92 protein-coding genes and 1 tRNA gene (2 of these 93 running past the window's edge) are annotated in these 115,343 nt (G+C 65.4%); 34 read left to right on the top strand and 59 right to left on the bottom strand.

Features of this window, described 5'->3' with window-relative positions; all coding sequences use genetic code 11:
- The 7 genes from ACOOHP_RS16245 to ACOOHP_RS16215 all read right to left on the bottom strand — a co-directional run.
- Positions 1-505, bottom strand: partial view of a hypothetical protein gene (locus ACOOHP_RS16245; RefSeq protein WP_420467529.1) — the beginning only. The gene continues 3,242 nt to the left of window position 1, outside the view; 505 of the gene's 3,747 nt are visible here — the first part of the coding sequence; it begins with the start codon at positions 503-505; the stop codon falls past the left edge of the window.
- A 2-nt stretch (positions 506-507) separates the two neighbouring features.
- On the bottom strand, positions 508-2,541 hold the full coding sequence (locus ACOOHP_RS16240) for a hypothetical protein (protein WP_420467528.1): 2,034 nt from the start codon (positions 2,539-2,541) through the stop codon (positions 508-510).
- On the bottom strand, positions 2,528-4,489 hold the full coding sequence (locus ACOOHP_RS16235; protein ID WP_420467527.1) for a heme-binding protein: 1,962 nt from the start codon (positions 4,487-4,489) through the stop codon (positions 2,528-2,530). Before ACOOHP_RS16235 ends, ACOOHP_RS16240 begins: the two co-directional genes overlap by 14 nt.
- Before the next feature lie 37 nt (positions 4,490-4,526).
- On the bottom strand, positions 4,527-6,167 hold the full coding sequence (locus ACOOHP_RS16230; RefSeq protein WP_420467526.1) for a hypothetical protein: 1,641 nt from the start codon (positions 6,165-6,167) through the stop codon (positions 4,527-4,529).
- A 3-nt stretch (positions 6,168-6,170) separates the two neighbouring features.
- On the bottom strand, positions 6,171-7,166 hold the full coding sequence (locus ACOOHP_RS16225) for a hypothetical protein (RefSeq protein WP_420467525.1): 996 nt from the start codon (positions 7,164-7,166) through the stop codon (positions 6,171-6,173).
- Complete coding sequence (locus ACOOHP_RS16220; RefSeq protein ID WP_420467524.1) at positions 7,153-9,564, bottom strand: NAD(P)-binding domain-containing protein; 2,412 nt, start codon at positions 9,562-9,564, stop codon at positions 7,153-7,155. The genes ACOOHP_RS16225 and ACOOHP_RS16220 overlap by 14 nt, the downstream gene beginning before the upstream one ends.
- Before the next feature lie 211 nt (positions 9,565-9,775).
- Positions 9,776-10,054 carry a cupin domain-containing protein gene (locus ACOOHP_RS16215; RefSeq protein WP_420467523.1) on the bottom strand — a complete coding sequence of 93 codons (279 nt, stop codon included), beginning with the start codon at positions 10,052-10,054 and terminating at the stop codon, positions 9,776-9,778.
- Positions 10,055-10,230: 176 nt separating this feature from the next.
- On the opposite strand from ACOOHP_RS16215, the gene ACOOHP_RS16210 reads away from it, so the two are divergent.
- The 12 genes from ACOOHP_RS16210 (at position 10,231) to ACOOHP_RS16155 (ending at position 24,122) form a co-directional block, all read left to right on the top strand.
- On the top strand, positions 10,231-11,835 hold the full coding sequence (locus ACOOHP_RS16210) for an acyl-CoA synthetase (protein WP_420467522.1): 1,605 nt from the start codon (positions 10,231-10,233) through the stop codon (positions 11,833-11,835).
- Positions 11,836-12,008: 173 nt separating this feature from the next.
- Positions 12,009-14,204, top strand: a complete 2,196-nt coding sequence (katG, locus tag ACOOHP_RS16205; protein WP_420467521.1) for a catalase/peroxidase HPI — start codon at positions 12,009-12,011, stop codon at positions 14,202-14,204.
- A 457-nt stretch (positions 14,205-14,661) separates the two neighbouring features.
- The gene (locus tag ACOOHP_RS16200; RefSeq protein ID WP_420467520.1) at positions 14,662-15,276 is read left to right on the top strand and encodes a cytochrome c oxidase subunit 3; all 615 of its coding nucleotides are present in this window, start codon (positions 14,662-14,664) and stop codon (positions 15,274-15,276) included.
- Complete coding sequence (locus ACOOHP_RS16195) at positions 15,273-15,632, top strand: cytochrome C oxidase subunit IV family protein (RefSeq protein ID WP_420467519.1); 360 nt, start codon at positions 15,273-15,275, stop codon at positions 15,630-15,632. The genes ACOOHP_RS16200 and ACOOHP_RS16195 overlap by 4 nt, the downstream gene beginning before the upstream one ends.
- Positions 15,629-16,321 carry a hypothetical protein gene (locus tag ACOOHP_RS16190; protein ID WP_420467518.1) on the top strand — a complete coding sequence of 231 codons (693 nt, stop codon included), beginning with the start codon at positions 15,629-15,631 and terminating at the stop codon, positions 16,319-16,321. Before ACOOHP_RS16195 ends, ACOOHP_RS16190 begins: the two co-directional genes overlap by 4 nt.
- 58 nt (positions 16,322-16,379) lie before the next feature.
- Positions 16,380-16,994, top strand: coding sequence for a transcriptional repressor LexA (gene lexA / locus ACOOHP_RS16185; RefSeq protein ID WP_420467517.1), 615 nt, complete (start codon positions 16,380-16,382; stop codon positions 16,992-16,994).
- 25 nt (positions 16,995-17,019) lie between these two features.
- Positions 17,020-17,466 (top strand): hypothetical protein, encoded by a 447-nt coding sequence (locus tag ACOOHP_RS16180; RefSeq protein ID WP_420467516.1) that lies wholly within the window; start codon positions 17,020-17,022, stop codon positions 17,464-17,466.
- Between the two features lie 248 nt (positions 17,467-17,714).
- A complete protein-coding gene (locus ACOOHP_RS16175; protein ID WP_420467515.1) occupies positions 17,715-18,119 on the top strand; it encodes a VOC family protein in 405 nt (134 codons plus the stop codon).
- Complete coding sequence (gene imuA / locus ACOOHP_RS16170; protein WP_420467514.1) at positions 18,092-18,706, top strand: translesion DNA synthesis-associated protein ImuA; 615 nt, start codon at positions 18,092-18,094, stop codon at positions 18,704-18,706. The genes ACOOHP_RS16175 and imuA overlap by 28 nt, the downstream gene beginning before the upstream one ends.
- Before the next feature lie 18 nt (positions 18,707-18,724).
- On the top strand, positions 18,725-20,173 hold the full coding sequence (locus ACOOHP_RS16165; protein ID WP_420467513.1) for a Y-family DNA polymerase: 1,449 nt from the start codon (positions 18,725-18,727) through the stop codon (positions 20,171-20,173).
- Between the two features lie 105 nt (positions 20,174-20,278).
- Positions 20,279-20,812: an REP-associated tyrosine transposase gene (locus ACOOHP_RS16160; RefSeq protein ID WP_420467512.1), complete on the top strand. Its 534-nt coding sequence runs from the start codon at positions 20,279-20,281 to the stop codon at positions 20,810-20,812.
- 79 nt (positions 20,813-20,891) lie between these two features.
- Positions 20,892-24,122 carry an error-prone DNA polymerase gene (locus ACOOHP_RS16155; RefSeq protein ID WP_420467511.1) on the top strand — a complete coding sequence of 1,077 codons (3,231 nt, stop codon included), beginning with the start codon at positions 20,892-20,894 and terminating at the stop codon, positions 24,120-24,122.
- Here the strand turns inward: ACOOHP_RS16155 and ACOOHP_RS16150 are convergent.
- Both ACOOHP_RS16150 and ACOOHP_RS16145 read right to left on the bottom strand, forming a co-directional pair.
- Positions 24,073-24,834 carry a DUF1461 domain-containing protein gene (locus ACOOHP_RS16150; RefSeq protein ID WP_420467510.1) on the bottom strand — a complete coding sequence of 254 codons (762 nt, stop codon included), beginning with the start codon at positions 24,832-24,834 and terminating at the stop codon, positions 24,073-24,075. The two genes, ACOOHP_RS16155 and ACOOHP_RS16150, sit on opposite strands and share 50 nt — an antisense overlap.
- A complete protein-coding gene (locus ACOOHP_RS16145; RefSeq protein WP_420467509.1) occupies positions 24,831-25,640 on the bottom strand; it encodes a CPBP family intramembrane glutamic endopeptidase in 810 nt (269 codons plus the stop codon). The genes ACOOHP_RS16150 and ACOOHP_RS16145 overlap by 4 nt, the downstream gene beginning before the upstream one ends.
- Positions 25,641-25,717: 77 nt before the next feature.
- Between ACOOHP_RS16145 and ACOOHP_RS16140 the strand changes: the two genes are divergently transcribed.
- The 4 genes from ACOOHP_RS16140 (at position 25,718) to ACOOHP_RS16125 (ending at position 30,645) form a co-directional block, all read left to right on the top strand.
- Positions 25,718-27,637 carry a hypothetical protein gene (locus ACOOHP_RS16140; protein WP_420467508.1) on the top strand — a complete coding sequence of 640 codons (1,920 nt, stop codon included), beginning with the start codon at positions 25,718-25,720 and terminating at the stop codon, positions 27,635-27,637.
- A 39-nt stretch (positions 27,638-27,676) separates the two neighbouring features.
- The gene (gene apaG, locus ACOOHP_RS16135; RefSeq protein ID WP_420467507.1) at positions 27,677-28,063 is read left to right on the top strand and encodes a Co2+/Mg2+ efflux protein ApaG; all 387 of its coding nucleotides are present in this window, start codon (positions 27,677-27,679) and stop codon (positions 28,061-28,063) included.
- Between the two features lie 12 nt (positions 28,064-28,075).
- The gene (locus tag ACOOHP_RS16130; protein WP_420467506.1) at positions 28,076-28,765 is read left to right on the top strand and encodes a cupin domain-containing protein; all 690 of its coding nucleotides are present in this window, start codon (positions 28,076-28,078) and stop codon (positions 28,763-28,765) included.
- A gap of 704 nt (positions 28,766-29,469) precedes the next feature.
- Positions 29,470-30,645 carry an aspartyl/asparaginyl beta-hydroxylase domain-containing protein gene (locus ACOOHP_RS16125; RefSeq protein WP_420467505.1) on the top strand — a complete coding sequence of 392 codons (1,176 nt, stop codon included), beginning with the start codon at positions 29,470-29,472 and terminating at the stop codon, positions 30,643-30,645.
- 398 nt (positions 30,646-31,043) lie between these two features.
- Here the strand turns inward: ACOOHP_RS16125 and ACOOHP_RS16120 are convergent, their stop codons facing one another.
- From ACOOHP_RS16120 to styA, 12 genes are all read right to left on the bottom strand, one after another.
- Entirely contained in the window at positions 31,044-32,204 is a 1,161-nt protein-coding gene (locus ACOOHP_RS16120; protein ID WP_420467504.1) for a DUF5924 family protein, read from the bottom strand.
- An 860-nt stretch (positions 32,205-33,064) separates the two neighbouring features.
- Positions 33,065-35,047: an SDR family oxidoreductase gene (locus ACOOHP_RS16115; RefSeq protein WP_420467503.1), complete on the bottom strand. Its 1,983-nt coding sequence runs from the start codon at positions 35,045-35,047 to the stop codon at positions 33,065-33,067.
- A 149-nt stretch (positions 35,048-35,196) separates the two neighbouring features.
- Complete coding sequence (locus tag ACOOHP_RS16110; RefSeq protein ID WP_420467502.1) at positions 35,197-36,468, bottom strand: MFS transporter; 1,272 nt, start codon at positions 36,466-36,468, stop codon at positions 35,197-35,199.
- A gap of 189 nt (positions 36,469-36,657) precedes the next feature.
- On the bottom strand, positions 36,658-38,037 hold the full coding sequence (locus ACOOHP_RS16105) for a DUF1329 domain-containing protein (RefSeq protein WP_420467501.1): 1,380 nt from the start codon (positions 38,035-38,037) through the stop codon (positions 36,658-36,660).
- 124 nt (positions 38,038-38,161) lie between these two features.
- Positions 38,162-40,258 (bottom strand): DUF1302 family protein, encoded by a 2,097-nt coding sequence (locus ACOOHP_RS16100; RefSeq protein WP_420467500.1) that lies wholly within the window; start codon positions 40,256-40,258, stop codon positions 38,162-38,164.
- Positions 40,259-40,314: 56 nt separating this feature from the next.
- Positions 40,315-41,325, bottom strand: coding sequence for a WD40/YVTN/BNR-like repeat-containing protein (locus ACOOHP_RS16095; protein WP_420467499.1), 1,011 nt, complete (start codon positions 41,323-41,325; stop codon positions 40,315-40,317).
- Between the two features lie 88 nt (positions 41,326-41,413).
- Positions 41,414-42,811, bottom strand: a complete 1,398-nt coding sequence (locus tag ACOOHP_RS16090; RefSeq protein WP_420467491.1) for a DUF1329 domain-containing protein — start codon at positions 42,809-42,811, stop codon at positions 41,414-41,416.
- Between the two features lie 78 nt (positions 42,812-42,889).
- The gene (locus ACOOHP_RS16085; RefSeq protein ID WP_420467498.1) at positions 42,890-45,355 is read right to left on the bottom strand and encodes an efflux RND transporter permease subunit; all 2,466 of its coding nucleotides are present in this window, start codon (positions 45,353-45,355) and stop codon (positions 42,890-42,892) included.
- Between the two features lie 1,077 nt (positions 45,356-46,432).
- Positions 46,433-47,425, bottom strand: a complete 993-nt coding sequence (locus ACOOHP_RS16080; RefSeq protein WP_420467497.1) for a helix-turn-helix domain-containing protein — start codon at positions 47,423-47,425, stop codon at positions 46,433-46,435.
- 186 nt (positions 47,426-47,611) lie between these two features.
- Complete coding sequence (gene styC, locus ACOOHP_RS16075; RefSeq protein ID WP_420467496.1) at positions 47,612-48,154, bottom strand: styrene-oxide isomerase StyC; 543 nt, start codon at positions 48,152-48,154, stop codon at positions 47,612-47,614.
- Positions 48,155-48,208: 54 nt separating this feature from the next.
- Positions 48,209-48,775, bottom strand: coding sequence for a styrene monooxygenase NADH-dependent flavin reductase subunit StyB (styB, locus tag ACOOHP_RS16070; protein WP_420467495.1), 567 nt, complete (start codon positions 48,773-48,775; stop codon positions 48,209-48,211).
- Complete coding sequence (gene styA / locus ACOOHP_RS16065) at positions 48,776-50,077, bottom strand: styrene monooxygenase subunit StyA (protein WP_420467494.1); 1,302 nt, start codon at positions 50,075-50,077, stop codon at positions 48,776-48,778. It abuts the gene before it with no gap.
- Positions 50,078-50,198: 121 nt separating this feature from the next.
- On the opposite strand from styA, the gene ACOOHP_RS16060 reads away from it, so the two are divergent.
- Positions 50,199-51,086 (top strand): LysR family transcriptional regulator, encoded by an 888-nt coding sequence (locus tag ACOOHP_RS16060; protein ID WP_420467493.1) that lies wholly within the window; start codon positions 50,199-50,201, stop codon positions 51,084-51,086.
- Between the two features lie 239 nt (positions 51,087-51,325).
- Here the strand turns inward: ACOOHP_RS16060 and ACOOHP_RS16055 are convergent, their stop codons facing one another.
- Positions 51,326-52,963 carry an NAD(P)/FAD-dependent oxidoreductase gene (locus tag ACOOHP_RS16055; RefSeq protein WP_420467492.1) on the bottom strand — a complete coding sequence of 546 codons (1,638 nt, stop codon included), beginning with the start codon at positions 52,961-52,963 and terminating at the stop codon, positions 51,326-51,328.
- Between the two features lie 103 nt (positions 52,964-53,066).
- Here ACOOHP_RS16055 and ACOOHP_RS16050 point away from each other — a divergent pair, with 103 nt between their 5' ends.
- A complete protein-coding gene (locus tag ACOOHP_RS16050; protein ID WP_420467491.1) occupies positions 53,067-54,464 on the top strand; it encodes a DUF1329 domain-containing protein in 1,398 nt (465 codons plus the stop codon).
- Between the two features lie 77 nt (positions 54,465-54,541).
- On the opposite strand, the gene ACOOHP_RS16045 is transcribed toward ACOOHP_RS16050, so the two are convergent.
- From ACOOHP_RS16045 to paaA, 12 genes are all read right to left on the bottom strand, one after another.
- Entirely contained in the window at positions 54,542-55,084 is a 543-nt protein-coding gene (locus ACOOHP_RS16045; RefSeq protein ID WP_420467490.1) for a GDSL-type esterase/lipase family protein, read from the bottom strand.
- An 85-nt stretch (positions 55,085-55,169) separates the two neighbouring features.
- Entirely contained in the window at positions 55,170-56,657 is a 1,488-nt protein-coding gene (locus tag ACOOHP_RS16040; protein WP_420467489.1) for a hypothetical protein, read from the bottom strand.
- A 178-nt stretch (positions 56,658-56,835) separates the two neighbouring features.
- A complete protein-coding gene (gene pcaF / locus ACOOHP_RS16035) occupies positions 56,836-58,041 on the bottom strand; it encodes a 3-oxoadipyl-CoA thiolase (protein WP_420467488.1) in 1,206 nt (401 codons plus the stop codon).
- A gap of 323 nt (positions 58,042-58,364) precedes the next feature.
- Complete coding sequence (gene paaK / locus ACOOHP_RS16030; RefSeq protein WP_420467487.1) at positions 58,365-59,693, bottom strand: phenylacetate--CoA ligase PaaK; 1,329 nt, start codon at positions 59,691-59,693, stop codon at positions 58,365-58,367.
- A gap of 137 nt (positions 59,694-59,830) precedes the next feature.
- Complete coding sequence (gene paaI / locus ACOOHP_RS16025; RefSeq protein WP_420467486.1) at positions 59,831-60,286, bottom strand: hydroxyphenylacetyl-CoA thioesterase PaaI; 456 nt, start codon at positions 60,284-60,286, stop codon at positions 59,831-59,833.
- Between the two features lie 5 nt (positions 60,287-60,291).
- The gene (gene paaG, locus ACOOHP_RS16020; RefSeq protein ID WP_420467485.1) at positions 60,292-61,086 is read right to left on the bottom strand and encodes a 2-(1,2-epoxy-1,2-dihydrophenyl)acetyl-CoA isomerase PaaG; all 795 of its coding nucleotides are present in this window, start codon (positions 61,084-61,086) and stop codon (positions 60,292-60,294) included.
- A 9-nt stretch (positions 61,087-61,095) separates the two neighbouring features.
- Positions 61,096-63,126: a phenylacetic acid degradation bifunctional protein PaaZ gene (paaZ, locus tag ACOOHP_RS16015; RefSeq protein WP_420467484.1), complete on the bottom strand. Its 2,031-nt coding sequence runs from the start codon at positions 63,124-63,126 to the stop codon at positions 61,096-61,098.
- Between the two features lie 127 nt (positions 63,127-63,253).
- A complete protein-coding gene (gene paaE / locus ACOOHP_RS16010; protein ID WP_420467483.1) occupies positions 63,254-64,330 on the bottom strand; it encodes a 1,2-phenylacetyl-CoA epoxidase subunit PaaE in 1,077 nt (358 codons plus the stop codon).
- A gap of 37 nt (positions 64,331-64,367) precedes the next feature.
- Positions 64,368-64,907, bottom strand: coding sequence for a 1,2-phenylacetyl-CoA epoxidase subunit PaaD (gene paaD / locus ACOOHP_RS16005; RefSeq protein ID WP_420467482.1), 540 nt, complete (start codon positions 64,905-64,907; stop codon positions 64,368-64,370).
- 7 nt (positions 64,908-64,914) lie between these two features.
- Entirely contained in the window at positions 64,915-65,682 is a 768-nt protein-coding gene (gene paaC / locus ACOOHP_RS16000; RefSeq protein ID WP_420467481.1) for a 1,2-phenylacetyl-CoA epoxidase subunit PaaC, read from the bottom strand.
- Positions 65,683-65,684: 2 nt separating this feature from the next.
- The gene (paaB, locus tag ACOOHP_RS15995) at positions 65,685-65,969 is read right to left on the bottom strand and encodes a 1,2-phenylacetyl-CoA epoxidase subunit PaaB (RefSeq protein ID WP_420467480.1); all 285 of its coding nucleotides are present in this window, start codon (positions 65,967-65,969) and stop codon (positions 65,685-65,687) included.
- Positions 65,970-66,020: 51 nt separating this feature from the next.
- Positions 66,021-67,010, bottom strand: a complete 990-nt coding sequence (gene paaA / locus ACOOHP_RS15990) for a 1,2-phenylacetyl-CoA epoxidase subunit PaaA (RefSeq protein ID WP_420467479.1) — start codon at positions 67,008-67,010, stop codon at positions 66,021-66,023.
- Positions 67,011-67,152: 142 nt separating this feature from the next.
- Here paaA and paaX point away from each other — a divergent pair, with 142 nt between their 5' ends.
- On the top strand, positions 67,153-68,088 hold the full coding sequence (paaX, locus tag ACOOHP_RS15985) for a phenylacetic acid degradation operon negative regulatory protein PaaX (protein ID WP_420467478.1): 936 nt from the start codon (positions 67,153-67,155) through the stop codon (positions 68,086-68,088).
- Here the strand turns inward: paaX and ACOOHP_RS15980 are convergent.
- Positions 68,083-70,404 (bottom strand): fatty acid cis/trans isomerase, encoded by a 2,322-nt coding sequence (locus tag ACOOHP_RS15980; protein ID WP_420468730.1) that lies wholly within the window; start codon positions 70,402-70,404, stop codon positions 68,083-68,085. The two genes, paaX and ACOOHP_RS15980, sit on opposite strands and share 6 nt — an antisense overlap.
- Before the next feature lie 247 nt (positions 70,405-70,651).
- Between ACOOHP_RS15980 and ACOOHP_RS15975 the strand changes: the two genes are divergently transcribed.
- Together ACOOHP_RS15975 and ACOOHP_RS15970 are read left to right on the top strand one after the other, a co-directional pair.
- Positions 70,652-71,941: an ABC1 kinase family protein gene (locus ACOOHP_RS15975; RefSeq protein ID WP_420467477.1), complete on the top strand. Its 1,290-nt coding sequence runs from the start codon at positions 70,652-70,654 to the stop codon at positions 71,939-71,941.
- Between the two features lie 70 nt (positions 71,942-72,011).
- Positions 72,012-72,467, top strand: coding sequence for a helix-turn-helix domain-containing protein (locus ACOOHP_RS15970; RefSeq protein WP_420467476.1), 456 nt, complete (start codon positions 72,012-72,014; stop codon positions 72,465-72,467).
- Here ACOOHP_RS15970 and ACOOHP_RS15965 read toward each other — a convergent pair.
- A complete protein-coding gene (locus ACOOHP_RS15965) occupies positions 72,464-74,806 on the bottom strand; it encodes an ATP-dependent DNA helicase (protein WP_420467475.1) in 2,343 nt (780 codons plus the stop codon). The genes ACOOHP_RS15970 and ACOOHP_RS15965 overlap by 4 nt on opposite strands.
- Positions 74,807-75,003: 197 nt before the next feature.
- Here ACOOHP_RS15965 and ACOOHP_RS15960 point away from each other — a divergent pair, with 197 nt between their 5' ends.
- A complete protein-coding gene (locus ACOOHP_RS15960; protein ID WP_420467474.1) occupies positions 75,004-75,783 on the top strand; it encodes an SDR family NAD(P)-dependent oxidoreductase in 780 nt (259 codons plus the stop codon).
- Positions 75,784-75,816: 33 nt separating this feature from the next.
- Here the strand turns inward: ACOOHP_RS15960 and mdeB are convergent, their stop codons facing one another.
- Positions 75,817-78,510, bottom strand: coding sequence for an alpha-ketoglutarate dehydrogenase (gene mdeB / locus ACOOHP_RS15955; RefSeq protein WP_420467473.1), 2,694 nt, complete (start codon positions 78,508-78,510; stop codon positions 75,817-75,819).
- Between the two features lie 117 nt (positions 78,511-78,627).
- Here mdeB and ACOOHP_RS15950 point away from each other — a divergent pair, with 117 nt between their 5' ends.
- Both ACOOHP_RS15950 and ACOOHP_RS15945 read left to right on the top strand, forming a co-directional pair.
- Positions 78,628-79,113, top strand: coding sequence for an Lrp/AsnC family transcriptional regulator (locus ACOOHP_RS15950; protein ID WP_420467472.1), 486 nt, complete (start codon positions 78,628-78,630; stop codon positions 79,111-79,113).
- 197 nt (positions 79,114-79,310) lie between these two features.
- Positions 79,311-79,715: a septal ring lytic transglycosylase RlpA family protein gene (locus ACOOHP_RS15945; protein WP_420467471.1), complete on the top strand. Its 405-nt coding sequence runs from the start codon at positions 79,311-79,313 to the stop codon at positions 79,713-79,715.
- A gap of 47 nt (positions 79,716-79,762) precedes the next feature.
- Here ACOOHP_RS15945 and ACOOHP_RS15940 read toward each other — a convergent pair whose 3' ends face one another.
- Positions 79,763-80,773 (bottom strand): AraC family transcriptional regulator ligand-binding domain-containing protein, encoded by a 1,011-nt coding sequence (locus tag ACOOHP_RS15940; protein WP_420467470.1) that lies wholly within the window; start codon positions 80,771-80,773, stop codon positions 79,763-79,765.
- A 128-nt stretch (positions 80,774-80,901) separates the two neighbouring features.
- Here ACOOHP_RS15940 and ACOOHP_RS15935 point away from each other — a divergent pair, with 128 nt between their 5' ends.
- Positions 80,902-83,487: a flavin-containing monooxygenase gene (locus ACOOHP_RS15935; protein WP_420467469.1), complete on the top strand. Its 2,586-nt coding sequence runs from the start codon at positions 80,902-80,904 to the stop codon at positions 83,485-83,487.
- A 42-nt stretch (positions 83,488-83,529) separates the two neighbouring features.
- Here ACOOHP_RS15935 and ACOOHP_RS15930 read toward each other — a convergent pair whose 3' ends face one another.
- From ACOOHP_RS15930 to ACOOHP_RS15920, 3 genes are all read right to left on the bottom strand, one after another.
- The gene (locus tag ACOOHP_RS15930; protein ID WP_420467468.1) at positions 83,530-84,879 is read right to left on the bottom strand and encodes an NAD(P)/FAD-dependent oxidoreductase; all 1,350 of its coding nucleotides are present in this window, start codon (positions 84,877-84,879) and stop codon (positions 83,530-83,532) included.
- Positions 84,880-84,916: 37 nt separating this feature from the next.
- A complete protein-coding gene (gene styC / locus ACOOHP_RS15925; RefSeq protein WP_420467467.1) occupies positions 84,917-85,396 on the bottom strand; it encodes a styrene-oxide isomerase StyC in 480 nt (159 codons plus the stop codon).
- A gap of 306 nt (positions 85,397-85,702) precedes the next feature.
- Positions 85,703-85,779 (bottom strand) — tRNA-Arg (locus ACOOHP_RS15920).
- Between the two features lie 205 nt (positions 85,780-85,984).
- On the opposite strand from ACOOHP_RS15920, the gene ACOOHP_RS15915 reads away from it, so the two are divergent.
- A complete protein-coding gene (locus ACOOHP_RS15915; RefSeq protein WP_420467466.1) occupies positions 85,985-86,464 on the top strand; it encodes a c-type cytochrome in 480 nt (159 codons plus the stop codon).
- A gap of 353 nt (positions 86,465-86,817) precedes the next feature.
- Positions 86,818-87,549 carry a TorF family putative porin gene (locus tag ACOOHP_RS15910; RefSeq protein WP_420467465.1) on the top strand — a complete coding sequence of 244 codons (732 nt, stop codon included), beginning with the start codon at positions 86,818-86,820 and terminating at the stop codon, positions 87,547-87,549.
- An 82-nt stretch (positions 87,550-87,631) separates the two neighbouring features.
- Here the strand turns inward: ACOOHP_RS15910 and ACOOHP_RS15905 are convergent, their stop codons facing one another.
- From ACOOHP_RS15905 to ACOOHP_RS15895, 3 genes are read right to left on the bottom strand one after another with little or no spacing between them, the layout of a single operon-like run.
- Complete coding sequence (locus tag ACOOHP_RS15905) at positions 87,632-89,149, bottom strand: YifB family Mg chelatase-like AAA ATPase (RefSeq protein WP_420467464.1); 1,518 nt, start codon at positions 89,147-89,149, stop codon at positions 87,632-87,634.
- 36 nt (positions 89,150-89,185) lie between these two features.
- A complete protein-coding gene (locus ACOOHP_RS15900; RefSeq protein ID WP_420467463.1) occupies positions 89,186-89,452 on the bottom strand; it encodes an accessory factor UbiK family protein in 267 nt (88 codons plus the stop codon).
- Positions 89,453-89,464: 12 nt separating this feature from the next.
- Positions 89,465-90,721, bottom strand: coding sequence for a putative Na+/H+ antiporter (locus ACOOHP_RS15895; RefSeq protein ID WP_420467462.1), 1,257 nt, complete (start codon positions 90,719-90,721; stop codon positions 89,465-89,467).
- A 177-nt stretch (positions 90,722-90,898) separates the two neighbouring features.
- Here ACOOHP_RS15895 and ACOOHP_RS15890 point away from each other — a divergent pair, with 177 nt between their 5' ends.
- The 6 genes from ACOOHP_RS15890 (at position 90,899) to ACOOHP_RS15865 (ending at position 96,430) form a co-directional block, all read left to right on the top strand.
- Positions 90,899-91,861 carry an ATP-binding cassette domain-containing protein gene (locus ACOOHP_RS15890; protein WP_420467461.1) on the top strand — a complete coding sequence of 321 codons (963 nt, stop codon included), beginning with the start codon at positions 90,899-90,901 and terminating at the stop codon, positions 91,859-91,861.
- Positions 91,858-92,601, top strand: coding sequence for an ABC transporter permease (locus ACOOHP_RS15885; protein WP_420467460.1), 744 nt, complete (start codon positions 91,858-91,860; stop codon positions 92,599-92,601). Before ACOOHP_RS15890 ends, ACOOHP_RS15885 begins: the two co-directional genes overlap by 4 nt.
- 140 nt (positions 92,602-92,741) lie before the next feature.
- Positions 92,742-94,160: a GldG family protein gene (locus tag ACOOHP_RS15880; protein ID WP_420467459.1), complete on the top strand. Its 1,419-nt coding sequence runs from the start codon at positions 92,742-92,744 to the stop codon at positions 94,158-94,160.
- 12 nt (positions 94,161-94,172) lie between these two features.
- Entirely contained in the window at positions 94,173-95,063 is an 891-nt protein-coding gene (locus ACOOHP_RS15875; RefSeq protein ID WP_420467458.1) for a DUF4340 domain-containing protein, read from the top strand.
- A gap of 222 nt (positions 95,064-95,285) precedes the next feature.
- Positions 95,286-95,423: a hypothetical protein gene (locus ACOOHP_RS15870; RefSeq protein ID WP_420467457.1), complete on the top strand. Its 138-nt coding sequence runs from the start codon at positions 95,286-95,288 to the stop codon at positions 95,421-95,423.
- The gene (locus ACOOHP_RS15865) at positions 95,420-96,430 is read left to right on the top strand and encodes a PdxA family dehydrogenase (protein ID WP_420467456.1); all 1,011 of its coding nucleotides are present in this window, start codon (positions 95,420-95,422) and stop codon (positions 96,428-96,430) included. The genes ACOOHP_RS15870 and ACOOHP_RS15865 overlap by 4 nt, the downstream gene beginning before the upstream one ends.
- Positions 96,431-96,557: 127 nt before the next feature.
- On the opposite strand, the gene ACOOHP_RS15860 is transcribed toward ACOOHP_RS15865, so the two are convergent.
- From ACOOHP_RS15860 to ACOOHP_RS15825, 8 genes are all read right to left on the bottom strand, one after another.
- Complete coding sequence (locus ACOOHP_RS15860; protein WP_420467455.1) at positions 96,558-97,271, bottom strand: glutathione S-transferase family protein; 714 nt, start codon at positions 97,269-97,271, stop codon at positions 96,558-96,560.
- Positions 97,272-97,487: 216 nt separating this feature from the next.
- Positions 97,488-97,826: a Na+/H+ antiporter subunit G gene (locus ACOOHP_RS15855; RefSeq protein WP_420467454.1), complete on the bottom strand. Its 339-nt coding sequence runs from the start codon at positions 97,824-97,826 to the stop codon at positions 97,488-97,490.
- A gap of 10 nt (positions 97,827-97,836) precedes the next feature.
- Entirely contained in the window at positions 97,837-98,106 is a 270-nt protein-coding gene (locus ACOOHP_RS15850; RefSeq protein ID WP_420467453.1) for a K+/H+ antiporter subunit F, read from the bottom strand.
- On the bottom strand, positions 98,103-98,615 hold the full coding sequence (locus ACOOHP_RS15845) for a Na+/H+ antiporter subunit E (protein ID WP_420467452.1): 513 nt from the start codon (positions 98,613-98,615) through the stop codon (positions 98,103-98,105). The genes ACOOHP_RS15850 and ACOOHP_RS15845 overlap by 4 nt, the downstream gene beginning before the upstream one ends.
- Entirely contained in the window at positions 98,612-100,261 is a 1,650-nt protein-coding gene (locus ACOOHP_RS15840) for a monovalent cation/H+ antiporter subunit D (RefSeq protein ID WP_420467451.1), read from the bottom strand. The genes ACOOHP_RS15845 and ACOOHP_RS15840 overlap by 4 nt, the downstream gene beginning before the upstream one ends.
- Positions 100,258-100,629, bottom strand: coding sequence for a Na+/H+ antiporter subunit C (locus ACOOHP_RS15835; RefSeq protein WP_420468729.1), 372 nt, complete (start codon positions 100,627-100,629; stop codon positions 100,258-100,260). Before ACOOHP_RS15835 ends, ACOOHP_RS15840 begins: the two co-directional genes overlap by 4 nt.
- The gene (locus ACOOHP_RS15830) at positions 100,623-103,469 is read right to left on the bottom strand and encodes a monovalent cation/H+ antiporter subunit A (RefSeq protein ID WP_420467450.1); all 2,847 of its coding nucleotides are present in this window, start codon (positions 103,467-103,469) and stop codon (positions 100,623-100,625) included. The genes ACOOHP_RS15835 and ACOOHP_RS15830 overlap by 7 nt, the downstream gene beginning before the upstream one ends.
- Before the next feature lie 444 nt (positions 103,470-103,913).
- Positions 103,914-104,972 (bottom strand): Glu/Leu/Phe/Val family dehydrogenase, encoded by a 1,059-nt coding sequence (locus ACOOHP_RS15825; protein WP_420467449.1) that lies wholly within the window; start codon positions 104,970-104,972, stop codon positions 103,914-103,916.
- Between the two features lie 156 nt (positions 104,973-105,128).
- Between ACOOHP_RS15825 and ACOOHP_RS15820 the strand changes: the two genes are divergently transcribed.
- A complete protein-coding gene (locus tag ACOOHP_RS15820; RefSeq protein ID WP_420467448.1) occupies positions 105,129-108,500 on the top strand; it encodes a DUF2126 domain-containing protein in 3,372 nt (1,123 codons plus the stop codon).
- A 126-nt stretch (positions 108,501-108,626) separates the two neighbouring features.
- On the opposite strand, the gene nuoN is transcribed toward ACOOHP_RS15820, so the two are convergent.
- The 7 genes from nuoN to nuoH all read right to left on the bottom strand — a co-directional run.
- Positions 108,627-110,117, bottom strand: coding sequence for an NADH-quinone oxidoreductase subunit NuoN (gene nuoN / locus ACOOHP_RS15815; RefSeq protein WP_420468728.1), 1,491 nt, complete (start codon positions 110,115-110,117; stop codon positions 108,627-108,629).
- Positions 110,118-110,125: 8 nt separating this feature from the next.
- The gene (nuoM, locus tag ACOOHP_RS15810) at positions 110,126-111,679 is read right to left on the bottom strand and encodes an NADH-quinone oxidoreductase subunit M (RefSeq protein WP_420467447.1); all 1,554 of its coding nucleotides are present in this window, start codon (positions 111,677-111,679) and stop codon (positions 110,126-110,128) included.
- Positions 111,680-111,694: 15 nt separating this feature from the next.
- Positions 111,695-113,542, bottom strand: a complete 1,848-nt coding sequence (nuoL, locus tag ACOOHP_RS15805) for an NADH-quinone oxidoreductase subunit L (RefSeq protein ID WP_420467446.1) — start codon at positions 113,540-113,542, stop codon at positions 111,695-111,697.
- A 196-nt stretch (positions 113,543-113,738) separates the two neighbouring features.
- On the bottom strand, positions 113,739-114,056 hold the full coding sequence (gene nuoK / locus ACOOHP_RS15800; protein ID WP_420467445.1) for an NADH-quinone oxidoreductase subunit NuoK: 318 nt from the start codon (positions 114,054-114,056) through the stop codon (positions 113,739-113,741).
- A gap of 104 nt (positions 114,057-114,160) precedes the next feature.
- Positions 114,161-114,649 carry an NADH-quinone oxidoreductase subunit J gene (gene nuoJ / locus ACOOHP_RS15795; RefSeq protein ID WP_420467444.1) on the bottom strand — a complete coding sequence of 163 codons (489 nt, stop codon included), beginning with the start codon at positions 114,647-114,649 and terminating at the stop codon, positions 114,161-114,163.
- A 5-nt stretch (positions 114,650-114,654) separates the two neighbouring features.
- Positions 114,655-115,194: an NADH-quinone oxidoreductase subunit NuoI gene (gene nuoI, locus ACOOHP_RS15790; RefSeq protein WP_420467443.1), complete on the bottom strand. Its 540-nt coding sequence runs from the start codon at positions 115,192-115,194 to the stop codon at positions 114,655-114,657.
- Positions 115,194-115,343: the final stretch of an NADH-quinone oxidoreductase subunit NuoH gene (nuoH, locus tag ACOOHP_RS15785; RefSeq protein ID WP_420467442.1), read on the bottom strand. Its footprint extends 867 nt past the window's final position; the window shows 150 of its 1,017 coding nt (coding positions 868-1,017); its start codon lies off the right edge, out of view; its stop codon occupies positions 115,194-115,196. The genes nuoI and nuoH overlap by 1 nt, the downstream gene beginning before the upstream one ends.

Genomic DNA, 115,343 nt, shown 5'->3' with positions numbered 1-115,343 from the left:
CGATGATGGGCAGGTGGCAGGCGCCGCAGGCTTCGCGGGCGGCGCGATAGTCGCCGGGGTTGACGAAGCGGACGAACTCCGGACTTTCGCGGTTGAGCAGGGCATAGGTGTGCTCCGGATTGGCCGAATCCGGCCAGTGCCAGGTCTGCGGATACAAGGGCAGGACATGGGCGCGGGACAAGGCGCCCTCGTACTCGGCGCTGCCGCGATCGAACCCGCTGGGCTTGCTCACCATCGCATCGCCGCCGTGACAGTCGATGCAGCCGAGAATCACGCCCGGCTGGCGATGCATGGTCTTCTGGTCGGTGTCGGTGTGGCAGCTCACGCAACCGGCGCTCTTGTCGTCGGCCTGGGTCTGCGTCTGCGCGCGCGGTGCCGGCGCGGATGCGGCGTAGTCGATCGACTGCGGATTTTCCCCGCCGGCGGCCTGGGCGGTGCCGAGGGCCGCGCCGGCCACCAGCAAGAGCAGGGCCAGGAGCAGGTGCATCGCAGGCAGGCGGTCCATGGTCAGTAGCTCAGGATCAGGTTGAGCAGAAACGAATAGCCGGTCTCGTCGCCGTATAGCTGCTCGTAGGCTTTGCCCGGCAGCAACGCGGCGCCGGAGGCGCGCACCACCACGTTCTGAGTCGCAAACGGTCGCCAGATCGCCGCCACCGACAGATCCACCCCGATGTCGCGGTCGATGCCGCCCTGATTGCGGTACACCTCGACGATTTCGGAATCGGCAAACCACAGCTGGTTGGCATTCAGCGACACCCGTAGCTGCGCCATCAGGTCCAGATCTAGGCCGACACCGGCCAGCACGGTGCCGGGATTGGCGAAGTTGGACTGGCCCTCGAGCAGCGAGGAGCGCAGCGAGTTGAGCTGGCCGTTGCGGCCGGAGATGCCGACGATGCCGCCACCGATCAGCGGCACGCTCTGGCGGGTCCAGTAGTTGGTGTCGGACCCGCCGGCGAACAGCGGGTTTTCCAGCACCGCATCGAAGCCGGTTTCGACGTCGTCGAAAGGATCGTCGTCGCCGCTGGCGTAGAGCAGCGACACGCGCACGCGTCGCCAGTCGAAGTCGACGCCGCCCTCGGCGGCCAGGAAGAACGCCCGCACATCCACCGGCCCCGGGAACAGCACGCCCTGGTCCTGGTCGCCGAAGGCGAAGTAGGCCGAGCTGGTCAGATTGAAGCGGCCGAAATGACCGTCGCCGTTGAAGCCCACATAGGTGATGTCGTAGTTGCGGAAGGTCTCGCGGCCCAGCGAGGCAGGGCGTTCGATGAAGCCGTTGGTGTTGAAGTGGCTGCCCTCGTCGCCTTCGCGATTGCGGTTGTGCAGCACCACCAGTTGCGAGGTGTGGCCCAGTACCGGGAAGTCCTGCCGGTACAGATTGGCGACGAAGATGTCGTCCTTGCGCAGCGGCTGGCCGAGGTCGTTGAGCAGGGAGTTGGTGTCCTTCTCGACACGGCGGAACCACGCCAGGTTGTACTGCCAGCGGTTGTTGTCGCGGGTGCCGAACAGGCGCACGCCGAGCTGCAGGTCCTGGAACAGGAAACCGCGAAAGTCCGCAGTGAAGGGCTGGATGCCGGCGCGGATGCTGTCGAAGTCGTAACGATCCGACACGTTGCGGATGTGGTAGTCGACAAACAGCTCCTGCACCGCGAAGTGATCGTCTTCGCGATCAGTGCCTTTGCGCGGATCGATGCGCAGGGCGCGAATCTGTTCGACCTCCACCCGGTTGAACTGGAAGGCCGGTGTGAAATGGAACTCCCAGTCGGGCGGACGGAAGGTGGTATCGCCCTTGAGATAGATCAGCGGCACGATCAGCGATTGCGCGAACACCACCTGTTCGCCTTCGCCGATGACGTTGAGCTGGCCACTGCGGTCCTCGACCTGCGCGCCTACCGGTGTCGGTACCCGGCGCGGTTCGACCACGGTGTCCGAGATCGCGCCCAGGCTGAAGAACCAGTCGTCGTACAGCGGCCGATCGGCCTTGAGCGTGTTCTGGTTGTAGGGATCGTAGAGCGGAAAGTCGGTCAGTCCGAGCTGGCGCGTGAGCTGCCAGCGGTCGGCGACCAGGGTCTTGCGGTACTCGGCGTCGGGCGCCGGCTTGACCACCGCCTGCAGGCCGGACCGGCGGTTGTGATTGAAAGGCTTGCGCGGGCCGGTCAGCGGCGAGCCGGGATCGGGGCGCTCGCCGTCCGCGGTGACCGCGCCGGCCGCGGGCTGGCCGGGCCGGCGCCGCAGCGACGGATCGGCGGGCACGGCCTCGGGGGTCGGGACCGCAGGCTTGATGGCTTCGCCTTCGCTGACTTCGCCAGGACGGCGCCGCACCGGCACGGCTGCCGCCGGTGGCGCTTTGGATGGCGACGCCGCGCCGGCTTCAGGCTCGACGGCAGACCCGGGCGTTGCCGACGGCGGCCGCTCGGCATCGGCCGGCACCTCGGTATCGCGCTCCGCCTGCGCCCCGGGACGGCGACGATCCTGCGCATTGACCGGCAATGTCGCCAGCGCAGCGATCAACACCATCAGCAGGGGCAGGCTATTTGTTCGCACAGACGTCCTGCTCGTCGGAATCCAGGAACGGCGCCTGCGGGCACTGGATGTAACGCGGTCGCACGCCGTCGATCAGCAGTTGGTCGGCACGCCGCGCGGGCGGCGCGTTGCCGATGCTGCCGCCCAGCGCCAGCCCGGCCTCGTGCAGGCCGAGGAAGGCCACCATGTCGTCCTGCTCGATGCCGTCACCGGAAACACCGACGGCACCGACCAGGTCCTGCCCCCGATAGATCGGCACGCTGCCCGGAAAGATCTGGATACCGTTGTTCACCAGCGGCGGCAGGCCCGGCGTCGGCGCCAGGCCATTGTTCAGCGGCGTCACGCCAGCGCAGACCCGATCGACGTCGGTCGGCACCAGGCCGGCGACGAAGGCCACGTGGCGGACCACGGCGTTGTAGCCCAGATCCAGTTGCAGACCGGTGGAGAACGGGCTCCACTGCCCGGCCGGCTTGGAGAACGGCCCATGGCGCGACCCGGCCACACCGTCGGGAAAGAACGGTCGCGAAAGATTGCCGACGCTGCGATTGGCAAAGGCGATGGCGCCGTCGTCCAGCGCGGTCGGAATGCCGAGAAACTGGCGCGTGTCGGTCACGTAGTCGGCGAAGTCGACACGTCGCAGTTCGGCGGGGGTGGCGCTGTCCGGCACCAGGTACGCGGCCGGCGGCAGCGCGGCCAGCGTCGCGGCGATGCCGGGCAGCGAGAACGCCAGCGCAGTGCGTGCCTTCTGCAGAGACACGTCGGTGCCGAAGACCGGCGCATCACGCGTGCGCGCAATGCCCAGGATGCCGCCGTCCAGGCCCACCACCGACACCGTGGCGCGCATGGAACTGCCGGTCGGCCTGCGGATCTGTGCGCGGGCGCGGTTGGCGACGTCCAGTGCCGACAGCATCACCTGACGAACTTCCGCCTGGCTCAGCAGCGAACCCGCCACGGGGGCAAAGCGGTTGTTGCCGGCGGCATCGACCAGCACTACCGCGTCGCGTTCGGCAAATCCTGCAGCGGTGGCCGGCACGTATCCCGATTCGACCTGCCCGAACGCGGTACCGGCCACCAGCACCGGGCTGGCCTCGGTGTAACCGCGCACCGCCAGCAGTGCGCCACCGGAGAGGCTGGCAAACGCCGGCGCCTGCCGCGGATCGGCAGCCAGATCGGCGAAATCCACGTCGCTGAAACGCACTGTCTTGCCGTCGACGGTAATGCGGTCGGCACGGCGATCCAGCGGCGCAGCGAATCCGAAACTGCCGGCCACGGCCAGCAGCTCGTCCGGCGCGCGGTCGAAGTCGAGCAGGGAAGGATCGAGCGTGTACAGCCCATCGGATTCGACGCCGATGCCGCCTACCACGGTGCCGTTCTTGTACAGCGGCAATCCGCCCGGATCGGCCGACAGGCCCAGCGGCGAACGATGCGGCCCCGGTCCGGGACCGGCGCCGGCCACGAATCGCGTCGACAGGTCCGAGCACGGCAGTTGCGAGAACTGCACGCCGAACAGGGGACCGCCGGGTTGGTTGCCCTCGCCCGGATTGAAGTTGGCCTGCACGATCTGGCTGGCCGTGCGCGTGGTGAAGGCGTTGCCTTCCGACGACAGGTAGGCGCCGGTGACCGCCTTGGCGATAGCCGACAACTCCGCCGGCACCAGCGAGATGCCTTCGAGGCCACCGTCGATCGGCCCCGAACCGGCCGGCGAGCCGACGCGCACCGCGGCGGGCGCGCCGTTCATGCGGTACACCGCCAGCACATTACCGACGCGATCGGTCACCGCGATGGTGGCGGCCACGCCCTGCGCGTCGGCCTCCGCAACGGCCTGCGCCACGACCAGACCGACATCGTTGGTCGACAGGCGGGTGGGCACATCCAGGCAGAAACCGCTGCAGGGGGTACCACCGATTCCGGTGCCGTCCGCGCCGCGCTCGTCACCACCACAGGCGGTCAGCAACAAAGCCGCTGCCACCGCGGCCCAGGGGTCAGCGAGTCGCGTGTGCCTGCCTCTACGGTCGGCCCCCCATTTCATCGGCAAGCACCCCCGTGAACTTGCCCGCGTGCGACCGCATCGCCTGATGAAACCGGTGACAGTCCGCACAGCGCGTCTCGAACCTGTCCAGCGAATCTACTGCGGCGTGACAGGCCCGGCAAGTTTCGATCTGCGGCAGCATCAGATCGTTGGAATCCTGCGAGTTGCCTGCGGCATGACAGGCCTCGCACCTCATCGCCTGATGCGGCTCGTGGGTGAATCGTGCGTGCACCATCCACGACTGGCGCAGGTCCGGTGCGTCCACGTCCAGCGGCCGGCCAGGCTGCTGGCGCACGTCGTGGCACTTGGCGCAGACGCGCCGGTCGAACACCTCGTCGATGGAATCCAGCGCAGTGACCTCGTCGCCGCGGTCCGCGGACTCGCCGGGACGCTGCCGAACCGTTGCCGGCGCCGCCGGTTTGCGCGAATCGGGATCGACCTCGGCGCGCAGCCGCGCCTCGTTCAACAAGGTTCGAACCGCCGCGCCATCGGCATGCGGCAGACGCAGGGACTCCCCCGCGAAGTCCACTTCGAGCTGGTGGCAGCGCTGGCAATCGTTTTCGAAGCGCAGCGCGACGAAGCCGAACGAGGCGCGATCCGCCGAATGACAACTGGCACAAATCAGCACCTCGGCTCCATCCGGGCCGCGAATCCCGCGCGCGTCCAGGTGCAGATCGTGCGGGAAGATCAGGCCGCTGGCGTCCCGGGTCTGCGCATTCAGCGGCTGACGCTGGCGGCCAATACCGCTGTCGTCGCGCACGCCCACCTGCACCCTGAACGGCGGATGCGAACGGTCGAAATCCTCGATGGCATGCGCGACATCCAGCGACGCAAAATCTTCCGGGCTGCCGTGACAGTCCACGCACAGTCCATCGTGCCGGTTGAGCACCACGTCCGCCCCGCCGTGCTCGAAGTGGCAGCTGGCGCAGCTTCGCGACTGCAGCTCGGCCTGGCGCAGCGCGGCGGGATCGTCGATGTGGGCTGCAACCTCGGCGTGACAGTCCAGACACTGCTCGTCGCGTACCGGCTCGAACAGCCGAACGTGGCAGACCCGGCAATCGTGGCCGAAACCGAGATGGGCGTTGCTGACACGACCCGAAGACCACAGGTGGTCGGTCGGCAGCCACGACGCCAGCGCCGCCGGATGAGGCACGTAGCGCATCGCCAGCGGCATGGCCAGACCCATCAGCAGTACCGCGGCGAGCAGGCCATAGGCCCAACGCCGCGGCCGCCAACCGGTCTGCGCCAAGGTCGTGGCGGCTCGCTCGGAATCGGGTGTGCCGGCCGCATCCTGCTCCAGGACTTCCAGCACCACCGGCCCCTGCGCGCCCAGCACACCCACGCGCAGGCTGTGCAGGCCGACGTCGATCTGGTCGCCCGCCACCAGGTCCGCGGTGCGTTGTCCGGGCCGCCCGTTGAGCCAGAAATCCGCGCTCGAAACACTTTCGGCACGCAACGACATCGGCGACAGCGGCGTCAACCGCAGATGGTGCAGTGCCACCCGCAGGCCGGGCAGTTCGACGGTATTGTCGGTCGCACGCCCCACCGAGACGATCCCCTCGACGGCTTGATCGAGGGCGGCGCCCGTGGAGGACCGGCGGCGGATGACGACGCTCATGACCTACCAGTACAGGAACACGGCCAGCACATGGACCAGCAAGGCCGCCAGCAGGGCCACGGTCAGCGGAATGTGCACGTACAGCCATACATTCATCCGTGCGCGCCGGGTGATGTCGCGATTGATGCGGTCGCGCAAGGCGTTGCGCCGGCCCAGCGTCTGCAACAGTTTCTGGATGTCCTCGCCCCGGTCAGCTGTACGGCCGGCGAAGATGCGCCGCGCCATGAACATCATCGTGGGGCTGCTGGTGGTGGTGCAGCTCTGCGCCGTGCCAGCCGTAGTGAGCAGGCTCAACGTCGGATTCGCGGGGGCGTCGGCCGTCCGCCCCGGACTGAGCAGGCGCTCCAGCATGCCCTGTTCGCCGGGCTTGGGATAACGACCGCTGAGCTGCTGCCATGCGCTGCCGCCGATGCGGGATCGGGACACCGAGCGCGTCACGATCGCGTGAGTCTCGGGGTCGATGCGATCGGCCAGGGCCAGCAGGGTTTCGTTGAGATCGTCGAACTGTTCGACCATTTCGCGGAACTCCATCTGGTTGCGGCCGGTGGTGATCCCGGACGGCAGCACGGCGTAGGCGATCACGCCGTAGACGCCGCTGACGATCACCAGCACCATCAACAGCCAGGCCAGGGAGTGTACGTTCCAGCCGAGCTGGAATGCGGCGTGCAAGGTGCCGATCACCAGCAGCGACAGTCCCAGATACACATGCGCCGAGACCCAGGCGACCAGCGCGCCGCGGCCGGTCTGGAACTGGCGCTTGCGCACGCCCAGCCAGGCCAGCCAGGCGATCAGCGCGACGCCCAGGATGCCCAGGCTGTAGCCGAGCCAGGTGCTGCCGCTCCTGCCTTCGATCGGGTCGTGCCACGCGTAAAGCAGCGCACTGGCAACGCACAGCCCCAGCGCGATCCACAGGAAGCGACCGCCGCGGTAGGCCAGGAACGAGGTGTGTGCCTGCGCGGCCTCCGGACGATCGGCGGGGTGGCGCCTAGCGTCCGCCACGGGCCAGCACCTTGAAGAACGCCTCGGGTCCGACGCGGATGGCGGCGCCGGTCGGGCAGGCCTGCACGCAGGCCGGGCCGGACGGCCGGTCCTTGCACATGTCGCACTTCACCGCCTTCTTCGCCGCACCCTTGGGGTAGTCGTGCACCTCGTCGCCAGGGGCCATGCCCTTGCCCAGCAGCAGCCAGCGCCACAGGCTGGGCTGGTCCTCGGTTTTCACCCCCATCTGGATCACGCCGTAGGGGCAGTTGCGCTCGCAGTTGCCGCAGCCGATGCAGGTCGGTTCGATATACACCTCGCCGTTCGGAGCGCGGCGGATGGCATCGGGCGGACAGTCCTTCATGCAGTGCGGGTGCTCGCAATGCCGGCACGAGGTGGGCACGTGCAGGTTGTCGAAGGTGGCGCCGGCCTCGCGGTCCAGCCGCGACACATTGCCGTGGGTGGCGGCGCAGGCCTTTTCGCACTGGTCGCAGCGCACGCACAGGCTCTCGTCGATCAGCAGCGCATCGGTGGCCTCGCCGAAACCCTGCTGCAGCAGAAAATCGATGCGCTCGCCGCGCTCGGGATCGCTCTCCAGACGCATGCGCTGCTGCATTTGCTGCTGGAACCTTGCGCGTACGGCCGCCTGCGTCTTGGGATGCCGCGACAGCACGTCGAGAAAGGTTTGCGCCGAAATGCAGATGGTCTCGGTCTTGATCGCCGCCTTGGCCGACTGGCTGCGGGCGGTACCGAGAATCACGTCGACCTCGCCGAAATACTGTCCGGCCGCCAGATACTGCAGCACCACGTCCCGGCTTCCCGAACGCGCGGACAGGGCAACCGAACCGGAACGGATCAGGTGCACGGTATCTGCCGCCTGTCCATGCGCGTAGATGTCTTCGCCAGCCTTGAACTGGCACAGCACCGCAGATTCGATGACCGGCGTGAACTGATCGTCGTCCTCGCCCTGCAGCAGGAAGCGGTCGAGCGCGCGCGTAGCGAACACGCGATCGACGTGGGCCCGTACCGCTTCGTTGGCCGCCAGCAGCTTGAGCATGGTGCGGCGCGGCACCTCCAGCAGCACGCAGCGCTTGCCGGCGGTCACACCGGCCGTTCTCGGCCGTCCCGAGATCACCGCCAGTTCGCCGAAGATCTCGCCGGCCTTGAGTTCGCGCTGCTTGCCCGGCGACTGGGTGCCGAGTTGCACGAACACGTTGCCGGCCATGATCACGTAGACCGCAGTCCCGTAATCGCCCGCCTCATAAATCTTCGAGTCGGGCTTGGGCTCCGAGAAGCGGCTTTCCAGCAGCAGCTCGCGCAACTGCAGCCGGTTCATGGCACCGAAGATCGGCGAGCGGTCGGCCAGGATGTCGAGGAACAGGGTGACATCGGGAAAGGCCGAGAACACCTTGAGCTTGCGCCGCAACAGCGGCTCGTCGGCCGGCTCCACCGGCCGCCGGCCGATGAACTCCACCACCTCGTAGCCCTGGTTCATCGCCTGCTTGATCAGCGGATAGCCGGCCAGCGCGCCGACCAGGTACAGCCCGGAGACGTTGGACTCGTACCGCGGCGAGACCTGCGGTACGGCGGCGGGGTCGGCGTTGGGAAACTTCACCCCGCAGGCTTCGACGAAGCTGCGCTGCGGCGTCGCGCCGAGCCGCGCGATGATGCGGTCGCAGCGTAGATCGACCACGCCGTCGCGTGAGTTGAGCCGCAGCACCATGCGGCGGTTGGCGCCGCTGGCGGCAGCGGTAATCGCCTCCGGCGCGCTGTGGTAGTGGCACTGAACCTTGCCGCGCTCGATGGCCTGCAGAATGAGCTGGTTGTTGCCGTCCTTGGCGCGGGAGAACTCGCCCTTGCGATTGACGATGTGCACGGTGTTGTGACGGGCCAGCGCCACCGCGTTTTCGATGGCGGCGTCACCCGCGCCGACCACCACGATCACCTCGCCGCGATATTCGTCCGGATCGTCGAGCTGGTACTGGACGTGCGGCAGCTCCTCGCCGGGGACATCCATCTTGCGCGGGTTGCCCTGCACCCCGATCGCCAGCACCACGTGGCGGGCCTGGCAGTTCGAGCCGTCGGTCAGGGTCAGGTCGAAACCCGAGGCGCTCTTGCGGATCGCCGAGACCTCGGTGCGAAAGCGCACGTTGACCTTGTGCTGGGCGACATCCTGGGTCCAGCGCGCCAGCAGTTGTTCGCGGGCACCGGCCTCGAACCCGGCCGATGCGCGCAGCGGCAGCACCGCGGGCTCCGCCATCACGTGCTTGCCCTTCTGATAGCGGAAGATCGTGTTCGACAGATGCGGCTGGGCTTCAAACAGAATGTGCGAGTCGCCCATTTCCGCCGCGCGGCACGCGGCAGACAATCCTCCTGGGCCCGACCCGACGATGGCGATGTCGTAAATGCGAAACCCCAAGTTTCACGGCTGATCCCTGGGGCTAGCTTACTGGCCTCGGGTGCGAACTGCCCATCGCAGCCCGGCCAATGGTGGCGTCGGACCCGTCATCACGAATTTCCGGCCGCTGGCGTCGACACATCCGGCATCCGACGGGGCGACACTCGACCCTGCAGGACGCCGCAAGCGGGTTGCGGAAGCGGTGAAACGCCGGCCGCCGCGACGCACTCGATCAGTCCTCCAGCGTCCGGCTCCCGTACAGATAGCGGCAGCCGTCCGGCCCCACCTCTTCGCGATGCGTCTGTCCGCAATGCATCACGAACACATCGCCCGGACCGCACCGCTGCACTTCGCCATCGCCGGTGATCGCCATGTAGCCCTGCACCACCAGGCCGCGCACTTCGAACGGGTGCGTGTGATCGGGATTGACCCGACCGGGTGCGTATTCGCCCGCGATGGCGTCGCCGAAACCATCGCGGCTCAGCTCGGTCTGGAATTGCTGTCGGTCCATCGGCACGCCTCCTTGCCTCTCCGAGCCTGGAAGGATAGACCAATGACCCATGACGTTGACCTTGGCAGCGAACGCAGAACCGGTTCGACTACCCTCGACGAGTGGCGCAGGTACTGGCGCACCCGCATGATCCCGAAGAACGCCATTCGAACATTCCATTGGAGGACCCCACCGCCATGAACGCTTCTGAAAGCTCGTTGCAAACCCTGATCCCCGCTGCCCGCGGCCACCGCCTCGGCGACCTGCTGCGGCGCTCGGCTGCACGCACTCCGAACAAGACGGCGCTGGTCTACCAGGATCTGCGCCAGAGCTTCGCGCAACTCGACGACACCGTGAACCGCACGGCTAATGCCCTGGCCGCACGCGGAGTAAAGAAGGGCGACCACGTGGCGCTGCTGTCGCACAACAACCACGGTTTCGTGGTGATCCGTTTTGCGCTGGCCAAGCTGGGTGCGGTGACGGTACCGATCAACTTCATGCTCAACGCCAGCGAGATTGTGTTCATTCTCGACAACGGCGAGGCCTGCGGCATGGTGGTGGAAGACGCACTGGCCCGTGTCGCCGACGCGGCCATCGCCGAATCCGGGGTCAGTCTCAAGCTGCGCGGCGCCATCCGCGAAAAGCAGGACAGCACCCCGGCCGGCTGGGAATGCGTGCAGGACTGGATGCAGCACCCCGACGCCGCCGAGCCCGACATCCTGATCGCCGACGACGATCCGGTGCAGATGCTCTACACCAGCGGCACCGAGTCGCGGCCCAAGGGCGCGCTGCTGTCGGCGCGCTGCCTGTACACGCAGTACGCCAGCCTGATCGCCGACGGCGAGATGACCGGCGACGACATCGAGGTGCACTCGCTACCGCTGTACCACTGCGCGCAGCTCGACTGTTTCCTGACGCCGGACCTATATCTGGGCGCGACCAGCATCGTGCTGCCCGGCCCGGATGCCGCCACCCTGCTCAGGACCATCGCGGCAGAGAAGTGCACCAAGCTGTTCTGCCCGCCCACGGTGTGGATCGCGCTGCTGCGTCACCCCGACTTCGACAAGACCGATCTGTCCAGCCTGAAGAAGGGCTACTACGGCGCCTCGATCATGCCGGTGGAGATCGTCAAGGAAATCCACGCGCGCATTCCCGGCATCCGCCTGTTCAACTTCTACGGCCAGACCGAACTGTCGCCCCTGGCCACCGTGCTCAAGCCGGCCGATCAGCTACGCAAGCTCGGCTCCGCCGGCCGGCCCGCGCTCAACGTCGAGACCCGCGTGGTGGACGACGACGACCGCCCGGTGCCGGTGGGCACGGTGGGCGAGATCGTGCATCGCAGCCCGCACATCACGCTCGGCTACTGGAAGAACCCTTCGAAGACCGCCGAGGCCTTCCGCAACGGCTGGTTCCACTCCGGCGATCTGGGCGTGATGGACGAAGAGGGGTATCTGTCGGTGGTCGATCGCAAGAAAGACATGATCAAGTCCGGCGGCGAGAACGTGGCCAGTCGCGAGGTCGAGGAGATCATCTTCCAGCATCCGGCGGTGTCCGAAGTCGCCGTGTTCGGCGTGTCGCATCCCAAGTGGATCGAGGCGGTGATGGCGGTAGTGGTGCCGCGCCCGGGGCAGGCCATCACGGCCGAGGAACTGCTCAAGTTCTGTCGCGAACGCATGGCCGGCTACAAGGCGCCCAAGCTCGCCGAGGTGGTCGACGCCCTGCCCAAGAACGCCAGCGGCAAGATCCTCAAGCGCGATCTGCGCGATCGCTTCGCCGACCGCGGCAAGGCGCTCGGCGGCTGACCTTGCCGGACGCAGCAACGTCGGTGCCGCGGGCATCTGCGGCGCCGTACGGCCTTCACATTGCACGGTCACTATTGGCCCTATTGGGAAAGATTATTTGATCGAGCGCGCCCCACCCTCCAGACTCGATCCCGATTCGCGTCAGCCATTTCAAACAGCTAAAGGAGAGAGTCATGTCAAACGACGCACAGTGCCCATTCGCGGGCGGTAGCGGCAAGAACGCGGTTGCGGGATCCAACCGCAACGCGAACTGGTGGCCCAATCAGCTCAACCTCAAGATCCTGAGCCAGCACTCGTCCAAGACCAATCCCATGGACGGCGGTTTCGATTACGCCGAGGCGTTCAAGACCCTGGACCTGGACGCCGTGATCAAGGACCTGCACGCGCTGATGACCGACTCGCAGGACTGGTGGCCCGCCGACTACGGCCATTACGGCCCCTTCTTCATCCGCATGGCCTGGCATGCCGCCGGCACCTATCGCATCGCCGATGGGCGTGGCGGCGCTGGCGCCGGCGCGCAGCGTTTCGCGCCCGAGAACAGCTGGCCGGACAACGGCAATCTTGACAAGGCCCGCCGTCTGCTGTGGCCGATCAAGCAGAAATACGGCAACAAGCTGTCCTGGGCCGACCTGTTCGTCCTCACCGGCAACGTCGCGCTGGAATCCATGGGCTTCAAGACCTTTGGCTTCGGCGGCGGTCGCGCCGACATCTGGGAACCGGAGGAGGACATCTACTGGGGTCCGGAAACCACCTGGCTCGGTGACGAGCGCTACAAGGGCGACCGCGAGCTGGACAATCCGCTCGCCGCCGTGCAGATGGGCCTGATCTATGTGAATCCCGAAGGCCCCAACGGCAATCCCGATCCGCTGGGCTCGGCGCGCGACATTCGCGAAACCTTTGCGCGCATGGCGATGGACGACGCCGAAACCGTGGCGCTCACCGCCGGTGGCCACACCTTCGGCAAGACCCATGGCGCCGGCGACACCGCCAACGTCGGGCGCGAGCCCGAGGCAGCCGACCTGGCCGAGCAGGGCTTCGGCTGGAAGAACGCCTTCGGGTCCGGCAAGGGCGAACATGCCATCACCAGCGGCCTGGAAGGCGCCTGGACGCCGACGCCCATCCAATGGGATATGAGCTACTTCGAGACCCTGTTCGGCTACGAGTGGGAGCTGACCAAGAGCCCTGCCGGCGCGCAGCAGTGGAAGCCCAAGGGCGATGCCGGCGCCGGCACCGTGCCGGATGCCCACAACCCCAACAAGCGCCACGCGCCGATGATGTCCACCGCCGACATGGCCATGCGCATGGACCCGGCCTACGAGAAAATCTCGCGTCGCTTCATGGCCAACCCGGAAGAGTTTGCCGACGCCTTCGCCCGCGCCTGGTTCAAGCTCACCCACCGCGACATGGGGCCGCGTTCCCGTTACCTGGGCAAGCTGGTGCCGGCTGAAGAACTGATCTGGCAGGACCCGGTCCCCACCGCAAACCATCCGCCGATCGACGACAAGGACATCGCCGCACTCAAGGCCAAGCTGCTGGCCAGCGGCCTGTCCACCGCCCAGCTGGTCAACACCGCCTGGGCCTCGGCATCCACCTATCGCGGCAGCGACAAGCGCGGCGGCGCCAATGGCGCGCGCCTCCGCCTGGCCCCGCAGAAGGACTGGGAGGTCAACCAGCCGGCAGAACTGGCCAGGATCCTGCAGAAGATCGAAGCCGTGCAGCAGGACTTCAACGGCGCAGCCGGTGGCGGCAAGCAGGTATCGCTGGCCGACCTGATCGTGCTCGGCGGTTGCGCTGCAGTCGAGGCCGCGGCCAAGCAGGCCGGGCACGATGTCAGCGTGCCCTTCTCGCCGGGTCGCACCGACGCCTCTCAAGCGCAGACCGATGCCGAGTCGTTCGCACCGCTCGAACCGCTTGCCGACGGCTTCCGCAACTACGCCCGCAAGGGCCTCGAAGGCATGGCCGCCGAACTGCTGGTGGACAAGGCGCAGCTGCTGGAACTGACCGCGCCCGAGATGACGGTGCTGGTGGGCGGCATGCGCGTGCTCGATGCCAACTCCGGCCAGGCCAAGCACGGCGTGTTCACCCGGCGGCCGGGTGCGCTCACCAACGACTTCTTCGTCAACCTGCTCGACATGAGCACCGCCTGGAAGCGTTCGGACGCGGACCCCAATGTCCTGGAAGGCAGCGACCGCAAGACCGGCGCGGTGAAGTGGACCGGCACCGTCGCCGACCTCGTGTTCGGCTCCAACTCGCAGCTGCGCGCACTGGCGGAGGTCTACGCCACCAGTGACGCCCAGGGCAAGTTCGTCAAGGACTTCGCCGCTGCATGGGGCAAGGTGATGAACCTGGATCGCTTCGATCTGCGCTAATCTGGAAAAGCCTCTGCCACGGATTGCATGGATGACACGGATTGAAAAACCAGCTCGTGTGGGCCCCTCGCATCACCGGACCGGTGAAGCGAGGATCCACAAGCTGCTGGTGGTTTTGAACCGCGCTTATCCGTGCAGTTCGTGGCTGACGGCGGCTTATTGAGTTCACGGAAGTTCGCGTAACCCTACGGGCATCTCCACGCGGCCCGGCCTGGTTCCGATCACGGTAACCCTGCCGCGCCGCGTTATTTTTCGAGGCCCGCGTCGTCGGCAAAGCTCCATGATTCAGTGACCCGCAGGAAACGCCGGTCGGCCCCGCTCTGACTCCCAGGCTGGACCGGTTCCCGCCGCCCGCGGGCGCTGCCGGCAGGGGAACGCCCGCGCTGACGTCGTGCCCGACCCACCGCATACTGCGGATGCGGTCGCTTTCGCCGCCCACTGCGTTCCACCCGAGTCCATGCCGGCTTCCTCCGCGTCGCCCACCGTGCGCGCACCTGCTCCCACATCAGCGAAGTATCCCGGCCATATCCCGGGCGAGGCCGGCATCTGGGTGCTGGTGCTGGGCGACATGACCGTATTCGGTTTGATGTTTGCGTGCTTCACCTGGTATCGCGCGCAAAGCCTGGAGCTGTATCTGCAATCGCAGGCCACCTTGGACCAGACCCTGGGCATGGCCAACACGCTGCTGCTGCTGACCAGCTCCTGGTTCGTGGCGTTGGCGATGGCCGCCATCCGCGCTGCTCGCCGGGTGCAGGCGGCACGGCTGCTGGCGCTGGCGTTTGCCTGCGGTGCCGGCTTCATCGGTCTGAAGGTGATCGAGTACGGCGCCAAGATCGGCGCCGGCATCACCCTGACCACCAACGAGTTCTACACCTTCTACTTCGTGCTCACCGGACTGCACATGCTGCACGTGCTGGTGGGCATGGGTGTGCTGGCGCTGCTGTGGCGGCGTGCCCGCGCGGCGGCAGCCACGGCCGACGAAGGCCTGTGGATGGAGGGCGGCGCCACTTTCTGGCACATGGTGGACCTGCTGTGGATCGTGATCTTCCCGCTGCTGTACCTGCTGCAATGAAGCTGTTGCGCACGCCGCTGACCTGGGTCTGGCTGCTGCTGGCGGCACTGACGCTGATCTCGTTCATGCTCGGCACCAGCCATCGCGCCCAGGCCGGCACATCGGTCAGCGCACCGGCGCTGTGGAGCGCGGTCGCGCTGGTGCTGATCTCGTTTGCCAAGGTGCGGATGATCATCTTCCACTTCATGGAAGTGCAGCACGCGCCATGGCCACTCAAGCGCGTGTGCGACGTCTGGATCGTGGTGGTGGCCGGCGCCATCGTGCTGACCTATCTCGGCGTCGGACAACCCGCGGCCAAGGCCGACGACACCGCTACGGCATCCACTTCCACACTCACCACCGGGGAATCTCGATGAGCACCAGAATGCAGACGCTGTGCGCGTGGTCCGGCCTGATGTTCGTCGCACTGCTGTTCGTGGGGGTCTGGTTCGTAGCCTGGTTCATACCGCCGCTCGCGCCCGCACTGGATGCCGATGCCGTCGCCGCGTTCTATGCCGCCTCGCCCACCTCCATCCGTATCGGTCTGGTAATCGGCATGATCGCCTCTGGCTTCTTCATCCCGTGGACCGCGGTGCTGTCGGTGCAGATGGCGCGCATGCAGGGCACCTCGCCGGTGCTGCCGGTGATCCAGGCCATCGGCGGTGGCGTGGTGGTGTGGATCGTGCTGCTGCCGGTGGTGTTCTGGCTCACCGCCTCGTTTCGCGTCGAGCGCAGTCCGGAACTGGTGCTGCTGCTCAACGACCTGGGCTGGATCGCCCTGGTGGCCACCTTTCCCGCACCGCTGATGCAGTTGTTCGCCATCGGCATCGCCACCCTGTCCGACCGCAGTCCGCAACCGGTCTTCCCGCGCTGGGCCGGCTACTTCAACCTGTGGATGGGCACGCTGTTCATCCCCGGCGCACTGATCGTGTTCTTCAAGTCCGGCCCCTTCGCCTGGAGCGGTCTGATCGGGTTCTGGGTGCCGCTCAGCGCCTTCGCGCTGTGGTTCGTGGTGATGACGCCGGTGCTGCTCAAGGCGATCCGGGAGCAGCAAGCGACGGAGTAGGCGCGCAGTGGGTCGGTACTTGAGAAACTGTATTTATATACAGTATCCTCATCCGACCATGCTCACCCCCCGCCAGACCGACATCCTCGCCTTCATCCGCATCTGCCTGGAGCAGCGCGGCGCGCCGCCCACCCGCGCGGACATCGTGCAGGAGTTCGGCTTCGCCTCGCCCACCGCGGCGGACGATCACCTCAAGGCGCTGGCCAGAAAGGGCGTGATCGAACTGGTTCCGGGGGCTGCGCGTGGCATTCGCCTGCTGGAGGCCGTGCCGCAGCAATACCAATTGCCGCTGATCGGCCGTGTGGCCGCCGGCAGCCCGCTGCTGGCCCTGGAGAACCTGGAACGCCAGGTTCCGGTGGATGCCGGGCTGTTCAAACCGCGCGCGGATTACCTGCTGCGCGTCACCGGCGAGTCGATGCGCGACATCGGCATCCGTAACGGCGATCTGCTCGCCGTGCATCGCCAGGCCACTGCACGCAACGGCCAGGTGGTAGTGGCGCGCCTCGACGACGAAGTCACGGTCAAGCGCTACCAGCGGCGTGGCGACGTGGTGCAGTTGCTGGCGGAAAACCCCGACTTCGCGCCCATCCGCGTGGACCTGTCGCGCCAGCCGCTGGCGATAGAGGGCCTGGCCGTGGGCTTGCTGCGCACGGATGGTTTCGGCCGGCTTTGAGTTCAGGACGCGATTGGAAATGCACATGAAACCCTGGTTCGCCTTGCCCGGCCTGCTGTTTCCGCTGCTGGTTCACGCCAGTACCAGCACGTTCATCTGCGATTACGCGCGCTACAGCAATCCCGAAAGCGCCCACCAGGCCGAAGAACATTTTTCCTTCACCTTCATCCTCGACGAAACCAGCAACGCCGCGTACGTGCTGGGCAGCCCAGGGCGCCACGAGGTGACCATGCGCGATGGCGTCAGGCATTTCACCTTTGTCGAGGTCACCGATGCCGGCGAAGTCATGCGCACCACGGTGGCCTCGCACGGGGGCTCCGCGCGCAGTCAGAGCATGGTGACCGGCAGCGACGCCATTGCATCTCACGCCGTGTTCAAGGGCAGCGCAAGCCCGGCGCACGTGAGCCAGACAGCCGCCCCCACTCTGCGCCTGGACGGTCGTTGCTCGGCCGTGGGCGGGATCGGGCGCTAGCCCGCATTTCTCACAGGTCGCCGGAGAATCCCTTGCCATCGCCAATCCGCACAACGTTCTTCGACTTCGATTCCGAAACAGACTGTAGAGAGATTCTCCGACTGGATCGGCGCTGGCCTGTCTGCGGCGCGCATCGCTTGGGACTCACTCACCCCATAGAACCACTATGGGGTTCGCTCCGTCCCGGCGCACTGCACGTCCTCGACATACGGCCATCGCTCGATCCCCCTGTGAGAAATGCGGGCTAGATGGAACCGCGCATCAGCTTTATCACGCTCGGCGTGAGCGACCTGCAACGCGCCACCGGTTTCTACGCGGACGTACTCAAGCTGCCGCGCATCCCCATGCCGGAAGACGCGGGCGTGAGTTTCTTCGAGATGGGCCGCACCTGGCTGTCGCTGTTTCCGCGCACAGAACTCGCAAGAGATGCCGGCGTGCCGGCCGAAGGCGCCGGCTTTGCCGGCTTCACCCTGGCGCACAACCTGGGCTCGATCGAAGCGGTCGACGCGCTGTTCGCCGAGCTGCGCAGCGCCGGCGTGACGATCGTGAAAGCCCCGCATTGCACCGATTGGGGTGGCTACTCCGGCTATTTCGCCGATCCCGACGAATTTCTCTGGGAAGTCGCATGGAATCCGCACTTCCCGCACATCTGAGCCTGCTCGGTCCGCAGCTGTGGCGCGGCCACCAACAAGCCGCCATCCGCGCCACGCCCACCGGCTTTGCCGCGCTCGATCGCGTGCTGCCCGGCGGCGGCTGGCCGCTCGGCGCGGTCAGCGAAATCCTGCATGCACAACCCGGTGTCGGCGAACTGAGTCTGGCCCTGCCGCTGTTGGCCGGCCTGACCCAGGCGGGCCGCAAGCTGGCCTTCGTCGCGCCGCCCTGCCTGCCTTACGCGCCGCGTCTGGCCGCTGCCGGCCTGAGCCTTGAACAGGTGCTGGTGGTGGACGCCGACGATACGCAGAACGCACTGTGGTCGGCCGAGCTGCTGCTGCGCGCCGGTGGCTGCGTGCTGCTATGGGCCGACAAGGTGGAAACCAGCGCCCTGCGCCGGCTGCAGCTCGCTGCCGAAAGCCAGGACGGCTGCGTGCTGCTGTATCGCTCCGATCGCCATGCCCGCGAATCCACGCCCAGCGCGCTGCGCCTGCGGGTGTGGCGCGAAGCCGATGGCACGCCCTGTGTGGACGTGCTCAAGTGCCGTGGGTACAAACCGGCGCCCGTGTGGTTGAGCGCCGCGGCATGAGCCGGCCGGGATCGATCCATGCTTTGGCTCTGCCTGCACCTGCCCCGCCTGCCGCTGTCGGCACTGGATAAAGAGCCTGAAAGCGGCCCGGTGGCGGTGGTCGACCAGCACGGCGCGCAGCGCTGGCTGATCACCGACGCGCCGCATTGTCCTGCGGGCACGACGCTGCGCCGGGCCCTGCTGCTGGATCCCGAACTGAAACTGCGGGTGCGCCGACCCGTGGCCGAATCCGCGGCGCTGCACAGCCTGGCGCACTGGATTTATCGCTACGGCCAGCCGGTGACGGCGCAGATCCAGGACCTGCACGAACCCGGCCGCCTGCCGCGCGTGCTGCTGTGGGTGGAGATCGGCCAGAGCCTGAACCTGTTCGGCGGACTGGAGGTGCTGCGCGATACGCTGTGCAACGAACTGCTCGAACTCGGTCATGCCGCCCAGCTCGGCTGCGCCCCGACGCGCGCCGCCGCCGCGACGCGCGCCTGCGCCGGGCAGTCCGATGCGGTGTTCGACTTGCATGAGCTGGAAGCCCATCTGGCCGCCCTGCCGCTGAGCGTCCTGCACTGGCCGGGCGAGCGTCTGCAGGCCTTGCAGGGCGTCGGCTTTCGCAGCCTGGGGGATCTGTTCGCGGTGCCGCGTGCGGCCTTCGTCAAACGCTTCGGCGCCGCCACACGACTGGCGCTGGACCGCCTGCTGGGCCTGGCGCCCGAACCCTTCGAGGCCATCGTGCCACCCGAAACCTTCCGTCGCCGCTTCGAGCTGGCAGCCGAGATCGAGGAGGTCGAGCGCCTGCAGTTTCCGCTCCGGCGCCTGTGCAAGGAACTGCAGGCCTACCTGCGTGCATGCGACCGCGGACTGGCCAGCGTGAGCCTGAACGTGATCCACGCCGGCGCACGCGAAACCTGCATCCATGCACGCTTCGTCGATCCGCATCGCGAGGCCGATCGCATCTTCGCGGCGTTGCACGAACGCCTGGAGCGGGACGGCCTGCCGCTGCCGGCACGCGAACTGATTCTGATCGCCGAAGATTTCGCCGAGGCGATCCCCCCGCAGTCCGACCTGCTCGATCCGCGCGCCGGCCAGGCCCAGCAGTGGTCGGCCGCAGTCGATCGCATCCGCGCGCGGCTCGGCGAGGCCAGGGTCTGGTCGCCGCAGGTGCGCGAAGACCACCGGCCTGAACTGGCCGCGGCCCGGCTTGGCGCGGCGACGCCAGCAGCTTCTGCCTCAGGTCGCAAGCCGGGCTTCGCCGCGCCCGCAGTGGGATCCCGGCCCGGATTTCTCCTGACCGAACCCTGGCCGATGCCGCCGCCGCAGCTTGCGGCCGATCCTGTATTCGAGCGCATCGAGTCCGGCTGGTGGGACGGCCAGGACATCCGCCGCGACTACACCACGCTCAGCCTCAACGGCGGCCGCGCCTGGGTGTATCGCGACCTCGACACGCAGGCCTGGTTCCTGCACGGGTGGTGGTCGTGAGCGCGTCCCCCGTAGCCCGGTTTCGCGCAGCGAAGCCGGGGGTTGTTTGCACGGCATCCGCCCCGGCTCCGTTGCGCGAAACCGGGCTGCGAAGGAGGCTTGAGCATGGTCCAGTACCGTCGCGCACGAATCCCGGGTGGCAGCTTCTTCTTCACCGTCACGCTGGCCGACCGGCATTCCTCCTTGCTGATCGATCATGTCGATGCCTTGCGTGGTGCGTTTCGACAAACGCGGGCGCGCCACCCATTCAGCATCGACGCCATCGTCGTCCTGCCCGATCACCTGCACAGCCTATGGACCCTGCCGCCGGGCGATGCAGACTTTCCCGCACGCTGGCAAGGGATCAAGACGCGCTTCACGCGAGCGCTGATGGAACGCGGCCTGAGGATTCCGCGCCATCACAATGGCGAACCCGCCCTGTGGCAGCGCCGTTACTGGGAGCATGCGATACGCGACGACGAAGATCGTCGGCAGCATTTCGATTACATCCTGTTCAACCCGGTCAAGCATGGACTCGTGCGGCAAGTGCGGGATTGGCCGCATTCCTCCTTCCATCGCCATGTCCGACAGGGACTGATCCCATCCGACTGGGGTGGAACCGCCAGCGGCGACGGCGATTTCGGCGAACGTCGCGCCTGAGATTTCAGGGACCGGGGACCGGGGTCCCGGCTCCGCTGCACGGACCCGGGCTACGCGGATCGCAAGTGTCCGTGCCGTGATGAGGTCTTCTTCGCCGGCCGTCCGGGTTCACGTATCAGAGCCGGAGTGCACCGATCCCCTACCGCCCGGCGGCTACGCCGAACTGCACTGCCTGTCTGCCTTCAGCTTCCAGCGCGGCGCCTCGCAGGCACAGGAACTGTTCGAACGCGCGCGCGACCTGGGCTATACCGCGCTGGCGATCACCGACGAGTGTTCCCTGGCCGGCATCGTGCGCGCGCTGGAGGCTTCCGAGAAAACCAAGCTGCCGCTGATCGTCGGCAGCGAAGTGCAGATCGAGGACGGACCCAGGCTGGTGCTGCTGGTGCCTGACCTCGCCGCCTACCGGGCGCTGTCGGCCCTGATCACGCATGCGCGGCGACGCAGCGACAAGGGCGAGTACCGCCTGCTGCGCGAAGATTTCCTGCAGATTGCGCAGACCGCGCTGGCGCTGTGGATTCCGGATGCGGCGCCCAGCGCCGAACACGCGGCCTGGGTGCGCGACAGCTTCCCGCAACGCGCCTGGATCGCGGTGCATCGCCACCGCGCTGCCGACGATGCCGCACGCATCGACCAGTTGCGCGCACTGGGCGAGCGCTTCGGCCTGCCGCTGGTGGCGGCCGGCGACGTGCGCTACCACGCGCCCGAACGCCGGCCGCTGCACGATGTGATGACCGCCATCCGCCATCGCGTGCCGGTGGCCGAGTGCGGCCATCGCCTGCTGCCCAACGGCGAGCATCACCTGCGCCCGATCAAGACGCTGCGGGCGCTGTATCCGGCCGCATGGCTGGAAGAGAGCCTGCGCATTGCCGAGCGCTGCCGCTTTTCGATGCGCCAACTGCGCTACGACTATCCGCAGGAACTGGTGCCGGCCGGGCACACGCCGACGAGCTGGCTGCGTGAACTGAGCCTGCAGGGCATGGCGCGACGCTGGCCACAGGGCGCGCGACCGGACATCGCCGCGCAGATCGACAAGGAGCTGCACCTGATCGCCGAGATGAAGGTCGAGGCGTTTTTTCTCACCGTGTGGGACATCGTGCGCGAGGCGCACGAGCGCAACATCCTCTGCCAGGGCCGCGGCAGCGCCGCCAATTCCGCGGTGTGCTATGCGCTGGGGATCACCGAGGTCACGCCGGAAAATCACGGCCTGCTGTTCGAGCGGTTCCTGTCCAAGGAGCGCAACGAGGCGCCGGACATCGACGTCGATTTCGAGCACCAGCGGCGCGAGGAGATCATCCAGTACATCTTCGCCAAGTACACCCGCGAACGCGCCGCGCTGGCCGCCACCGTCATTCATTACCGCCGCCGCATGGCGCTGCGCGAGGTGGGCTGGGCGCTGGGCATCGACGCCGAACAGGTCGAGGCGCTGATCCGCTCGCTGGCGTGGTGGGATCGCGGCGATGTGCTCGACCAGCGTTTCCGCGAGGTCGGTCTGGATCCCGAGGCGGCACTGCCCAAGCGCTGGCTCGCCCTGGCGCGCGAACTGGTCGGCATGCCGCGGCACCTGTCGCAGCACGTCGGCGGTTTCATCATTTCCGACGTGCCGGTGTCGCAGCTGGTGCCGGTGGAAAACGCGGCGATGGCGGATCGCACCATCATCCAGTGGGACAAGGACGATCTCGAATCGCTGGGTCTGCTCAAGGTCGACGTGCTGGCACTGGGCATGCTCAGCGCGCTGCGCCGGTCGCTGGCGATGCTGTCGGCCTGGCACGGCCGCGACTTCGGATTGCGCGACCTGCCGCGCGAGGACCCCGCCACCTACGACATGATCTGCGCCGGTCGCACCATCGGCGTGTTCCAGATCGAGTCGCGCGCGCAGATGTCGATGCTGCCGCGTCTGCAGCCACGCAATTTCTACGACCTGGTGATCCAGATCTCCATCGTGCGTCCGGGACCGATTCAGGGCGGCATGGTGCATCCCTATCTGAAGCGCCGGCAGTTGCGCGAGAAGCACCCCGACACCCCGTTCGACATTCCGCAACGCCTGCACAAGGCACTGGGCCGCACCCTGGGCATTCCGCTGTTCCAGGAACAGGTGATGCAGATCGCCATCGACGGCGCCGGCTTCTCGCCCGGCGAGGCCGACCAGGTGCGCCGCTCGATGGCGGCGTGGAAGCGCCACGGCGGGCTGGAACATTTCCGTGAACGCCTGCTCGGCGGCATGGCCGCCAACGGCTTCGATCCCGCGTTCGCCGACAACATCTACCAGATGGTGCTCGGCTTCGGGTCCTACGGCTTTCCGGAATCGCACGCGGCGAGCTTCGCCCTGCTCGCCTACGCCTCGGCCTGGCTCAAGCGTCACGAGCCGGCCGCGTTCTTTGCCGGCCTGATCAACTCGCAACCCATGGGCTTCTACGCGCCAGCGCAACTGGTGCAGGAAGCCCGACGTGACGGCGTCTGCGTGTTGCCGGTCGATGCGTGTGTGAGTGCGTGGGATTGCACGCTGGAACCTCTGTCAACGGTAGCCCGGTTTCGCGCCAGCGAAGCCGGGATGTGGGCATCCGATGCCGCCCCGGCTTCGCCTGCGGCGAAACCGGACCACGGGCCTGCGCTACGCCTCGGCCTGCGCCTGGTCAGCGGCCTGTCCGAAGCCAGCGCGCTGCGCATCGTGGCGGCGCGCACGCAACACGCCTTTACCGATCTCGACGACCTGGTGCATCGCGCCGGACTCGACGCACGTGATCGGCGCCTGCTGGCGGACGCCGATGCGCTGCGTGCGCTGTCCGGGCACCGCCACCAGGCGCGCTGGTCGGCGCTGGGCGTCGAACGCCTGCCGGGGATACTCGCCGGCCATGCCGCGCGCGAGGCGCAACTCGATCTGCTGACCGCGCCCGGCGAAGGCCAGGACGTGCTCGACGACTACGCCAGCACCGGCCTGAGCCTGCGCCGCCATCCACTGGAACTGCTGCGACCGCGCCTGAACCGCCAGCGCGTGTTGCGCGCCGCCGACCTCGAACCGCTGCCCGGCGGCCGCCGCGTGAAGGTCGCCGGCCTGGTCATCAACCGTCAGCGACCCGGCACCGCCAAGGGCACCGTGTTCATGACCCTGGAAGACGAAACCGGCACTCATAACCTGATCCTGTGGCCGGCGGTGATGGAAGCGCATCGGCGCGACGCGCTGGCGGCACGCCTGCTGCTGGTGCGCGGCGAGCTGCAGAAATCCCAGGGCGTGACCCACGTGGTGGTGCAGGGCCTGACCGACCTCAGCGCCTGGATCGGCGATTTGAACGTGAGCTCGCGCGACTTTCACTAAGCACCGCTGCGCGCGCCTGCAGGCGCCAGGCCAGCGCATACAGGATGGCGACGACCATCAGCGCCAGCGCCAGCCACAGCGCGGCGATACCGCCGAACAGCACCGGCGCGCGCATCATCGTCGACATCAACGAGGCTTCGTAATAGAAAAACCAGGGGTGATCGGGCGGAAACATCACCTCGTGCAACCAGTAGAACAACGCGGTAGGCCCCACCACCAGCACCGCCAGTCCGCCCAATGCGAGCACCAGCGCGACACCGCCCAGCACCGCCGGCACCGAAGGCAGAGCCGCGCCGCGCCGCCACAGCCAGACGCTGAGCGCCAGCCAACCGATCAGCGCAACCAGCCCCACGCGCTCGAACACGCCGACCAGGCGCGCCACGTCCTGCAGGTGCAGCACCTCGTCCGCAATCAGCAGCACGCCCAGCTCGCGTCCCTGTGGGTCGTGGTAGCGCAGCTCCTGCAGGCCATTGCCGTCGTCGCGCACCGCCTGTGCAATACCGGCAAACACGCGGAAGCGCTCCTCGCGCGAGGTCAGGTGAAAGCCCGGTCGCGCGCTATTGCGCGGACCGTAGGTCTCGATGTTCTGCTCCAGACCCAGGGGCTGATAGAACAATGGATAGGCAAAGTTGACCGCGGCCAGGCCCAGCCAACTCAGATAGAACGCCGTCAGCACCAGGCCCAGGCCCCAGGCAAAGTTGCGCAGCCTCACCACGGCCACACCTGCTGCGGCCAGCGCTGCGTCTGCGCCAGGCTCATCAGGTCCATGCTCAGCGCGATGCTCATGTGCACCAGCGCACCGCCCCAGATCGAACGCGAGCGCAGCGCAATCACGCCCAGCAGAATTCCGAACGGCAGCGCGCCGAAGGCCTCGGCCGTGGGCTTCGGAAAGTGGATCATCAGGTAGGGCACCACCATGACAAAGATCGCGGCAGCGCCGAAACGCGGCGCCAGCGCGTGCAGCAGAAAGCCGCGAAAGAAGAATTCCAGCATCACGAACTGCGACATGTACACCAGCTGCCACAGGCCAAAATCCAGCCACGAACGCCCGGCCTTTGAATAGAACGGATAAGTGTGTTGAAAACTCTGTGTGTGGCTGGCGATGAAGGCGAACAGCACGATCACCGCGATCAGCACGCCGCAGGCCGGCAGCCAGCGCGTGGTGTCGCCCCAACCGGCGCCGAACTCGGCCAGCGGCCGGCGCAGCACATAGCGCACGAACCACAGCGGCACCAGCACATAACCGAGCAAGTGCACCACGCCCCACCACGCATGCGTAAGCAGTTCCGCCCACGGCCCGGAGCGAAACGCGCGCAGGGTCTGCACATCCCACAGCCACTGGATGCCGGCGAACAGCGTGCTGGCGTACTTCAGGTAATGGATGCCGAACAGGCACAGACCGGTGACCGCCAGCAGCGCAGCGACCGGCTTCCAGTCAGCGTCGGCCGCCGGGTCGCGCCACTGCGCATCGGCACGGTCGAACACGTTCAGCAGTCGTTGCCAGGTGCGGCGCAGCATGTCGGGTCTGGAATAGGGCGGGCGCACGCAATGTAGGAGAACACGGCGGCGTTGCACACGTGTGCGAGCATCCCACCATGAGATTCCCGGGTCTGATCGGACTGAGCCTGCTGTTGTCGGCGGCGCCTGCCAAGGCGCTGGACATCGAGCTGCAGATCGGGTCGATGCAGTTGCCGGGCGTCGAGCAAGCCATTACCGACATTGCGCTGCAGGGTCGCCTGCAAGCCGGTGCCGGGCAGGTCGCCATGCGCGATGCGCGGCTGCAATGGCGCCATTCCGACGGGATCATCGGCAAGGCACAGGCCAGCGTGGAAGTGGACGGCCGCACCCGCAAGCTGGTGCTGCAGTCCGACGCACTGCAACTGGCGCCCCTGATCGCGATGCTGCGCGACCGGGTTGCTGCGGCCGAACAGCACGACCTGCTAGCCAGCGGCGTGGCTGCACTGGAGCTGCGCGCACAACAGCGCGGCGCGCAATGGCAGGTCGATGTCCAGCTCCGCCTGCAAGACCTTGCCGCCAGCGTCCAGGGCGGGCGCCACGCCGGCGAGCAATTGACGCTGCAGATCGTGCTGAAGGCGCAGGGCAGCGCGCAGGCGGTAAGCCTGCAATCCGACCTGCGCCTTACCGCCGGCCAGGCCTACGTGGAGCCGGTATTCGTGGATTTTTCGCAAGCGCCCGCCACGCTGGCCTTCCAGCTTGAATCCACCGGCCAACCGGACCCTTCCGCCCCGTCGACCTGGCAGGTGAGCGCACTGCACGCTCGGCAGAGCGGCGTGGGCGAAGCGCACGGTGCGGCGGCGCTGCGTCTGCCCGGCCCGCAGCTGCACAACGCAAGGCTGCGCTGGAACGCCCTGCAACTGGGACCGGCTTTCGCCACCTACGCGCAGCCCTTTCTGGTCGGCGGCGTGCTTGAGCAGGCGCAGCCGGGTGGCCGCTCTTCGGGTGAGCTGATCTGGCGCGACGGTGGCGTCGAACAGCTGCAAGCGAGCTTGCAGGACGCAGCGCTGCAACTGCCGGCACAAGCCCTGCAACTGCACGGGCTGGACGGCGAAGTGAACTGGCATCGCACGGCGCCGACGGCGTCCGGTCCACAACCGCACGCGCGGCCCGACTCGCAGCTCGACTGGCGCGGCGGAAAGATCGGCGGACTCGAACTGGGCGCCAGCGCGCTGCGCTTTCGCACCCACGCGCGCGCCTTCGAACTGCTGGCGCCGCTGCGGGTGCCGATGGCTGGCGGCGCACTGCGATTCGACCGCCTGCGCTTCCAGCAGTTGGGCCAGCCCGGCATGGATGCGCAGCTCCAGGCCGAGATCGAACCCCTGGAGCTGGCCGCCCTGTGTCGCGGCTTCGGCTGGCCCGAGTTCAGCGGCACTCTGGCCGGGCGCATCCCCGGCGTGCGTCTGCACGACGGTGAACTGGAGGTGGACGGCGGCCTCACCGCGCAGGCCTTCGATGGCCAGATGTCGGTGCAGTCCCTGCGCGTGCTCGATCCGTTCGGGCGTCTGCCGCGGGTGGCGGCCGACATTCACTTGCGCAATCTGGACCTGGGCCAACTCACCAGCGCGTTCTCGTTCGGTCGAATCGAAGGCCGTCTTGAGGGCGACGTCGAAGACCTGCGCCTGCTGGACTGGAAGCCGGTGGCCTTCCGCGCGCACCTGGGCACGCCGGAAGGAGATCGCTCACGCAAGCGCATTTCGCAGCGCGCCATCGATACCTTGTCGTCGATCGGCGGCGGACCCACCGGCATGCTTTCGCGCGGCGCGCTGGGACTGTTCGACGACTTCGCCTACGCGCGCATCGGCTGGAGTTGCACCCTGTCCAAGGGCGTGTGCGTGATGGATGGCATCGAGCCCGCCGACAACGGCGGCTACGTGCTGGTCAAGGGCCGCTGGCTGCCGCGCATCGACGTGGTGGGCTACAACCGCCGGGTGGACTGGAACACCTTCGTGCAGCAACTGGTCAGCGCCACCCGCAGCGGGCCGGTACAAGTGCGCTGAAGGCAGTCTGTCGTGGCCGGCGCGGCGCTAGAATGCGCCATGTCCAATACCCTGACCCGAGGCGTGCGCATCGTGGCGCAGCCGCGCTTTGTTCCGGAGCAATCCGACCCGGCCTCGCGCCGCTATTTCTTCGCCTACCACATCACCATCCGCAACGAGTCCGACATTGCCGTGCAGTTGATGACGCGGCACTGGGTCATCACCAACGGCGAAGGCAAGGTCGAGGAAGTGCGCGGCCCCGGCGTGGTCGGCCACCAGCCGCTGCTGGCGCCGGGCGAAGCCTTCGAATACACCAGCGCCTGCCCGCTGGACACACCAGTGGGCACCATGCACGGCGAGTTCGGCATGATCCGCGCCGACACCCGCGAAGGCTTCGACGCCAGGATCGCGCCGTTCCGCCTGGCCGTGCCCAGCGCGCTGAACTGAGCCAGGCGGGTCATGCCCACCTTCAACGCAGATCCGGCGCAAAGGGCCTTGCTGCACACCGACCGGATCGAGTGGGCGCCCTCGCCGCTGCCCGGTGTGACCCGCCGCATGCTGGCACGCACCGGCGATGAGATCGCACGCGCCACCAGCATCGTGCGCTACGCGCCGGGCTCCGTCTTCAGCGCCCACACCCACGGCGGCGGCGAAGAATTTCTGGTGCTGGAAGGCGTGTTCTCCGACGAGCATGGCGACTATCCCGCCGGCTGGTACCTGCGAAACCCGCCCGGCACCTCGCACACACCCTCCTCGTCGCCGGGCTGCCTGATCTTCGTCAAGCAATGGCGCTTCGCGGCAGACGATCTCACCCCCGTGCGGCTGAACACCCACGCTGCCAAAGCCTGGACATCGACGCGCGACACTGGCGTAGAAGTCTGCCCGCTGCATCGCTACGGCCCGCAACTCACCGTGCTGGAACGCTGGGCACCGCACGCGGAATCCACCCACGACGCAGCGCCGCATGGCGAAGAATTACTGGTGATCGAAGGTGAACTCAGCGACGACCACGGCCGCTACCCCGCGGGTACCTGGCTGCGCCAGCCGTTGCGCGCCGGCGTGACGCGCCGTGCTGGGCCTGCAGGTGCGCGGGTGTATCGAGAGACCGGGGCAAGTCACGTGCCGCTGATCCGGTTGCCGAGTACTTGAGACGGCGGGTCAGCGGTTCTCAGGCTGATGCGACGGCGTCGTCAGCGTGGCTTGAGCGCACCATGGCCACGATCTGACGCAGCAGGCGTTACGTCAAGCAGACTTGAGAATGGCGGCGGTGTGTCAGGAGCTGACCGCCGACGCTGACCGTTATCGAGCGGCCCGACCCCGGCTGCAAGAGCTTGGTGCGACTCACGGAGCAGGATCGATTCGCCGCCCCTGCTATCAAGACTTGGCTACGCGCCTCGTGCGACCGCTCCATGACGCAACCGCCCTGCGCCAGCGCCGCGTAGACGGCGCCGCGTAGACGGCGCCGCCAACAGACCCCTCCTTCCTTCGCCGCGGCAATCACTTCTAGCCCGCATTTCTCACAGGGGGATCGAGCGATGGCCGTCGGTCGAGGACGTGCAGGGCGCCGGGGTGGAGCGAACCCCATAGTGGTTCTATGGGGTGAGTGAACCCCAAGCTCTGCGCGCCACAGACAGGCCAGCGCCGGCGTTTGGCTAACAGGGAGTGACATTGAGTCACTCCCTGCCAAGGCCAAACGCGCCGGAGAATCCTCCGACAGTCTGTTTCTGAAGCAAGCGTGAAGAACGCTGTGAGTATAGAAACTGGCAAGGGATTCTCCGGCGACCTGTGAGAAATGCGGGCTAGTTGCCGCCGCGTCGACTACGCTACCAGCTGCCTCTAGAATCCAGGCAGCCGTGTCCGCCAAGACCCCGACCGAGATGGAATTCAACGCTGCCGCCGTCAAGGCCATGGCAGCGAACGCTCCCGCGCGCGCGAAGGAAATTCTCCGTGACGCCATCCGCGCTTACCCGAAAAATCCTGTGTTGTGGATCAATCTGGCGGCCGCGCACCAGGCATTGTCGGACCTTCCGGCGGCGCTGTTAGCCGTGGGTGAGGCGCTCAAGATCGAGCCGCTTTCATTTTCCGCGCTTCTGTTCAAGGCCACATTGCTCGAAAAACAGGGACGCGACAATGAGGCCGCGCTCGCTTACGGCGATGCGCTCACTCAGGCTCCGCCGGAGAACAGGCTCGACGCTGCCGCGTTGCACGTGTTGCGCCGAGCGAGGGAAGTCCATCAGCGTTACGTCGCGCAGTTGAGCGCTTATGTACGGCGCGAGCTGGGTGCGCCGAACGTAGCTTCCGCCGACTCACGGCGCATGGAACTTTTCATCGACGCGAGTCTGGGGACGCGCAAGATTTTCCGCCAGGAGCCGAGCCATTTTTGTTATCCGGAATTGCCGGCCATCGAGTTCTACGAGCGCGAAGAGTTTCCCTGGCTCGCGGATTTCGAGTCGGCAACCGCGGATATGCGCGCGGAACTCACTCAGGTGCTTGCGGAAGATCGCGAGCTCATTCCATACGTCAATTTCTCTAACGCGGCGCCCAATCAGTGGGCGGAACTCAACCGCTCTCCGCGCTGGAGCGCTTTCCATTTTCATCAAGGCGGCAAGCGTTTCGACGAGAATTGCGCGCGCTGCCCGCGCACGGTGGAAGCCGTGGACCGCATTCCGCAACCGCGCATTGAAAGCATATTGCCGAATACGATGTACTCGGTGCTCAAGCCTAGAACTCGGATTCCTCCGCACACGGGCCCGAACAATGTGCGACTGGTGGTGCATCTGCCGCTCGTAGTTCCACAAGGCTGCGGCTTCAGAGTTGGCAACCAGACCCGGCAGTGGCGTGAAGGGCAGGCGTGGGTTTTTGACGACACCATTGAACATGAAGCCTGGAACGAGAGCGATGAAGTGCGCGTCGTTCTCATCTGCGACACCTGGAATCCGCGTCTGTCCACCACCGAGCGCGACTTGATCTCCACCGTCATGCTCGCGATGCACCGCTTCGACGGCTTCACCTTGAAGAGCGATGTGTGATGGCCCGGGTCGCTGAAGCGGCCTTCCCGCAGGCCGAAGCGCTGCGCAAGGCCGGGCGCTTTGCCGAGGCGGCGTTGATCGCCGGCTCTCACAAAGGCTGGGCGGCAGGGACGTAGCGTGCGGCGTGTAGTTAACCCTGCTTTACGCTAGCGCAAATACAACGCTGTCATCAGCAGGATCAGGCGTTCCCAACTGGGAGGAGCGTCCGCTTTCGAGCATGACAAATTAGTGCTCGGCGGTCCGCTTGGGGGCTGTAGTGAGGCACACGTGCAGAGCTGTAGGCAGCCGCTTCAAAATGGATTCCTGACCAGGACCCATAGGGCCGGTCGGTACGCGAGCAACACAGCGCTCGAATTTCCTGCGAACCGCAGCCCATCAAGATCAAACACCCAGCCGGATCACTCCACGACAAAACGCATGCGCGCAATCAACTGACTATCCGGCGTGCGCAGGTCCACGCGCCAGCGGCCGCGTGGATCGGCGGGGAAATTCTCCTTGCGGCTGTAAGTGCGAAACCCTTCTTCGCGGCCGCCGGAGATCAATGCGGGAATACGGTCCACGGACTCGCCGTGCTGGCGCCATTCGAACACCACGGCCTGCGACAGACCCACCGGCGCGCGCACTGCCACGAACGCCGACGCACCCTGTGCGCGCAGGGTGTCGACGGTCATGCGCTGCACGCTTGGGCCTGGCTCAAGGCCATCGACGTAGTGCGCGATGCGGGCGTCGCGCACCCACAAGCCGGCAGGCGGAATCAGGCCACGCAGTCCCCACATCAACCCGAATGCGGCGACCAGGGCGACGCAGCCGATCATCCTGAGCTTCCAGGTGCTGACCGCCAACAGCATCCGCGGCAAGCTCAGCAGCAGGCTCAGGGCGGTGATTCCGAGCGCCATCGGCAAGGCCTGATCCAGCGGCAGATGCAGCACGATGGGCAACACCACCAGCGCGGCGATCAGGGTGCAGTAGGCGTGCAAGGCGCTGGACAGACCGGCGTGCGGCGCAATGCGGTGCAGGTAGATCGGGTCCAGGCTCACCGCCAGGGCAACCAACGCCGCGAAGGCCATGAACACGATATGCCCCGGCACCAGCAACGTCGCGCCGAACATGAAGGGCAGCGAGAAGAACAGGATCTCCTGCTGGATCTGCTGGGTCACGAAGCGCACGGCGCTGATGCTCAAGCGCCCCTTGGAGCGCGCCACCACCCAGCGCCCGAGCAGGTTCTCGGCCAGCAGCCAGGGCCAACCGACGAGCGCAATGATGGCCACGCCGCGGGCCAGCGCTTCGCCGCGCTGGAACAGAAAGAAGCCCACCCAACCGAGCAGAAAACTGGCGCTGGGCAGCAGCCAGGGGAAGCGGTCAAGAAAGACTTCGGCTCGTTCCAGAAGGCGCTGAGCACGTGAGGCGGTGGTGGCCAGTGGTGGGTGCGGCGGTTCCGGCGCGGGGGCCGGCGCGGCGGCGGGCCGCGGTGGCGACTGCGGCTGCGGCTGCGGCTGCGGTCGTAATTCCGGTAAGACACGAGGCGCTGCCAATGGCGGCAGCAACGGCGCTTGGGACACGGGTGTCGGGCCCGGTGCACGCAGCAAGGGTCGCGACTCGCGCTCGAGCGACGGTTCCTGGGCGAGTTCGGGAACCGGCTCGACCTTCGGTTCCGGCGCGGGCGGTGGTGCGGCACGCGGTTCTATCGGTGTCTCAGTGTCGTGCCAGAGCGGCGGTGGTGGCGAGGGCGCTGGCGCCAGTCGCGATGCGTGGTCGGAGGCCGGGTGCGAACGGCGCGTTGTTCGCTCGAGCCTGGGTTCGCAAGTGGGTTCGGCTCTTGCCTCAGGCGCGGGCGGCGGCGGCGCGCGCAGTTCTATCGGAGGGGCGGATTCAGGCCGGGTCGGTGGTGGCGGCGCATACAACGGCGGCAGCGACGGCTCCGACTTTGGCGTCGAGGGTTCCAGAGTGGGCGTGATCTTTGGGCTCATGCCGCGCGGGCGGGGCAGGTTGCCAAGCTGGAGTCTGTGATGGGCATCGACACGGTTCCCGGCTGCCTGGGTTCATGTTCTGTTTGCGGGTGGCGAGGGTGACAGCCGAGGATGAAGCGTGGCTGTCCGGTTCAGAGGCAAAAGCGACGTGGGCGGCTTTGATCCGGCCTGACTTGGTAGCTGGGCCTGACGGCGGGCGCGCCCCCCCTACCACCGCGGCGAATTTGTCTGCGTCGAGGTCAGGGGCTCGTACAGAAACCACTCGCTTGCCCGCTGCGACTTCGTCGCGGCGGCTTCGTGTCTGCGTCGAGATCAGGGGCTTGTACGAAACCACGGCCTTGCCCGCTGTGGCTACGCCACGGCGGCTTTGCGCTAACTTCGAGATCAGGGGCTCGTACAGAAACCACTCGCTTGCCCGCTGCGACTTCGTCGCGGCGGGGTGCTCGGGTTTCTCACCAATGCTCCCCCTTGAAAACATTGGCGAAGACGACTTGTTCGAGGCTGGGCTTGGCGCCTTCCTTGCGCCCCTTGGCGGCGGAGGAGGATGGGAACAATTGGAAGCCCTTGGACAGGATGTAGTCGTTCATCTTGGGCCACAGCGCGTAGCTGATCGACGCCGCGGTGCCGAGCGTGGTGGCGACCGACTTGGGGCGGTCGATGATGGCCTTGATCACCGTGTTGGCGGCGTCGTCCGGGCTCCAGGTGGGCACGTAGTCGTAGATCTTGGTGGGCGCGATCATCGGCGTGCGCACCAGCGGCATGTAGATGGCGGTGGTGTGGATGTTGTGCGCGCGCACCTCGGCCGACACGCAGCGGGTGAAGGCGTCCAGTGCGGCCTTGCTGGCCACGTACGCCGAGAAGCGCGCGGCGTTGGCGAGCACGCCGATGGAGCTGATGTTGATGATATGCCCGCTATTGCGCTTGGCCATGGTCGGCAGCAGTGCAAGGATCAGGCGCACGCTGCCGAAGTAGTTGAGCTGCATGGTGCGCTCGAAGTCATGAAAGCGCGTGGTGGATTCCATCACGCCGCGACGGATCGAACGACCGGCGTTGTTGATCAGAATGTCGACGTGGCTGAAGTCGTGCAGCACTTCGGCGGCCATGCGGTCGATGTCCTTCATGTCGGACAGATCGCACGGATACACGTGCGCTTCGCCGCCGGCCTTTTCGATGATCGATTGGGTCTCGTCGAGCTTGTCCTTGGTGCGTGCCACCAGGATCACCTTGGCGCCGGCGGCGGCGAGCTTCTTGGAGGTGTTGAAACCGATCCCACTGGAAGCGCCGGTGACCAGCACCACCTTGCCGGCCAGCTTCTGCATCTGCCGCGGCGTGATCCTGACCTTGAGATCGAGGAACAGCTCCCAGTACTGCCACAGCTTGTCGACGTAGTCGCGGATGTCCGGGCAGCGGATGCCGGTGTCCTTGAGCGCGGCGCGCGCCTGACGGTCGTCGAACACCGCCAGATTGAAGGCATAGCCCAGCACCGACAGCGGCACGCCGATGGCTTCGGCGACCTGTTTCTTGGTGCGCTCGGGCACTGCGCGTTGCAGCCGCGAGCTGAGCTTCTTCATTGACGGCGACAGCTTGGGAATGTTGATGCGCTTACCGAACTCCGGCCCGTGCGCCGCTTCCAGGAACGCCTGCAACAGATCACCGACGCTGGGCGAATTGGACTGCATCAGGTGAAAGCATTTTCCGTCCAGGCCGGGCTTGTGGGCGATGGCATCCATCGCCGCGGCGATGTAGTCCACCGGCGCCACCGCCACTTTCCCGCCTTCGATGCCCAGCAGCGGCAGCCACTTGGGCACGCGGTAGGAGATCTGCTGGATCGCCTTGGCGAAGTAGTAGGGGCCGTCGATCTTGTCCATCTCGCCGGTCTCGGAATGGCCGACGACCACGCCCGGGCGATAGATGCGGAACGGCACCGTGGCCTCGTTGAGCACGATGGCCTCGGATTCGTACTTGGTGCGGTAGTACGGATGCGACAGGCGCTGGCCTTCGTCGAACATGTCCTCGGTGAACTTGCCGACGAAATCGCCGCCAGCCACCGCCACGCTGGAGACGTGATGCAGCACCACGTTGCCGCCCAGTTCACCCACGAAGTTGACGACGTTGCGCGTGCCCTCGTTGTTGACGCGATCGGCGGTGGCGTCGTCCATGTTCATGTCGTATACGGCGGCCAGGTGGAACACATGGTCCACCTTGTTCTTGAGCTTCTTGAGATCTTCTGGCGCCACCAGGCCAGGCACGGTGATGTCGCCGTTGATAATGTGCAGACGCTTCACCGCATCGCCGTAACGCTCGGCCATGAGTTCGAACTTGTCCTGCGAGGCCTCGCGCACCAGCACGTGGACCTTGGCGTCCTCACGCGCCAGCAGACGCTCCAGCAGAAACTTGCCGATGAAGCCGGTGGCACCGGTGACGAAGTAATTCATCGCGACTCTCCCAGGATTCTCGTGGCCGTAGCGGCGGCGCTAGTGTAGCGGCGCGCTCCCGCGACTCCTTTGCAGTGGCGACAGCCCGGCCACGCCCCAGGGCCGGCGTGGCGCGCCTGCTTCGGCCAGCTCGGGAATATCGCCCCGGCTCAGGGGCGGTGCTCAGGCTCCCGGGCTTCGGACCCGCCCGGTTCGGCGGCAGCGCCGGTTTCCGGCACGTCGCCAGCGCGCTGGACCGCATCGCTGCCCACCAGATCCAGCACCGTCGGCGTGGTGCGCACCATTGCCACGAAGGGCTGCGGATGCGCGGACACGCGCTCGAAGTTGAGCACGCGGTAGGCGGCAAAGCCGGCCAGCGCCAGGCCGATCACCGCGAAGTAGATCAGCAGCGAGGTCGGCCCCAGCACGCTCATGGTCAGGCCCGCCAGCGCCGGACCCAGCGCAGCGCCGACGCCGTACACCAGCAACATGCCGGACGAGGCTTCCAGGATCTCCGCCGGCTCCACGAAGTCGATGGCATGCGCCACGCTGATCGAGTACAGCGAAAACGAGGTGCCTCCGAACAGCAGCATCGCGATCAGCAGCGGCGGCCCTGCACTGGCCAGCACCGCCGCCAGCAGCGCCACCACGGCGGTCGCCAGGCTCACGATGGCCAACACGCGGCGGCGGTCGCCGCGGTCCGACCACAAGCCCAGCGGCCATTGCAGCGCAGCACCCCCGATGACCGTCGCGCTCATGAAGTGCGCCACGCCGGTGGCGTCGAAGCCCAGCTGCTGCGCCATGACCGGCCCCATGCCCCAGAACCCGCCCAGCATGACGCCGGAGGCAAATGCACCGACCACCGCAACCGCGGCAATGCGATAGAGCTTCAGCGGTCCCAGCCGCGGCGTCTGCACCAGTTCCGGCTGGCCCATGCGGGTCAGGGTCACCGGAATCAGCGCCGCAGAGAACAGGATGGACACCAGACCGAACAACACCAGCTTTGCCGGATCGTCGAACAGGATCAGGTACTGCCCGGCGGCCAGCGCCAGCAGGTTCACCATCATGTACACCGCGAACAACCGCCCGCGCAGGGCAGGCGTGGCCTGTACGTTGAGCCAGCTCTCGATCACCGTGTACAGCCCTACCAGGCAGATGCCGGTGACCACACGGCCCACCGCCCAGCCCAGCGGGGTGACCCAGATGCCGTGCACGATGGCCGCGATGGAGGCCAGCGATGCCAGCATCGAGAACGCGCGGATGTGGCCGATGCGCCGGATCAATGGCGGCGAGAGATAAGTGCCGATGAAGAATCCGACGAAATAGGCCGACATGATCAGGCCCAGAGTCGTGGTGGCAAAACCCTCCAGCCCGCCGCGCAGCGCCAGCAAGGTACCGAGCAGGCCGCTGCCGAACAACAGCAAGGCGACACCCAGCAACAACGATGACGCACGTCCGACAGCGGCGATGGGGGCGTTCAGGGCAGCGGGTCCGGTGGGTTGTGGCAGGTCGGGCGGGGAGCCCAACTGCCGACACTGCCACGACCGGCAGGTTCACGAAACCCCTTCGAAGCGCGGCACGGTGCGCCGTGCCGGCCTGCGCGACTGCGGTCGCGCTGCCGGGCGAGCTGGCTAGCTGCTGCCCAGCCGCATCAGCGCCGCTTGGGTCAAATAGGTCTCGTGCATCTCCGGCGAGTTGGCACCGCTGAAGTGCGAGTTCTCGATCTGCCTCACCTGTTCGAGTCGGGTCACCGAGCCGGTCTGCAGGTTGGATGCGGTGACGTGGGTCCAGCTCCAGTACGGGTGCTTGCCATCCATCACGCGCTTGTCGCCGGACTCGTAGAGCGAGTACGCCCCGTCGAAGGAGCGATAGGGCTCGCCGCGACGATCGTAGGTCACCATGCCGACCACGACCTGATTGCGCGCGTCGAACCAGACGCGCTTCTTGGACACTGGCGCGCGCGGAAACTTGGTGGGCTCGGCCTCGACAATGATGGCTTCGGGAATCATCTCCACCGCTGCGTTCCAGAAGCTCTGCCCCTGCTTGCCGCCGTGGGTGCCGTGCTCCCAGTTGTCGTGCTCGGCATTCCAGTTCTGCGACAGCCCCGCCAGGAAAGGACCGCGGCCGACGATTCGGTAATTGCTCCAGGTGTGCAGCGGGTCGCCCGCTGCCCAGGCATCGGACAGATACAGCGACAAGCCCGGCAGCAAGGGTTCGAAGCGCTGCTCGGAAGGGAACTGGCGCACGCGGCGGAATTCCGGAACGAAGCCGTACAGATCCGGGAAGCGGCTGTGGTCGTAATGCCAGTTGCTCAGAAAGGACGTGCCTCGGAAAGCGTAGGGCTTGGTGAAGAACACGCTCTGATAGCGTAGTCGGTCCTCGTGGCCGGGCCAGTAGGGCTTGGGCTCCATCACCACCCGGGCCACCGGCGACAGCTCCGCCCAGCCGCCGGCGTAGTCGAACTTGATCTTGCCGTCGGCCTCCACCTCTTTCATCGTCACCGCGTAGAACGACGCGTCGTGACGGCCCCAGCTCAAGGTCTGCGCGGCAAACAGTTCAATCCCGTTCTTGGGATCGGGGAAAGGATTGCCGCCGATCCATGGTCGTCCATCGGGTGCCACCACATCGCCCTTGTCGTCGAAGCGCGCCTTGCCGGCGTTGCTCAGCGTGGCCTCGATGTACTCCCAGGGCGAGGTGCGCATGACATCGGTGGTCGTCGGCACCACCGTGAGCCGGCGGCCCTGCTCAAGGATCTGCCGATAGCGGATCGGCTCCATCAGATCCTTGACGTGTTCGACATTGCTGGCGTCGATGACATCGCCGGTCTTGATCTTGCCTTTGGTGTAGGCGTCGATCGACAGCAGCTCGTCCGGATAGGCCTTGCTGATGTCTCCGGTCGCCGCGATCGCCTTGGCCAGGGGCATCAGCACGCCGGTTGCAAGTACGCCCTTGGCGGCATCGCCCAGGAACTTCCGGCGACTGAAGTCGCGGGGATATCTGCGGATCAGCATGATGTTCGCCTCACGACGAGGTCCTGTGACGGAAAAGCCGGCGGCGTGGGTCGCACGCCGCCGGTAAAACTGCCGAGAGGAGGAGTATCGCGGCAGGAAGGAGCGGGTACTGCGATTCGACGAATCAGAGCTCGTACGAGATGCGCAGCCCGATCTCGTCGGCGAAATCGATCGCCCGGATCAGGTTGTCGGTGCCGTCGCCGTGCAGCTCGCCGTCGGTGTAGTTGTAGTACAGGTCCACCGAGATCTTGTAGCCCGGATTCCATTTGACCAGCGGCTGCGCCAGCAGACCGCCTTTGACGTCGTACAGGAACGCCCACTCGAGGATGTACTTGCGGTTGGGCCAGGGCTGGAAGCCGGCGAATACCAGATAGTTGGCGCTGGAGATACCGTCGGCGATCACGATCGGATCGTTGATGTCGATATTGCCGCCGCCGACGTTGCCGCCGTAGCCGTCGAGGTTCAGACCGACCAGATCGGTCGCGCTGCGATGCATGCCCTGGAAAACCAGATAGGCGGCAGGAAAGCTTTCTGAGTATCGGAACCACTTCTCTCCCACCAGGGTGACGATGTACTCGTCGGTCTTGTCGTAATCGCGGCTCAGCGAGGTTGCGGTCAGGACGCGCTCCGGCGTGTACTGCACCTCGATGTTGGTGATGAACTGGCTCCAGAACGACTCGATATCCTCGGACTCGTTGACGTAGCTTCCGCCGATGGCAAATACCTCTTCGCGGAAGTAGTCGCGCTCGACATGGCCCATCAGCGAGCCGCCCGCACCGAGGAAGAAGGTGTTGAGCAGCGCGCTGGCCTGCGGCACGTTGTCGACCGGCGACGCGAACAGGTCGCGTACGGCAGGGAATTCGTTGATCACGGTGTTCAGAGCATCGACGCCGTGCAGGCGCACCGACGCCGCGCCGGCAAACCATTCGCGGTCGCTGTACAGGCCACCGGGAGCCACGGCGAAAGGGGTGTGGGAAAGGGCTTCGGCCACGCCGCCATAGAGCCGGCAGAAGTTGTCATAGGGATTCTGCGCGCCCAGGCACGGCGGCTTCGCCGCGTAGGCGGTATGGACGGCGGCGGCGATCAGGCCACCATGCGGGGTGAGCCCCTTGACGATACCGCTCTCGGCCCACTTGAATGCTCCCAGCGGGTTGTAGCGGCTCACCGCCATGGCTTGCCAGCCCCAGCTTCCGTAATCGCTCTTGAGCCGTACGCCGTAGTCGATCTTGGAGTCGTAGTCGCCGACGTAGTAATTGTCGAACGGCTTGTAGAACTGCGAGGGGATGACGTTGTAAGGCGTGTTGGGGTTGGTGAGGATGTCCGGCTGGAATTTGCCGACATAGCTGTCCAGGACCATGGTGTCGGTGATCTGTCCGGCAACACGCAGCGCGATCTTGGGCACGCGTTCGTCTTCGAACTCTTCGATCGCGCGGTCGATCACGAGGTGACGACGCAGGTCCAGGCCATTGGCGACATCGAAGGTACGGAAGAAGATGGCCTGGCCCCAGGCGATCGTCTGATTGCCGAAGCGAAAGTCCCAACCGCCTTTCTTGTAGTTGATGATGAAGGTCGGCAGGTCGACCATGTAGTCGCGACCAGCCAGTTCGAGCGGGTTGATCCGCTTGCCGTTGCGGTCCAGCGCCTCGTAGTAGTTCGGTTTGCCGGCGTCGGCGTAGCGATCACCGCCGGTGGTCGAATACCCGCCCTGGACGCCGGCCACGTCGGCAGCGTTGAACTCGTCGTAGATGACGGGATCGTAGAGCGCGCGCAGGCGAACGTTCATGCGCCACTCCTGCGAGAACACCATGTTCATCTCGCCGGTAAAGCGGATCGTCGCCAGGTTGAACTCCAGGTCCTCCTGCGGAATGACGTCGCTGCGGCGTCCGGGAGTTGCGGCCTCCAGCAATGTCGGGATCGACACCCCGCCGATGACCGTCAGCGGTACGTCCCCCCAATTGACCAGCCCCACTGCCAGATCGGGCGGCAGAAAAGCCTGGCGCGGCACAAGTACGTCCTGAAACGGCGCGTTGGTCTGGTTGTTGGGGTTCTGGTAGCTCGTGGTGCGATAGGCCGCGTCGGCCCGGATCACACCCTGGAAGATGGTGTTGTCCCACAGGTCGGCGAAGAATCCGCCGTCCTGTGCAAGTGCCGACGACGATGCGCCCAGCAGCAGAGCCGCAACCACCGCATGCGCCGCTTTGTCCTTCTTATTGATCGACATGTCCGAATCCCCTTTCGAATCGATTTCGTTGTCTGTAGATGAAGCGAATCGGTGCTTCAAGGCGCCAAACGAATGACACGCCCGCTATGCCCCACGGCAATGAATTCACCAGCCGGCATGGATGCGCCACGACCCAGCGCCGTGTACCAGTTCAAGCTGAGATCCAACGCGTCCACCGGTCTCCAGGTGTCGCCGTTGTCGCGGCTGTGCAGCGCCACGCGCTGACCGACGACCATGACGTGGCCATCGTGTGCGGACTCGACACCAAACAGGCTTCCGTTCGTTGGTGTCTTCAACGGTGCCCACGTCCTGCCGCCGTTGTTCGTGCGCACCACGAGTCCGGCCTGGCCCACCGCGTAACCGACGCCGTCGGGTCTGATGCGCGAAGCAAACAGGGTTGGCGCGTTCACGCCGCTCTCCGCTGGATGGCGGTACGCGATCTCCCAGCAGATCCCCCCATCCGGGGAATACATGATCTGTCCGTATTCGCCGCCGATGATGGTGCCGCCGTTATCGAGCACGTCGACGATATAGTTGGTCGGCTCATCGCGAATCACGGCGGTATCGCCTTCGCCACTGTCGTAGAGGCCCGCCCAGTTCGGCGCAACGTCTTTCCAGGTCTCGCCGCCATCGGTCGACTTCAGCAGGGTGCCGAAAGCACCGACGATGAACGCGAGTCCGCTTTGGTTGATGTCGACCCGCAACAGGCGCCGGTCCGTCCCGCTTTCGACCTTCTTCCAGGCGCCGTCGCCCTCGCGCACGAGGATCAGGCCCATTTGCCCGACTGCGATCGTGCGGCGACCGTTGCTCGCCACATCGATCATCGCCAGCGGCGTCGGTGCTTCCTGGCGGGTCCAGGTCTGGCCGCCGTCGGTCGTGATTTTCACCAGTCCGGCGTCACCCACTGCGATCCCCTTGTCGCCTTCGAAAATCAGCGAGAACAAGCGGTCGTGCGGTGTATCGGCGCTGAGCACTTGCGTGCGGCCCTCTGCGCTCTTCGCCGCTGCGTGAGCCTGCGTAACCACCGCAGCCGCAGCGAGCATGCCTGCAAACAAAACCCGTTTCATGGCTCGTCGCCCCACCCGTCGATGAATCGATCCCGAGAAACGCGGCGGCCCGTTGCGAGCCGCCGCGTGGCCTGACTTGCTACATTCCTTAAGCGCGTCCGAGGGACTGGATACCTTGAGCGGTGCAGTAGGTATCGAACAGCCAATCGGGTTCGGCATCGAAGCGTGCTTCGACGCCTGCAGCGCCCTTGGAGTGGTTGCACAGCGACATGCGACGGTTCTGGAAGTCGTAGATGTGCACGTAGATCCAGGACCAGCCGGCATTGACGCCGTCGTGGCTCTTGATGAAACGCTTGCCATCCGGACCGCCGCCCTTGAACACGCCGTGCGCCATCTCGAAGTTCGACCACAGCTTGCCCTGACGGTCGTAGCGGATGTTGCTGGCAGCCATGCAGTTGCGGGCATCGACATAGGCCACGCGCTTGGACACCGGCGAACGCGGATAACCGGTCGGCTCGCAGCTGGTGACGATGACTTCCGGCGCCATCTCGTAGGGGATGTCGAAGAACTTGGGGTTGTCGGCCTGACGCGGCGGTTCCCAGTTCTCGTCGTGACGCGAAAAGTCGGCCGCCCAGGGACCGAGCATGGGCTTGCGCTCTTCGATCTTGTGGTTGCCCCAGGTCAGCACCGGGTCGCCGGCCGCCCAGGGATCGGAGAGGAACCACACCGCACCCGGAACCAGGGGCTCGAAGCGCTGGTTGGACGGGAACTGACGCACGCGACGGAACTCGGGCAGATAACCGTACAGTTCCGGAATCTTGCGGGCGTCGTAGTCCCAGACGCTCAGAAACGAGGTGCCGCGCACGTCAGCCTCGGCAGCAAAGAACACGCTCTGGCGACGCAGTTCGTTCTCCATGCCGCGGAACAGCTTGCGGTCCATGCGGCCGGTGCTGTTGAGCTCTACCCACTGGAAGTTGTAGTGGTATTCGAGCTTGCCGGTGGTGCCGTAGTCCTTCTGCTCGATGACGTAGCAGGCGTTGTCGTTACGCCCGATGTTGGTCGCCATGTTGCACCAGACTTCCGTACCGGTCTTGGCGTTGACAAAAGGCAGGCCGCCTTGCCAGACCTTGCCGTCCTGGTCCACCAGGTTGCCGTTGGCGTCCCACTTGCCGGCATGACCGTTCTTGACGTCAGCCACGGTCGCGTCGTGGTAGCCGGCGGTGACGATCTCGTACGGATGGGTCGAGGGTGCCTTGATGTAGATCTTGCGCCCCTCAACACCGGAGATCTGCTCATACGTGCCTGGGTCAAGCAGGTGCTTCACATGCTCGACATTGTTCTTGTCGATGTAGTCGCCTACCTTGACCTTGCCCTTGGACTGAACCTCGATCGACACCAGTTCGTCAGGGTAGGCCTTGTTGATGTTGTCAGACTCGGAGGCAAAGACCTTGTCCAGCGGCATCAACACTCCAGCCCCCAAACCGTACGCCACACTCTCCATCATCTTCCGACGACTGTAGTTGAAGTCGTATTTTCTGATACGCATTTGATGTCCTCCAGTGTTCTGTTGCGACAGATGCCGCCCACATTTTCCGGCGGGGCGAAACCGGTATTGCGGTCGGTGCTATTTGGTAACGGCAGCTTCGGGCATGACTGCGGCACTGCCGTTGGGGTCTTTAAGCATGAAGGTCGAAAGGTCGATGCTCTCGCCGATCATCAGGTCGGTACGCGTCACGAACTTGGGCTTGATCAGCCACACCAGCAGCGGCAGCATCATCAACGCCAGCACCATGTTGATGAGCATGATCGCGGCCAGCAGCAGGCCCATGTCCGCCATGAACTTGAGGTCGGACAGGAAGTACCAGGGCAGGATTCCGATCAGCATGATCGTGGCGGTGAACATGATGGCTTTGCCGGTAGTGGTGAGCGATTCGGTGATCGCGCGGCCCCAGTCGTTGCCTTGCGCGGTGTATTCCTCGCAGATACGCGACAGCAGGTAGATGCCGTAATCGATGCCGACACCGACACCGAGTACCGCCACCATTACCGAGTTGATGTCCAGACCGATGCCCATCAGGTGCATGGTCGCGGTCAGGAAGTAGTTCGACATCGCCACCGGCACCAGCAGGATCAAGGCGGCGAACATCGACCGGTAGGCAAATGAGGCAATGATGAAGATCGCGCCCGCGCACAGGCCCAGCAGGATCCAGTGATAGCGCTCGACCACCTTGTTCATCGCTTCCTGCAGCGCGATGTTGCCGGAGGCGATGCGGATCCGGACGTCATCGTGGTCGACACCGCCGACTGCCTCCACTGCCGCTCGCGCAGTGGCCAGGGCGGCATCGACCGTGCCCTGCTTGTTATCGCGATAGAACAGCGTCACCGCGGAACTTTGAAACTGGAAATCGGCAACGTCCGCAAAGTTGAACGGATTCTGCCCGAACGCCACGGCGGTTCCCGCGGCATTGACTGCCCGATCTACTGGGTCCAGGGGCAACCAGGCCGGATGTCCGCCGGAGTAAAGGCGCGCGCCCTCTTCTGCGAAGTCGGAAAATGAGCGCGTACCGGTCGCAGGGAAGTCGGCGCTCTCGGCGATGCGCTGGATCTCCTTGGAAAGCCTGTAGGCTTCTGCAGTACGCGCTGCGCGCCGCTGTGCATTCTCGGGGTCTTTGGACTCCAGAATGATCTCCAGGGAGTTGACGCCAGGGAAGTGATCGTTGATGGCCCGCACACCGGTGTTGAACTCCGAGTCGTGCCAGAGCAGGCTGCTGCCTTCGACGGGATTGCCAACTGCGATCTGGGTCGACAGCCAGATCGCTCCGACCGAAGCCACGGCGAGTACGACAGCGGTGGCATTGGCACGCCTGCCTTGTACCAGACTGGCCATGCGCTCGAGCAGCTTCTTCTGGACCCGATGCACCCCTTTTCCGTGCCCGCCGCCGATGATCGCGTCGACATTCTTGGGTGGCGGCAGGTAGGACAGCAGGATCGCGATCAACATGACGCCGGTCGGGATCAGGAACACCGCCCACATGCCGCAGAACAGAGCAAATCGCTGCATGGCCGGGATCGGCGCAACGCCGATCGAGACGATGGCGATGACGTCGGTCAAAATACCGAGCACGCTCGGCGCCATCATTACGCCGAGCGTGACCTCGGCGGCCTTCGCGCGGTCGCGCAGGGCACCATAGATTTCGTAGTAGCGCTCGGTAAACTGGATGCAGTGCGAGAACGAGCGCGCGACCAGCAGCAGCGGCACCACCATCAGCAACGGCTCGATCGGCGAGCTGATCCAGCCCACCAGGCCAAATCCCCAGATCGCGGCAACAAAGCTGCAGATTACCGGCACCAGAACGCCGGTCACGTTGCGCATATAGAACACCAGCGCGACGATCAGCAGCAGGATGGTGACGCCGAAAATCGTATAGGTCTGATATTGGAGCTTGTATACCCAGCCCGTCAGGGTGGGCTGACCCACTACGTGGATCACGTGGTTCTCGTCGGTGGCCGCCGCCGCCAGATCCTGCACGGCCTTGAACACCACACCGTAGTCCAGCGCGTCCTCGTGGAACGCCGCGCTGATCAGCGTCGCGGTCTCGTCTCCCGAAACCATGAAGGTGCGCGCCACCGGCGAGCGCTCGACCTTGCGCTGCAGGTCGGCAAGTTCGGCCGGATCGGTGGGCACTTCGTCGCCCATGACCGGCAGCATTTCGATGCCGAACGGCGTCGCCTCTGCGTAGACCGCCTTCTCGGTGGTGACCGAGACCAGCCGCTCGTGGTAAACGCCAGGGATGAGGTCCACGTCACGGGTCAGGTCGAAGACCTTCTGCAGCGTGTCGTGGTTGTAGATCTTCTTGCCGTCGGTGCGCTTGACCATGATCGTCACGGTCAGCGGGTTGCCGAAATTCGGATGGTCCCGGAAGGTCTGAACGAACGGATCGTCCGCCGGCAGGAGGTCGGTGAAGATCGTCCGGATGTCGACCTTGGGCAGGCCGGCAGCAAAGAAGATTGTCACCGCGCCGAAAAAGATCACCACGGCGAGCCGATGGTTGATCATCCATTTGGCGATGCGGAATCGAAGAGCGTCCATCGGTTCTTACTTTTCGGTGTGACGGCGGGAGACCTGCGCACGTTCGCGCAGATGGCAGTAGTCAGCCCCGGAGCAGCCGCGCGCTCCGTTTTGCGACGGGGATTGGCTACTACATGTGCCGGGCACATGTAACGGTCGCACCATGCTTGTTCTCCTCGCTTGCTCGTGTTGCCTGTGCCGGCTCGCAGCCGGTCGTATGGATTCAAATTCCGATTGGCAGGCCAGCACCCGTTGGTCAGGCCATCCAGTCAGTCCTCATGTATTTCTCTGCTCAACGCGCTTGGGCGTCGACTTGAACGGTTCCTTCGGAATCGCTGCACGGACATCGCTGTGCAGCTTTCGTCAAAGCGGTTCCATAATCTGTGCCAGTACCGAAGAGTTGATTCAAATGCCCGTATGTCACTGCTTTAACTCATTTTATGCCGCCGCTTCATGAGTTCCGTCTTTGCACGCGCCCGTAATGATTGACATCAAATATTGAGAAAGCCCGGACGGCGGCATGAAACGTTGATGCACATCACCGCCCGTCCGGTTGCATACCTGCGCGGCGCCCGTCCTCATCAAAAACCTCGCGATTCTTCATCGAGGGCGTGGTCGCGATGTACCGACTTCCTCGGGTCGAATGTTGGCTCCGAGAGCGATTGCCGTGGCGCAGGAAAAGACCCATGACAAGCCGATGTTCGATTCGGTTACCGACCGCGCGATCCAGGCGCGCCCCTCTGTTTTCAACGTTTCCAAGTAACGGTTGCTAGCCGCTGCGCTGTTCGGTGCACGTTGGCGAAACTGCCCTCGCTCCGGCACCGCTCCGCTCTGCCCGTTGCTAATTCGGCGGGACGCCGTAGCGATGCCGAAACGATTCTGTGGTTGCGCATCTGCAGCTGCCATCGCCCTTGTGAATAGCTCCTATCAGTTCGCCGGATGCTCTTGGCACGACCATCGCACGAGACTTTCGCGCTGGCGACGCGATGAGCCCGACCGAGTCTATGCAGTGAGATGGAACGCGCTTGATGCTCTGTGCATATCGAAGTGCATGCTGTGCACGCGCGGCGTGCAGCGCGCGGCGTGCCGCGCTGGCGTTCACGCGTGCGCGGTATGACAGCGTGTCCGGTAAGCACTGGGCGTGATGCCGAAGCGGGCCTTGAACATGCGGCTGAACGTGGCGTAATCGCCAAAGCCCAGATCGAATGCGATGTCGGTGATCTTGCGATGGTTGTGATCGGGGTCGCCCAGAATCCGTCCGCTTTGCTCCAGACGCAGGTCGTGAATCATTCGTCCCGGTGTCAGTCCGTATTCCTTGAACAGCAGGTACAGCGAACGCCGCGACATGCACAGCGCCGCCGCGATGTCCTCGGCGTCCAACTCCGGGTCGGACAGATGACCGACGACATACTGCTGGGCTCGGCACAGTTTGGGATCGCGCGATACCGTCATCCCCCGATCGCTGGCAGCACGATGCAAGGCGGTCGACAGCATCCATTGAACCGCCTGCACGACAGCCTGGTTATCGCCGTGGCCAGGGTCGTGGCCTTCTTCGACAATGGCCATCAACGCTCCCAGCGCGGCGCGAACGCCAGGCCCTTCCGCCAGCCTGGCGCCGCAAATGGCTTGACTGATGTGCTCCCAACCCGGGCAGGCGTCATGCGGCAACATGAAGACGACAAAACGGGCGCCGTCCGAAAGGCGGATGCGGTACGGCCGCGCGGTGTCGAAAACCGTGGCCTGGCCCGCTTCGAGCCGGCACTGGCGACGATCCTGTTCAAGCTGCGCATCGCCGGCGATCTGCCACATCAGCTTGATGTAGCCGGTCTCGGCAACCGCCGACAGACCTCGTCTGCGGATGACTTCGCTGGCCTCGACATGGATGGTGCTCAGCGAACAGCGTCCAACCTTGTAGGTGCTGACCTGGGCCTCGAAGCGACCGCCGCTGTGATCGCGGTGCTCCAGCCAGGGAAAGTTGTCGTTGACAAAATCCTTCCAGGATCGGAAATCGCGCAACTGCTCCACGTTAGCCGGCAACGACGCCAACTCGAAGTGCCGCGCAGCCGGGTGCGTCCGATAGGCCAGATTCATCCTTCCTCCTTGCGGACGCACCGAGGTTCGGCGCGTCGCTCCTTCTCGGACCGATCCAGGGGTCCCGTCTGTCGCGCACTGGTCAGCCAGCAGGCGGCCGATCCGGCACGCCGATCCTGCTCCAGCCTGTCCGTGCGTCTGTCGGGCATCGACTCGTCGGTCGATGCCCGTTCCGACTGGCGTCGATCAGCGAGCCGCGCTTGCCGAGTTGGCCACGCCGGCGTCCAGCCCCGTTCGCTCCGTGCCCGAGCGCTGCCGGGCCACCTTGAAACCGCGAACGCCGATGATCAGCAGCGCGATCAGCGCCAGCACACCGAACAGGTAGGCCGGGCCCAATGCCAGGGTGCTGAACAGATCGCCCTCGCCGAACTTGTTGTCGCCGAAGCTCAGGCCGCGATTGGGCGTGAAGTTGCCGAAGAAATAGAAGCCGACGTTGGCCCAGCCGTCGAGCACAACGATGTAGCCCAGCCAGGTGGCGGCGCGCTGGCTGAAGTCGAGCATCGGCAGCACGAACGCCACGGCGATCACCATCATGCCGTTGAGCGCAGGGCCGGTGTGCGCGCGCGCCCAGCCTTCGGGCGTGCCGGGTACGTTGAAGTGCAGGATGTAGCCGGGCACGATCTCGAAGCCCCCCACCAGGTGCATCCACAGGCCCACGCCGAACAACAGTGTGGTGAAGATCATCAGGATGCCGTGAGCGGCCATCTTGCGTTGCAGGTTGTTGTACATCGGTGCACTCCTCTCTTTCGTTGTAAGCAATACGACCCAGGTCCAGCCTCGCGCTCAGACCGCGATGGCAGGGCGGTGATAACGACTTCCGAAAAACATCAACGGGGTCCCGTCATGGTTGCCGCAGGCAGTCACTTCGGCCACGAACAGGGTGTGGTCGTGCACCTGTACTTTCTGCACCACCACGCACTCGAACCAGGCCAGGCAGTGACGCAGCGTGGGCAGGCGATCGCGCACCTGGAAGTCGGGTCGCACCGCCTCCTGCGGACGGCCGCTGAAGTGCGCGGAAAAATTCTGCTGCGCTTCATTGAGAATGCAGGCGCCGTAACGTCCGGTACGCGAGATGATCCGATGCGTCTTGCCGGGCTTGAGCGACACCAGCACCGTTGGCGGCTGCAGGCTCACCGAGGTGAAACTGTTGACGGTGGCGCCGTGAACATTGCCTTCCTCGTCTTCGCAGGTCAGCACCACGATGCCGGTGGCAAACAGGGACACCGACTTGCGGAAGTGCGCGGGGTCCAAAGTCGCCGGGTCGGCCCCGAACGTATCCAGGCTTTCCAGCCAATCCTGTTCCTGCGTCGGCGGCGGGCGCAGGGGTGTTCTTCGCGACGCGGCGCTCATTTACGCGGCGTCCGCAGTGACGCGACCGGGCTTTGCGATCGCCGGTCTGGCCTGGGCCGTCGCGGCCTTGATGCGCGACTGGCACCAGGCCTGCATGCGCTCCGCGCTGGCAAAGCAATCCCACTGCCGTTCCGGGTAGTTGAAGTTGTCGGTGAACTCGTCGGCCAGCGCGCGGTTCTGGCTGAGCGCGCCGATGAACTGCTGCAACTCCGCCGGCATCGCCTTGAGGTTGGTGAGCATGAAGTTGGTCCAGCGCGTGGCACCGAGCACGCGATCCTGTCGACGATAGTTGACGTGCTCCACGAAGCGCTCGTCGTAGACCTCCTGCTTGACGATCTCCTCGCCCAGGATCCAGGCGGCGTACGAGGCCATGTTGGCGCCCTGACCCAGCACCGGGTCCACTACCGCCTGCACGTCGCCCAGCGAGATCGCGATCTTGCCGCTGTCCAGCCGGATGTGGGACTTGCGCACCGTGGGCGTGACGCCGCCCTGCAAGATGTCCAGCGGGCCGTTGGCGAGATCGAACTCCTTTTCGTCGATGCGCTCGGCGCAATCCGGATAGTGCTTGCGCAGCTTGCCCAGCAGCAGCTCCTGGAACGCGCGCGGGTTGTCGTCGTACTTGGTCTTGGCCAGTACTTCCAGATCGCCGCCGATGATGTTCTCGATCACCAGCGCGTTCTGCATGCCGTTGAAGGTGGTGGTGGGGATTTCGATCATCTCGCCGGCGCCGGGCGAGAAGTACATCGTCACCGCGCGGGTCGGCCGCTGCGCGATGCCCTTGAACAGTCCCACGCACAGCGCACGCTGCGGGCGGTCGAACGGCGAATGCGCCGGTTCGTGCTGGAACATCTGGCCGAACGGACCCTTGCCCGTACACACCACCATCAGATCGAACCGGGCGCTCAGCGAAGACACCTCATGGCCGGTGATCTCGCGGTACTCGATATTGCCGCCGCGATTCTGGAAATCTTCCATCAGTCGTGGCTGGTAGATGCGGTAGTCCACCGCGCGGCTGGGCGCGTGATAGTCGCCGTAGAAGCGCAGAGGCTGCGGCGGCGTGTTGATGAAGTAGTGATGGCCGAAGTACCCGTGCTCCTCGGTGGGCCAGTGGTCCACGTGCAGGTCGCGCTCCCGCTGCACCGTCACCGCATGGTGCGCCACCGTGTTGAGCAGGCGCATGCCGCGATATTCCTTGGGCTCGCGGTCGGTAAAGACGGTGACGTCGACGTCGTGCTGACGCAAATAAAGGCCCAGATGCAAGCCCGCAGTTCCGGCGCCGACGATCCCAATCTGTTTGCGCATGGGATGTTACTCCTCAATTTTTTGAGTATAGACTCGCTTTGTGTATCGCATTATTCGGCAGAGCGGTCGATCCTGAAAGCGCAGATATAGACTATGACCTATTCTTATTTGGACTGAATGCATGGATCCTCTCCAGCCATACGCCGCGTTCGTCCGCACCTTCGAAGCCGGCAGCTTCTCTGCCGTGGCACGCGAAATGAGCACCTCCCAGTCCGCGGTGAGCAAGCAGATTGCGTCGCTGGAATCGAGTCTGGGCGTGCAGTTGTTTGCGCGCAGCACCCGCCGCCTGCAGCCCACCAACGAAGCCTTGCAGCTGTACGAGCACGTTCGCCAGCTTCTGGATGCGGTGGAGTCGCTCAAGACCCTGAGCGGCCGGCGTGCGGCGGCAACCGGCACCCTGCGCCTCACCATGCCCGGCTCCTATGGCCGCCGACAGCTGTGTCCCAAGTTGCCGCGCTTTCTGGACCAGTACCCGCAGGTGCGACTGGACGTTCTGCTCACCGACCAGGTGGTTGACCTGATCGAGGAAGGGCTGGAACTGGCGGTGCGCATCGGCAACCTGTCACCGAGCACGCTGATGGCCAGACCCATCGACGTCATCAATCAGGTTCTGGTGGCGACACCCGAGTATCTGGCGCTGCATAAGGCGCCCGACGTGCCCACCGACCTGGCTGACCATGCCTGCGTGCTCTACGGCAGCGGCGGGCGCTGGACGCGCTGGGAGTTCGAGTCCGAGTCCGGGCGCCACGCGGTCGACGTGGAAGGCCGGGTGCGGGTCAACGACCCCGAAGCCATGTTCGAACTGGTGTGTGCGCACCAGGGTGTGGGCATGGTGCAGGACTGGGTGGTCGGAGACGCCATCAAGCAGGGCCGCGTGCTGTGGCTGCTGCAGGATTTCTATCCCATCCCGATGCCGGTCAACATCGTCTACCCGCAAACACGCTTTCTGTCGCAGCGCGCACGCAGCTTTATCGATTTCTTTGTCGCGGAGCAGCGGGCAAATCGCTAGAGCATTTTTTGTTTAAGTACTGATGTTTCTACTGTCATCCTGAGCGTAGCGAAGGATCTTCTTTCTAACTGTGCTCATGCTCTGAAAATAGATCCTTCGCTTCGCTCAGGATGACAGCTGTTGTGGCTTTATCTGCACATAACTCGAAAACGCTAGAACGTTGTAGATTTTAGTGACGTCGTTACTTCTGTCATCTTGAGCGCAGCGATCTCCCAGCACGCGCAAGCACTGCTGCAGACTCAGGCTTGCACCGGTTGCGCTGATGCACGCTGCTCGTGGGTGTCCAGCAAAGCCTGCATTTTCGGCACGGCCTGCTGAATCAGCTCTCCCATCGCTTGAATATTGGCGATTCCTTCTGCGGACTCGAAATCCAGAAACGGACTGAACAAATCGATGCGCGATTCGTTGATCCACTTCACCACCGCCGGCTCGGTCAACCACACCGCCATGTTCAAGCTGTTCAGGATCGCGCAACGCAGGTAATCGGCATCCGTGTAGGGCAGAGGAACCGGTTGCGTCAGTGCGTTCTTGCGCGCTTCGTCCGCATCGACATTGCATTCGACATTGCCGATGAAACCTGCGCTGTAGACCTGCTGGCACATGCGCACGGTCTGCAGCGTGATCCGGTTGCCATCGAATACCTTGACCATCGGGACCTTGGGCAGCCCGTCGGCTGCGCAGTCGACGAACACGGCATCCGCCGGCGTGGGATGCGTGCCTTTCTGCATCTTCATCTCGACCGGCGACGCCACCTCCAGATAGCCCTGGCGGACGACGTTCTTGACCCGGCGCAGCTGTTCGAGCTCCAACGGGGTGAACGTGGCACACCGCCAGCGCTTGGGCCTTACCGAAGGGTCAAGCTGCAACACCAGCTTTCGTTCCACTAAACGGCGGAAGTAGTCGTCGTAATCCTGGGCTTCCAGTGCCGCCTGCAGCAGCCCGATGGCGTACTGCGTGACCGGATCGCTGAATTTGCGTCCGGGATCGACATCGAAGCGACTGAACATCCATGCATCCGAGGGCATGATCCAGGTGATGCGTTCCGGATCGACCCGGTGGGTCAGCAGGAACAGGACCGCATCCATGCCTGTCTTGCCGGAACCGACGATGACGAAATTGCGATGCTCCGCGATCACCCGGGGCAGGTCGTTGACGACCACCGCGCGGGCGCCACCCTGGACCTCGAAATCCGGTGCCCGCTGGGACGGGACGGTCACGTTGAGGTAAGTGGCGTCGACGTACTTCTTGTTCGCACGAAACTCGTACTTCTCGCCACAGGTGAGCGACACCGCAGTGTTGTCGTTCTTGTTGTACTCGCACAGCGGCAAGTACTCGACACGGCCCGATGGCAGAAAGCGCTTGCGCATCACCGTGTCGAAGTATGCGACCACCTCGCTGCCGCTCGCCAGCTCGTAGCAGCCCTTGTTGAGGCCGACCTGATCGATGCTGTAGCCGCCCATCTCGGTCGAGTTGACGCCGTAGCAGGTGGACGTCTGATGCAGGCGCACGAAGGGATACGCGTCATTCCAGTGGCCGCCGGGCCGATGTTTCCGATCGACGATGGCAACCGTCGCATCACTGTGGGTGATGATCTCGTCCACAAATGCCATTCCGACGCCGCCGGCACCCGCGACCACGTAGTCGGCTTCAATAAGCTTCGTCATCTTCTTTCCCCCCGGATGCGCATATGCCTGAGTAGTCTGAATTGGCCACGGCATCCTTGCATCGCCGCGGGTGCACGACGCTCTGCACCGTGTGCACGACCGGCGTCGCTGCAGACGATCCGGCGGCAGATTATTCAAAACCGGCAGCGGCCGTTTTACGCAACGTTCTGGGGAAGATTCGCTCTTATATAGTCCGATACGGAATGTATCCAATCATCACTTTCTGGCGTATCTGTTCCGGGATGCTCGCAATCCGACAAGCATCCAAAACCAAAAGGCTGCCGACCAGTCGGCGAACAAATCCAAGGAGACAGAAATGCGTATCAGAAAATACGACTTCAACTACAGTCGTCGGAAGATGATGGAGAGTGTGGCGTACGGTTTGGGGGCTGGGGTGTTGATGCCGCTGGACAAGGTCTTTGCCTCCGAGTCTGACAACATCAACAAGGCCTACCCTGACGAACTGGTGTCGATCGAGGTTCAGTCCAAGGGCAAGGTCAAGGTAGGCGACTACATCGACAAGAACAATGTCGAGCATGTGAAGCACCTGCTTGACCCAGGCACGTATGAGCAGATCTCCGGTGTTGAGGGGCGCAAGATCTACATCAAGGCACCCTCGACCCATCCGTACGAGATCGTCACCGCCGGCTACCACGACGCGACCGTGGCTGACGTCAAGAACGGTCATGCCGGCAAGTGGGACGCCAACGGCAACCTGGTGGACCAGGACGGCAAGGTCTGGCAAGGCGGCCTGCCTTTTGTCAACGCCAAGACCGGTACGGAAGTCTGGTGCAACATGGCGACCAACATCGGGCGTAACGACAACGCCTGCTACGTCATCGAGCAGAAGGACTACGGCACCACCGGCAAGCTCGAATACCACTACAACTTCCAGTGGGTAGAGCTCAACAGCACCGGCCGCATGGACCGCAAGCTGTTCCGCGGCATGGAGAACGAACTGCGTCGCCAGAGCGTGTTCTTTGCTGCCGAGGCTGACGTGCGCGGCACCTCGTTTCTGAGCGTCTGGGACTACGACGCCCGCAAGATTCCGGAACTGTACGGTTATCTGCCCGAGTTCCGTCGCGTGCGTCAGTTCCCGTCCAACCAGCGCTTCGAGCCCCTGGTTCCGGGTGCGGTGTGGTTCCTCTCCGATCCCTGGGCGGCCGGCGACCCGGTGCTGACCTGGGGCAACCACAAGATCGAAGAGCGCAAGCCCATGCTCGGTCCCTGGGCGGCCGACTTTTCGCGTCACGACGAGAACTGGGAACCGCCGCGTCAGGCCGACAACCCCAAGTTCTTCGACATCCCCTACGAGATGGCGCCGGAAGTCATCGTCACCAGCTGCGAGCCGACCGGTTATCCGCGTTCGCCGGTGTCCAAGCGCGTGGCCTATGTCGATGCCCGCAACTGCATGGCTGCCAGCAACATCCGCTACGACCGTCAGGGCAAGCTGTGGTCGAACTTCGAGATGGCGCACGGCGTGTTCAAGGGCGGCGGTCCGGATGGCAAGCGTTTCATCAAGAGCCACGACGGCGTCAATGCCGGCTGGTCCTGGATCTACGTGCACATCTACGACTTCCAGAACCGTCGCATGTCGCTGTGCAACCACTCCAAGGGCGCTGCAGGCGTCGAAGCACGCTTCGATGCCGAACCCGATTGGCTGTTCGATACCTACTGCACCGCTCAGGGTATCCAGTCCCTCGGACGCGCTTAACCCATAGGTGACGACCGACGCTGCGGCCGGGTGACCGGCCGCAGCGTTTTCTTTTGGAGACGCCGGTTGTTCTTGTGCTATTCGGTCAACAGGTCCGCTGCCCGGAATCTCGCCGCGATGTATTCGGCGATCTGTCGATAGCCTTCGCGGTTGGGGTGCACCAGATCGGCCTTGAGACTGGCGCGGCTCAGCGCCTCGATCATCGCCTGTTCGTCGACTACTGCGCCGCCTTGCGCCGCCACTTCGGCGAACAACGGATCGGCTTCGGTTTCACCGCGCGCCGGAATGGCCAGCAGCAGCACGGGCACGGCGGCCAAGCGGGCGGTTTCCAGCATGGCCAGCAGATTGGCTCGCATCTGGTGGCGCGGAACGCCCTGCAGAAAGTCGTTGATCCCCAGACACAGGATCAGCAGGTCCGGCCGCTCCCTGCGCAGAACCTGCGGTAGGCGCCTGAGCCCATCCGCGGTGGTCTGTCCGGGCAGGCCGGCGTTGATCACCTCGCGCCGGATCAGGCGCGCCAGATCGCGTGGATAGCTCTGGCCAGCACCGCCGGTGCCGTCGGTGAGGCTGTCGCCGAACGCGAGAATGCGAGCAGACTCGTGCAGAGCAGGCAGCGTCACCGCATCGGCCGCCCGTCCCAACATGCACACGGACAGGCATGCGCCCGCCAGTAGCGCCCAGGCTGTCGCTCCAAACCAGCGACCGTTACGGATGCGCGCGCCCAGGCTCGGCCAGGCCGACATCCGTTCCGGCCCGCGCGGCGGGCGCAACGAACGTCGCCTCCAACAGATAAGGATCGTCGAAGTGCCGGCGCCCCACATGCGCGATGGCGTGATGCCCCTGCTGACGCAGCGCGCCGGGCCGGTGTATGCCGCTGGACCAGCCGCCAATGGGATCAACCCCGTAACTTCCCGCGACCAGCCCATCGGGCCCGAACAGACTGCGAGTACCACCGCCGGGCGCAGGCAAGGTGTAAAGGCCTTCGTAATGCGTCAGCTCGTACCGCTGCGTCAGCGCGGACCGGGCCTGCTCGACCGCTACGACGCGCTGCAGCGCATGCGAGCCCTGCTGCAGATACAGGGCCGCGCCGCTTGCCGGCGCCGGCTCCGGCGCGATGAATGCAGGCTCGCCTTCGACAGCGGTTCTGACCTTCAGCGCCTGCACCAGATACCAGTGGTGATCGCTGCCTGAGGCATGCAGGCTCTCGTAGACCATCGGTGACAAGTGCCGATCCAGGGTGACGCGCCACAGGATGCCGTCGATGGGCCCGCGTGCCGCACCGGGCGCCGCCTTGAACCAGATTGAATAGCTGATCTGCACAAGCTTGGCGCTGCCGAAGCGGGTGTAGTTGATCTGGTAATAAACCTTGGGCTGGGTCACGTCGGCGCTCGGACCGTCGACGGCCAGCACAGGCACGGCGGGGACGTCGTTGTCGTCCGCGGTCTCGATCAGCAGATTCGGTGCATGACGCTCCGCCAGCGCGCTCCACTGCGAGCCGTACAACTCTGGATACCCCAGCATGTTGACATTTACCTTGTCGCCGGCGTCGTCGAGCAACGACAGATCCTGTTGCGGTTTGACCGTCCACAGGCGCATCGCCTCGGGCATCGGCGCCGATTCCGCCGCGGCGACATAGGCGCTGGCCGCGTCTTCATGCGCGGCCTCGATGCGTGCCTTCATCAGCGGCGCCATCAAGGGATATAGCCCCAGCGCGCGCTTGATGCCGGAATAGGCGTCAGGCGGATAAACCACCTCGATCATCGCCGCCCAGCGCTCCGGGTCTTCCAGCTCGATCGCCGCCAGGATGCGACCGCAGTTCAGAAAATAATCCCGTTGGATGGCGGCATCGAGCTCGCTCATGCCCAGGTTGATGTACTCGTAGTCGCGCGATTCCTGGTCCAGCTCGCGCATCCGCCGCACCCACTCGCTGACATCGTTCAGTCCCTTCACTTCGTTGCGGAACGAGGCATGCATCCGATCCGTTCGCAGATAGGGATATCCGGGCACGCGATAAAACGCGGCGTCACGCACACCGGCCGCGTCGACCCGCTGGTCCATCGCCGCATAGTCTGCCCGGCAGTTCGCATAGTTCTTGTAGAACCCGGTAAAAGGAGACGGCGCGTCCGGCGATGCGGCGCATCCATGCAGCAACAGGCTGACGAGAATTGCGGAACCACACGTAACCAGGCGCATTCGTACACTCCTTGCCAAGCCGTTCCAGGCCACGACGAACCCAGAGTGGGGATTATTACGTGTCGGATCGTGATCGGATGCTAGGGTGGGTCCCGCCCGGGTTTCGCCTAAACGCCGCCCTGCGAACGATGGCGAAACCGTTTCTCGCATTTACGCCGGCGGGCTCGCTGACATCCGATCAGACCCGTTCGATCACCAGCGCAATACCCTGTCCGATACCGATGCACATCGTGCAGAGCGCATAGCGGCCTTGAATGCATTCGAGCTGACTGAGCGCCGTGGTCACCAGCCGCGCGCCGGACGCGCCGAGCGGATGCCCGAGCGCAATGGCACCGCCATTGGGATTCACCTGCGCCGCGTCGTCGGGCAGACCCAGGTCACGCGTGACCGCAAGGCCCTGTGCCGCAAACGCCTCGTTGAGTTCGATCGCATCCATCTGCCCAAGCTTGAGCCCCGCCTGCGCCAGCACCTTTCGCGTGGCCGGCGCCGGGCCGAACCCCATGATGCGCGGCGCCAGGCCCACCGTGGCCATCGCCACCACTCGCGCACGCGGCCTCAGGCCGTGACGCGACGCCGCGGCCTCGGAGGCCAGCAACACCGCGCAGGCGCCGTCGTTGACGCCGGATGCATTGCCGGCGGTGACGGTGCCGTCCGCGCGCACGATCGGCTTGAGCCTGGCCAGCATCTCCAGCGTGGTCTCGGGCCGCGCGTGTTCGTCGGCGCGAAACATCAGCGGCTCGCCTTTCCTCTGTGGGAGTGCAACCGGCACGATCTCGCGCGCGAAGAAACCGTCTGCGTTGGCCTGTGCCCAGCGTTGCTGGCTGCGCAGCGCGAACCGATCCTGATCTTCACGCGAGATGCCGAATTGCGCGGCGACGTTCTCCGCCGTCTCCGGCATGGAGTCGATGCCATAGCGGCTCTTGAAAGCGGGATTGACGAAGCGCCAGCCGATGGTGGTGTCCTCGATCTTCGCGCTACGCGAAAACGCGCTGTCCGCCTTGCCCATTACGAAGGGGGCGCGCGTCATGCTTTCCACGCCACCCGCGATCATCAGCTCCACCTCGCCGGACTTGATCGCGCGCGCGGCCATGCCGACTGCATCCAGGCTGGACCCGCACAGGCGATTGAGCGTGACGCCGGGGACCTCCAGCGGCAGGCCTGCCAGCAACGCCGCCATGCGTGCCACGTTGCGGTTATCTTCGCCCGCCTGGTTGGCACAGCCGTAGATGACGTCGTCGAGCGCCGACCAGTCCACCCCGGCGTTGCGCCGGATCAGTTCGGCGATCGGCAGCGCAGCGAGATCATCGGTGCGTACGCCGGCCAAGGCGCCGCCATAACGGCCGAAGGGTGTGCGGACGGCGTCGCAGATAAAGGCCTGTTTCATGGTCGATTGCTCTTGCTTCGAGAGTGGTCTTGCCACGGATGCACACGGGATGACACGGTTAAAGCTGGAAACCGCATTTCAACTCAAAGGCGCAAAGCCAACAGAAAGGACGCCAAGAATTTTTCTGGACGACGCACTTCAGCAGATTGGTGAGCGCAGTCCACGGTGTTTTCCTTTGCGCCTTGCTTGCTGTTCTTCGCGTCCTTCGCGTTTAACCGCTTTTTGTAGGTTAATGCGGGAAGAACGAGGGGATCGTCGGTCTGCTTCTCAAGCCGCGTCTATCCATGTTGATCCTTGGGTATCTGTGGCGAACGGCTCCGCCGTCAGCCGCCCGCCGGTTTAGCGCGCTTGTCGATCACGCGACGCGCCTTGCCGGCGGAGCGCTCGAGGGCACCGGTATCGCCGACCTGCACGTCGATGCTGATGCCGACATAGGCCTTCACGGACTGCTGCAGGGCCTGGGCGTAACCGGCGCGTTCTTCGGTACAGGCCGCCGCATAGGCCGGGCTGACTTCGACCGCCACCGCGACGGCGTCCAGGTTGCCCTTGCGGGTGACCTCGATCAGGTAGTGCGGCGCCAACTGCGGAATCTTCAGCAGCAACTCCTCGATCTGCGTGGGGAATACATTGACGCCGCGGATGATCAGCATGTCGTCGGAGCGGCCGGTGATCTTGCCGATACGGCGCATCGAGCGCGAGGTGGGCGGCAGCAGGCGGGTGAGATCGCGCGTGCGGTAGCGGATGACCGGCAGCGCCTCCTTGCTCAGCGAGGTGAACACCAGCTCGCCCTCCTCGCCGTCGGGCAGTACCGCGCCGGTGACGGGATCGATGATCTCCGGATAGAAATGATCCTCCCAGATCACCGGTCCATCCTTGCTCTCCACGCATTCACTGGCCACACCCGGTCCCATCACTTCGGACAGGCCGTAGATGTCCACCGCGTCGAGGTCCGCACGCGCTTCGATTTCCTGGCGCATCGCGTTGGTCCAGGGCTCGGCACCGAAGATGCCGATCTGCAGACTCGACTTGGCGCCGTCCAGTCCCTGGCGCTCGAACTCTTCGATGATGTTGAGCATGTAGGACGGCGTGACCATGATGATGCGCGGCTGAAAATCCTGAATCAGCTGCACCTGCTTTTCGGTCTGCCCGCCGGACATCGGAATCACCGTGCAGCCGAGGCGCTCGGCGCCGTAGTGTGCGCCCAGGCCACCGGTGAACAGGCCGTAGCCGTAGGCGATGTGGATCAGATCGCCCGCTCTGCCGCCCGCTGCGCGGATGCTGCGTGCCACGCAGTCGGCCCAGGTGTCGATGTCCCTGGCGGTATACCCCACCACGGTCGGCTTGCCGGTGGTGCCGCTGGAGGCATGGACGCGCACCACCTGCTCGCGCGGCACCGCGAACAGCTTGAACGGATAGTTGTCGCGCAGATCCTGCTTGGTCATGAACGGAAACCGCGCGAGATCGGACAGATGCTTCAGGTCGTCCGGGTGCGCGCCCGCGGCGTCGAAGCTCTGGCGGAAATGCGCCACGTTGTCGTAGGCGTGACGCAGGGACCATTGCATGCGCTGCAGTTGCAGCGATCTCAACTCGTCCTGGCTGGCGCGCTCGATCGGCTCCAGGCTTGGCGGTCGTGGGCGGTGTCGCGTGGTCATCGATCAGACTCCTTTCGCTGGGCGCGATGACGCCCGTGCATCACTGTTATTCGCGTCGTGCAGCGTTGCTTGACGCCGCGTGCACGCTGCTCACCAGGGCGTGCATTCGCCGTCGCCTGAGCCTTTCGGGCCGCGGCTCAAGTCGCGGGCAACACCTCGCCTTTGATGCGCGCCGACTTGCCGCGAAACACGGCAACTGCTTGACCCGACTGATCCACCACCGTGATGTCGTAGATGCCGGTACGACCGGACAGCACCCGCTCCTGCGCCACCGCGGTCAGCGTTTCGCCGAGTTGCACCGGGCGCAGGAACTCGATGCTGCACCCGGCCGCAACGGTGGCCTCGTTGCGGCTGTTGCAGGCGAACGCAAACGCGCTGTCGGCCAGGGTGAACATGAAGCCACCGTGGCAGATGTGATGGCCGTTGAGCATGTCGCCGCGGACCACCATGCTCAGGCGTGCGGTACCGGGGCCGATGTCCTCGATGCGAATGCCCAGACCCTGGCTGGCGGTATCGCGTTCGAACATGGATTGCGCGACGCGGCGGGCAAGGTCTACCGCGGCGTCCGGATGCAGCGAAGGGTTGGGGGACATTGCGCTCACCGGCCGGTGAAGCTGGCGTTGCGTTTTTCCTTGAAAGCGGCGACGCCTTCGGCATAGTCATCGCTGTAGCCCAGTTCGTGCATGGCGTCTGCCTCGCGTTCCAAGGCCTGCTCCAGGGTCAGCGAGCCGCTGCCCAGGATCAATTCCTTGGTGCGTGCCAGCCCGCGGGTGGGCGCCTGCGCCAGGTGCGTCAGCAGCTTCTCGACCTCGTCCTTGAATTGCGCGTCGGCCACCGACTTCCAGATCAGGCCCCATTGCTGCGCCTGATCGGCGCTGAGCTTGTCGCCCAGCATGGCCAGGCCCATCGCACGCGCGGTGCCGACCGCGCGCGGCAGTATCCAGGTGCCGCCGGTGTCGGGAATCAGGCCGAGCTTGCAGAACGGCTGGATGAAGCTGGCGGATTGGGTGGCGATGACCAGATCGCCGGCCAGCGCCACGTTGGCACCGGCGCCGGCCGCGACGCCGTTGACCGCGGACACCACCGGCAGCGGCAGGGTGCGCAGGCTCGTCACCAGCGGCGCCCACCACTCGCGCACGGTCTGACCCAGGTCGACCTTGGCGTCGCCCTCGGCGACCGCGCCGCGATCCGCCAGATCCTGCCCGGCACAGAAGCCGCGCCCCGCGCCGGTCAGCAGCAATACGCGCGCACCGGCATCCGCCCTGACCTTGCCGATGGCGTCGCGCAACTCTGCGTGCATGGCCACCGTGAAGCTGTTGAGACGGTCCGGCCGGTTGAGGGTGATACGGGCAATGCCGTGGTCGTTCTGAAACAGGATGTTTTCGTAGCTCATCTGGGTCTCCTATGCAGGCGCCTTTTCGACCATGGTCAGCACGTCGTACTGCGCCACCACCTTGCCGTCCTGATTGGTCACCACGGTATCCCAGCGCACCTCGCCGTAGTTCTCGGTGATACGAGGATTCTTGTGCTTGGCCGTGAGCGTGACACTGAGCGAATCGCCCGGTTTGGCCGGCGTCACGAAGCGCAGATTGTCGAGACCGTAATTGGCCAGCACCGGCCCCGGGTCCGGTTGCACGAACAGCCCCGCGGCAACCGACAGGATGTAGTAGCCGTGCGCGACGCGACCGCCGAAGAAGGGGTTGGCGGCAGCGGCCGCTTCGTCCATGTGCGCGTAGAACGTATCGCCGGTGAAGTGGGCGAAGTGTTCGATGTCTTCCAGGGTGATCAGCTTGGGGCCGGCCTTGATGGTGTCGCCGAGCTGCAGCTCGTCGAGGTTCTTGCGAAACGGATGAATGCCTTCCGTGCGCGGTGTGCCGACGATCCACTGCCCGGTGATGGCGGTGAGCGTGGCCGGCGACCCCTGCAGCGCGGTGCGTTGCAGGTAGTGATGGACGCCGCGCACGCCGCCCATTTCCTCGCCGCCGCCGGCGCGGCCCGGTCCACCGTGAATCAGCACCGGCATCGGCGAGCCATGGCCGGTGGACTCCTTGGCACAGTCGCGATTAACGATCAGCAGGCGACCGTGATGACTGGCCGCGCCCAAGACCATTTCGCGCGCGAATGCGTTGTCGTAGGTGAAGATCGATCCGACCAGACTGCCTTCGCCGCGGGCGGCAAGCTCGATGGCGTCGGCCACATCGTCGTAGGGCATGACGGTGGAGACCGGACCGAAGGCTTCCACCTCGTGTACGACCGCGCTGGTCTTGGGCGTCTGGCAATGCAGCAGCAGCGGCGACAGGAACGCCCCTTGGTGCGCATCGGCACCGGTCACGCTGAAGTTCTGCGGATCGCCGAATACCAGCTCGGCGGCATCCCGCAGGCGTCCGACCGCGTTGCGCACCTCGTCGCGCTGCGCGGTGCTGGCCAGGGCGCCCATGGTCACCCCTTCTACCGAAGGATCGCCCACCACCACCTTGGACAGCCGCGCCTTGAGCGCGTCGAGCACCGCGGGGATCTGCGCGCGCGGCACGAACGCGCGGCGGATGGCGGTGCACTTCTGCCCGCATTTGGTGGTCATCTCGCGGACGACCTCCTTGACGTAGAGATCGAACTCCGGCGTACCGGGCACCGCATCCGGACCCAGGATGGAACAGTTGAGCGAGTCCGCTTCCATGGTGAAGCGCACGCTGTTGCGTACGATGGCCGGATGCGCGCGCAGCTTGTGGCCGGTGGAGGCCGAGCCGGTAAAGGTCACCACGTCCTGCCCGGTCAGGTGATCGAGCAGGTCGCCGACGCTGCCGCAGATGAGCTGGAACGAGCCTTCCGGGAAGATCTGCGACTCCACCATGCGCTTGAACACGACTTCCGTCAGGTACGCGGTCTGGCTGGCCGGTTTGACGATGGCGGGCACGCCGGCCAGCAGATTCACCGCCAGCTTTTCCAGCATGCCCCACACCGGAAAGTTGAAGGCGTTGATGTGTACCGCCACGCCCTTGAGCGGCGTCATGATGTGCTGACCGACGAAGCTGCCGGTCTTGCTCATGATCTCCGGCGAGCCGTCGATGATGAAGCTGGCGTTGGGCAGTTCGCGCCGGCCCTTGCTGGCGTAAGCGAACAGGGTGCCGAAACCGCCGTCGATGTCGATCATCGAATCGACCTTGCTGGCGCCGGTGGCGGCGGACAGCGCGTAGAACTCGTCCTTGTGTTCCGACAGGTACTGGCCCAAGGCTTTGAGCTTCATCGCGCGCTGGTGGAACGTCAGCGTGCGCAGCGCAGGGCTACCCACCTTGCGGCCATGCTCGAGCATGGCCGCAAAATCGAGACCTTTGCTCGACACTCGCGCCACCGGCACGCCGGTGATGGCATTGAGCGTGGTGTCGCCACCTTCACCGGTTCGCCATTGTCCTGCAGCGTAGCTTGCAAGGTTCCTCATGTACTTCTCTCCTCGATTCGGGGGCCACAGAACGATTGCCGCGGATCAACACGAATGACCTCGGACTGCGCCCAGCGCTTGATCCGTGTCGGTCTATGGTGATCCGTGAATTCCGTGGAAAAACTTTTCAGGTCTCCTGATCCAGGTCGATCAGCAGTTGGTCGGTAATCGGAAAGCTCTGACAGGTCAGCACGAAGCCGCGCGCCAGTTCGTAGTCTTCCAGCGAATAGTTGGCGTCCATGTCCACTTCGCCCTTGATCAGTTTGCAGCGGCAGGTGCTGCATACGCCGCCCTTGCAGGAATAGGGCAGCTCGATGCCCTGCTCCAGCGCCGCGTCCAGCACCGACTCCTTGTTTTTTGGCATGGAGAACACGCGGGTCAGGCCGTGGTGGATCACCGTGACCTGGCAGCCTTCGTCGCCCTTGACCACGGCCTTGCGTTGCGGCCGCGGGCCCTTGTGCATGGCGGCGGCAAACAGTTCCAGCTTGATCTGCGACTTGGCCAGACCCTTGGCCAACAGCCGCTCCTGCACCTGTTCCATCATGCTCTGCGGCCCGCAGATGTAGGCCACGTCGATGCCGGAGGCGTCGACCCATCGGCTCAGCAGTTGATCGCACTTTTCTGCGTCGATGCGGCCATTGAACAGATCCACATCCTGCTGCTCGCGACTGAGGATGTAGACCAGATTCAGCCGCGTCATGTAGCGGTCTTTCAGGTCCTCCAGTTCCTCCTTGAAGATCACGCTACTGGAGGAGCGGTTGCCGTAGATCAGGGTGAATCGGCTTGCGGGCTCGGCGGCGAGCGTGGTCTTGATCAGCGACAGGATCGGCGTGATGCCACTGCCGGAAGCAAACGCCACGTGATGCCGCGCCAGTTCCGGTTGCAAGGGCACGTTGAAGTGACCGGAAGGCTCCATCACCTCGATGCGGCTGCCCGGCTTGAGGTGCTCGGCGGCCCAACTGGAAAACAGCCCGTCGTCGATGCGCTTGATCGCCACGCGCAGCTTCTGTTCCTGCTCGGCGGAACAGATCGAGTAGGAGCGGCGCACTTCCTCGCCGTCGATGTGCGCCTTCAAGGTCAGATGCTGCCCGGCGCTGTAGCGGAACGCCTCGGCCTGATCGCTGGGCACGGCGAAGGTCACCACCATCGCATCGCGCGTTTCCGGCTTGACCTCGGCAACCTGCAGTGGGTGGAACTTGCTCATCCTGTTCTCGGGTTCGCGGCCAGTGTCGGCGTGCGCGTCAGTGGCATTTGAAATAGTCGAAAGGCTCCGCACAGGCGCGGCATACGTACAAGGCCTTGCACGGCGTGGCGCCGAACTGGCTGGTGACTTCAGTGTGGCGCGAGCCGCAGCACGGACAGTTCACCGCCACCGGCGTCGCCGGTGGGCGCCGCGTGAGACGGCTGATGTCGATCGTCTGCTCGCTCGCCAATCCCTGCGGCGGCGCGATGCCGTAGGCGCGCAACTTCTCTTTTGCAGCCGGCGCCAGCCAGTCGGTAGTCCAGGCAGGAGACAGGCGCATCTGCAGCGCCGGCTGTTCGATACCGTGCTGCTGCAGGGTCTCGCGGATGGATTGGGCGATGACCTCGGTGGCAGGGCAGCCCGAGTAGGTTGGCGTCACCGTCACCATCAGGGTTGCGGGAAATTGCGAGTCGTCCCAGCGCACCTCGCGCACGATGCCCAGGTCGACGATGGAAATCGCCGGAATCTCGGGATCCGGAACTTGCGCCAGCCAGCGCCAGACGTCCTGCACCGATGCGCGCGTGGCGACCTCGCTCATGGATCTGCTACCAGCTCGCGCCAGGATGCGCGCGCTGCAGCACCTGCATTTCGGCAAGCAGGCGGCTCAGGTGTTCGGTGTGCACGCCACGCTTGCCACCGCGCTGCATCCAGGCATCGGCCGGTGGCATCTTCAGGGTGGCCTCGTCCAGCACTTCGCGAACGTAGCCCAGCCACTCGTCGCGTAGCGATGCGGGGTCAAAACCGGAGCCTGCCGCGGTCATCGCAGCGTCCACCGCATCGGCATCGAACATCTCGCCGGTAAAACGCCACAGCGCATCCACCGCGTCCTGCATCAGCTCGCGGCTGACGGCGGTGCCATCGCCCAGCCGGACCAGCAGATCGCTGCTGCGGCGCAGGTGATAGCTGACTTCCTTGAGCGACTTGGCGGCGATATCGGCGATGCGTGTATCGCCGGATCGCGTCAGCTCGCGCAGGGCCAGCAGATGCCAGGCATCGAACAGGAACTGGCGCACCAGCGTATCGGCGTAACTGCCGTTGGGCTGTTCCACCAGCAGCAGGTTGCGGAACTGCGGCGCGTCGCGGTGATAGGCCAGGCGATCTTCGTCGGCGTCCCCACCCTGCAGCTCGGCAGCGAGGCTCAGCCACAGCCGCGCCTGCCCAAGCAGGTCCAGCGCCACGTTGGTCAGCGCCATGTCCTCTTCCAGCGCCGGTCCTTTGCCGCACCATTCGGACAGGCGCTGGCTCAGGATCAACGTGTTGTCGCCCAGGTGCAGCAGGTACTGGACGCGGACGGCCGGGTCTGCGGCGGCCATGTTCAAAGGCCCTTCACTTCGTCCGGCATCGGAAAGAAGGTGGGATGCCGGTACACCTTGCTGTTGGCAGGATCGAACAGCGGCGCCTTGTCGTCCGGGCTGCTGGCGGCGATGTCGGCCGACTTCACCGCCCAGATGCTGACGCCCTCGTTGCGTCGCGTGTAGACATCGCGCGCGTTGTTGATCGCCATGGCGGCGTCCGGCGCGTGGAGGCTGCCGACATGGCGATGCGCCAGGCCGTGCTGACTACGGATGAAGATTTCCCACAGGGGCCATTGAGTGGTCATCGCTTTTGATCGGGGCCTTGCGATCCCGTCCTCGGAATTGGGTGAATCGCGCTAGGCGGCTTCGGACATTTCGCGCGACGCCTTCTTCTGCGCATGCGCCACCAGCGCGTCGCGAAACCAGGTGCCGTCCTCCCAGGCCGATCGGCGGGTGGCGATGCGCTCGCGATTGCAGGGACCGTTGCCCTTGATCACGTTGTAGAACTCGTCCCAGTCGATCGCGCCGTAGTCGTAGTGACCGCGCTCGGCGTTCCACTTGAGGTCCGGATCGGGGATGGTCAGGCCCAGGTACTCGGCTTGCGGGACGGTCTGATCGACCATCTTCTGGCGCAGTTCGTCGTTGGTGAACAGCTTGATCTTCCATTGCCTGGACTGTTCGCTGTGCACCGAGTCGCCGTCCGGCGGGCCGAACATCATCAGGCTCGGCCACCACCAGCGGTTGAGCGCGTCCTGCGCCATCGCCTTCTGCTCGGGCGTGCCGCGACACAGCGCCATCATGATGTCGTAGCCCTGGCGCATGTGGAACGCCTCTTCCTTGCACACGCGGATCATGGCGCGCGCGTAAGGGCCGTAAGAGCATCGGCACAGCGGGATCTGGTTCATGATCGCCGCGCCGTCCACCAGCCAGCCGATGGTGCCGATATCCGCCCAGGTCAGGGTGGGATAGTTGAAGATGGACGAATACTTGGCCTTGCCCGAGTGCAGATCGTCCACCATCTGATCGCGCGACACTCCCAGGGTCTCCGCCGCCGAGTAGAGGTACAGGCCGTGTCCCGCCTCGTCCTGCACCTTGGCCAGCAGGATCGCCTTGCGCTTGAGGGTGGGCGCCCGGGTGATCCAGTTGCCCTCCGGCAGCTGCCCGACGATCTCCGAATGCGCGTGCTGGCTGATCTGGCGGATCAGCGTATTGCGGTAACGCTGTGGCATCCAGTCCTGCGGCTCGATGCGGATGTCGGCGTCCAGGCGCACCTGAAAGGCCTGCTCCTCTGCACTCGATTCTGCGCCGGCCACCTTGGTGCCGGTGTCCACCATCTGTGCGTACATGTCACGCCTCCTGTCCGGATGAATATTATTTGATACGAACACTAGCGATGTCAACCTTCAATATGTATCACGATGGCCGGCGGTAACGCATGAATCCGCCCACTCGCTACCATGTGCCGGTTTACCGAGTCAGCGGCGATCAATGCCCCGCAAGAACTTCAGCGTCGACGATTGGGTCCGGCGCTACCTCAAAGAAGAAGAGCCGCGTTCCAAGTCCTTGATCGTCAGCGTTTTCGGCGATGCCATCGCGCCCTACGCCGCGGGCGTGTGGCTGGGCGGGCTGATCGATCTGCTGGCGCCGCTGGGCGTCAACGAACGGCTGGTTCGCACCAGCGCTTTCCGGCTGGTGGAGGAGGACTGGCTCAGCGCGCAACGCGAGGGCCGGCGCAGCCACTACTCGCTCACCGCCTCCGGCATCCGCCGCTTCGACGCCGCCTACAGCCGCATCTACACGCCGCCGCCGCAGGACTGGGACGGCAATTGGACGGTGGTGATCCTGCCGCGCAGCAACGGCGACGGCGGACCCGACCGGCTGGAGCTGCGACGCGAGCTGGAATGGGAGGGCTACGCCTCGCCGACCCCGGGCGTGCTGCTGCACCCTGCGGCCAAGACCGAGGTGCTGCAGCAGATCCTGGACGATCTGAAACTGGCCGAGCGGGCCGTGGCCTTCAGCGCACGCTCGCTCGAAGGCTTTGCCACAGAGTCCGCGCTCACGCTGGTCGAAAGCTGCTGGGATCTGCACGACATCGGCAGCCGCTACCTGACCTTTCTGCAGCGCTTCGAACCGCTGCACGAGCGCCTGGCGTCGCTCGGCGTTTCGCCGGCGCAGGCGTTTGCGGTACAGACCCTGCTGATCCACTCGTTTCGCCGCGCCACCTTGCACGACCCGCGCCTGCCGCAGGCGATGCTGCCGACCGACTGGCCCGGCCTGCAGGCATATCGCCTATGTCGCGAAATCTACCGTGTGACCTATCGCCCGGCGCAGGCGCACGTCCGCGCGGTGGCCGGTGTCGACACCTCCGCGGTCAGCAGTTCGCGGCTGGGCATGCGTCTGCACGAGCGCTTCGGCGGGCTATAGATTCTCGTAGCGGTTCAAATCGAACAGGGCGGCTTCGACCGGATCGGTCTGCTCCACGTAGCGCGTGAAGTCGTGAAAGATCTCCCAGAACGCCGGATGCGTGCGGCGTACGCCCCAGCGCTCGACCAGCGGTTCCAGTTCCGCGGCTTTGGTGATGCTGGCGAGGCGTTCGACGAAGGCTTCGATGTCCGGCGCCGCCACGTCGAAGATGAAATTGGGATAGCTGCCCAGAATCCCCGGCAGCACGCTGAGGGTGTCCTTGTCCGGTTCGCGCCGCAGCTCTTCGCCGAGCAGAAATGCCACATTGCTGTGCGCGCGGTTATGCACCAGCGAATACACCATGCGTTCGCCGCCCGGAGCGGTCACGCGCAGGTACACCAGTTCGGGTAGCAGGGCGATCACCGGCAACTGCGCCGCGCGCACGCCGGCAAAGGTGCGCAGGGCGTGCTCGACCTGCCGTCGAACCGCGCTATCGCTTTGGCGCTCGCATCGCTCCTGCTCGCAACGGTTGAGCAGATCGGCCGGACCGCGAACCTTGCGCAGGCGTTCCAGCACCTGCCCGGCAAATTCCGCCTTGGGGTCGTCGGTCCGATAGACGATCTGCGTGGGCACCTGATCGTCCGGCTTGGCGTAGGTGGTGAAGAGCTTGATCTTGCCGGAGTCCGCGTACCAGGCGTCGCGCAGTTTCTTGCGCTCCGACGCCGGCAGAAAGCGCAGGAAGTTGTACTCGCCCTCGTTGCGGATCAGGTCGAAGTACAGGCGGGTCTGCAACTGGTGCGACACGCTGCCGAAGACGTTGAAGTTGACCACCAGCTGGTAATAGCTGCGCTCCAGCAACGGGTAGTCCATCACCCACAAGGTATCGGGCAGCGCGCCATGCCAGCCGCGCTCGACAGCCGCGTTGTCGTGGTGACGGAAGATGGTGAGCATGGCATCGCGGTTCCAGCCGTCACCATCCCAAAGATCGGCCAGCCGCGGACCCTGCGGCTGGTCGCTGGCGTAGCGCGCCTGCCGCAGCTCGACGTAATGGTTGCGCTGCTCGCGATACTTTTCCCACTCCGAGTGCGTGGCGATCAGGTCCGAATCCTGTCCCGGCACGCCGATCAGCGGCGTGGCCTGCTGGCGATAGGCCGCGTCGTTGACGTAGACCTCGGCCGCAGGGTCTTCGAACAGCACCCAGAACTGGTCGCGAATCACGTCGGTTGCGATCTGCCCGCTGCACACCGGGCCTCGGATAAACGTGCGCACGAAATACTCGGCATCGTCCAGCATGAACTGGTATCGCGCCTTGGCCGGAATAGCGGCAAACGTGGAAAAGGCGTTGGCGCGTTCGGCGTCGCTGTAGCCGGGCAACACGCCGACAGTCCAGTCGTCGGCGAAGAACAGCGCGTCGTAGCGCTGGCGCTTCCGATCGCTCAGGCCATAGGTGATGTGGGTCTTGTTCACCAGGGTTTCGGACAGCGGGCGCAAGCGGTAATGGAACGCCGCACCCGGATCGTCGTTGGGACGCACGGTCGACGACGGGATCGGCGTCTGTCCGGATGGGGTGCGCGAACGGATCAGTTCAAAGAACAGCGGTTTGTCTTCGCCCTCGAAATAAAGGTGTGCCAGGAACAGGTGCTCGTAGAGATAACGCGCCACCAGCTGCTCCCGCGCGCCGCTGCGATTGAGATACTGCTCCCAGCGTTCGACCGCCGCCTGTTCCCGGGGGCTCGGTACCGGGCTGCGCGCCTCCACCGCGCCACCCTCTGCGATCCAGGTCTGCAGCGTGCGGAACTCGCCGTCGCTCAGTCCCGTCATCGCCCACGGCATGCCCTGCTGGGGACGTTTCTCGGCGTAGTCTTCGAACTCGTCGACCGTGGGGCACTGGTGCTGGCGGTCGCGCCCGAACGTCAGTTCGTCCGGCAGCTTGCTGTCGGGAGGCCAGGGGTTGGTGTGCCCGAGCTCCACCATGCGATACAGCAGCGAGGCCTGCAGCGGCGCGGTGCCGTCGCTGGCCGCAGCGTATCGGGCGGAGAAGAAGCCTTTCGCGCGCCAGGCCTCCACGTTCAAGGCATCCACGCCCAGCCGCGTCGGCGCCTGGTCCTCGGACCGTAGACCGTCGTACACCGGCAGCTTGGAAGCCCCGCGGATGATTCCCTCGGCGCTGGCCAGATTGAGCTGGCAAGGCGCGTCGTTGCAGGCGTGACAGGCCACGCAGGTGCGATCGAAGATGGGTTGGACGTCGCGCTGGTAGTGCACCGTCGGCTTCGCCGCGAGCGGCGCCGGCACCTCCTGATACACGGCCATACGGCTGCACGCATAAATGCCGAGCATCGCCAGCAGAGTCAGGCACAGCTTGGCAATGCGCATACGCGCCGGTCTGTCGTTGGTCATCGGTTCGAGCCCTGGTGAAACGCAACGGCGCCGCCGCAGCGCCCCCAATCGCGATGATCGTAAGCGATGAGCCGGCCTGGGTCTTCCTTGCAAGTCACCGCGACCGGTCCCGCCGGCGGCGGGCCGATTTCGCCGGCGTCGTTTGCGGCTACCCTGGACGCCCGCGCTGTTTCGCCCCTCCAGCACCATGCCGCCGATCGAAGACTCGCCCTCGCGTCGTACTGCGCGCCTGCTCGGTGCGGGCGCGCGCACGCTGGGACGCTCTCTGCTGAAGCAGCTTCCCGGCGGTGATCGCGCCCAGCGCAAGGTCGACTACTGGACTGCCGTGGGCCGCGACTGGGCACAGACCCTGGGCGAGCTGCGCGGTGCGGCCATGAAGCTCGGTCAGCTCGCTTCGCAATACGCCGACGTACTGCCGCCGCAGCTTGCCGAGCAGCTGCGTCGTTTGCAGAACGCCGCCGAACCGATTGCCTTCGAAGACTTTCAGCGCGCGCTGGCCTTGCAATGGAGCGCTGCACAGTTCGCGCAGATCGAATCCATCGAGCGTCAGGCGCTGGCCGCCGCCAGCATCGGCCAGGTCCACCGCGCCCGCCACGTGGACGGCCGTACGCTGGTGATCAAGCTGCGCTACCCCGGCGTTGGCGATGCCGTGGATGCCGACCTCAAACAATTGCGCCGGCTCATCGGCGCCTCCAAATTGTTGCCGCTGGACGGTCCGGCGATGGACCGTCTGATGGAAGAAGTTCGACAACGCTTTCGCGACGAGACCGACTACGTCGCCGAACTGCGCTACCTGCAGCTGTTGCGCCACCGCGCTGCGCTCGAAGGCATCGTCTACCCCACCCCTCTGCCGGAGCTGTGCACGGCGGGCGTGATCGTGTGCGGCGAAGAGCGCGGCGCCGGCCTGGAACAGGCACGCACCTGGTCGCAGATGCGGCGCGACCGCATCGGCGCTCATCTTGCAAGCTGGCTGGTACACCAGCTGTTCGAGTCCCACGCCGTCCACGCCGACCCGCACCCGGGTAATTTCGCCTTTCGCGACAACGACGATGTCGTGGTCTACGACTTCGGCTGCGTCAAACAAGTCCCCGAACACGTCGTCGGCAAGGTTCGACAACTGCTCGCCGCCGCCGCGGCGCGCGACTGGGCCGGCGTGCACGAAACGCTGGAGCGCCTGGGCGGCCTTGCCGGCGACGTGCCGCTGGCGGAAGTCGAACCCCTGTACCGCGACCTTCACCGCTTGATCATCCAACCGCTGGCGGTTGCGGATGGATTCGACTTCTCCGATCCAAGTTTCATCGACCGGCTACGCGCCTGCGCGCGTTCGCACGTCGGGCTTACCTTCCGCTTCAAGCCGGTAACCGATCTGATCTTCGTGATCCGCGCCCTCAGCGGCCACTACTGGTTGCTACGCGCGCTGGGCGCCCGTGTCGACCTGCGTTCGATCCTGCTGTCGCATGCAATTCAGCTTGGCTGAACGGCGTAGAAGATGGATTTTCCCCAGGCGGTTCATAATGGCGGTTCTTCCTTAGTCGAAAAGAGAGAATATGGCCAGTCTGGATGCATTACTGAAAAGCGAAATCACGCGCCTTGCGCGCAAGGCCGCACGCGAGCACCTCGACCCTGTGCGCAGCGTCACGTCGTCTCAACGCAAGCAGATTGCCGCACTGAAACGACAGGTCGCGCAGCTCGAAAAGGAAGTCAAACGACTGGGTAGCGGCAGCCGCCGCAGCGCCCGCGAAGAACCCGGGACCGACGAAGCCGGCAGCGCACCCCGATTCCAGGCGCGCGGATTGCGTTCGCTGCGTGCCAAGCTGGGTCTGAGTGCCCATGATTTCGGGCGCCTGGTGGGTGTCAGCGGTCAGTCGATCTATCACTGGGAACAGGAGAAATCGCAGCCGCGCAAGGCGCAGGTCGCATCGCTTGCCGCGATTCGGCTCATCGGCAAACGCGAGGCCATGAAGCGACTGCGGGCGATGGAATCGGCCGAGACCGCGGCTTAGAGCCTATCCGTTACGGGTGGCGACGCACGTGCTGCCCGCGGGCTGGGCAGGGCTGCATTGTGCACGCCCCACCATGCGGGCAGCAGGCGCCTGATCCTGGTTTGCGTATAGCGATCGTCGATCAGAAAGATCGTGCCGCGGTCCTGCGGCGTGCGAATGACGCGCCCGGTGGCCTGCACGACTTTCTGCAGGCCAGGGTAGAGATAGGTGTAGTCGTAGCCGAACTGCGCGCCGAACAGGTGGTCGAGGCGTGCCCTGAACTGCTCGTTGACGGCGTTGAACTGCGGCAGGCCCAGGGTGGCGACGAAGGCCCCGATCAGGCGATCGCCGCGCAGATCGATGCCCTCGGCGAATGCACCGCCAAGGACGGCGAATCCGATGCCGCGCCCCCCTTCGGCAAAGCGCTCCAGAAACGCACCGCGCTGCAATTCCGGCATGGCACGCGTCTGGCTCCAGTGCGGGATGTCCGTATGCGCAGCAGCAAACTGCGTAGCGACGTTCTGCAGATAATCGAAGCTGCTCAGAAAAGCCAGATAGTTGCCCGGCATCTGCCGATACTGCTGCGCGATCAGATCGGCGATGGGGGCCACCGATTCCGCACGATCGGCATAGCGGGTAGACACCCTCGATACCACTCGCACATCCAGTTGCGCGGCTGCGAAGGGCGAGGCAACGTCGAGCTCGAGCGTCAGCTCCGGCAGGCCCAGCATCTGCCGATAGAAACCGGCCGGCATCAGGGTGGCGGAAAACAACACCGCACTATGTGCCAGGCGCAGACGCTCGGACAGAAACGGCGCCGGCACCACGTTGCGCAGGCACAGGCGCGAACGCGGTTTGGCCGAGCGCGTGTCGGACAGGCTGACGTCGAAGAGCGAATGGGCGGCGAAGAGGTCCGCCAGGGCCCGCCAGTGCAAGCAGTCGAAGTAGAAGGCCTGCAGTTCCGGCGCGATGCTGTCGGGCTGCTCGCTGAGCAGGTCGGTGACTGCGCTGGCGAATTTGCCCAGTGCGTCCAGAAAGCGCTCCGGTAATTGCTCGTAGACCTGGTATTCGATCTGCTGATCGACGTGCACGCGATTCCATTCGCGGTTCAGCAGGTCCAGCGCGCGCTTGAGCGGACGCGGCGCCAGCGGTCTGATCCGCAACAGCGCCTGTTGATCCAGCTCTGCGGTGTACATGCCACGGCCGCGATCGAGCAGGTTGTGCGCCTCGTCCACCAGCAGCGCCACCTTCCAGCCGTTGGCGACGCTGAGCGCATGCAGCAGCGCGCTGAGATCGAAGTAGTAGTTGACGTCGCCCACGATCAGATCGCACCAGCGCGCCATTTCCTGGCTCAGGTAATAGGGGCAGACCGCATGGGTGTGCGCGATCCGTCGCAGCGCCGCCTGATCGAGCTGCGCGACCTGCATGGCGGCCGCACGCGCATCGCTCAGGCGATCGTAGAAACCCTTGGCCAGCGGACAGGAACCGCCGTGACAAGCCTTGTCCGGGTGTTCGCAGGCTTTCTCGCGTGCGGTCAGCTCCAGCAACCGCAACGGCCGCTCCGGCGCCGATGGCAGCAGCTGTTCCATCGCGTCCAGCGCCAGGCGCCGGCCCGAGGTCTTGGCGGTGAGATAGAACACGCGATCGATATCGCCACGCGCACAGGCCTTGAGCGCGGGAAAAAGAGTACCCAAGGTCTTGCCGATCCCGGTCGGCGCCTGCGCCATCAAGCGGCCGCCGTCGCGGGCCGTCCGGTAGACCGCTTCGGCCAGGCTGCGCTGGCCGGCGTGGAACTTCGCGTAGGGGAACCTCAGTTGATCCATTGCGGCGTTGCGGCGCAGCCGATGCGCGCGTTGCTGCAAGGCCCAGGCCAGAAAGCGACGGCAATGATCTTCGAAGAACGCGCGCAACTCGTCGGCAGCGAACACGGCGCCGGTCGGCGTTTCGCGTTCACGCACCACATCGAAGTACACCAGGGTCAGACGCACCTGCGGCAGTTCGCGCTCCTGGCACAGCATGGCGCCGTACATCTTGAGCTGAGCCCAGTGCAAGGCCCGATGATTGTCGGGAATGCGCTCCACCGCGCCGCGATGGGTCTTGATCTCCTCGATCTCGGGCGGCTCGGCGCGGTAGCCGTCGGCACGGCCGCGCACGCGCAGCAGCTCGAAGGTTTCGGTCAGCACGCGCTCGCGCTCGTAGCCTGCGCCGCGACGCGACGTCACCTTGTAATGCCCATTGATACCTTCGAGCGCAGTCGGCGCGGGGGTGAAGCGCAGATCCAGATCGCCGGCCTTGGCGGTGAACTCGCACAGCTCGCGCACCGACACCGAATACAGGACGCAGGTTGCTTCGGTACTCATGCGCGCGGCCGCTCCGCAGGCGGCCTGCGCCGCTTCCGGGCATGGCGGGTATCGATGAGCGCATTCACGGCGCAAGTGTAGGCTGTCGCTTCGAAAGCGGCGTGGCGCCGGTTGCCTGCGCTGACGGACGTGGCCAAGATGAAGCCTGGACACCGTCGCTGCAGCGGCACCACGACTCCTGGACCTGGGCGCAACTCATGAACATGAACGACAAGGTGGTGGTGATCACAGGCACCGGCACCGGCGTCGGCCGCGCCTGCATGCAGATCTTTGCGGCCCGCGGCGCGCAGGTGGTCGGCGCCGGACGCACGGCCGCGACGCTGGCGGAAAGTGCGCAGCAGGTGGTCGACCACGGCGGCGATGCACGCGTGGTGCAGGCGGACGTATCGCAGGAGGCCGGTGCCGAAGCGGTCATCGCCGACGCCCTGCAGACACATGGCCGTATCGATGCGCTGATCCACGCGGCCGGCGTTGGCTACAGCTGGACCGACCACAGACCCGAATCGATGAACGACGCCATGAGCACGCCGCCGACACAGTGGCGCGAGGTGATCGACATCAATCTCAACAGCTACTACCTGATGGTCCGCGCGGTGCTACCGCACATGATCGCGGCGGGCGGCGGCGCCATCGTCGCGGTGGCCAGCATCTCCGGCCAGCTCGGCCTGCCGGCAGCGCATGCCTACACCGCGGCCAAGGCCGGCATGATCAACCTCACGCGTTCGCTGTGCGTACGCCACGCCCGCGACGGTATCCGTGCCAATTGCGTGGCGCCGGGCTTCATTGCCACCCCGATGGTGGCCTCGCTGTTGCCGCTGTTCGACGACCCGGCCACCGCCGAACAACTGTCGCCCATGCGCCGGCCGGGCACGCCGGAAGAAATGGCCAAGGGCTGCCTGTACCTGGCCTCCGACGATGCGTCTTATTGCAACGGCACCGTGCTGGTGATCGACGGTGGGACCTCCGCGCGACAGTAGCGGTTGGGCAAGCTCGCGCACACGGCACGCCGATCAGCTGTCCCATGGTGCCGGGGCACCCGCGCGGATCGAGTAGCGCGCGATGGCCTGCTCGCACAGGGTCGCGTCGACACACCCCTGCCGGGCGAGCGCACTGAGCGCGGCGAGCACGACGTGATGACGATCCACTTCGAAGAAGCTGCGAAGGGCGCTGCGCGTGTCGCTGCGGCCGAAGCCGTCGGTACCCAGCGCGGTGTACGGCGGCTCGATGTAGGAGGCGATCAGTTGCGGCAGCGCGCGCAGATAGTCGGTTGCGGCGATGACCGGCGCGCCCTGCGGCAGGCAGCGAGCGACATGGCTCTGGCGCGGCGCCTCGCCCGGATGCAGACGATTCCAGCGCTCCACTTCGCGCGCCTCGCGCGCCAGTTCGGTGAAGCTGGTGGCGCTCCAGATTTCTGCGTCGATGTTCCAGTCCTGCGCCAGCAGTTCGGACGCGGCGATCACTTCCAAAAGGATCGCGCCGGAACCGAGCAAGCGCACCTGGCCCTCGGACTTCGCGGCGCTGGTGCCGGCATAGCGATACAAGCCCTTGATGAGATCGGCCGCCACACCAGCCGGCAGCGAGGGCTGCGCGTAGTTCTCGTTCATCAGGGTGACGTAGTAGAAGACGTCCTCCTGACGCTCCAGCATCGCGCGCATGCCGTGATCGAGAATCACCGCGAGCTCGCCGGCAAAGGCGGGATCGTAGGCGCGGCAGTTCGGGATGGTCGCGGCCATCAGATGGCTGTGACCGTCCTGGTGCTGCAGGCCCTCGCCGCCCAGCGTCGTGCGGCCCGCGGTGGCGCCGAGCAGGAAGCCACGCGCGCGCTGATCGGCCGCGGCCCAGATCAGATCGCCGATGCGCTGAAAGCCGAACATCGAGTAGTAGATGTAGAACGGCAGCATGGCCAGGCCATGCGCGGAATAGCTCGTCGCTGCCGCAACCCAGGAGCTGACCGCACCGGCCTCGCTGATGCCTTCTTCCAGAATCTGGCCGTCTAGCGCCTCGCGATAACTCAGGATCGATCCGATGTCTTCCGGCTCGTAGCACTGGCCTTTGCTCGAATAGATGCCGATCTGCTTGAACAGATTGGCCATGCCGAAGGTGCGCGCCTCGTCCGCAACGATGGGCACCACGCGCTTGCCCAAGGCCTCGTCGCGCAGCAGGCCGCCAAGCATGCGCACGAAGGCCATGGTCGTGGACATTTCCTTGCCTTCGGCTTGCAGCGCAAAGCCGGCGTAGCCTTGCATCGCAGGTACAGCGACAGACGCAGCGGCGCTGCGACGCGAAGGCACGTGACCTCCAAGCGCGCTGCGACGTGCCTGCAGGTAGCGCATCTCGGCGCTGTTCTCTTCAGGCCGGTAGAAGCTCAGGCTTTCGGTCTGCGCGTCGCTCAGCGGCAGATTGAAGCGATTGCGAAAGGCAATGAGCGCATCGCGATCCAGCTTCTTCTGCTGGTGCGTGGTCATCTTGCCCTGGCCGGCCTCGCCCATGCCGAAGCCTTTCTTGGTCTGCGCAAGCACCACGCTGGGCTTGTGTTTGCACTGCACCGCCGCGGTATAGGCGGCATGGATCTTCACCAGGTCGTGACCGCCGCGCTTGAGGCGATCGATCTGATCGTCGGTGAGGCCCTGCGCGAGCGCGGCCAGTTCGGGGTTCTGGCCGAAGAAGTGGTCGCGGTTGTAGCGGCCATCCTTGGCGGCAAAGGTCTGGAACTGGCCGTCCACGGTCTGCGCGAAGGCATTGATCAATGCTCCTTCGCGATCGCGTGCAAACAGGCCGTCCCAGTCCGAACCCCAGACCAGCTTGATCACGTTCCAGCCGGCGCCGCTGAACAGCGCTTCGAGCTCGTCGATGATGCGGCCGTTGCCGCGCACCGGACCGTCAAGGCGCTGCAGATTGCAGTTGACCACCCACACCAGATTATCGAGTCCTTCGCGCGCGGCGAGCGTGAGCGCGGACATGCTCTCGGGTTCGTCCATCTCGCCGTCACCGAACACGCCCCAGACTCTGCGCTCGGCGGTGTCGAGCAGGCCGCGATGGTTCAGATAGCGCATGAAGCGCGCTTGGTAGATGGAGCTGATCGGCCCGATGCCCATCGAACCCGTGGGGAACTGCCAGAAGTCCGGCATCAGCCAGGGATGCGGATAACTGGACAGGCCGCGCATGCCGTTGCGCTTTGCGGTGATCTCCTGACGGTAGTGCGAAAGATCGGTTTCGCTCAAACGTCCTTCGAGGAACGCGCGCGCGTACACACCGGGCGCGGAGTGCGGCTGGTAGAACACCACGTCGCCGCCGAAGTCGGGGGTGGCGGCCCGGAAGAAATGATTGAAGCCCACCTCGAACAGATCGGCGGCGCTGGCATAGCTCGCGATATGGCCGCCGAGCTCGCCGTATGCCGCGTTGGCGCGCGCCACCATCGCCAGCGCGTTCCAGCGCATGATCGAGGCCAGACGCTCCTCGATCGCCAGATCGCCCGGAAACACCGGCTGCTGCTGTACCGGCACCGTGTTGACATAGGGGGTGCCGTGCTGCGGCTGCCAGCCAATAGCCGGGTCTCTGGCGATGCGCGTCAGCAGGTCCAGAATTTCCTGCGCTCGTGCGCGCCCCGAATTCGCCACCAGCGACGTCAACGCGGCAGACCACTCCTCGTTTTCAAGCGCGGCTTCGCCAGCAGGGATCGGGTTGGTCAATTCGTGGGTCTTCATGGCGGCTCCAGACCCGGATGATCGTAGAGCGAAACCCGCCGCATTTCTGATCGAACTGTCGCCGAAAACGCCGGAATCGCAGCACATCGTGCCGGCCGTATACACTTTCTCAGCACGATGAAACTCGACGCTATCGATCTGCGAATTCTGCGCGCCCTGCAGGCCGACGCCAGCCTGTCCAATGTGGCACTGGCCCGGCGCGTGTGCCTGTCGCCCTCGCCCTGCCTGGCGCGGGTCAAGGCGCTGGAGGCTGCCGGTCTGATCCGCCAGTACGTCGCGCTGCTGGACCCGGCTCAGCTGGGCCTGCTGCTCAACGTCTTCGTGTTCATCAGCCTCAAGGACCAGAGCCGACCGTCGCTGCAGGCGTTCGAAGACCGCATCGGTGCGCGCGAGGAAGTGATGGAGTGCTACCTGATGACCGGCGACGCCGATTACCTGATCCGGGTGGCCGTGGCGGACATGGCGGCGCTGGAACGCTTCATCATCGAAGAACTGTCGCCGATGCCGGAGGTTGAGAAGATCCGCTCCAGCTTTGCGCTCAAGCAGGTGCGCTACAAGACCGCGCTGCCGCTGCACGCGGCCGATGGCGCCGCCAGCCGGTAGGACTGAAGGGACAAGGGATGCCTCGCGTACCGGGCCGCGCTACCATCTCGGCCCCTCGAGCGTGCACCCTCGTGCTTGCGCAGCCCATCCCGTCGTCATCTCGCCACCTGGCCATGACCCCCGACGCACCCGCGAGCGGTCACCGCGCGCTGCAGAATGCAACCCTTGTTCAGGCTTGCACGTCGCACCGGAGCCGCTTGGCGGTTACCGCCCCGGTGGCCCTGTGCCGGGTACTGGCCTGCCTGTTGCTGGCCGCACTGCTCGGCGCTTGCGCAAGCCGCGCAGCGCAAGGTGGCGACGCCTCCGCGGCGGGTGGTCAGGACGGTGTGGCCTCGTACTACAGCGACCGCCACCACGGCGGCAAGACCGCCAGCGGCGAGCGTTATGACCGCGATGCGATGACTGCAGCGCATCGCAGTCTGCCTTTCGGCACCCGGGTGAGGGTGCGCGACCTGGAAAGCGGTCGCGAGGTCACCGTTCGCATCAACGACCGCGGACCCTTCGTCAAGGGCCGCATCATCGACTTGTCGCGCGCCGCCGCCGAGCAGCTGCATCTGATCGAGCGTGGCGTCGCCAAGGTCCGCGTCACCCCGTTGGACTGAAGTCGCAGTGCCGCGGCCGGCGGCCCGCAGGCGCACCAAGCGCCGGCTCAGGACTTCGCGGCGCGGAAATGCCGCATCGTCCTGCCCTGCCAGCGCCGGAACGAACGGCTCAGCGAGGTGACATCGCCGTAGCCCAGGATCTCGGCGATCCGCCCCGCCGGCAGATCCGAGTGCCGCAGATACTTCGACGCCAGGTCTGCGCGCACCGCATCGCGGATCGCTGCAAAGGTTTCGCCGTGACGCTTGAGCCGGATCTGCAGCGTCCGCGGTCCGACCCCCATCGCCTGGCTCACGTCGCGCAGCGAGCACGGTGCATACGGCATCAACCCGCGGATCACCGCCTCAACCTGCCGGCCGATCGCTTTCTCCGATGTACGTTCTTCGAGTTCCACGACGCGGCTCGCCAGCGCGCGCGCCGCCGATTGGCGTCCGCGTAGGGGTTGTTCGACGGTGTCGCGGTCGAGCAGCAGCCCTGTCCATGCCTGGTTGAAGCGGGGATCGCGGCCGAACATCGCGCGATACAACTTCAGGCTGCCGGGCGGACGGGCGTGGGTGAACAGCACTGCCGCCGGCGCCCACTGCGCACCCAGGTGCGTCCGGATCTCCTGGGTAAACACCGAGAGCGCGAACTCCAGCATCTGCACATGGCTCTGGATCGAGGTGGCGGCCATGTTCCAGCTCAAGAGCAGGCCGCCGCCGTCCTGCGGACGCGCGGTGACCACGGCGACGTCGCTGAATACATCGAAGTTGTGAGCGAAGGCCTCGCACATCTGACCGACCGTGCGTGCATTGCGCAGCAGAATCCACAGCGGTCCGATGATCGCGGCCAGCCGTGCATGGGTGGACAGCGACAAGCCCCAGGTGCGATCGCCGCACTCCTGCGCTGCGAACTCGAACGCTCTGAGCACCGCTGTCCCGCTGACCAGCAGGCCGGGGTCCGTAAAGGCGCGCAATGGAAGACCTGCCCGGCGTGCAACGACCGCGGGCCGCGCTCCGCGGGCGCGGATCAGCGCGGCGCTGCCGTCGAGAATGCTGCTGCGAATCAGCAGGCCGGCCATGGCTGATCGTCGAGGTTGCCAACACGTTTCATGATTCGCGTTATGCCATATCGCTTTCGCTCATTGCCAACTCGCATGTCCGTGCCCGGCGCATACTGCAATCACAGAACGATTACGAGGAGAAGACCATGTCGCAGCATGTCGATGTCATCATGGTGGGCGCCGGCTTTGCGGGCCTGTATGCAGTGCACAAGCTGCGCGACGAGCTGGGCCTGAACGTACTGGGCATCGACGCGGCTGGCGGACCCGGCGGCACCTGGTGGTGGAATCGATATCCTGGCGCGCGCTGCGACATCGAGTCCATCCACTATTCGTATTCGTTCTCCGACGAGATCCAGCGCGAGTGGCGCTGGTCCGAACGCTACGCGGCGCAGCCGGAAATCCTGCGCTACCTGGAGTTCGTGGCCGACAAGCTCGACGTCCGCAAGGCCTTCCTGTACTCGACCCGCGTGGTCTCCATGGTGTGGAACGAAGACCAGGCGCGTTGGCACGTCACCACCGACCAGGGCGACACCCACACCGCGCGCTTCGTGATTGCCGGAACCGGCAACGTCACGGTGCCGAAGTCCCGCGCCGAATTCCCCGGCATCGATCGCTTCAAGGGACCGGTGTACGGCACCAGCCGCTGGCCGCATGAGGGCGTGGACTTTTCCGGCCTGCGCGTCGGCGTGATCGGCACCGGCTCCACAGCCGTGCAGATCATTCCGGAGATCGCCGGGCAGGCCGCGCAGGTCACCGTGTTCCAGCGAACCCCCAATTACGCCGTGCCCGGCAACAATCACAAGGTGGCGCCCGAGCGGCAGCAGTGGAACGCCGAGAACTGGCAGCAGTTGCGCGCCAAGACGCGCGAACGATTCATGGGCGTGCCGTATCAGAACCCGGAGCCCAGCGCGCTGGCAGTGAGCGCCGAACAGCGCCGCGCCCGCTACGACGAACTCTGGAACAAGGGTGGCTTCGAATTCCTGGTGTCGAGCTACGGCGATCTGCTGCTCGACGAAAAGGCGAACCAGACCGTTGCCGACTACGTGCGCGAACGCATTCGCGAGCAGGTCAAGGATCCCAAGGTCGCCGACCTGCTGTGCCCGACCGACCACCCCTACGCCACCAAGCGGCCGGTCATCGAGAACGACTACTTCACCACCTACAACCGCGACAACGTGACGCTGGTGGACCTTCGCTCGACGCCGATCGAAGAGATCACCCCGACCGGCATCCGCACCGGCGGCGTGGAGCACGAGCTCGACGCCATCGTGCTGGCGGTCGGCTTCGATGCCATCAGCGGCGCCCTGCTGAACATGGGCATCGTCGGGCGCGACGGCGTCAAACTGGCGGATCGCTGGGCCCAGGGTCCGCGCACCTATCTGGGCATCGCCAGCGCCGGCTTCCCCAACTTCTTCTACATCACCGGCCCCACCAGCGGCGTGATCCTGTACAACAACCCGCTCGCCATCGAGGATCACGTCGACTTCGCCACCGCCGCAATCCGGCACGTGGTCGATACCGGGGTCGCCACCATCGAGGCCGACGAGGCGGCCGAGCAGCTCTGGTATCGCCAGGTGGAAGGCATTCTGAATTCGACGCTGTTTCCGCGCGCGAACTCCTGGTACATGGGCGCCAACGTTCCGGGCAAGCCGCGCTCGGTGTTCATCTTCGTGGGCGGCGCGCCGCTGTACCGGGCGATGTGCTTCGAGGTGGTGGCGCGTGGCTACGCCGGCTTTCGCCTCGGCGACGCGCCGGCGTCTTCGGTCCCGCCCCTGATCCGGGTGGACTCCGGCGTGGCGCTGGTGATCGGCGCCATGCTCATGCAGGACGCCAAGCCCCTGGATCAGTGCACGCTCGAAGAGACGCGCGCCGCGGTGGAGAGCTTCAAGCTGATGCAATTGCCGGCGCCAAAGGACGTGCGTCGCATCGACACAAGCTATTCCGGACCCGGCGGCGACCGGCCGCTGCACATTCATGTGCCCGCGGGCGCAGAGGGGCCGCTACCGGTGGTGATGTACTTCCACGGCGGCGGTTTCATCGCCGGCAGTATCGAGATGTGCTCGGCGGCGTGTGCCCGCCTGGCCCACGACCTGCGCGCGATCGTGGTGGCCCCGAGCTACCGCCTCGCGCCGGAGTCGCCTTTCCCTGCTGCCACGGACGACACCTACGCCGCCCTGTGCTGGACCGCGGAGAACATCGAGCGTTTCGGCGGCGACCCCGAGCGACTGGTGGTGATGGGCGAAAGTGCCGGCGGTCTGCTGGCCGCGGTCGCGGCGCAGCGCGCCCGGGACGAAGACGGACCGGCGCTAGCGGCGCAGGTGCTGTTGTATCCCGCCATCGACCTCGAGGCGCAGACCCGCTCGCGGGTCGAATACGCCGACGGACCGATCTTGGCGACGGCGGCCGCACAGGCCATGCTCGCGGCCTACCTGGGCGATCCGGCGAATGCGGCTTCGCCCCTGGCCTCGCCCAATCGTGCGAAGTCGCTCGCGGGGCTCCCAGCGGCGCTGGTCATCAGCGCGGAATGCGATCCGCTGCGCGACGAGGGTGAAGATTACGGTCGGGCGATGCAGGCCGCGGGCGTGCTGACCAAGGTCGTTCGGCTCTCGGGGATGGTGCACGCCGCCTACAACCTGTCAGCCCACGTACCGCGCGTGGCCGAATTCAACGAAACCATCTCTGTGTTTCTGCGGCCGCTCCTGCAGCGCGCTCAAGCGAAGGCGAGCGCGTAAACAACGCGGCGGCGGCAGCGGCGGCGGATACTCTCGGCAGAGTCAGGCCGTCGCCGTTTCTGTTGCGGTGGCGAGCATTTTCGCAACCGCAGACTCGAGCTTGGGCATCAGCCGATGCAGGCGCACGGCGCCCGCGAGGTATCGGTGCAACGTCTCGTGGTGTAGCAGGTTCAGCCGGCTGCGCCACAGCCAGAACGGCATGTGGCGGTTGGCGCTCATCAGGTTGCGGAAGCTGGCCAGCATCGTGGTCGGATGGTCGTGCGTGTACTCGGGATGCGGCACCACCTCGCAGATCGCGTTGCGTGCGATGTCGTCCAGATCCAGTAGCGCGAGCTTGGCTAGGATCGCGGCACTGAACACCTGCTGGCACATGAACACCGACTGCAGCGTGATGCGGCCGGGAGCGAATAGAGGTTGCGCAAGTTTGCGCGCGAGCCCGTTGGCGCTGCAGTCGACATGCAGTGTGCGCGTGTCGGTCGGGATGCTGCCGCGCTCCAGTTCGATCCGGTCGCTCGCGATGCGGCGCACGCGGCCCAGCCGAACGACGTCGCGGATCCGCTGCAGCGCAGCGAACTCCTCGGCGCTGATCGTGGCGCAGCGCCACTTCTCCGGCATCACCGTTGCATCCACGCGGCACAGGCTGCCGGTGCGCTCCAGGTGCAGGAAGATGTCATCCACCGTGTGTGCCTGGATCAGGCTGTCCGCGTGGCGCAGGAACTCGGCGAGCGCGATGCCCGGCTGCACCTTCTCCCGTAGCCACAGCCAGGAATCGTGAGGCGCAATCCACTGGATGCGCTCCGGGTCGACACCCGCAGCGAGCAGGAACACGATGGCGTCGGTGCCTGTCTTGCCGGCGCCGACGATCGCGTAGCGCTGCCAAGCGGACGCCATCTGCGGCAACTGGTTGGGCGGCACCAGGGCAAGGCCGGGCTCGACCTCGTACTTCGGCGGTGTCACCGAGGGGACTTCCACGTTCATGAACCCACCGTCGACGATGCGACGCCGCGCGCGCACCTCGGCGCGCGGTGCGCGATCGACCACCGACACCACGCGCCCGTCCCCCTGGTGATCACTCATCGGCAGGTAGCGCACGCGTCCACTGTCGACGAACCGTTTCATCAGCAGGTGGTAGTAGGCGACGATCTCCGCACCCGACGCCAGGTCGGTACCGCCCTGGCCGAGCCGGGTTGAGTTCACGCCATAGAACGCGGCGGGTTGGTGCAGGGCAACATAAGGGTAGGCGTCGGTCCAGTGTCCACCGGGTCGATGACGGCGATCGACGATGACCATCTTCGCATCGGGTTGCTCGCTGAAAATCACGTCCGCGAAGGCCATGCTCATCGCGCCGGCACCGACGATCAGATAATCGGTCTCGATCTCGGGAGTGCTCAAGACAGGTCCTCCTCCGGGCGCAAGGATTGACGAAGAACTAGGCGGACTCGGATTCCGAGAACCCGTGACGGATCAGGATCACCATAGCGATCATGGTGACGAACGCGAACACCAACGCCGGCGCGAATCCGAGAATGCCGGCGAGATTGGTTTCGCCGAGCCGGTTGTCGCCGAAGGTCAGCGCGCGACTCGGCGCGAACAGCGCCCCCCAGTAAAACACCGTGTTCGCATAGCCGGTGCCGACCAGCATCCAGTGCAGGCGCGAGGCGATCGGCTGCGGCAGAGCCATCGCAAGCGTCACCAACGCACCGGCGATCACCAGCAGCCCGTTGAGGATGCCGCCTACATGGGCTCGGGCCCAGGCGCGCGGATCGCCGGGAATGTCGAACTGCAGGATCGTGCCCGGAAAAATCTCGAACCCGCCGATCAGGCTCATCACCAGCCCGAATCCGGAGGCCAGAGCAATCAGGATGATGATGGCGCCATGCGCGACCATCCGCCGCTGCTGCGTTTTCATGCCGGTCTTCTCCCCTGCTGTTCTCGTTGTAGGCCCGCCGGCTTGAGCCGGTCGGTCGCGGGAACATTAGCGCAGATTGGCTGGCCGCGGCTGAGCCCTGGTCCACATCACCTTCCCGGCCCGTGGGGTGCGCCGGAGTCTCGAAAACCGCAGGTCGCAGACCTGTCTCAAATGTCCGTCAGTGCTTACCAGGAACGTTGCGCCCAAAATCGGCGCACGAGGCAATGCAATGGAGAGATTCGGGCGCAACGCCCAACAAAAAGCCCGACCTGGGCATCGCCAGATCGGGCTCGGATTCCCGATATTTGGTGCGCTCGAGACGATTCGAACGTCCGACCCCTGCCTTCGGAGGGCAGTACTCTATCCAGCTGAGCTACGAGCGCTTTGATTTATGTTTCGGCGCGAAGTGTAGCGGAACGGCACATTGGCCAGAACCAGCCTCGGATTGCCGCCTGATTGAGGTCTGGACCGATTCGTCCAGCGCGGCGTTCCGCCGGGCGGTTTGCCCGACTATAATTCCGCGCTGACTTGGACCCGGCAAGTTCGGGGCCGACCGATCCGCCTGGCCCGCGCAACAGGGAGCTTCGCTTGGAACACAAGGAACACGACAAGGTTTTCTTCGTCAATTTCGGCGCCGTGCTGGCGGCGCTGGGGGCGATATTCTTCATCTGCATCGTGGCCGCACGCATGTTGATTCCCGACCATGGTCCGGAGCCCGAAGAGACCGCCCACCTGGAGGCCCGCATCAAGCCGGTCGGCACGGTGGTGACCGATCCGGCCGCGCTGGTCAAGGTGAAAGCCGCCGCCGCGCGCGAACCCTACAGCGCCGACCAGGTGCTGGCCAACAACTGCAACGCCTGCCACGCGGCGGGCGTGCTGGAAGCGCCCAAGAACGGCGACTCCGCGGCTTGGTCGGCACGCGCAGGCGCTGCGGGCGGCTTGGACGGCCTCACCGCCTCGGCCATCAAGGGCAAGAACATGATGCCCGCGCGCGGCGGCAACCCGGACCTGAGCGATGACGAGATCAAGGCGGCGGTCAAGCTCATGCTGGAAGAAGCCGGCGTGTAGCCGCCACGCACCCTTGCTGACAAGCCAGCCCCGCGTGGCATGCCACGCGGGGTTTTTTGTGGCCGTCCAGCGACGATGCTGGCGACCATCAACCGGATTTGCCGTCGGAATCTCTGCCGGATGCGCTGTCACGGCGCGCAAGGCGCGTTTTCCGTGCGCCGCTGCCTTGCTCTGTTTTAGGGCGTGGCCTCTCTCGCACCATCTCGGTGCGTGATCGTTTCGTTTTATGTGACTGATTTCACATAAATATGTCCGAACGGCACGGGCTTTGCTCTGACGCCACCGGGGCGGACGCCAAGCGGCGGCGCCCGCTTTGAGAAACATCACTATTTCCTCAGGAGAGGTTAAAAGCTATGAACTTCAAGCGTCTGATGGTCGGCTCTCTGATTGGCGCCGCCACCCTCACCAGTTCGGCCGCTTTCGCGGGCGGGTCCGGCAACGTGGGCGTAACCAGTGAGTATTTTTTTCGTGGGCTGGCGCAGAGCGGCGGCGCGGCGGTGAACGGCGGCCTCGATTACGCCAGCGACTCCGGCTTCTACGCCGGCACCTGGGCCTCCACCATCAACTTCGCATCAGCGGAAGGCAGCGGCGCTGAGGTCGACTTCTATGCCGGCTTCGGCGGTGAGGCGGGTTCCATCGCCTATGACCTCGGTGCCATCTACTACCTGTATTCGGAGGAAGAAGAAGCCGACGCCGATCCCGATCCGTCCAATAACACGTTCGAAGTCTACGGCTCTCTCGGGTTCGGCCCGCTCACCCTGGGCCTGGCCTACAGTCTGGCCGACTACTTCGCCCTGACGGATGAGGAAGTCATCTATTACTACGCGGACGCTTCCTTCCCGGTCGGCGAAAAAGTCAGCCTGGATCTGCACGTCGGCATGACTTCTTTCGATGACGATGTAGCGCTGAATCCCACCGGTGATCTGGGCGCGGATCCGACCATCGACGAATACGTCGACTACAGCGTGGGCCTGTCGGTGTCGCTGGAGAGCGGCTTCAGCCCTTCGTTTGCGCTGGTGGGCACCGATCTGGATGGCGACGATCTGCAGGCCGTGGTCAGCCTCGGCTACGGGTTCGACCTGTAAGTTTTTCGATTCGAGTCGCTTTACCTGAGAAAGGGGGCCACTGGCCCCCTTTCTTTATGCGTCCAGGCACAACGGGCCGGCGTCATCCCGAGCGATCCAGTTCGCGCAGGCGCAGCGCCTCGGCCAGATGCGGTGCCTGGATCTGCGCGGCGTCGGTCAGATCGGCAATGCTGCGCGCTACCTTGAGAATGCGGTGATAGCCGCGGGCGGACAGTCCCAGCCGCGACATCGCGGTCTGCAACAGTCCGCGGCCGGCGGTATCGATGCAGCAGTGGCGATCGATCTCGGCCACCGACAGCGCGGCGTTGGGCTTGCCGGCACGCGCCAGTTGCCGGTTGCGGGCGGCCTGCACCCGCAGGCGGACCTCGGCACTGCTTTCGGCACCGGTCCCGGAATGGGTCCGGGGCGCGGCCATCAGCGCTTCGTGATCCACCCGCGGGACGAACAGGTGCAGGTCGATGCGGTCCAGCAAGGGACCGGAAATCTTGCCGCGATAACGCGCCACCTGGTCCGGCGTACATCGGCATTTGCCCTGCGCATCGCCCAGGAAACCACAGGGACAGGGGTTCATCGCGGCGACGAGCTGGAAACGCGCCGGAAAATCGGCCTGCCGGGCCGCGCGCGACACCGTGATCTGGCCGCTTTCCAAGGGCTCGCGCAGGACTTCGAGCACGCTGCGGTCGAACTCCGGCAGCTCGTCGAGGAACAGCACGCCCAGGTGGGCCAGGGTGATCTCGCCGGGCCGCGGCAGGCTGCCGCCGCCCACCAGAGCCACACCGGACGCGGTGTGGTGCGGCGAGCGAAACGGGCGTCGGCCCCAGTTGGCGACGTCGAAGCCGCCCTGGCCGACCGAGGCGACGGCCGCCACCTCGATGGCCTCGGCCTCGTCCAGGGCCGGCATCAGGCCCGGCAGACGCGCGGCCAGCATGCTCTTGCCGGAGCCCGGCGGCCCCACCATCAGCAGCGAATGTCCCCCGGCAGCGGCGATTTCCAGCGCACGCTTGGCCTGATGCTGGCCGCGCACATCGGCCAGGTCGGCGGCCGCGTCGGCCAGGCGCGGCGGTTGTCCAGGTCCGATCGCCTCGAGCTGGCCGGCGTGCAACGCGGCGCACAGCTTGGCCAGATGCTCGGCGGGAATGACCTGCGCCTGAAGCGCGAGCGCGGCTTCGGCGGCATTGGCTTGCGGCAGCAGCAGGCGTCGGCCGCTCTGCGCAGCCTTGAGGGCGGCCGGCAGCGCGCCGCGCACGGGACGGATTTCGCCCGACAGCGACAGCTCGCCGAGCACTTCCAGGTTCTCCAGGGCGGCGGCCGGAATCTGCCCGGACGCGGCCAGGATGCCGAGCGCGATGGCCAGATCGAAGCGGCCGCCTTCCTTGGGCAGATCGGCCGGCGCCAGATTGCAGGTCATCCGGCGGTTGGGAAACTCGTACCCGCAGGTCTGCAGCGCGGCCTTGACGCGGTCCTTGGCTTCGCGCACCGCGGCCTCCGGCAGGCCCACGATGTTGAGGCCGGGCAGGCCGGGCGCCAGATGCACTTCCACTGTCACCAGTTCCGCGGCCAGACCGTTCTGGGTACGCGAGTGGACGGTGGCGAGGGACACGGCGGCGGGCTGAAAGTGACAGCGATCGACGCGGCGCTAGGCCTCTCGCCGTCCGCCTCCCGATACCTGCGCCTCAAGCGCTGCCACCCGTGCCTCCAGCGCCTTCAGGCGCTTCTGGGTGCGCGCCAGCACTTCGGACTGCACATCGAAGCGCTCGCGCGAGACCAGGTCCCAGCGTTCAAGATTGGCGCGCAGCACTGCGCGGAAGTTGTCTTCCAGCTCGGCGCGCAGGCCGCGCAGGCCTGGCGGCAGGATCGCGCTCAGGCGTTCGGCGAGTTCCTCGATGCGGCGAAAATCATTCATCGGTGGGACAAGTTACAGGAAGCGCAGCGCCAGGATGGCGACCAGCGTCGGCGGGATGGCGCCGGCCAGCAGGCCGAGCGGATTGATCGTTTCGTCTTCAAATCGCACTTTCAGAATCGAAAGGCCTGCGGGATTGGGTGCGTTGGCAATCACGGTCAGGCCGCCGCCGGTCACCGCGCCGGCGACCAGCATGTACTTGAACTCATCGCTCAGACCTTCGACCAGCGAGCCGAGATAAGTCAGCGCCGCATTGTCGGTGATGGCGGTCAGCGCAGTGGCGCCGAAGTAGACCGCGTCCGGACTCATCGAAAGCAGCAACGGTTTGAGCCACCACTGCTGCATGCCGCCCAGCACCACCAGCCCGGCCAGAAAGAACGCCACCAGCAATCCCTCGCGGATGATCAGCCGTCCGAAGTGCTCGCGGTAGGCCGTCGCCACCCCCATGAACAGCAGCAGAAAACCCATGAACAGCGCGGGGTGGTGCGAGAACATCACCACGCCGGCCAGCAACGCCGTGGCCGCAATCATCAGGGTGATCGGGATGCGCGACTGCTCGACGTCCTCGACCAGCGGCACCAGCGAGAACTGCCTGCGGAACACGAACGTCAACGCGGCCGCGTTGACGAATACCGCGATCGCCGCCTTCCAGCCAAACTGCGTGAGCATGAAATTGATGTCCCAGCCCCACTTGCCGGCCACCATCAGCACCGGCGGTGCGGCGAACGGGGTCAGCACGCCGCCGATCGAGATGTTGACGAACAGCACGCCGACGGTGGCGTAGCGCATCGTGTTCGACACCGTGTTGCTGTTGAAGCGGTCGCGCAACATCAGTGCGGCCAGGGTCATCGCTGCCGGCTCGGTGATGAAAGAGCCCAGCAGCGGCACCACCGCCAGGATGGTGAAGAACATCGCCGGCACCGGCGCCAGCGGCAGCAGGCGTGCGACGCCGCGCACCAGCGTCGTCGCCAGCTCCAGGATCGGCCGGCTGCCCGCCACGATCATGATGGCGAACACGAACATCGGCTCGGTGAAATTGCGCGAGTCGACATAGGAGATCGCGTTCTCCTTGCCGTCCAGCGCGAACAGGCAGACCACCAATACCATCGCCCAGAAACCGAATACGACCTCGACCTCGCCCAGCAGGTGAAAGATGCCCGCGTGCGTCGGATGTCGATGCGCCAGTCGCTCGAAGAATTTGGTCGAGAACGTATGGATCAGCGCCACGCCGAAGATCACGGCGGCCAGCGTCTGGATCAAGGTGGGCGACATCGGGCTCCCCGCGGTGGGTTATTGTGATGCGCAACATTAACCCGTCCGCCGCCCCACTACACCGCGGGCGCGGTCGCGCCCGGGCCGGCGCCTTGTCGGTCGCAGCCCGATCCGTACAATCGCTCGCCGCGGAACCCTCAGTCGTTCTCTGCGGTCAGTTGCGCGCCGTCCGAACCCATGACAATGCCCACCACGATGGACAGCCCGGAAATTCTCATCGAGGCCCGCGGCCTGACGCGGCGCTTCGGCCCCAACCTGGCAGTGGACCAGCTCGACCTGCGACTGCGCCAGGGCGAAATCCTTGGCCTGCTCGGCCCCAACGGCGCCGGCAAGTCCACCACCATGAAGATGCTCACCGGCAATCTCGCGCCCAGCGAAGGCGAGGTGCTGATCAAGGGCCAGTCGCTGCACCAGGCGCCGGTGCTGGCCAAGCGCCAGCTCGGCTATCTGCCCGAACAGCCGCCGGTGTACCCGGAGCTGACCGTCGACGAATATCTGCGCTACTGCGCGGGACTGCACGGCCTTGCTGCCGGCGCCCGCTCCGACGCCGTGGCCGCAGCCAAGCGCGATTGCGGGCTGGATGAGGTCGGTCGCCGCCTGATCGGCAATCTGTCCAAGGGTTACCAGCAGCGCGTGGGACTGGCGCAAGCCATCATCCACCGCCCGCCGGTGGTGATCCTGGACGAACCCACGGTGGGACTGGACCCGATTCAGATCCGCGAGATTCGCAGCCTGATCCGCGAGCTGGGTCAGCGCTACAGCGTGATTCTGTCCAGCCATATCCTTCCGGAAATCCAGGCGGTGTGCAGCCGCGTCATGATCATCGACCGCGGCCGCACGGTGTACGACGCCGCCATCGACGCGCAGGCGCGAAAGCAGACCCTGGTGCTGGGTCTGGCACGGCCGCCCGCGCTGGAGGAACTGGCCGCCATACCGGGCGTAGCCGCGGTCGAAGCGCTCGACGAGCAGCGTCTGCGGCTGAGCCTGGTACAGGACACCGACCCGCGCGAGGCCTTGGTCGCGCTGGCCGTACAGCAGGGTTGGGGGCTGCGCGAATTGCGCCTGGAAACCAAGACCCTGGAGGAGATCTTCGTGGAGCTGACCTCCGGCGACACCCAGCCCCTGCAGGAGGCCGCATGAAGAACGTGCTTGCCATCGCCGGTCACGAAACCCGACGCATCTTTGTTTCGCCGCTGGCCTGGGCGGTGCTCGGCATCAGCCAGTTGATCTTCGGCTACATCTTTGCCGGGGCGGTGATCCAGTACGTCAACAATTCCAATGTCGCGGACCAGTCCGTCGGCGTGTCGGATTACGTCGGCTCCGGCCTCTACGGCTCGGCCACCATCATCCTGCTGCTGATCCTGCCGCTGATGACGATGCGGCTGTTTTCCGAAGAACGTAAATCCGGAACCTTGACCCTGCTGTTCTCGGCACCGGTGACCCTGGTGGAGATCGTGCTCGGAAAATTTCTGGGCGTGATGGTGTTCGTCCTCAGCCTGATCGGCCTGCTGGCGCTGATGCCGGCCTCGCTGTTGCCGGTGGTGAATCTGGATCTCGGCCGCCTGGCCGCGGGCCTGCTGGGCCTGCTGCTGCTGACCATGGCCTTCGCGGCCTGCGGCCTGTTCATTTCCTCGCTGACGCGCGAACCCACCATCGCCGCGGTCGGCAGCTTTGCCGCGCTGCTGGTGATCTGGCTGCTGAAGATGCCGGCCAGCTACGACTCGGCCTGGGCACCGCTGTTCGACTACCTGTCGCTGATCAGTCATTACCAGGACCTGATCACCGGGCTGTTCGATTCTTCCGATGTCGTCTACTACCTGTTGTTCACCGCGCTGTTCCTGTGGCTGACCGTCTTGCGACTCGACATGGAGAGAAACTGATCCCTGTTCGTCATGCCCGCCAAGGCGTGCATCCGTTTTCGTCATGACGGAGCCTGCCGCCGGTATCCGATGCGCCGGTCCCGCCTTCGCGGGCATGACGGACTCCGAACCGTCTGTTGAAAGTTGAAACCCTGCCGCTAATGAAACAAAAGAACCAGAACCTCATCCAGCAGCTTGTCAGCGGCCTGCTGATCCTGGCCGTGATCGTCATGCTCGGCTGGCTGTCGGTGCGCTACAACGTCAAGCAGGACTGGACCTACAACAAGCGCAACACCATTTCCGAGTCCAGCCGGCTGCAGCTCGCCTCGATGAGCGACCCTTTGCGCATGGTGGCGTTCGCCTATCCCGGCTCACCCGAGCGCGCGACCGTGCAGTATTTCTTCGACCAGTACAGCCGCTTCAAGAAAGATGCGGAACTGCTGTTCGTGGACCCCAGCAGCGAGCCGCAGAAGGTCAAGGACTACAACATCTCGTTTGCCGGCGAGGTGGTACTGGAATACCAGGGGCGGCGCGAAAGCCTGCGCACGTTGTCAGAGCAGAGCATCACCACCGCCCTGCAGCGCCTGAGCTACTCCGGCGAGCAGTGGGTGGTGTTCCTGGAAGGTCATGGCGAGCGTTCGGTCGCCGGCAGCGAAGACCAGAACGACTACAACCTGTTCGCTCAGGTGCTGCAGGAAAAGGGTCTCAAGGTGCAGCCGATCAACCTGGCCCGCACGCCAAGTCTTCCCGACAACACCTCGGTGCTGGTGGTGGCCAGTCCGCGCAGCGCGCTGCTGCCCGGGGAGGTCACGCTGATCGACAATTTCGTCAAAGGCGGGGGCAACCTGCTGTGGCTGGCCGACCCCGACCACGAACCCGGTCTGACGGCGGTGGCCGAAACCCTGGGCATCGAGTGGCAGAGCGGATACGCCGTGTTCCCCGAATACGAGTTGCTGGGCACCGGCCATCCGGGCATCTTCGTGGCCCTGGATTACCCTGCCGGACCGGTGACCCGCGGCCTGTCCGAAGTCACCCTGTTCCCGCTGGTGCGCTCGCTCACCGCCAAACCGGACAGCGGCTGGACTGCACAACCGATGCTGCAGTCCAGCGAAGCAGCCTGGCTGGAGGTATCGCCCATGGACGGCAGCTCGGTGGTCTTCGACCCCGAGGGTGGCGACATTCCGGGCCCGCTCGACATCGGCATGACCCTGACCCGCGAACTGCCTGAAGTGGACCCAGAGTCCGAAGAAGAGGCGTCCGAGCAGAAAGACACGGACACCGCCGACGAAGAAGCCCCGGCGAAGACGCGCACGCAGCGCGTGGCCCTGATCGGCGACGCCGACTTCCTGTCGGACGCATCGCTCGGACAGCTCGGCAATCAGCAATTGGGGTTGAATCTGGTGCAATGGCTGGCCAGCCGCGACGCGCAGATCAACATCGACGTTCCCAAGGCGCCGGATACCCATCTGTTCCTGCCGACCTGGGCCACCTACCTCATCGGCATCGGCTTCGTGATCGTGTTGCCGCTGCTGCTGATCGGCACCGGCATCGCGCGCTGGGTTATCCGGCGTCGGCGCTAAGGGAACACTGCCATGAATCGCAGCTATCTCAATCTGGGTCTGGCCGTCGTCGTTGCCGGCCTGGGCGTCGCGGTGTGGTTGAGCCAGAAGCAGGAAGACCAGGGCCCCGCACTGACCGCGCTCAAGCAGGATGCGATCACCAACATCGTCATCGAACACCCGGCCGAACCGACCATCCGCCTGGAAAAATACGACGGACAATGGCGGCTGACCGAGCCGGTGCAGGCCTCCGCCGACAGCCTGGAAGTCGGCGGCATCCTGTCGCTGGCAGAGCTGGAAGTGAAGAAGCAGTTCGACGCGGGGGTTGATCTCAAGCAACTCGAACTCGACCCGCCGCGTTACCGCGTGACCCTGGACGACGTGCGCATCGACATCGGCGGAACCGAGCCCATCCAGTACCGCCGTTACGTTTCTTCGGGCGAAGCGATCGGCGTGGTCGACGATCCGCCCAGCGCCGCGCTGGACGCCGACTTCTCCGACCTGATCTCGAAATCGGTGGTGCCGGAAGAAGGTGAACTGCAGAAGATCGAACTGCCGGGCCTGCTCCTGGAGAAAAGCGCGGAAGGCGCCTGGACCAGTCCCCAGCAAGGCGAGGCCACCGCGGCTCAGCTCGCGCAACTGGTGGAGTCCTGGAAGAACGCGCGCGCCATGTGGAATGCGGCCGAACCACTGGAAGGATCCAGCGGGGATACGGTCAAGCTCACCCTGGTCGACGGCAGCGTGATCGACCTGATCGTCCACGCACGCGATCCGCAACTGGTGCTGGCCAGACCCGAGCTGAGAGTGCGCTACACCTTGTCCAAGGCGCTCGTTCAGGAACTGTTCGAGCTGCCCCCGCCTACGGCCGACATCGATGCCGATGCCGCGCCAGCCGACGAGCCCGCGACCGAAGCCGTCGAGTAGCCGGTACGGGCTGTCGCGCAGGCCTCGGCGGGCTGCCGCCGATCGCTGAGTGCTTGCTCCGCCCGATCCATCAGAACAATCCGCCTGGCGTAGGGCCGATACGGGGCGCTCCTGACGTGCGAGCCCCGCGGGCCCAGCGATGCGCCCGTGCCAGGCCGGAGCCGGCGTGCTGCAGGGGTATCATTGCCTCAAGGGTTTCAGTTCCGATCGCAGGCAAAGGCCATGGACGCGGACGTGCGGCAATGCGCGCTGCGTTGGGGCCATGAGAGGCCGGAGTCCGAGGAGAAGATCATGTCAGATGACCTGGGCTGCCGACTCGCGCTCACCGCGCAGATGTCCGGCACCTTTCGCAACCTATGAACGCCGACTCCGACCACCGCGTCGCGCACCGCCCGACCATCGGCGTGGTCCCCGGCGACCCGAACGGCATCGGGCATGAAATCCTGGTCAAGACCTGGGCCAGCGGCGCTCTGCATCCGCATTGCCGGCCGCTCGTCGTGGGCGACGCGGACCTCGTCGAGCACACCGTACGGTTGCTTGGCGCGTCGCTGTCGGTCCGGCGCGTCGCGGACATCGAGCACCTGCCGGGGGACTGCGGCGACGACGCATCGACCATCGACGTGCTGGTGTCGGATGCCTTTCCCGTGGCGGCGATGCGCCTGGGCCAGGACACCCGCGACGCCGGCGCCGTCAGCGGTGCCTGGCTGGATCATGCCGACCGTCTCGCGCAACGCCGGATTCTGGATGGTGCCGTGATGGGTCCGATCAGTGCCAAGGCGATGGACATGGCCGGCACGCTGCACGCGATCCCGAGTCACAAACCGGGGCAGGAGGCCTATCTGCTGCTGCGATCCGGCCCCCTGGTGGTCGCGCACCTGACCGATCATGTTCCGCTGCGCGACGTGTCGGCTGCCATCACCCAGGACGCGGTACTGCGTCTGGTCACGCAACTCGCGCGCGCGATGACCCAGTGGGGGCTCGGCGGCGGGCGTATCGGCGTGGCGGGTTTCAACCCGCACGCAAGCGGCGTCGAGGAGCAGCAGCACATCGCACCGGCGATCGAGAGGGCGCGCGCGCAGGGCATCAATGTCGAAGGACCGGTCAGCCCGGATTCCATCTTCCGCCAGTGCATCGAGGGCCGCTATCAGGCGGTCATCGCCACGTATCACGACCAAGGCCACATCGCGATCAAGACCTGGGGCTTCTCCGGCAACAACGTCGTCTTCCTGGGACCGCCGTATGCGTACACCACGGTGGCCCACGGCGTGGCCTACGACCTCGCCGGCAGCGGGCGCGCCGATCACAGCATGCTGCAGAACGCGATTCTCAACGCGGCCTCGCTGGCGGCTGGCCGCGGATTTCACTAGCCCGGATGTGTCCGGTGTCGAGTTGGGCGACGACCCGCGCGAGGAACGTCTGGCGCAGGTTGCGGATCGACAACAGGACGCGCACGGCTGCGCAAACATTGCCTGCAAGGGGGATAAGGCAGACGCCTCAGATCCCGAACTGCTCCTTCATGCGCTTCATGTAGGCGACGAGCTTGGGCTTGCCGGCAGCGTAATGCTTGGTGTCGAACGAGAACGGCGGATCGATGGTGTGGCGCAGAATCGAGAGCACCGAAGCGTCGATCCAGCGCGGCTGGTCGCCCATGAAAAAGGGCTGGTCGCCGAGCTGATCGCTGAGCGCGTCGATATCGGCACGGGCGCGCGCGAAGAGCACCGCTTGCGGCATCCGCGTCCAGCCGCCATTGAGATAACCCTTGAGCACGCGCGCGCGCCAAGCTGCGCCGAAGGCGAGGATTTCCGGTGAGGGGTTGTCGGTTGAGGCAATCAGGCACAGGTAGCGATGCCAGTCACCGTCGTCGCAATAGCGCGGCAGAACGACGGTGATCCAGTACAGGTGCTCGTCGATGAGACGGTTGAAGGCCAGCATCTGCGCTTCTTCGCGCGGCGTGACGCCATTGCCCAGCGCATCGCCGTACTTGCGGCGCAGGTGCGCGAGGATCAGCATCGAGTCGGCGATGCGTTCGCCGTCGTCGTCCAGGAACGGCACCTTGCCATTGGGACTGTCGCGATCGAGTTGCGACAAATCGGTCGGGACAAATTCGTACGGGATCCCGGCCAGGGTCAGGTAGTAGGCAACCTTGGTGACCATCGGACCAAGGCAGGGCACGGTCCAGCCGGGAACACTGCCGTAGAGTCTGACCATGGCTGCCTCCTGCATGCGCGATATCGATCGCAAATGCAGCTTGGCCCCGGCGTTGTCGTGCCGCAAGCCGGCAGTGTCCTTACAAGCAGACCGGCACTGCCACTACGCCCGAACGGCGGATAAGTGAGGCGCCACCGGCGCGCGCAGCAGGCGGGAATTGCGACCGGTTATCGCCCTGTCTTCAGTCGCGCCATCCGGGCTGCCGACCTTACGCCTTCAATCCAGCGGAATATCGTCCGGCAGCTTGGCGCGCGTCGGCACCCGCAGGTGCAGCGCAGCCTTGGCCATCAGATTGGCCGACACCGGCGCGGTGAGAAACAGGAACAGCGCGATCAGCAGCTCGTGCACGCCAAAGTGCCCGCCGGCCCAGCTCAGGCCCATACTGGCCAGCAGCACGCCGCCCACACCGAGCGTGGTGGCTTTGGTCGGCGCGTGCAGGCGCATGTAGAAGTCGCCAAAGCGGACCATGCCGACGGCGCCGATCAATACGAACAGTCCTCCAATCACCAGCAACGCGGAGATCAGGAGTTCCAATGGCAGGGACAGTTCGGTCATGCCGGTCTCCTTATTCGATGACGTCGCCGCGACTCAGATAACGCGCCAGCGCGACGGTGGACACGAAACCCAGCATCGCCACGATCAGCGCAGCTTCGAACAGCAGCGAGGTGCGCCAGAGAATCCCGAGCAGGATCACCAGGGCGACGACATTGATGTACAGCGTGTCCAGCGCCAGCAGGCGGTCGGGGGTTTCCGGTCCGCGCAGCAGACGCCACCCGCACAGCAGCAGCGACAGGGTGACGGCGGCGAGTGCGAAGTTGAGGGCGATTTCGATCATCCGAGGATCTCCTTCAGCGGCGCTTCGTAGCGCTGCTTGATCTGCATTGCCATCTCCTCGGGGTCGCTGCAATCCAGCGCGTGCACCAGAATTTCGCGGCGCTCCTCGTCGACGATGCAGGACACCGTGCCCGGCGTGGTGGTGATGATGGTGGCCAGCAGCACGATGGCGTTGGGGTGCTGCACGTCCAGCGGCACCCGTACCCAGGCCGGCTGCGGCCTGGCACCCGGCGAGAGCACCAGGCGCGCCACGGTGAGGTTGGACAGCAGGATGTCCCACAGCACGATGAAGAAGAAGCGTAAGGCCACCTTGGCCGAGCGCGGCCGCGCGCCGTCGCCGATGAACCCGTGCACCATGCGCGGCACCACCACTCCGAGAACGGCCGCGGCCAGGAGCTGCGGCACCGCCACGCTTTCCTGCAGCAACAGCCAGCTTGCGGCCAGCATCAGCGACAGCACCGGATGCGCCAGCCAGGCGCTGCGCGACGATCCCTTGGCCGCCGATTTCATTGCGGGTGCTCCTCGGTGAACGGGATGGAAGTTTGGTCCTCGGGCGCCAGCCGATACGGTCGTGCGGTGTCGGCGTGCATGCCGCCCTGATCGCCGAGCACGGCGCGTGCGTAAGCCGGCCGGTCCAGCAACTGTTGCGCGGTGGCCGCGGTGTAACGCATCAGCGGCGCGGCAAAGATACTCATCGCCACCGCCGCGCCCAGTAACGACAGTGCAGCGGTGACCAGCTTGGGGCTGGCACCCGAATCACCGCAGGGCGGCAGGTCGTGACGCACATGCCAGAACAGCACGTTGCCGGCGCGCGCCAGGCCGAGCATGGCCAGAAAGCCCACCAGCAGCACCACGGTCCACACCGCGGTCTGCCATCCGTGCATGCTCGATGCCTCCAGCAGCATCAGCTTGCCGAGAAAGCCCGGCAGCGGCGGCAGGCCGGCTGCCGACGCCGCAGCCAGCAACAACATCAATCCCAGCAAGGCCGGCTGCGCCACTGGCGAGGCCGGTTCAAGCAGATCGGCGGCATCGCCGCGCTGTGCCGCCACCAGCTCGGAGAGCAGGAACAGGCCGGCAATCACCAGGGTGCTCTGCACCATGTAGTAGAGCCCGGCCGACCAGGCGGCTTCCGTATACAGGCCCAGCGCGATCATCACGGTGCCGACCGAGGACACGGTGAGCCAGGCTACCAGCCTGGGCAGGGTCTTGGCCGCCAGCGCGCCGAACACACCGATCAGGCTGGTCATCAAGGCCAGCGGCAACAGCCAGGGTTGCGCGGTGAACGCCGAGGCCCCGGCGTCGGCGCCGAAGATGACGCCGTTGACGCGCAGGATCGAATACACGCCGACCTTGGTCATGATGGCGAACAAGGCCGCCACCGGCGCACAGGCCGCGGCGTAGGTCGCCGGCAGCCACATCGACAGCGGCACCAGCGCGGCCTTGAATCCGAACACCACCAGCAGGATCAGGCTGGCCGCTTGCAGCACGGCGGCTTCCGGCCCTTCGATCATCGGCACGCGCAGCGCCAGATCCGCCATGTTGAGGGTGCCGGTCAGCGCGTAGATCAAGGCCACGCCGATCAGGAACAACGCCGAGGCAGCGAGGTTGAGCACCACGTAATGCATCCCCACGCGGTAGCGCTCGCGACCCTGGCCGTGCGCCAGCAACACGTAGGACGCGATCAGCAGGACCTCGAAGAACACGAACAGATTGAACAGATCGCCGGTCACGAAGGCGCCGCTCAGGCCCATCAGCTGGAACTGGAACAGTGCATGAAAATAGCGCCCGTGTGCGTCCCAGCCGCCGGTGGCGTACCACAACACCGGCAAGGCGACGGTGGAGGTCAGCACCAACATCAGCGCCGCGAGCCGGTCGATCACCAACACGATGCCGAACGGCGCCGGCCAGTCTCCCATGCGGTACACGGTCAGTTCGCCGCCATTGGCCTGCACCGCGAGTTCGATTGCGATCATCAGGCCCAGCGCGGTCGACAGCAGCGCGATGCTGCGCGCCAGCAGCAGCTTGCGCCGGCTGTGGTCGCTGCCGCGCTCATCGCCGCCGTGATCGCCGATCAGCAGCAACAGCACCGCAGTCAGGGCCGGCACCATCACTGCCATGGCGGGCAGGTGCGAACCGAACAGTAGCGCCGGGTTCATCGCGGCTCTCCGTTCGACCCGGCCGGCGCCGACGCGGCGTCCGGCTCACCGTCGACATGATCGGTGCCGGACTCGTGGTAGCTGCGCAAGGCCAGTTCGATGACGAATCCGGTGGTCGCAAAGCCGATCACGATGGCGGTCAGCACCAGTGCCTGCGGCAGCGGATCGGCCACATTGGGGCCGTCGGTGAGGATGGGCGGCACCGCGCTCCACAGCCGCCCCATGGTGAAGATGAAGACGTTCACCGCGTAGCCGATCAGGGTCAGGCCCAGCACCACCGGATAGGTGCGGCCGCGCAGCAGCAGATAGATGCCGCAGAAGGTCACCCAGCCAATGCCGGTGGCGACCAGAAACTCCATGCTCATGATGGCCCCCGCTCGCTGGCGAACGAGGGCTTGCCGCGCTCCTGGCTGGCCGAGCTCAATACCGACAGCATCAGCATGGTGGCGCCGACCACGGTCACATAAACGCCCAGGTCGAACAGTGCCGCGGTGGCCAGGGGCAACTCGCCGAGGATCGGCACGATCGGATGTCCGTAGGCGCTGGTGAGGAAGGGATGACCGAAAGCGAAAGCGCCGACGCCAGTGAGTGCCGCGATGCCCAGCCCCAGCCCGACCCAGGATGCATAGCGCGACCCGCCGAGCGCTCGGATCACTGCCCCCGCACGCTCCTGGCCCAGCGCCATGTATTGCAGCACCAGCGCCGAAGCGGTGATCAGCCCGGCGATGAACCCGCCGCCCGGCAGATTGTGTCCACGCCAGAAGATATACAGCGACACCGCCAGCGCCAGCGGCAGCACCATCCGCGCCACCATGCGCAGCATCAGCGGCTCGCGGCTGAAGCTCCACGGGCGGCCCTGGCCGTCGGCAGTGGGGCGACGCACGCGCATGCCGTCGAGCAGTGCCAACACACCGATTGCGGCGATGCCCAGCACGGTGATCTCACCGAAGGTGTCATAGCCGCGGAAGTCCACCAGGATCACGTTGACCGCGTTGGTGCCACCGCCGAGCGGCTTCGAGTTCTCCAGGAAATACCAGGAGATCGAGTTGTGGTCGCGCGTCAGCATCAGCCAGGTCAGCCAAGCGATGCCGCCGCCGCCCGCCGCCGCAAGGATCAGGTCACGACCCCGCCGCAGCGCGCTGGATTCGCGCGGGCTAGTCTGCGGCAACAGCGCCAGTCCCATCAGCAGCAGCACGGTGGACACCACCTCCACCGACAACTGTGTCAACGCCAGATCCGGCGCCGAGAACGACACAAACGTAAACGCGGTGATCAGGCCGATCACGCCGGTCAGCACCACCGCGCGGAAACGGTCGTGGTGGCTCAGCACCATCGCGCCGCCCGCCAGCAGCAGCAACCCCCATACCGCCAGCGCCAATGGCGAGGCCGGCAACAGTTCGCGGGTTCCGGCTGCCAGGCCCGGGCCCTGCAACAGCGGCCAGGCGCCGACCACCGCGGCGGCGCCCACCATCAACGCCGCATAGCGCTGCAGAGAGCCGTTCTCCAGTAACCCGGTGAGGCGGCCGGCGAACCTGAAAAGCCCGTTCATGCTGTGCAGAAAAATCGCATGGCCGGTCCAGCCGCGCGGCGTGTGGCGGTGCAGTTCGAAGATGCGTTGCAGCATGAAATACATGGCGACGCCGCCGGCCAGCGCCACCGCGCTCATCAGCAGCGGCAGGTTGAAGCCGTGCCAGATGGCGAGGTGATATTCCGGCGGTTCGGCGCCGAGTACCGCAGTTGCGGCCACGTGTACCAGCGGCCCGAAGGTGAGCGCCGGAAAGATGCCGACCACGATGCAGATCACCACCAGCAGCGCGACCGGCGCTTTCATGAACAGCGGCGGCTCGTGCGGATGCGGCTTGGGGAGGTCCTTGGGCTCGCCGTTGAAGAACACGTCGTGGATGAAGCGCAGCGAGTACGCCACCGAGAAGATGCCACCGAGTGTCGCCGCCACCGGCAACAGCACGCCCCAGGCAAAGTTAGCTTGGCCGGTGACCGCTTCGGTGAAGAACATCTCCTTGGACAGAAATCCGTTCGCCAGCGGGATGCCGGCCATGGACGCCGCGGCGATCATCGCCAGGGTGGCGGTCCACGGCATGTATTTCATCAAGCCGGCGAGCTTGCGCATGTCGCGCGTGCCGGTCTCGTGATCGATGATGCCCGCGGTCATGAACAGCGAGCACTTGAACGTGGCGTGATTGAGGATGTGGAACACCGCGGCCACCGTGGACAGCGGCGTGGCCAGGCCGATCAGAAAGGTGATCAGACCCAGGTGGCTGATCGTCGAATACGCCAGCAGGCCCTTGGTGTCGTGCTTGAACACGGCGGCGTAGGCGCCGAACACCATCGTCGCCATGCCGAAGCTGGCCACGATCATCTCGAACGTTCCATTGCCACCGAGCACCGGATAGAGGCGCGCCAGCATGAAGATGCCGGCCTTGACCATCGTCGCCGAATGCAGATAAGCCGACACCGGCGTCGGCGCTGCCATCGCCTCTGGCAACCAGAAGTGGAAGGGCACCTGCGCGCTCTTGGTGAAGCAGCCCACCAGAATCAGACCCAGGGTAACCGGATACAGCGGATGCGCCTGGATCTCTGCGCCGCGGCCGAGCATGCCGGACAGATCGTAGGTGCCGGCGATCTGTCCCAGCAGGATCACGCCGGCCAGCATCACCAGGCCACCGCCGCCAGTGATCGCCAGCGCCATGCGCGCGCCGGCGCGGGCACTAGGCTTGTGCCCCCAGTAGCCGACCAGCAGGAACGAGGACAGGCTGGTCAGCTCCCAGAACACCACGAGCAGCAGCAAGTTGTCCGACAGCACGATGCCGAGCATCGCCGCCATGAACAGCATCAGCAGGCTGTAGAACTTGCCGGCGGGATCTTCGCTGTGCAGGTAGTAGGCCGCGTAGAGAATGATCAGCAGGCCGATCGACAGGATCAGCCCGGCGAACATCAGCGCCAGGCCATCCAGCCGAAAGTTGGCGTTGAGCCCCAGCGCCGGCACCCAGTCTGCGCCGGCCAGAACCGTGTGCCCGTCGAAGACCATCGGCGCCTGGCCGAGCAGCAGAGCCAGCGCCGACGCGGTGACCGCGGCGGCCAGCCACGCCGTCAGGCTGCGGCGGCGCGGCGTGTTGCTGCGTCCGGCCCAGAAGCACAGGCCGGTACCCAGCACCAGCGGCAACAACACGATCAGGGCGAGAACGTTCATGCGCGTGTGGAATCGGGCCGGGCGACCGTCTCAAACGGCAGCGTCAAGACCATGCCCGGGAAGTCCAGTCTGCCGGCGGTCGAAACTGTTGCATGAGGCCATTCTTGAGTTTCCTTTCAGGCGAACAGGACTGGAAACGCCCTTGAACCCGCGCTCCACGCGAACGCAGCGCGGCGCACCCGCAGGTCGATCCCGCTGCGGACGCAGCGCCATCGTCGCGCTGCAGCTTCCAGCAACGCAAGCGGATGATCCGGTCCAGTATGCAGACAGCGCGACGCAGTTGGCCCGTCGTTGTGACGCTCGAAATTTTTTGGCGCAGGCGCTTCGCTGACACGCCAGAGTATTCCGGCCTCAAGCCGACGGGTCAACGCCGCAGGCCGGAACCCGGGCTCGCAACAAACGGCCGCGGGCGGGTGTCGAGTGCGCCGCCATCGCCATCGGGATTCAAGTCGTGCGGCCGCGGAACACCGACTCCGCCATGCGATCGGCGATCAGGTGCGTGGGCTCGCCCTGCTCGGCGGCGCGCTCGAAAATCGCGCTCAACGTTTCGGCAATGCGGTGCAGGTGTGCGTCGACCTCCTGCCAGCGCCGCGTCGCGCCGGTGTAATAAAGATTGATGATGCCGCCGGCATTGATCGCGTAATCGGGCGCATAGAGCACGCCACGCTGCATCAGCATGTGACCGTGCCGCGGTTCTTCGAGCTGATTATTGGCGGCACCTGCGACGATCGCGGCTTGCAGGCGCGGCACGGTGACGTCGTTGAGCACCGCCCCCATCGCGCAGGGACTGAGCACATCCACCTCCAGATCGAACAGGCGCGCACCGTCCACCGCAGTGGCATCGAAACGTTGCACGCAGGCTTCCACCAGCGGCGGGTGCACGTCGGACACGAACAACTGCGCGCCGGCCTCGTGCAGATGCTGCGCCAGCACCGCGCCAACCTTGCCGACACCCTGGATCGCCACGCGCAAGCCCTGCAGGTCGGTCCGCTGCAGGCGATGACGTGCCGCCGCCTGGATACCGTAGAACACCCCCAGCGCCGTGGCGGCTGAGGTGTCGCGATCGCCCGGATCATCGGGGTTCAGCGGCGCTGCACCGCCGCCAACGTAAGCGGTTTCGCGCGCCACCTCGCGCATGTCGGCCTCGTCGGAACCCGAATCCTCGGCAATCACATAGCGCCCACCCAGCGACTGCACCAGGCGTCCCATCGCGCGCATCATCGCCGGCGTCTTGTCGCGCCGGGGATCGGCCAGCACCACCGACTTGCCGCCGCCCTGCTTCAGGCCTGCCAACGCCGCCTTGTAGGTCATGCCGCGCGACAGGCGCAGGACGTCGGCGATCGCCTCGGCTTCCGTCGCATAGGGATACACCCGGCAACCGCCGAGGCCGCAGCCCAGCGCCGTGCTGTGGATGGCGACGATGGCGGCCAGACCCGATTCGGGGTCGCGATGAAACACCACCGCCTCGTGGTCGTCGTAGTCGGGGTGGGACAGCACCGCCACCGGCATTCTCCTGCACTGGTCGATCCAGCCGGCATCTTACTGCTTGACCCATCGGCGACTCGCCCTGCATCGATTCTTGCTTAGCCGGGGAACGCCCGGAGCCCGCATGACGGGCGCGTATGATCGGCTTCGCTGTCACGGACCTTCGTTATCGCCATGCCCCTGCACGCTGCCCTGTTTCACCAGACGGTTTATCGCTACGACCGGCGCGTCACCCTGTCTCCCCAGATCATCCGGCTGCGCCCTGCACCGCATTCGCGCACCCGCGTGCTTTCCTACTCGCTGCGGGTGGAGCCGCAGCCGCATTTCATCAACTGGCAGCAGGATGCCTTTGCCAATTGGCAGGCGCGGGTGGTGTTTCCGGAGGCCGTGGATCACTTCACGGTCACCGTGGACCTGGTGGCGGACATGGCGGTGTACGACCCCTTCGATTTCTTCGTGGCGCCCGAGGCGGAGTTCTTTCCGTTCGAGTACGTGCCCGGCCTGCGCCAGGACCTGGAACCCTATCTGCGCAAGGAGGCCGCCACACCGCGCTTCAAGGCGATGCTGGACAAGGTGGACCTGCACCGCGAACGCGCGGTGGATTTCCTGGTGGAGTTGAACCGCCGGGTGCAGCAGCGGGTGAAGTATCTGATCCGCATGGAGCCCGGCGTGCAGACGCCGGAGGAAACCCTGGTCAACGGCTCGGGTTCCTGTCGCGATTCGGCCTGGTTGCTGGTGCAGCTGCTGCGCCACCTGGGGCTGGCGGCACGCTTCTGTTCGGGGTATCTGATCCAGCTCACCCCGGACGTGAAGTCGCTGGACGGGCCCAGTGGCACCGATCATGACTTCACCGATCTGCACGCCTGGTGCGAGGTGTATCTGCCTGGCGCCGGGTGGGTAGGTCTGGACCCGACCTCCGGCCTGCTCACTGGCGAGGGCCACGTGCCGCTGTGCGCCACGCCGGAGCCGTCCAGTGCCGCGCCTATTACCGGCACCATGTCGTTTGCCGGCAAGGGCGAACTCAAGACCGAGTTCGGCCACGAGATGAAGGTGACGCGCCTGCTGGAAACCGCGCGCGTCACCAAGCCCTACAGCGACGAGCAGTGGTCGCAGATCGACGCGCTGGGCGACGCGGTGGACACCCGGCTCAAGGCCGGCGACGTGCGCCTGACCATGGGTGGCGAACCGACCTTCATCTCCATTGACGACATGCAGGGCGCCGAGTGGAACACCGCCGCGGTCGGGCCGATGAAGGAGGGCCTGGCGCGCGAGCTGATCTATCGCCTGCGCGACCGCTTCGCGCCGGGCGGGCTGCTGACCTTCGGCCAGGGCAAGTGGTATCCGGGCGAGTCGCTGCCGCGCTGGGCGTATTCCCTGTACTGGCGCGGCGACGGCACGCCCATCGTGCACGGCGATCTGGCCGACGGCAGCATGCGGGCCGACGCCGACAGCGCGCGAGCGCTGATTCGCGGCATCGCCGAGCGTTTGGAGATCGACCCCGACAATGCGGTACCGGCGTACGAGGACGCGTTCTACTACCTGCACCGCGAACGCAAGCTGCCGGACAACGTCACGCCGGAGGACAGCAAGCTCAAGAATGCCGAGGAACGTGCGCGGCTGGCCCGCGTGTTCTCGCGCGGGCTGGACACGCCCAAAGGCTACGCGTTGCCGGTGCAGCGCTGGCAATCGCGCGCGCTGTCTCAGCAATGGATCAGCGAGCGCTGGACCTTTCGCGGTGGACGCATGTATCTGATCCCGGGCGACTCGCCAGTGGGTTTTCGACTGCCGCTGGAAACCCTGCCCTGGGTGCCGCCGCTGGCGTATCCGCATCTGGTTCCCTACGACCCGTTTGCGCGGCGCGACCCGCTGCCGAGCAACATCGATCCGCGCCGTCAGCCCTTTCTGCAGGCGCCCGTCACCGAACAGGAACAGCGTCGCCGGGAGCGCCAACAGAAGCTGACCGCCGAGCGCGACCAGCCCACACCGGAACGGCGCGGCGCCTATCTGCAAGGCGGCAACGTGCGCACCGCGCTGGCGGTGGAACCGCGTGACGGTCAGCTCTGCGTGTTCATGCCACCGGTGGAAACCATCGAGGATTACCTGGACCTGATCACCGCGGTGGAGGACAGCGCCGCCGAGTTCGACGTACCGGTGCGCGTGGAGGGTTATCCGCCTCCGGCCGACTCGCGCCTCAACGTGCTGCGGGTTACGCCCGATCCCGGTGTGATCGAGGTCAACGTGCACCCTGCCCATTCGTGGACGCAGTTGCGCGAGATCACCCTGGAGATTTACGAGCAGGCCCGTCTGTCGCGCCTCGGCACGGAAAAATTTCTCATCGACGGCCGCGCGGTCGGCACCGGCGGCGGTAATCACATCGTGGTGGGTGCGGCCACGCCGGCCGATTCACCGTTCCTGCGCCGGCCCGATCTGCTCGCCAGCATGATCCGCTACTGGCAGAACCATCCTGCCCTGAGCTACCTGTTCTCCGGACTCTTCATCGGCCCCACCTCGCAACATCCGCGACCAGACGAAGGGCGCGACACCGCCCTGTACGAGCTGGAGATCGCGCTGGCGCAGTTGCCACCCGCCGGCGTCGGCAGCGATCAGGCCGGGTTTCCGCTGTGGTTGGTGGATCGCCTGTTCCGCAACATCCTGATCGACATCACCGGCAACACGCATCGCACCGAGCTGTCCATCGACAAGCTCTACTCACCCGACGGCCCCACCGGTCGTCTCGGCCTGCTGGAGATCCGCAGCTTCGAGATGCCGCCGCACGCGCGCATGAGCCTGGTGCAGCAACTGTTGGTGCGCGCGATGATCTGCGCGTTCTGGGAAAAGCCTTACACCGCGCCGCTGATCCGCTGGGGCACGCGCCTGCATGATGAATTCATGCTGCCGCACTTTGTATGGAAGGATTTCTGCGAAGTGCTGCGCGATCTGCAAAGCTGGGATTACCCGTTTCGGCCGGAATGGTTCGAGCCGCACCTGGAGTTCCGCTTTCCGCTGCACGGCACTCTGCAGCACCAAAGCATCGAACTGGAACTGCGCCACGCGCTGGAACCCTGGCCGGTGCTGGGCGAAGAAGGCGCGGTGGGCGGCACCACGCGTTTCGTGGATTCCAGTCTCGAACGCCTGCAAGTCAAGGCGCGCGGTCTGGTGCCGGGCAAGCACTTCGTCACCGTCGGCGGCCGCCGGCTGCCCTTGCGGGCCACCGGCGTGCGCGACGAGTTTGTCTGCGGTCTGCGCTACCGCGCGTGGAAGCCGACGTCGGCGTTGCATCCCACCATCGGCGTCCACACACCGCTGGTGTTCGACCTCTACGACGCCCAGCACCGGCGCGCGCTGGCCGGCTGCACCTATCACGTCATGCACCCGGCCGGCCGCAACTACGAGACCTTTCCGATCAACAGCTACGAAGCCGAGTCCCGCCGTCTGTCGCGCTTCGAGCCGGGTGGGCACACCCCTTCCGCCTACTGGCCACCCACCGAGATGCCCAACCCGGAATATCCCTGCACCTTGGATCTGCGCAGACCGAGCGGGCTTTGAGGACCGCCGCCCTCGCGTAGGACCCTGACTAAACCAGGCTGGCCACCTCGGCCTGGTCGTTTTTTCTTGCGCGATCTGCGAACGCTCGTCTCATCCTTGCGGATCAGGACGCAAATTGAACGAGCGCTACGGCGCTACCAGCGGCGCCATCTGGATGATGCTGATGAACGGCTGCGGATAGAGCCCGAGCACGAAGCTGGCCAGGGTCACCGCCAGCACCATGTAACCGCCGGTCTGCTGCGCCCAGTTCAGCGGCGCCTCGAAGCGCTGCTGGCGATCGCGGTCCATGAACATGATGATCATCAGGCGCAGGTAGTAGAACAGGCCGATGGCACTGCCCAGGACGACCGCCCCCAGCAGCCACCACTGACGGGCATCGACGCCGGCGGCAATGATGTAGAACTTGCCGATGAAGCCGGCGGTGGCGGGAATGCCGGCCAGCGACAGCAGCATGGCGGTGAGAATCGAGGCGATGTAGGGCCGGCGCCAGAACAGCCCGCGGTAGTCCTCGAGTTCTTCTGCGTCGCCGTCGTTGTTGTAGGGGCTGGAGATCAGCGTGACCACGCCGAGCACGCCGAGCGTGGTGACCACGTAAGTCAGCAGGTACGCGCCGACGGCTTCCACCGCCAGCGGACCCGAGGCGATCAAGGCCACCGCGCAGTAGCCGAAGTGCGCGATCGATGAGTACGCCAGCATGCGCTTGACGTTGTTCTGCAGCAGTGCCAGCACGTTGCCGACCACCATCGACAGAATGGCAAGAACCGTCAGTACGGTGATGACCGCAGCGTCTCGATAGGCTTGCGCTTCCACGAAGTAGCGCAGCAGCACGGCGAACACCGCGGTCTTGGATGCGGTGGCCAGGAACGAGGTCACCGGCGCAGGGGCGCCTTCATACACGTCGGGCGTCCACAGGTGGAAAGGCACAAAGGACAGCTTGAATCCGACCGCCACCATGATCATCGCAGCGCCCAGCCCCACCAGCGGACCAAACCCTTCAGGCTGCGACATGTGCCGGCCAATCTCGGCGAATCCCATGTGCCCGACATCGGCATAGATCAAGGCCATGCCGAACAGCAGGAAGGCCGAGGCCGCTGCCGACAGCACCAGGTATTTGAGCGAGCCTTCCAGCGCGCGGCGCGATTTGCTGGGGTAGCCGACCATCGCGTACAGCGGGATCGACAGCAGCTCCAGGCCGATGAAGAACGACGCGAAGTGGCGACTGGACACCAGCACCATGCCGCCCAGGGCCGCCAAGGTCAGCAACAGGTACATCTCTTCCTTGTTGCCCGCGTAGCCTTCCAGGTAGGCGTGCGACAGCGTTGCGCAGGCCAGGGTCGCCACCAGGATGATGCCGAAATAGAACAGCGCGTAGTGGTCGATCACCAGCAGCGGGGTGACTTCGATCGGCAGGATGGCCGGCACCGCGTCCGGCATCACCAGCGGCCCGAAGAACAGCACCGCCACCGACAGCCACGCGGCGTTGAGGAAAATCACGCCGGCGGTGGCGTTCCACCAGTGATTGCGCTTGATCGCGATGGCGCCCATCACCGCCAGCACCGAAAGGCTGGTGAACAGGATCGGTGACAGCGCCAGCCAGTGGTGCGCAGTGAAATCCACGGTGTAGTTCATTGCGCCACTCCGAGAACCGTAGTGGCAGCTTCGGCCTGGGCGGCGCTGTAGATGGCGCTGACGTATTGCATGGACGCGGCGGAGGTATCGAGGAAAGGCTGCGGATACAGGCCCAGCCACAGCATGATCGCCATCAGGGAGCCCAGCATCCACAGCTCGCGCCGGGAAAGGTCCTGAAGCTTTTCGGCGTGTTCATCGACCTGTACCGGCCCGTGGAAGGCGCGCTGGATCAGGATCAGCGAATAAACCGCCGCCAGGACCAGGCCGGTGGAGGCGAAGATGGTCACCACCGGGTCCACGTTCCAGGTGCCGATCAGCACCAGGAATTCGCCAACGAAATTACCCAGGCCTGGCAGGCCCAGGCTGGCGGCGACGAAGAACAGCGTGATCGGCGGCAGGTAGGGGAAACGCGACCACAGTCCTCCCATCTTCCTCAAGTCACGGGTGTGCATGCGTTCGTAGATTTCGCCGCAGAGGATGAACAGCGCGCCTGCGGAAATGCCGTGCGCCAGCATCTGGATCACCACGCCCTGCAGCGCGATTTCGGTACCGGCGTAGATGCCCACCAGCACGAAGCCCATGTGCGAGATCGACGAATACGCCACCAGCCGTTTGACGTCGTGCTGCGCAAACACCATCACACCCGCGTAGACGATGCCGAGTACGCCCAGCCACATGGCGATCGGCGCAAAGTCCGCCGAGGCATTGGGAAACAGCGGAATGGCGAAGCGCAGCATGCCGTAGGCCGCGGTCTTCAACAGGATTCCGGCCAGATCCACCGAGCCCGCGGTGGGTGCCTGGCTATGCGCGTCGGGCAACCAGGTATGCAGCGGCACCGTGGGGGTCTTGACCGCAAAGGCGATGAAGAACCCGAGCATGAGGATGTACTCCACATGCGGCGTCATCTCGGCTTCCAGCAACTCTTCGTAGTTGAAGGTGATGACGCCGGTGCCCTGGAAGTTGACGAACACCAGACCCAGGATGGCCAGCAACAGCAGCAGGCCCGACGCCTGCGTGAACAGGAAGAACTTGGTCGCCGCGTAGACCTTGCCCTTTCCGCCGGGGGCATCGTGGCCCCACAGCGCGATCAGGAAGTACATCGGCACCAGCATCATTTCCCATAAGAAGAAAAACATGAACAGGTCGAGCGTGAGGAACACGCCGACGACGCCGCCAAGATTCCACAGCAGGTTGAGATGGAAGAAGCCGACGTTGCGATCGATCTCCTTCCACGAGCAGATGATCGCCATCACGCCCAGCAAGTTGGTCAGCAGCACCAGCAGGATGGACAGGCCATCCAGCGCAAAATGGAAAGAGATGCCGAAGCGCGGAATCCACGGCGCTTTGAACTCCAGCACCCAGTCCGGCTTTTCGCCCGGCACCGGCATGCTGTAGTCCAGCGCCAGCCACAGCCACACGGAAATGCCCAGCGCGATGAGCATGCCGATGAGGGCGATCCATCGCGGGTACTTGGTGCCGAAGCGCAGCTCCGCCTGCCAGCTCAACAGGCCGGCGATAAACGGGATCAGAATGAGCCAGACGAGGATCATGGCTGGAATATTCGGTTAGAGCAGGACGACGGAACCGACCACCAGGACGGCTCCGGCGCCGATGGCAGCGGCGTACCAGCGCAGCATCCCGTTCTGGGTCTGCGCGACCCAGCCATTGAGGATGCGGAAGGATTCGGGAATCAAGGTGATGATCTGGTCGGCGATGTCCTTGGCGTTGACGCGCACGAACCACAGATAAGGCTTCACGAACAGGCGGTCGTACAGCCAGTCGAAGCCGAAGGCCTCGCGCCACCACACCAGGATCGGGTTGGCCGTGTCGCGCAGGCGCTCGGCGCGTTCGCGCGAGGCGCCGAAGATCAGCCAGGCCAGCGCCACACCAGAGAACCCTGCCGCCACCGAGGCGCCTTCGAGCATCAGCTTCTTGGCCTGCATCGCCTCGGAGATTTCCAGCGCCGGCAGCACACCTTCCAAAGGCAGATGGATGAAGCCGCCGATCAACGCCAACAGTGCAAGCACCGCCAGCGGCAGGTCGTGCGCGAACCTCGAGTGCGGCTTGTGCACGCCGTGGTGGTGCGCCTTGCCGAAGAAGGCAATGAAGATCATGCGGAAGGTGTACAACCCGGTCATGAACGCGCCGGCCAGGCCCATCCAGAACAGGTGCATGTTGCCGCCGGCATAGGCCTCGAACAGGATCTCGTCCTTGGAGAAGAACCCCGAGGTGCCCGGGAACGCGATCAGGCCCAGCGATCCGATCATGAACACCCAGAAGGTGAACGGCAGATCCTTGCGCAGGTTGCCCATCTTGAAGATGTCCTGCTCGTGGTGCAGGGCCAAAATCACCGAGCCCGCGGCCAGGAACAGCAGCGCCTTGAAGAAGGCGTGGGTCATGAGATGGAAGATCGCCGGCGCGTAGGCACCGGCACCGAGAGCCAGGAACATGTAGCCGATCTGGCTCATGGTGGAATAGGCCAGCACGCGCTTGATGTCGGTCTGCATCAGCGCGATGAAGCCCGCCATCAACAAGGTCACGCCGCCGACCCAGCCCACCGCCTCCAGGCCGTAGGGAGCGACTTCGAACAGCACGTGGGTACGCGCGATCAGGTACACGCCGGCGGTCACCATGGTTGCGGCGTGGATCAGCGCCGACACCGGCGTGGGGCCGGCCATGGCGTCGGGCAGCCAAGTCTGCAGCGGCAACTGCGCGGACTTTCCGACCGCGCCGCCCAGGATCAGCATCGCCGCCACGGTCGAGATGCCGGGGCCGTCGGCCCAGTCCACCGCGATCTTCGCCATCAGGTCCTGGATGTCCAGGGTGCCGAATTCGTGGAACAGGATGAACAGACCCAGCGCCATGAAGGTGTCGCCGACGCGGGTGATGACGAAGGCCTTGCGCGCCGCCGCACCGTTGGCGGCATCCTTGTACCAGAAGCCGATCAGCAGATAAGAGGCAAGACCCACGCCCTCCCAGCCGAAGTACAGGAACACCAGGTTGTCGCCCAGCACCAGGAACAGCATGGAGGCGACGAACAGGTTCATGTACGACAGGAAGCGGTCGTAGGCCTCGTCGCCGCGCATGTACCAGGACGCGAACAGATGAATGAAGAAGCCGACGCCGGTGATCACGCCGGTCATCACCAGAGACAATGCATCCAGCCGCAGGGCCAGACGGACGTTCAGATCGCCGACCGTCATCCAGTTCCACAGCACCTGGGTAAACGCCCCGCCCTCGGGCGGCGTGGTCAGGAACTGGTAACCGCAAAGCACTGCGATCAGGAACGCACCGCCGACCGAACCGACTCCAACCAGGGCCGCCGGCGTCTCCGCCAGACGTCCGCGTGCGAATGCCAGGATGGTGAAGCCGGCGAGGGGTAGCAGGAAAACCAGGAAGAGAAGATCGAGCATCACGCAAAGCTCCGGGAATCGACCGCTATCTCAACTGGCACGCGCACTTCCTTCTCCGAAAATCTCTCCGGCCCGACGGCGGCTCGGGCGCTCTCCGGCCCGGCCGTTGCCGGCCGGGCGTTCCCCAGCCTGGGCGTCGCCGCCCAGGCGTTCGGTCGTACGCGAGGCTTTAATCGCCTCGCAAGCATGTGCGCCCTCACCCCTTCATCTCCGAAGCGGTGTCCACGTCCATCGAACCGAAGCGACGGTAGAGCTGCAGCAGCAGCGCCAATCCGACGCAGGCCTCGCAGGCCGCGAGCGTCAGCACCAGCAGAAACATGACCTGCCCGTCCGGCTGCACCCAGCGCGAGCCCGCCACCACGAAGGCCAGCGCTGCAGCGTTCATCATGATTTCCAGCGACATCAGCATGAACAGCACGTTGCGACGCACGATCAGGCCGAGTAAGCCGAGCGTGAACAGGATCCCGGCTAGCGCCAGGCCATGCTCCATCGGTATTCCGCTGACTTCCGGCATGCTCCCGTTCTCTCGTTGTCGGCGTCGCGGTGTGGCCGCGAACGCGTGCGTTGTTTCTTCGAAGGCGCGAGCCCGCAGCCTCGCGCCACTGCTTGTTTGATCCGCTAGTCCTGCTTGCCCAGGTGATACGCCGCGACCAGACCCGCCGTGAGCATCATCGACGCCAGCTCCACGGCCAGCAGGTACGGCCCGTACAGCGATACGCCGACCGCCTTGGCACCCACCTCGGTCACGCCTGCCGGCGTATGTTCACCGCCCAGCATCAGTCGCATCAGCGGGAACAAAAGGAGCGCGCAAAGAATGCCGGGCCCGATCCAAACCGACGGCTTGAGCCAGGCCTGTTCCTGCTGCGTCACGGTCTCGCCCAGATTGAGCATCATCACCACGAACACGAACAGCACCATGATGGCGCCGGCGTACACGATCACTTCCAGCGCCGCCGCAAACGGGGCGCCCAAGGTGAAGAACACGCAAGCCACCGCCAGCAGCGAGGTCACCAGGTACATCAGCGCATGCACCGGATTGGGATTGACGATCACCAGGATGGTGGCTAGTACGGCGATGAAGCCAGACAGGTAGAAAGCGATTTCCATGGCGATCAGGGCAGCAGGCTCTTGACGTCGATCGGCTTGGCTTCGTTGAGCGCGCCACCCTTGGGCTTGCCCTTCACTTCCAGGCCGGCGACCCGGTAGAAGTTGTAGTCTGGATACTTGCCGGGACCGCTGATAGTCAGGTGTTCCTTTTCATACACCAGATTCTGGCGGTCGTACTCGCACATCTCAAAATCCGGCGTGAGCTGGATTGCGGTGGTGGGGCAGGCTTCTTCGCACAATCCGCAGAAGATGCAGCGCGAGAAATTGATGCGGAAAAACTCCGGATACCAGCGGCCGTCTTCCTTTTCCGCTTTCTGCAGGCTGATGCAGCCGACCGGGCAGGCGACCGCGCAGAGATTGCAGGCCACGCAGCGCTCTTCGCCATCGGGATCGCGCGTCAGCACGATGCGGCCACGGTAGCGCGGCGGCAGGTAGGGCTGTTCTTCGGGGTAGTTGATAGTGGCGCGCTTGGCAAACGTATGCATAAACACGATGCCGATGCTGCGCAGCTGCGTCCCTATGCCTTTGAGTATCTGAATCAACATCAGGCGGCTCCGCTCTGGTTGACGAGGATCACGATGCCGGTGACCACGACGTTGACCAGGGTCAGCGGCAGACAAACCTTCCATCCCGCAGACATCATGTGGTCGTAACGCGGACGCGGCAGCGCGGCGCGCATCAGGATGAAGCTGCT

This window comes from Panacagrimonas sp. (assembly GCF_965216805.1).
GTDB lineage: Bacteria > Pseudomonadota > Gammaproteobacteria > Nevskiales > Nevskiaceae > Panacagrimonas.
This window is presented reverse-complemented; position numbering and strand designations above follow the sequence as displayed.

Excerpts from the sequence above, each read along its gene's own strand:
- ACOOHP_RS15850 (WP_420467453.1), bottom strand. The coding sequence starts at position 98,106 with ATGATCGAAATCGCCCTCAACTTCGCACTCGCCGCCGTCACCCTGTCG.
- paaG (WP_420467485.1), bottom strand. The coding sequence starts at position 61,086 with ATGAGCTACGAAAACATCCTGTTTCAGAACGACCACGGCATTGCCCGT.
- ACOOHP_RS15910 (WP_420467465.1), top strand. The coding sequence starts at position 86,818 with ATGAACTTCAAGCGTCTGATGGTCGGCTCTCTGATTGGCGCCGCCACC.
- ACOOHP_RS16160 (WP_420467512.1), top strand. The coding sequence starts at position 20,279 with ATGGTCCAGTACCGTCGCGCACGAATCCCGGGTGGCAGCTTCTTCTTC.
- ACOOHP_RS16050 (WP_420467491.1), top strand. The coding sequence starts at position 53,067 with ATGCGTATCAGAAAATACGACTTCAACTACAGTCGTCGGAAGATGATG.
- ACOOHP_RS16200 (WP_420467520.1), top strand. The coding sequence starts at position 14,662 with ATGCCGGCTTCCTCCGCGTCGCCCACCGTGCGCGCACCTGCTCCCACA.
- paaE (WP_420467483.1), bottom strand. The coding sequence starts at position 64,330 with ATGAGCAAGTTCCACCCACTGCAGGTTGCCGAGGTCAAGCCGGAAACG.
- ACOOHP_RS16215 (WP_420467523.1), bottom strand. The coding sequence starts at position 10,054 with ATGGACCGACAGCAATTCCAGACCGAGCTGAGCCGCGATGGTTTCGGC.
- ACOOHP_RS16085 (WP_420467498.1), bottom strand. The coding sequence starts at position 45,355 with ATGGACGCTCTTCGATTCCGCATCGCCAAATGGATGATCAACCATCGG.
- ACOOHP_RS16040 (WP_420467489.1), bottom strand. The coding sequence starts at position 56,657 with ATGCGCCTGGTTACGTGTGGTTCCGCAATTCTCGTCAGCCTGTTGCTG.
- ACOOHP_RS16175 (WP_420467515.1), top strand. The coding sequence starts at position 17,715 with ATGGAACCGCGCATCAGCTTTATCACGCTCGGCGTGAGCGACCTGCAA.
- ACOOHP_RS16080 (WP_420467497.1), bottom strand. The coding sequence starts at position 47,425 with ATGAATCTGGCCTATCGGACGCACCCGGCTGCGCGGCACTTCGAGTTG.
- ACOOHP_RS15960 (WP_420467474.1), top strand. The coding sequence starts at position 75,004 with ATGAACATGAACGACAAGGTGGTGGTGATCACAGGCACCGGCACCGGC.
- ACOOHP_RS15855 (WP_420467454.1), bottom strand. The coding sequence starts at position 97,826 with ATGACCGAACTGTCCCTGCCATTGGAACTCCTGATCTCCGCGTTGCTG.
- ACOOHP_RS16145 (WP_420467509.1), bottom strand. The coding sequence starts at position 25,640 with ATGCTGCGCCGCACCTGGCAACGACTGCTGAACGTGTTCGACCGTGCC.
- paaA (WP_420467479.1), bottom strand. The coding sequence starts at position 67,010 with ATGTACGCACAGATGGTGGACACCGGCACCAAGGTGGCCGGCGCAGAA.
- pcaF (WP_420467488.1), bottom strand. The coding sequence starts at position 58,041 with ATGAAACAGGCCTTTATCTGCGACGCCGTCCGCACACCCTTCGGCCGT.
- imuA (WP_420467514.1), top strand. The coding sequence starts at position 18,092 with ATGGAATCCGCACTTCCCGCACATCTGAGCCTGCTCGGTCCGCAGCTG.
- paaK (WP_420467487.1), bottom strand. The coding sequence starts at position 59,693 with ATGACCACGCGACACCGCCCACGACCGCCAAGCCTGGAGCCGATCGAG.
- ACOOHP_RS15890 (WP_420467461.1), top strand. The coding sequence starts at position 90,899 with ATGACAATGCCCACCACGATGGACAGCCCGGAAATTCTCATCGAGGCC.
- paaI (WP_420467486.1), bottom strand. The coding sequence starts at position 60,286 with ATGTCCCCCAACCCTTCGCTGCATCCGGACGCCGCGGTAGACCTTGCC.
- ACOOHP_RS16165 (WP_420467513.1), top strand. The coding sequence starts at position 18,725 with ATGCTTTGGCTCTGCCTGCACCTGCCCCGCCTGCCGCTGTCGGCACTG.
- ACOOHP_RS15965 (WP_420467475.1), bottom strand. The coding sequence starts at position 74,806 with ATGAGTACCGAAGCAACCTGCGTCCTGTATTCGGTGTCGGTGCGCGAG.
- ACOOHP_RS16100 (WP_420467500.1), bottom strand. The coding sequence starts at position 40,258 with ATGTCGATCAATAAGAAGGACAAAGCGGCGCATGCGGTGGTTGCGGCT.
- ACOOHP_RS15950 (WP_420467472.1), top strand. The coding sequence starts at position 78,628 with ATGAAACTCGACGCTATCGATCTGCGAATTCTGCGCGCCCTGCAGGCC.
- styA (WP_420467494.1), bottom strand. The coding sequence starts at position 50,077 with ATGCGCAAACAGATTGGGATCGTCGGCGCCGGAACTGCGGGCTTGCAT.
- paaZ (WP_420467484.1), bottom strand. The coding sequence starts at position 63,126 with ATGAGGAACCTTGCAAGCTACGCTGCAGGACAATGGCGAACCGGTGAA.
- ACOOHP_RS16095 (WP_420467499.1), bottom strand. The coding sequence starts at position 41,325 with ATGAAACGGGTTTTGTTTGCAGGCATGCTCGCTGCGGCTGCGGTGGTT.
- paaB (WP_420467480.1), bottom strand. The coding sequence starts at position 65,969 with ATGACCACTCAATGGCCCCTGTGGGAAATCTTCATCCGTAGTCAGCAC.
- ACOOHP_RS16115 (WP_420467503.1), bottom strand. The coding sequence starts at position 35,047 with ATGAATTACTTCGTCACCGGTGCCACCGGCTTCATCGGCAAGTTTCTG.
- ACOOHP_RS15860 (WP_420467455.1), bottom strand. The coding sequence starts at position 97,271 with ATGGTCAGACTCTACGGCAGTGTTCCCGGCTGGACCGTGCCCTGCCTT.
- ACOOHP_RS16130 (WP_420467506.1), top strand. The coding sequence starts at position 28,076 with ATGCCCACCTTCAACGCAGATCCGGCGCAAAGGGCCTTGCTGCACACC.
- ACOOHP_RS15845 (WP_420467452.1), bottom strand. The coding sequence starts at position 98,615 with ATGAAATCGGCGGCCAAGGGATCGTCGCGCAGCGCCTGGCTGGCGCAT.
- styC (WP_420467467.1), bottom strand. The coding sequence starts at position 85,396 with ATGAAAACGCAGCAGCGGCGGATGGTCGCGCATGGCGCCATCATCATC.
- paaD (WP_420467482.1), bottom strand. The coding sequence starts at position 64,907 with ATGAGCGAGGTCGCCACGCGCGCATCGGTGCAGGACGTCTGGCGCTGG.
- ACOOHP_RS16060 (WP_420467493.1), top strand. The coding sequence starts at position 50,199 with ATGGATCCTCTCCAGCCATACGCCGCGTTCGTCCGCACCTTCGAAGCC.
- ACOOHP_RS15935 (WP_420467469.1), top strand. The coding sequence starts at position 80,902 with ATGTCGCAGCATGTCGATGTCATCATGGTGGGCGCCGGCTTTGCGGGC.
- nuoM (WP_420467447.1), bottom strand. The coding sequence starts at position 111,679 with ATGATCCTCGTCTGGCTCATTCTGATCCCGTTTATCGCCGGCCTGTTG.
- lexA (WP_420467517.1), top strand. The coding sequence starts at position 16,380 with ATGCTCACCCCCCGCCAGACCGACATCCTCGCCTTCATCCGCATCTGC.
- ACOOHP_RS16105 (WP_420467501.1), bottom strand. The coding sequence starts at position 38,037 with ATGCTGATCCGCAGATATCCCCGCGACTTCAGTCGCCGGAAGTTCCTG.
- ACOOHP_RS16140 (WP_420467508.1), top strand. The coding sequence starts at position 25,718 with ATGAGATTCCCGGGTCTGATCGGACTGAGCCTGCTGTTGTCGGCGGCG.
- ACOOHP_RS15970 (WP_420467476.1), top strand. The coding sequence starts at position 72,012 with ATGGCCAGTCTGGATGCATTACTGAAAAGCGAAATCACGCGCCTTGCG.
- nuoL (WP_420467446.1), bottom strand. The coding sequence starts at position 113,542 with ATGCTCGATCTTCTCTTCCTGGTTTTCCTGCTACCCCTCGCCGGCTTC.
- nuoK (WP_420467445.1), bottom strand. The coding sequence starts at position 114,056 with ATGCCGGAAGTCAGCGGAATACCGATGGAGCATGGCCTGGCGCTAGCC.
- katG (WP_420467521.1), top strand. The coding sequence starts at position 12,009 with ATGTCAAACGACGCACAGTGCCCATTCGCGGGCGGTAGCGGCAAGAAC.
- ACOOHP_RS16230 (WP_420467526.1), bottom strand. The coding sequence starts at position 6,167 with ATGAGCGTCGTCATCCGCCGCCGGTCCTCCACGGGCGCCGCCCTCGAT.
- ACOOHP_RS15895 (WP_420467462.1), bottom strand. The coding sequence starts at position 90,721 with ATGTCGCCCACCTTGATCCAGACGCTGGCCGCCGTGATCTTCGGCGTG.
- ACOOHP_RS15840 (WP_420467451.1), bottom strand. The coding sequence starts at position 100,261 with ATGAACCCGGCGCTACTGTTCGGTTCGCACCTGCCCGCCATGGCAGTG.
- paaC (WP_420467481.1), bottom strand. The coding sequence starts at position 65,682 with ATGGCCGCCGCAGACCCGGCCGTCCGCGTCCAGTACCTGCTGCACCTG.
- mdeB (WP_420467473.1), bottom strand. The coding sequence starts at position 78,510 with ATGAAGACCCACGAATTGACCAACCCGATCCCTGCTGGCGAAGCCGCG.
- ACOOHP_RS15980 (WP_420468730.1), bottom strand. The coding sequence starts at position 70,404 with ATGCTCGGCATTTATGCGTGCAGCCGTATGGCCGTGTATCAGGAGGTG.
- styC (WP_420467496.1), bottom strand. The coding sequence starts at position 48,154 with ATGTACAACAACCTGCAACGCAAGATGGCCGCTCACGGCATCCTGATG.
- ACOOHP_RS15885 (WP_420467460.1), top strand. The coding sequence starts at position 91,858 with ATGAAGAACGTGCTTGCCATCGCCGGTCACGAAACCCGACGCATCTTT.
- ACOOHP_RS16190 (WP_420467518.1), top strand. The coding sequence starts at position 15,629 with ATGAGCACCAGAATGCAGACGCTGTGCGCGTGGTCCGGCCTGATGTTC.
- ACOOHP_RS15820 (WP_420467448.1), top strand. The coding sequence starts at position 105,129 with ATGCCCCTGCACGCTGCCCTGTTTCACCAGACGGTTTATCGCTACGAC.
- apaG (WP_420467507.1), top strand. The coding sequence starts at position 27,677 with ATGTCCAATACCCTGACCCGAGGCGTGCGCATCGTGGCGCAGCCGCGC.
- ACOOHP_RS15870 (WP_420467457.1), top strand. The coding sequence starts at position 95,286 with ATGGACGCGGACGTGCGGCAATGCGCGCTGCGTTGGGGCCATGAGAGG.
- nuoJ (WP_420467444.1), bottom strand. The coding sequence starts at position 114,649 with ATGGAAATCGCTTTCTACCTGTCTGGCTTCATCGCCGTACTAGCCACC.
- ACOOHP_RS16180 (WP_420467516.1), top strand. The coding sequence starts at position 17,020 with ATGAAACCCTGGTTCGCCTTGCCCGGCCTGCTGTTTCCGCTGCTGGTT.
- ACOOHP_RS15880 (WP_420467459.1), top strand. The coding sequence starts at position 92,742 with ATGAAACAAAAGAACCAGAACCTCATCCAGCAGCTTGTCAGCGGCCTG.
- ACOOHP_RS15940 (WP_420467470.1), bottom strand. The coding sequence starts at position 80,773 with ATGGCCGGCCTGCTGATTCGCAGCAGCATTCTCGACGGCAGCGCCGCG.
- nuoI (WP_420467443.1), bottom strand. The coding sequence starts at position 115,194 with ATGTTGATTCAGATACTCAAAGGCATAGGGACGCAGCTGCGCAGCATC.
- ACOOHP_RS16195 (WP_420467519.1), top strand. The coding sequence starts at position 15,273 with ATGAAGCTGTTGCGCACGCCGCTGACCTGGGTCTGGCTGCTGCTGGCG.
- ACOOHP_RS15830 (WP_420467450.1), bottom strand. The coding sequence starts at position 103,469 with ATGAACGTTCTCGCCCTGATCGTGTTGTTGCCGCTGGTGCTGGGTACC.
- ACOOHP_RS15875 (WP_420467458.1), top strand. The coding sequence starts at position 94,173 with ATGAATCGCAGCTATCTCAATCTGGGTCTGGCCGTCGTCGTTGCCGGC.
- paaX (WP_420467478.1), top strand. The coding sequence starts at position 67,153 with ATGCCCCGCAAGAACTTCAGCGTCGACGATTGGGTCCGGCGCTACCTC.
- ACOOHP_RS15975 (WP_420467477.1), top strand. The coding sequence starts at position 70,652 with ATGCCGCCGATCGAAGACTCGCCCTCGCGTCGTACTGCGCGCCTGCTC.
- ACOOHP_RS16210 (WP_420467522.1), top strand. The coding sequence starts at position 10,231 with ATGAACGCTTCTGAAAGCTCGTTGCAAACCCTGATCCCCGCTGCCCGC.
- ACOOHP_RS16155 (WP_420467511.1), top strand. The coding sequence starts at position 20,892 with ATGAGGTCTTCTTCGCCGGCCGTCCGGGTTCACGTATCAGAGCCGGAG.
- ACOOHP_RS16090 (WP_420467491.1), bottom strand. The coding sequence starts at position 42,811 with ATGCGTATCAGAAAATACGACTTCAACTACAGTCGTCGGAAGATGATG.
- styB (WP_420467495.1), bottom strand. The coding sequence starts at position 48,775 with ATGAGCGCCGCGTCGCGAAGAACACCCCTGCGCCCGCCGCCGACGCAG.
- ACOOHP_RS15865 (WP_420467456.1), top strand. The coding sequence starts at position 95,420 with ATGAACGCCGACTCCGACCACCGCGTCGCGCACCGCCCGACCATCGGC.
- ACOOHP_RS15900 (WP_420467463.1), bottom strand. The coding sequence starts at position 89,452 with ATGAATGATTTTCGCCGCATCGAGGAACTCGCCGAACGCCTGAGCGCG.